Here is a 94,683-nt window from a genome sequence, read left to right as displayed (position 1 = left end):
GGTGTAAGCGGCCGGCGTTTGGGGATGAGGATCCGGCGGGGACGGCGAAGGTTGATGAGGGGGAGCCCGGCGCTCCATCCACGAAACCAATAAATCGGTATTTGTACCGCGGAGACTCCCGAGAAGACTGGGAGATTTTTGAAACGGGGTTTGAGCCCTTGGGAGACAGCATGGATCTCTACTTGCATGCCTTGGACAACCGAAGCCCTCCCAGTTTTTTTGTCAGTACTTCGACCTCGGAAAAGGAGGCCATAAAGTTCGCAACGGGATACGGTTTTGATGATGGCTTCGTCTACGTAATAAAAAACATTCGCGGCATAGATGTGAATAAAAGGCTCGGCATGATTTCGCCTCACCGCAAGGAGGTTGAAATCGCGTTCCCAGGAGGAATAGACAGCCACGACATCCTCGGCGTTACTCCCGTCAATGCCGATGGTAGCTATAAGGGCTACTCAACCCCTAACCCGCGCAGGAAGTAATCATGAAAATAATAGAAATATCTATCAACACCCACGGAGTCACTAAAAAAGCCACTATCGAATGCGACCGGCAAAAGCGAACCTTAACTTTCATAATGGAAAACGGCTTAAGAAGAACATACACAGGCCATGATCTTTATGCATGTCTTGGACTGTTGCGAGCAGATTTTCCAGAAGTAAAGTTTCTATGCAAAGGCGCCAAACTCAATGTTTATCCTTCACGTATGTCATCCCAAATGTCTGGCGGCGTAGTGGCGTATGAACTTCAGATGGGGAAACCGGCTGAAAATGAAGATGTGGTCAACATTTTTGACTTCGAAGAAAACGACATCACACATGATATTCAACAACAAAGGGATTTTTACAATCACTGGATCACCTCGTTGGCAGAATAAATTGGTTTATTCCCCGCTCCCTTAACTTGGTCGGCTAGCACACTAGCATGAGGTGCCAAGCACGTAAAAATTAACGCTCTCCATAAGCCCAGCAATTAGCTGGGCATGGGTATCGCATTAACGACTACGCATCGACTCATATACATCTACCTAAACTCGCCCACCCGAACGACCATCCCCGGCATTGTCTGGATCTTTCAGGTCTGCTTCCACATCAGAGCGCTTCACATCGTCGCTCGGCACTTGCTCCACACCAGCATCATCAGGCGGACGTTGATCACGACTCAGGGGATTGGTCGGTGAAGGCAGCGGATATTCGGGGGTATCGTCGAAGTCGGAGTCTTTCGGATCTGCGTTCATAAGGCACCTCTCGTGGGGCCTGAAAAAAAGGCCCTGAAGTTTTGAGGTTTGTGCCCTGCATTGCGTTCGATCAGAGAGACGATCGGTCGAATCCGTCGCACAGCAGGCTCAATCGTCATCTTCGTCCTCTTCCTCGTCTTCGAACTCAATATTTCCGACGTCGCCCGCCTCATCGGAATCATTGAGCGGCACTGTTGCGTCATCCATCAGTGAGCCTGGATCTTCGTTTCCCGGATCGTTAATGAACGGAAGCCCGCTCGGCCCTTTTTCTTCCTTGCCTTCGGTTTCAGGAGTCATGGCATGCCTCTTAACATTCTGGGGTGTATGAAGTTCGAGGCGGCCCACGACCAAACGTTCCAGAGTCCTGCTCCAGAAATGAAAAACCCGGCGCGAGGCCGGGTTTCTGATGTAGCTCGATGTCGAATCAGTGATTCTTGTGCTTGTTTTTATGCTTATGATTGTGGCCGCTACCGGAGTGCGAACTGCCGCTATCGTTACCCAAGTTGTTGCCTACCGCCCCACCTGCCGCGCCGCCAAGGCCTGCGCCAATGGTCGAACCGGTCTTGCCACCCAGGCTATTGCCGATCACCGAGCCACCGGCCGACCCCAAACCACCACCAATAGCCGCTTCTGTGCGACTGCCTTTGTTCGCGCCGACTGCGCTACCTGCCGCGCCGCCTACACCGGCGCCAATCGCTGCACCCGTGCTGCCGCCCATTTGCTGGCCAACCACGTTACCTAGCGCACCGCCAATACCACCGCCAACTGCAGCGGTGCCGTCACCGGCGGCCATTGCACCTTGAGCGACCAAAAGTCCCAGAACCAACGTGGACAATGTCAAACGCATGATATGAACCTCTAAATTCCGTATCGGGGGTAAGAGAACGCGTTACGGATGGCGTGAGTCTAGCTTTTTCATCACACCAGCGCTGATCGTTGGACAGCTATAAATTCGAAGAGCGCGAAAGAAGAAACATCCAGATACAAAAAGCCCGGCATCAAGCCGGGCTTTTTGAGCTGATCGATCAGGATCAGTGACGCTTGTGACCTTTGGCCAGGTTGCTGCCCACGCCGCCGCCCAATGCGCCGCCCAAGCCTGCGCCAATGGTGGAACCGGTCTTGCCGCCCAGGCTATTGCCGATCACCGAACCGCCGGCCGCGCCGATACCACCACCAATGGCGGCTTTAGTACGGCTGCCTTTGCGTGCTGCAACAGCACTGCCTGCCGCGCCTGCTACACCCGCACCAATCGCTGCACCGGTGCTGCCGCCCATGCTCTGGCCGACCACATTACCCAGCGCGCCACCCAAACCACCACCGATGGCGGCAGTGCCATCACTCGCAGCCATCGCACCTTGAGCAACCAAAAGCCCCAGAACCAAAGCAGGCAGTGTTAAACGCATGACAAGAACCTCAAAAAAAGGGGTAACCGAAAGGGGCGAGATTGAATGCTTTTGAGGAGACAAAGTCCAGACACGCACGGGTACAACCTCGCAATAGGCGACGGTTGGACAGCGTTTTTAGAAAAGGTTTTATGACAGGCAAAAAAAAGCCCGCTGGGGAACGGGCCAGGTACTGCTTTCTAACGGATGAGTTGAGCCTACGTAGGCAGGCGTGAAAAGTTTGTGAAAAAAAATTACCCACGGTGGGTTTTATATCTGTAGTCAAAATCCCAACTACCTTGTGGAAATAAAAACCCCGCTCAATGGCGGGGGGGACTGTCCGGTTAACGGTTACTTCCTGGAAGGCGCCGTCACCCTCCTCGGCAAGAAATTCGCCTTTTCGGTCCGGGGCACCTTGGATTTCACTTTGGCGACTTGAGCCCGGTCTTCACCAAAGCCCGACACATACTCCGCTTGACCACACTGCACGCAATTGTTGATCGGAAACTCAGACCCGTCGTCTTCGATATACGAATCAGCCATACCTCTCCCCTCTCAAAAATGGGTCGATACCGGCAAGCCGTATGCCTGGAAAAATATCGACCTTCAACGCTTTTGAGACTAGTCAGTCAGTACTGGACTTGTAGTTCAGATTATTGCATCCCCGACGAACGGCTTCGTAACCCACTCACCTCAATTTGACCGCCGTCCCGGTCACAAACACCACCACCATCCCGCCCTTCCCGGCCGGCATGCTGATCTCATAATCAAGCCCCACCACCGCATCAGCCTGAAGTGCCCGCGCCCGTTCCTTCAACTCGTCGGTTGCCTGAATACGCGCCTCCTTCAACGCCCGTTCCAATGTCTGAGAGCGCCCACCGAAAAAATCCCGCATCCCGGCGAACATATCGCGGATAACGTTGACCCCCTGCACCGACTCAGCACTGACGATGTCCAGATAGGCGGTGATTTGTCGGCCTTCGATGGTGTGGGTTGTGGTGGTGATCATAAAATTACCTTCTTCAAAGTCCGGGGATAATTACTCAAGGCAACCTGGACAGATGTTGAGCCAACGCATCAAACGCCGGCAAGGTGACCGGATCGTTATCCGAGTTACTGGCGACCGGATGGGAGGCGTAGCGAACAATCACGATCTCGGCGTTCGGGTCAGCGTAGTCCTCGCTGTACTTGAAACATTGCCTTCCACAAAATTCAGACGCCAGAAACCACAAAACCCCTGACTTCTTTCGAAATCAGGGGTTTTGGTTACATCGAATTTGGCGGTGAAGGAGAGATTCGAACTCTCGATACAATTTCTTGTATACACACTTTCCAGGCGTGCTCCTTAAGCCACTCGGACACTTCACCGTATCTCGTCAAACAAGTTCTGTCTGTCGAGGCGCGCTAATGTAGTCGAAAGCTTTTCCGATGGCAAACTTTTTTTGCAGAATTTTCATGCGCTTAGCGTTTTAGTCGTTCGAGCAGGTTCCAGTCGATGGCAAACCCGCCAATCTCCGGCTTCGCGCCCTCCTCTATATAGAGGGGAATGCGCGGCTGACGTGGCGGGCGACGCTTGCCGGGCGGGAAAAGGGTGACTGGGCGGTCAGTCACGGCGCTTTACCTGGCCTGCGGCGGTGAGTAACGTCTGCGCTACTTTATTGAAAGGAATAGCGTCATGAGTGAGTTGATTTCCTACCATCTCGAAGACGGTATCGCGACCCTGACCTTGAGCAATGGCAAGGTCAATGCCATCTCTCCGGACGTGATTGCTGCGTTTAACGCCGCGCTGGATCAGGCAGTGACTGATCGTGCGGTGGTGATCATTACCGGTACGCCCGGGATGCTGTCGGGCGGTTATGACTTGAAGGTGATGACCTCCGGCCCTAAAGAAGCCGTGGCGCTGGTGACTGCCGGTTCGACGCTGGCCCGCCGCCTGTTGTCTCACCCGTTCCCGGTGATCGTCGCGTGCCCTGGGCATGCGGTGGCCAAGGGCGCGTTCCTGTTGTTGTCGGTGGATTACCGCATTGGTGTCGACGGCCCGTTCACCATTGGTTTGAACGAAGTGCAGATCGGCATGACCATGCACCACGCCGGTATCGAGCTGGCCCGTGACCGTCTGCGCAAGTCGGCGTTCCACCGCGCGGTGATCAACGCTGAGATGTTTAATCCGCAAAGTGCCGTGGATGCCGGGTTCTTCGACCTGGTGGTGTCGGCCGAAGAGTTGCAAGGCGCGGCGCTGGCGGCGGCTCGTCAGTTGAAGAAGATCAACATGACTGCGCACAAGAACACCAAGCTCAAAGTGCGCAAGGCGCTGCTGGAGAGGCTGGACAACGCGATCATCGAGGATCAGGATTTTTTGGTTTAAACCCAAACGTGCCACACCGAAAAGCCCGACCGTCGTGTCGGGCTTTTTCTTATGCGCTCCGTTAAATAGCCTACAACCGCTCTAGATCGCATCTGACCCATAAGTCGGAAACATGCGCTCAAACATCGTCTATCTCCCACCTCTATAGCGGCAATTGCCGAAAACAGTGCACATCCGTACACTGCGCCACCTTTTGTCCCGGTGGGGCCTGTAAATGCTGTTTGTGTTTCGTATGTTATTGATGGGCCTGCACTTTATTCTGGCCGGTGTGCTTGGGGTGATTCTTGGCCTGTGCCGACCGTTCAACCCGGATAACAGCCGTTTGTGTGCGCGTCTTTATGCATGGCCGGCAATGTGCATTTTGCGTCTGCGGGTGAAGTCTGACGTCGGACCGCTGATGGATAAACCCGACAGCTGCGTGATCATCGCCAATCACCAGTCCAACTACGATCTGTTTGTGTTCGGCAACGTGGTGCCCCGCCGCACCGTGTGTATCGGCAAGAAGAGTCTGAAGTGGGTACCGCTGTTTGGTCAGTTGTTCTGGTTGGCGGGCAATGTGCTGATCGATCGCGGCAATGCGCAGAAAGCGCGCCAGTCGATGCTGACCACTACCCACACGTTACAGAATGAAGACACTTCGATTTGGGTCTTCCCGGAAGGCACGCGCAACCTGGGCGAAGAGTTGCTGCCGTTCAAGAAAGGCGCCTTTCAAATGGCCATTGCCGCCGGGGTACCGATTGTTCCGGTGTGTGTCAGCAGTTACGTTAAACACATGCGATTGAACCGTTGGCGCAGTGGGAAGATTCTGATCCGCTCGTTACCGGCGATTCCTACGGCTGGATTGAGCCTGGATGACATGCCGCTGCTGATTGCCCAGTGCCGCGAGCAGATGCGCGAGTGCATCGCTTCGATGGATCGGCAACTGCAAGCCGCGTAAAAGGAACCCGCCTTGTGCGGGTTTTCTTTTGCCTGCGAGCTTTTGCCTACGAACTCCGCAGATTTCACTGACTCTCAAGCAGTAGACAGGGCTAAGCTGGAGACTGCCTGCCACTGCCATCTTTGCTAATAGAAAGCTGCCAATAAGAAGTGAATCACTATCATGGGTAGAGTTGTTGCTGCTGCGGTTTATAGCGCTGGTAAGAAAGTCACCAATATCACCCTCGACGAAGGCGCTGCCTGGGCTGCGAAGCCTGGCCACTTTGTCTGGATCGGCCTTGAAGAGCCGAACGCCCAGGAGCTGTTCAATCTGCAACGCCAGTTCAACCTGCACGAACTGGCCATTGAAGACGCCCTGGAAAAACACAGTCGGCCGAAACTGGAAACCTTCGGCGATGCACTGTTCATCGTCACGTATTCGCCGATCCGGAATGAAGGAAAACTGGAGTTCATCGAGACTCATATCTTTGCCGGCAAGGGCTACATCATTACCGCACGCAACGGTCACTCGGCGTCCTACGCCCATGTCCGACAGCGCTGTGAGGCGCGTCCGCTGTTGCTGGAACATGGGGAAGATTTCGTACTCTATGCCATCCTCGACTTCGTGATCGAAAACTACCAGCCCATGGGTGAAGCGATCCATGCAGAGATCGATGAGCTGGAACGCAACGTCATGTGCAGTTCTCTGAACGAACGCGACATTCAAAAACTCCATAGTCTGCGCCGGGATGTCTTGCGTTTGCGTCGTTATGCGGCGCCGATGGTAGAGATTGGTGAGGAACTGCAAAAGCTCAACTTTCCGTTCATCGACAAGAACATGCGCCCGTACTTTCGCGATGTGCAAATCCACGTGACGCGGCAGATGGAAGACCTGACGACCCTGGCGGACATTGCCAGCCAGACTATTGAAGTTGGGGTGTTGCTGGAAGCCTCACGCCAAAGCGTGGTGCAGCGCAAGTTTGCGGCGTGGGCGGCGATTCTCGCCTTCCCGACGGCAGTGGCCGGGATATACGGGATGAACTTTCAGGACATGCCGGAGTTGAGTTGGCATTACGGTTATTTCGGGGTGCTGGGGGTCATTGCGGTGGGGTGCATAAGTTTGTGGGCGAGTTTCAAGAAATCGGGGTGGTTGTAGCCATTACCGAGGTGCCTGTGACATTCGCGAGCAAGCCCGCTCCCACAGTGGATCTCCAGTGTTGTAGAGATCATTGTGGGAGCGGCGGTGCGACGATTCGACTTGCTCGCGAAGCTTTTATCTTTTAAACCGACTCGGATGCAGGCTTGTGCGCCACAAACCGCATCATCCACTCCGCAACGGTAGTGCCGTGATGCTCGTGCTCAAGGCTCGCCATACCTTTCGAATAAATCTGCTCGCCCAGCGCTTCCTGACGAATATCCAACAGCGCGCGCGAGTAATCGTGAATGAACTCCGGATGCCCCTGGAAGCACAGCACCTGATCGTTGATGTGGTACGCGGCGAACGGGCAGAAATCGCTGGAAGCGATGACCGTGGCGTTTTCCGGGAGCGCGGTGACCTGGTCCTGATGGCTGATCAACAAGGTCAGTTCTTCTCTCACCGGGCTCATCCACGGCGCCTTGGCGGCGAGTTTGTACTTGTGGGTGCCGACGCCCCAGCCTTGGGTCGCACGTTCGCTCTTGCCGCCCAGCAGCAGCGCCAGCAGTTGATGGCCGAAGCACACGCCCAGCAGTTTGTCGCCGCGCTCGTAGCGGGTCAGCAGGTAAGACTTGAGGGTTTCAATCCACGGGTCGGTGCCGAAGGAGTCGGCCTTGCTGCCGGTGACCAGGTAGGCATCGAACGTCAGCTCATCGCCGGGATACTCGCCCTGCATCACGTTGTACACAGTGAACTCGGCAGCGATGGGTTGCTGCGAAAACAGACGCTGGAACATCTGCCCATAACCCTGATATTCATCGACCAGTTCCGGACGCAGGATGTCGGTTTCCAGAATGCAGATGCGTAACGACATAAAAAATACCTGACACATGATGGGAATAATGCACACCCCAGAGCCTGCCTTGAAACACAGTGGCAAGGCAAGCCCCGGAATGCGTCACCCGTCCCCTAGAACGCCTCCCCTTTAGCCGCTTTCTCCAGCAATAGCGCAGGGGGGGCGAATCGCTCGCCATACTGCTCCGCGAGGTACTGGGCGCGGGCGACGAAATCTTTCACGCCATACTGGTTGATGAACTGCAGCGCGCCGCCGGTCCAGGCGGCGAAGCCGATCCCGAAGATCGAGCCGACGTTGGCGTCCGCCGTCGAGGTCAACACCCCCTCCTCCATACAGCGCACGGTTTCGATGGCTTGCACGAACAGCAGCCGATCGCGCACGTCCTTCGGCGAAATCTGCCCGTCAGCCTTCTCGAAAAGACTTTTCAGCTCTGGCCACAGATGCTTCTGCCCACGGGCCGGATAATCGTAGAAACCACCACCAGCAGCCTTGCCCGGACGCTTGTATTCCTGGAGCAGCAAGTCAATCACGGCGAATGCCGGGTGCTCAATCAGTGGTTTCCCTTCTGCTCGCAGGTCTTTGGCAGTTTGCTGGCGGATATGGCTCATCAAGCTGAGGGAAACTTCGTCGGAGATCGCCAGAGGTCCGATTGGCATGCCGGCCTTGCGCGCTTCGGTCTCGATCATCGGCGCGCTCACGCCTTCGCCCAGCATGGCGATGCCTTCGTTGGTGAATGTGCCGAACACCCGCGAGGTGAAGAAACCGCGACTGTCGTTGACCACAATCGGCGTTTTCTTGATTTGCAGGACGAAATCGAACCCGCGAGCCAGGGTTTCGTCGCTGGTGTGGGCGCCTTTGATGATTTCCACCAAGGGCATTTTCTCCACGGGGCTGAAGAAATGCAGGCCAATGAACTTGCTCTGATCCGGCACGGCGGCAGCGAGGCCGCTGATGGGCAAGGTCGACGTGTTGGAAGCAATCACCGCATCCGGGCCAACGACTTTTTGCGCCGCCGAAGAGACGCTGGCTTTCAGTTCGCGATCTTCAAACACCGCTTCAATGATCAGATCACAACCGGCCAGGTCGGCGTCGCTTTCAGTGGGATGAATTCGCGCCAGCGTTTCATCGCGCTGATCGGCACTCAATTGGCCACGCGCAACCTTCTTGTCCAGTAGAGCCGCCGAATGAGCCTTGCCCTTCTGTGCGGCCGCAAGATTGATGTCCTTGAGCACCACGTCGATGCCGGCCGATGCGCTGACAAAGGCGATTCCGGCGCCCATCATGCCTGCGCCCAGCACGCCCACGCGACGCGTCACGTAAGGTGCAAAGCCCTGGGGCCGCGAGCTGCCGGCATTGATTTCGTTGAGCTGGAACCAGAACGTGCCGATCAGGTTTTTCGACACCTGGCCGGTGGTCAATTCGGTGAAGTAACGGGTTTCGATCAAGTGCGCGGTGTCGAAATCCACCTGAGCACCTTCCACCGCGGCGCAGAGGATTTTTTCTGGCGCGGGCAGACAGCCCTGGGTTTTGCTGCGCAGGATCGACGGCGCGATGGCCAGCATTTGCGCGACTTTCGGGTTCGACGGCGTACCACCGGGAATCTGATAACCCTTCACGTCCCAGCGCTGCACAACCGAAGGATGGGCGATAATCCAGGCGCGCGCCTTGGCCAGCAATTCATCACGATCCGCCGCCAACTCATCAATCAAACCTGCCCGCAACGCCTGCTGCGGCCGGACTTTCTTGCCCTCTAGCAGGTACGGCAAGGCTTTTTCAATACCGAGCATCCGCACCATGCGCACCACCCCGCCACCGCCCGGCAGCAGGCCGAGGGTCACTTCCGGCAGGCCGAGTTGCACCGAAGAATCGTCCAGCGCAACCCGGTGATGGCACGCCAGGCAGATTTCCCAACCGCCGCCCAACGCCGCGCCGTTGATCGCGGCGACCACCGGTTTACCGAGGGTTTCGAGGGTGCGCAGCTGCCCTTTGAGTGTCAGCACCCTGTCGTAAAAGGCTTTGGCTTCAGGCTTGCCGACCTTGATCAGTTCATTGAGGTCGCCGCCGGCGAAAAAGGTTTTCTTGGCCGAGGTGATGATCACGCCGGCGAGGGTGTCTTTGTCGGCAACCAGTCTGGCAACACACGCGGCCATGGCTTCGCGGTAGACCGCGTTCATGGTGTTGGCGCTCTGGCCCGGCATGTCGATGGTCAGGACGACGATCTGGTCCTGGCCTTTTTCGTAACGGATGGCTTCGGTCATGAAAGGGTTTCCTTGAAGTCGGTCGGGGCTCAGAGGCGTTCGATGATGGTGGCGATGCCCATGCCGCCGCCGACACACAGCGTCGCGAGGCCATAGCGCAGGCGCCGGGTTTCCAGTTCATCGAGCAACGTGCCGAGGATCGCGCAGCCAGTGGCGCCCAGCGGGTGACCCAAGGCAATGGAGCCGCCGTTGACGTTGACCTTGTCCGGGTCGATCGCCATGTCCCTGATGAATTTCAGCACCACCGAGGCAAACGCTTCGTTGACCTCGAACAGGTCGATGTCTTCAACCCGTAGCCCGGCCTTGGCCAGTGCCTTGCGGGTGGCCGGCGCGGGGCCGGTGAGCATGATGGTCGGGTCGGTGCTGGTGACGGCAGTGGCGACGATTCGCGCCCGCGGTTGTAAACCCAGCGCCCGGCCCTTCGCTTCGGAGCCAATCAGCATCAGCGCCGCGCCATCGACGATCCCGGAACTGTTACCCGCCGTGTGCACGTGGTTGATCCGCTCGACATGGCTGTAGACCCGAAGCGCCGTGGCATCGAAGCCCATTTGCCCGATCATCTCGAAGCTCGGTTTGAGCTGGCCCAAGCCTTCCATGGTCGATCCGGCGCGGATGAATTCATCGTGATCGAGCAGGATGATGCCGTTCTGGTCCTGCACTGGCACCAGCGATTTGTTGAACGAACCGTCGGCCCTTGCCCGCGCAGCTTTTTGCTGGGAGTGCAGCGCATAGGCATCGACGTCTTGACGGCTGAAGCCTTCCAGTGTGGCGATCAGGTCAGCGCCCACGCCTTGAGGGGCGAAATGGCTATGAAAACTGGTTTCCGGGTCGTGTGCCCAGGCGCCGCCATCGCTGCCCATCGGCACGCGGGACATGGATTCAACGCCGCCAACCACCACCAGGTCTTCGAAGCCGGAACGCACCTTCATCGCGCCGAGGTTCACCGCCTCCAGCCCCGAGGCGCAGAAGCGGTTGATCTGCAAACCCGCCACGCTGACGTCCCAATCCGCCACCTGGGTCGCGGCTTTGGCGATGTCGGAACCCTGGTCGCCGACAGGCGTCACGCAGCCAAGTACCACATCGTCGACCTGACTGGTATCGAGAGACGTGCGCTGTTGCAGCGCCGTGAGCAGCCCGGCCACCAGGTTCACCGGTTTGACGCTGTGCAAGGCACCATTGGCCTTGCCTTTGCCGCGGGGCGTGCGTAACGCGTCGAAAATCAAAGCTTGGGTCATGACGTTCTCGAACCTGGGCAGGGAGTAAATTCAGAGTCTCCACCTTAGGCCGAGCAGCCCCGGATTCAATGACCGCAGTGCTCACAGACGTTGACGGTCACGCTCAGACGGACGGTAGGCAACCACCGGATTAACCGATTCAGGACCCCAAGCTGTCTAGCAAACGGGCGCCCAAGAAGCTGGCAATAGGCCTCATGCCTTTTTAAGAGCAATTTATGTGAAGTCCATACGAAATGGATCTAAACCAAGCGTGACGCGGGCTCTAAGGTGAACTTGTACGAAGTTGTCGTCGGGTTTTGCCGAGGCGCTCGTCAAACAGGAAGTGCAACGCTCTGCCGTCATGGAGAAATGTAGGCAGGCATCAGGAAATAACAATAAAGGCGGTCAAGCCATGTTCAAACAATCGAAAGTACGTCAAGCCGGGCTCATTCTTTTCGCCACTACGCTGTTGTTGATTTTGCCGAACCTGACCAAGGTGATCGGCTAGTCGGTCAATAAAAAATACGGCGCCAGGTTTTGGTATCGCCCTCTAAAAATGTGTCTGGCTCGCTACCCGGGTCAGCGTGAGTGTGCCAACCTTTACGGCACTTCCACGACATGGACGGCGATCATTTGAAAACGCTCATTTTGTTCGGGGCCTTGCTGCTCAGCATGCCTCTGTCTGCCGCACAGCTGAACCTTGAGCTGGGCGCGAGCAATCGCACCTGGCAAACCGAGGAGTTGCTCAAGCATCCTCAGGTGCAGACCCTCACTGTCAGCAATGACGTTTCCTACAAACGGGACATGAGCTATCGCGCTGTTCCGTTGGCTGCGTTGTTGACGGGCATCAAACCTGAAGACCACTTACAAGCGGTAGCCCTGGATGGTTTTGCCGCAGAACTGTCAGCCGCGCCGTTGCTCAACACCCAGGGCGCGCGCGCATGGCTGGCGATTGAAGAACCCGCCAAGCCGTGGCCACCGCTGTCGGAAGGCAAACCCGGCGCCGGGCCGTTCTATCTGGTCTGGACCGATCCGCAGGCGGGCGATATCAGCCCCGAACAATGGCCCTTTCAAGTCGCGAGCATCAAGCGCATGGCACCGGTGGCCGAGCGCTTCCCTGCCCTGCGGCCCGATCCGGCGTTGAAGGCTGACGACCCGGTGAACAAGGGCTTTGCGCTGTTTCAGAAGAATTGCCTGGCGTGTCACCGATTGAACGGCGCCGGGGATGCGCAGTTTGGGCCTGACCTGAACATTCCGTTTAACCCGACCGAGTACTTCGGCGCGGATTTCCTCAAGCGCTACATTCGTGATCCGCAGAGCTTGCGCCAGTGGCCACAGGCGAAGATGCCCGGGTTCTCGGCGACGGTGTTGCCGGACGGGGATCTGGAGAGGCTGGTGGGGTATTTGAAGCACATGGCTGGGCGAAAAGCTCAACCCTAGCCTTGTGCTGTCTGGGCAGGCCTCTTCGCGAGCAAGCCCGCTCCCACATTTGACTGTGAGCGACACAGATCCAGTGTGGGAGCGGGCTTGCTCGCGAAGCGGTATCCCCGATTACTGCTGTTGGACGGAGATAACCGGCATCGGTGTCGGTGACACAAACACTTTCGCATGCATCTGCTCGCAACCACCGCCACGCCGCATGCCACGCACCGGGCAGGCATCCAGGTAATCCAGGCCCACCGCCAGTTTCAGATGACGCTCGGGCCGCGCCAATTCATTGGTCACGTCGAAGCTGTACCAGGCGTCATCGAGCCAGGCTTCCGCCCAGGCGTGACTGGCCAGGTGTTCGCTGTTCTCGCTGTACAAATAGCCCGACACATAACGCGACGGAATGCCCAGGCTGCGAGCACAGGCGAGAAAAGCGTGGGTGTGGTCCTGACAGACGCCCGAACGCCCGGCGAAGGCCTGGGCGGCGCTGGTGTCCACTTCGGTGGAACCCGGCGTGTAGGTCATGTGCTGGTTCAGGCCATGCATCAAGTCGATCAGCGCCGTGCGATCCCGGCGTTGCTTGCACTCCTTCTCGGCGAACGCACGCAGGGCTTCGTCGGCTTCGGTCAGGCGCGTGAAGCGCAGAAACGGCAGCGCCGACTGGCTTTCATGCTCCGCCTCGCGCAATTCGTCGATGTCCACCTGACCCCGGGCGCCGATGATGATCGCCTCGTGGGGCTCGTCCAGGGTCAGCACGTGCAGGATGTTGCCGAACGGATCGAGTTGCGCGCGCACCGGACGCGGCAAGTCGAGCTGCCAACTGAGCACGTGCTGGCGCTCGCTGTCGTGGGGGGTCAGTCGCAGGTACTGGATGCTCGCCCGCACCTGATCTTCATAGTGATAGGTGGTCTCGTGGCTAATGGAAAGTCTCATGCAGCCTCCAGGTAGGAACTGTGTATGGCGTTACCCAACTGGCGCACCAGCGGGATGAACTCGGTCAGCCAGGCGTGCAGGCCTTCGTCGAGAATTTCGGTGATGCCGGTGTAGCGCAGGCGTGCGTCGATTTCCGCTGCCAGGCGTTGCGCGGGACGGCCGTTGGCCCCCGGCAGCTGGGCTAGGATCTGGTCGATTTCTTCGGTGCAGGCGCGCAATGAACGCGGCACGTCAGCACGCAGCAACAGCAACTCGGCCACATGCCGGGCGCCGGGCGCATCGCGGTAGATCTCGGTGTAGGCCTCGAACGAGGACAACGCCCGCAGCAAAGCACTCCACTGGTAATAGGCGTGAGCGGTGCCATCGCTGACCGCCTCGGCCTGATCGCCAGCCATTTCGTAGCGGGCGTCGAGCAGGCGCAGCGTGTTGTCGGCCCTTTCGATAAACGTCCCCAGACGAATAAAGCGGAACGCATCGTTACGCATGATCGTGCCGTAGGACGCGCCGCGGAACAGGTGGGAACGTTCCTTGATCCACTCGCAGAAACGGCTCATGCCGTAGCGACTCAGGCCCTGATCGGCAATCCCGCGGATTTCCAGCCAGGTGGCATTGATGTTTTCCCACATGTCGGCGGTGATTCGCCCACGTACCGCATGGGCGCTGGCCCGCGCGGCGCCGAGGCAGCTGTAAATGCTCGCCGGGTTGGCCGCGTCCAGGGCGAAGAAATGCAGCAGCCGCTCAGCGTGCAATTCGCCGTGGCGCTCCAGGTAATCGTCCAGGGTGCCGGTGATCAGCAACGGCATGGCGAGTTCATGCAGGCCGTCACCACGACCATCCTGCGGCATCAGCGACAGCGAATAACTGATGTCGAGCATCCGTGCGAGGTTTTCCGCCCGCTCCAGGTAACGCGACATCCAATACAAATCCGAGGCAGTTCTACTTAACATGGCAGGCTTCCTTCAATCCTCGACCACCCAGGTGTCCTTGGTTCCACCGCCCTGGGATGAATTCACCACCAGGGAGCCTTCGCGCAGGGCAACACGGGTCAAACCGCCGGGCACAACCCGGGTTTCGCGGCCAGACAATACAAACGGACGCAGGTCGATGTGGCGTGGAGCAATGCCGTTTTCGACAAAGGTCGGACAGGTCGACAGGGACAACGTCGGTTGCGCGATGTACGCATGGGGCTTGGCTTTGATCCGCGCACGGAAAGACTCGATTTCCGCCGCCGTCGCCGCCGGCCCGACCAGCATTCCGTAACCGCCGGAGCCCTGGGTTTCCTTGACCACCAGTTCCGGAAGATTGGCCAGTACGTGGGACAATTCGGAGGGATTACGACACTGCCACGTCGGCACATTCTTCAGAATCGGCTCTTCATCCAGGTAGAAACGGATCATGTCCGTCACGAATGGATACACCGACTTGTCGTCCGCGACCCCGGTGCCGATGGCATTGGCCAGCACCACGTTGCCGGAGCGATACGACGACAGCAGCCCTGGAACGCCGAGCATCGAGTCCGGGTTAAACGCCAGCGGATCGAGGAACGCATCGTCGAGGCGACGGTAGATCACGTCGACGGCTTTCGGCCCGTCCGTGGTGCGCATGAACACCTTGTCATCCCGCACGAACAGGTCCGCGCCTTCCACCAGTTCGACGCCCATTTCCCGCGCCAGAAACGCATGTTCAAAGAACGCGCTGTTGAAACGACCCGGCGTCAGTACCACCACGCTCGGGTTATCAATCGGGCTGGAGCTTTTCAGGGTGTCGAGCAACAGGTTCGGATAGTGGTCGATGGGGGCAATGCGCTGGGCCGCGAACAACTCGGGGAACAACCGCATCATCATCTTGCGGTCTTCGAGCATGTAGCTCACGCCGCTCGGTGTACGAAGATTGTCTTCGAGCACGTAGTACGTGCCGTCGCCATCGCGCACCAGATCGACACCGGAGATGTGGGAATAGATATCGCGGTGCAGATTCAGCCCCTGCATCGCCAACTGGTATTGCTCGTTGGCCAGCACTTGCTCGGCCGGGATGATGCCGGCCTTGATGATGCGCTGCTCGTGATAGAGGTCGGCGAGGAACATGTTCAACGCCTTGACCCGCTGAATGCAGCCTCGCTCGACGACTCGCCATTCACTGGCGGGGATGCTGCGGGGGATGGTGTCGAAGGGAATCAGGCGCTCTGTCCCTTGCTCATCACCATAGAGCGTGAATGTAATCCCGGCGCGATGAAATAACAGATCGGCCTCGCGTCGCCGTTGTGCCAAAAGCTCGTCAGGCGTTTCGGCCAGCCAACGGGCAAACTCCCGATAATGCGGGCGGACCTGGCCGCCGGCATCGTACATCTCATCAAAATAGGTGCGGATCATGCCGTACTCCTTGTCACCCGGACATCTGGGCTTCGCAAAGCCCGTGCCATCGGCATAAACGCTTTGATATCAATCAGTTGGATAATCACACTGCACGCACCGCACCAATCCTGTGCGGTAAATGCCCCCACCCGATCGCCCCCGCTTCATTGCGAAGCAATGTTGTCGCCTATCACCAGCATAGCCAGAGTTGATTTCACTGCCCGAGAGTCGCTGCGGATAATCCGCGCATTCGCTGAAAATCTTGACGAACTTCCCTTTAGCCGCCTGTTCAGGCGGTTTTTTTTGCGTCGGATTCTTGTTTCAGGGTTTTGCCAGGTGCGTTTTCTGCCCCACGAAAACGAAAACGGCCAACCCGAAGGTCAGCCGTTGCTGAGTGTTGTCACTGTTCATAAGCTATGCGAGTCGCCCTCGTACCTCCTGCTTGACGCCCCATCCTTCGATGATGCCGCCCAAAGGCTCGACCACCGCCTCGAAATCCTGCTCAAAATCGCCGATGCCGTCATAAGTGGCGTACATCACTTTGCTCAGTTCCAGGTACCACGCGCCGTCATCGCGCACGCTGATTTGTGCATTCAAGGATTCACCACAGTAATGCCCTGCCGCCCTGCGCGCCCGCTCCTCGTCCGGAAAAATGGCGTAGAACTCGATGGGATGGAATCGTGAAAAGTCGAAACCGCCTTCTTTCATGCGGCGCAACACGCTGGTGCTGATGTCTTCTTGATAGGCTGTGCTCATGAAACGTCCCCCTCAGACTGATGGATAGACTTTCCGTATTCCCGGCACTCGCAACCGAATGGGGCGAGCGATGCGGCAACAACGTTGCCGGTGGGAAGCAAGCATGTAGCTGACAAGACCAGACCTTAGCGATCCGTTCGCTGATCTCGGTTGCAGAGTAGCCTCAAGATAGAGCCACTGCCAAGGTCTGGTTAGAAATGTGACAGGAGATGTTCAGATTGGCGTGATGCTGAGGATTTCAATGCTGTTCTGGGTCTTCAGACTTTTGACAGTCGGATCATCGGCCCGCCCTTCCAGATCGTTGAGGTCCAGTTCGGCAGCCACAGGCAGGCACCGGGCGCGAATGAGCTTCGCGGCTTGTTCGTTGTTCGGGCATTCATCGCTCTCGAACACCTCGTCAACTTGTTCACCGTGATCATCAACGAAAGTGACTTTCCACTTTTGCATCAGGTGCCTCCTCGATAAAACCCATGGATGGGCTTACATGTATCTCGACATTCTTCCCCGGCCAATCGTTCAACCGGACCTTCTACTTCTATAAGTGAAGCATGAAAAAAGGGCCGTCTGCGGTGTGTTTTCACACAACCTGAGAGGGCCCTTTCTGGTTTGCTCGATATCAGTCGTTGCTAGGCTTGTTCACAGCCTGCAGGACGTATTGCGGCAAGGCGAACGCGCCGATGTGGATTTCCGGGTTGTAGTAGCGGGTGATGATGCCGCTGCCGACGAAGCGCTGCTGCAGGGTTTCGCGGGACAACTTGCGATAAGCGGTATTGGTCGCGCCCCAGGCGAAGGTCATGGCGCCGCCGATGTAGGTCGGCACGGCCGCCTGATAGAAGTGCCAGTCCGGGAACAGGCTACGCAGGCGTCCGGCGGTGGTTTTGACTTCTTCGATTTGCATGAACGGCGTGCCGTTCTGGGTCACCAGGATGCCGCCTTCGTTCAGGCAGCGACGGCAGGCCTGGTAGAAGTTTTCCGAGAACAGCACTTCGCCCGGGCCGATCGGGTCGGTGGAATCGGAAATGATCACGTCGAATTTTTCGCTGGTGGTGGCGACGAAACGCATGCCGTCGTCGATCACCAGGTTCAGGCGCGGATCAGCGAACGCACCCTTGGAGTGGTTCGGCAGGAATTTCTTGCACATGTCGACCACGGTGCCGTCGATCTCGACCATGGTGATGTGCTCGATGCTGCGGTGCTTGGCCACTTCACGCAGCATGCCGCCGTCACCGCCACCGATGATCAGCACGCGCTTGGCGGTGCCATGCGCCAGGATCGGTACGTGGGTCAACATCTCGTGGTAGATGAATTCGTCGGCTTCGGTGGTCTGGATCACGCCGTCCAGCGCCATGACGCGGCCCATGCGCGGGTTTTCGAAAATCACCAGGTGCTGGTGTTCGGTACGCACTTCGTGCAGCAGTTTTTCCATGCGAAAACGCTGGCCATAACCTTCGTAGAGGGTTTCCAGGTACTCGCTGGTCGGGGTGTTGCTCATGGGAAGTGCTCCGATGAATGCGGATGGCAAGACGCGAATACTACGTCGCAGCACATGACAGGTCGAACCTTCGTCTGTCGGGTAGGCATGGAACAGTGTGGGAGCGAGCCTGCTCGCGATAAACGATAACGCGGTTTACAGGGAAACCGCGGCGTCTGCATCGCGAGCAGGCTCGCTCCCACAGGGGAAAGGTGTCGGCTTTGGGTGCGTATTCAGATCCGGACGTTTCCTCGAGGCCCGGCGATGGCCCAGATGATCAGGCCCAGCACCGGCAGCAGCAGGATCAGCAGCACCCAGATGATTTTCATCCCTGTGTCGGCACCACTTTTGAGCACGTTGATGATTGCCCAGATATCCAGGGCAAGAATAATCAGGCCAATCAGACCATTGAACGTGGAACCCATGGTGTCGCTCCCTAAGAGTGGTTTGCACTCTTAGGATAGCCGGGCCTTGCGAGGGTTCCGTTTTTTAAACGTGGACGGCGATTTTGAGGGCTTCCAGCGAGGGTGCGGCAGCGATGCCGACTTTGGCGCACAACTCGAGTACGCGCGGCACGTCGTTGCCGTAGACCAGCACCACTTGCAGTTCGTCGTCGAGCAACTGACTGAAGTTCATCAGCGTGTAACCGCCGTTTTCCTTGTTCATGCTGCCCATCTGCACCTGAATGCGATTGAGCGCGGTCAGGGCTTCAGTCTTGGCCAGTTGCTTGGGCTTGATATTGAAATCAACCCCGGGACCGAACGAGGAAACGATCTGGGCGAAAAGGTCCACATAGGTGTCGGCCTGGAACAGCACGGTCTCTGGAAGGCTGCCGACGACGACCCACTCACCCAGCGGAATCGGGAACGTTTCGTCGTAGTTGATATCCGGATTGGCCGTCAGAAAAGCCTCGGGATCGGCGTAGGCCTGGGCCGCTTCGTCAGCGACTTTCAGGATTTCGTCATCGCTCATGCACCCGGAGCTTATTTTGCTGATGAGTTCGACGAGTGCGGCTTTCATGGGGCGGAATCCTGTAGCGAGGGAATTTTGAAGGCGCGAAGGATAGCGCATTACGCCCCGCAATTCCTGTGCGCGAGCATGGCCGGGATTGTTGACCCACATCAAGATCCAGCCCCCTGAGTAGCGGCACAATAATGGCACCTTGCCAAAACTGTTTCCGCTATCAGAGAAGACCTCCATGGGTGCCTGGCTTAGCAATATCTCGCTGAAATACAAATTCTGGGCGGTCAACGCCGTCGCCTTCGTCACGACCTTGCTGCTGGTGTTGTACGCCGTACAGCTCGAACAACAGGCCCGCAGCCATGCTTACCAGGCATCAGCACAAGCCCAGGCGCGACTGCTCAGCGCCTGGCCCGCCGGGCAACCGCTCCCCAAAGCCGATAACGTGCTGACGTTCAGTCGCGGGCAAGCACCGTTGCTGAACGGGCAGCCGGTACTGGAACTGGCCGATACCAACGGCTGGGTCGCAATCAATGCCATGCCGCTGTTCGGCGACAACCCGTTGATGGGCGCTGAAGTGTTTACGCGCCCGGAGGGCAACCAGGTCGCAGTGATTGCCCATGGCCCGAGCATGGCCCAGGTATTTGGCGAGCGTTTTCCCAACTACGCCGTGGCGGTAGCGATCTTGATGCTGGCGATGCTCGGCGCTTCGCAATTGTTGATCCGCTTCCTGCTCAGCCAGCTCAATACGCTGAAGGACGTGATGCTCCACGTCGAGAAAACCGGTGACCTGTCGGCACGCGTGCCGCTGGCCTGCACCGACGAAGTCGGGCAGATGGCCAATGCCTTCAACGCCATGCAGGCCGGTTACCAGCGAGTGGTCAATACCGTCGCCAGCACCGCCCGGCAACTGGATGTCGGCGCGGCACGGCTGGCGTCGAGCATGAACGAGGTGCGTCACGGCATGCTCGGCCAGCAAAGCGAAACCGATCAGGCCGCCACGGCGATCAACGAAATGACCGCCACGGTCTATCACATTGCCCAGCACGCTGGCGCCACCCGCGACCTATCGCAAACCGCCGATACCTTGGCCGGCAGCGGGCAGGAAGTGGTCAGTCGGGTGCAGAAGTCGATTGCCGGCCTGTCCAGCGGGGTACAACAGACTGCCGAGATGATTCAGCGTCTGGCCGAGGACAGTCAGAAGATCAACGGCGTGGTCAGTGTGATTCACAGCATCGCCGAGCAGACCAATCTGCTGGCGCTGAACGCAGCGATTGAAGCGGCCCGTGCCGGTGAAATGGGTCGCGGGTTTGCGGTGGTCGCCGATGAAGTGCGTAACCTGGCCAAACGTGTCCAGACCTCCACTGACGAAATCACGATCATGGTTTCCGCGTTGCAGGCCGGGACTCGGGACGCGGTGGATTTCATGCAGGAAAGCTCGTTCAAGGCCGACGATTGCGTGCAGCAGGCTCAGGAGGCCGGTGCCGCATTGGCAGAAATCACCAGCGCCGTGGCGCAGATGCGCGAAAGCAACACGCAGATCGCGGTGGCGGCCGAGCAGCAGAGTCACGTGGCCGAAGAGATGAATCGGGCGGTGGTGAGCATTCGGGATGTGACCGAGAACACCGTGCAGCAGACCGTGGATTCGGCGACTACCAGCAATGAGCTGGCAGCGTTGGCGGGGGAATTGAGCAAGGCTATAGGGCAGCTGAAGCTGTAAGGGACCCTTCGCGAGCAAGTCGGATCGCCGCACCGCCGCTCCCACAGGTAATGCGCAAATATTGAAATAGCGCAAATCCTGTGGGAGCGGCGGTGCGGCGATCCGACTTGCTCGCGAAGGCGTCAGCCCGGTCACCATCAAATCCGAACATGACACCTATCACTTCGATAGCCAGCCTTGATTCGCCGACGGGTTTGCCCCGGCCTATTCTTTGTTCAAGAGCCTCAACGAACCAAGGATTACCATCATGGGCAAACGTCACCCCAACCTCCCCGCCTGGCAATGGCGAGCGTACCCGAACAATCATCAGCACCCGACCAATCTGGTGCTGCACCTGATTGCCGTGCCGCTGTTCATCGTGGCGTTTCTGCTGATTGTCTCGGGAGTGTTCGGTCTGAGCTTCACCAATATCGCGATTGGCGTCATCGGCCTGCTCGCCGCCCTCGGCCTGCAACGCCACGGTCACACCTTGGAAGCGCAAGCCTCAGAGCCGTTCAGCGATCGCAAAGATGCCGTGTCACGCTTGTTGGTCGAGCAGTTTCTGACCTTCCCACGGTTCTTCCTGAGCGGCGGCTGGTGGCGCGCCTGGCGTGAGCGCCACCGTCGTCACTGATCAGGCGAAAATCGTCACCGTCTGCCGGCTCATGGCAATCAACTGACCGTCCGCGTTCCACAATTTCGCGGCCGCATGGCCGTAGCCGTCAGCGGCATGTTCGATTTCAACCAGGTATTGGCACCAGTCCAGCGTGCTCAGTTCAAGCAACGGCTGGACGAATTCGATGGTCCAGGTCAGCGTGCTGCCCATTGCCGGTTTTTTCAGGTGCGGCAACAGCGCCGGTGGCCAGGCGTCGACCAGCGCCAGGACATGCGACTCGCTGACCGCTTCTTCCTTCACGTCCCCACGCAAGCGCACCCAGCCACCCATCTCGCGGGATTTGTTGCCGGTGAACGGCAGACCGCCGACGCTCCAGCGCATCGCCAGATGCTGCATGAACTCCGGGAGTACCCCTTTGATGAACGGCAGTTCCTGACAATCGTCCCAGTGCTTCATCTCGGGTGCCGGTTCGGCGATCACCGCCACTTCCGACGGCCGCGAGGCGCCGAAGCTGCCCTGGACCAACGTCACCACCTGGCCCTTCTGCATAGCCCGACCCAGCACCTGGCTGACCGCCTTGCCTTCGCGCAACACATCGACTTCAAAACTGACCGGCACTTCAGGCTCGACCGGGCCGACAAAGGTGATCGCCAGCGAACGCACCGGACGATCCGCCGGGACTTTTGCGCGCATGGCTTCGTACTGCAAGGCGGCCACCAGGCCACCGAAACTGGCACGTCCCTGAGCCCATTCGGCCGGGATAGACAGCTCAAGCGGCTGGCTGCGGACAGCGTCGAGCAGATCGGAAAAGCGCATGGAAACCTCAGAGCGGGAAAAGGATGAAGGAATCTTAACCAGCCCGCGGGGATGGCACAGCGCTTATTCCAGCCAAAAGCACTGACAGATGAGCCGCACTTGGCTTGAACACAATCAATGTGGGAGCGGGCTTGCTCGCGAAAGCGGTCTGTCAGTCACATCTGTTTTGGATGTGCCGCCGTCTTCGCGAGCAAGCCCGCTCCCACAGGGCATCGGTAGTGTTTCAGGATTTGAAGCAGTCAGCGCTGAGTTTGTCGAGGACTTGGTCGGCACGGCCTTCGGCCTTGGCCATGGCGGTTTTCCAGGCCGCGACGCAGGGCTGCAAATCGGTTTCCTGCTCGGCCATGGCCAGCCATTGCAAGCAATCGTGCCAATCGCCCAAGGCACCTTGCGCGGACTTCAAGCGCGGCATCGCCGCTTTCGGCAATCGATCCAGTTCGGGATAGGCTTCGATGCCGTAACGCACGCGCTTGATCAGCAGGCGCAAACGGTGGCGATCATGTGCCGGATCGTGCAGGGCTTTGTCGAGTTTTTTCCACTGCTTGGCCAAGCGTTTTTCGATGTGCCGACGCAACCCCTTGACCAGGCCCTGACGCTGGGAGGCCCGCAGAAAACGCGGAAAGGCGTCGAGGATCATCAGCAACTGCGCCACTTCAGGGCTCGTCGCGACCGCCGGGTAAGCCTCGGCCATCTGCGCCATACGCCGATAGGCAGCCTGGGGTTGATCATGCTCGAGCAAGCACGCCGCCAGCACTTCGCGATCGCGCAACGGCGTGGTCAAGTCGCCGACCCGGGACGCCGCCGCTTCCAGCTGTTCGACCCCGGGCAAGCCGCGCAATGGCCGCAGCAAACTGCGCAAACGGCGAACCGTGGTGCGTAGATCGTGCAACGCTTCAGGGTCGGTGCGGGCACTCAAGCGTGCCTGACAGGCCAGCAAACGGACTTCCAGGCCCAGGACATGAGCCACCAACCGGTTAATCATGGGGGTTTACTCCGTAAACAGCTGCAAGCCGCCAGCCGAATTCCGGGGCGACTGACCTATTGCTTGCAGCTTAGAGCGGCTTTCAGCGCCCTGCGCGCGATTCACGAATATAAAAACGCGCCTTCTCGGCCTTCCTGGAGCAACCCTCATAGGCTTCGAATTGCTGCTGGGTCTTGGCACCGGTCAGTAACGAAAGTGCCTTGGAGTAGCTGACGGTCCCGGCAAAGCCCTCGACTTTGGCCAGGTCCAGCTCATGCCAGGCAGCGTCGAGTTGGCTACCGCAGCTGTCACGGTAAGCGGTTTTACCGGCACAACCGGCGAGTGCCAGGGCAATCAACGGCACACAGATCCAGACTTTCATCACTCACACCTCAAAGATAGGTAAACATGCATGCAGGTAAGACGGTCTGGCGCGTGAAAAGTGCCTTGGCCCCACCTTGGAAACTCTAGCGCTCGCGAGAATACCCATTCGCCTTCCTGGAGTGTCAAAAAACGACGCACTGGCCGCGCCGAACGACCATAGCGATTGAAGCTTGCCCCTCGATGGGTGCATTGTTGAACCTTGTCAGACGAGGGCGATTCATGAAAAAGCGTGTCGCACTGGTGCTGGGCTCAGGTGGGGCCCGGGGCTACGCCCATATTGGGGTCATTGAAGAGATCGAACGGCGTGGCTACGACATCGCCTGCATCGCCGGATGTTCCATGGGCGCAGTGGTGGGCGGGATCTATGCCGCCGGCAAACTCAACGATTATCGCAACTGGATCGAAAGCCTGGATTACCTCGACGTCTTGCGTCTGGTGGACGTCAGTTTTCGTCTGGGCGCAATTCGCGGGGAAAAGGTTTTCGGGCAGATACGCAAGATCGTCGGCGAGATCAATATCGAAGACTTGCGCATCCCCTACACGGCCGTGGCCACCGACCTGACCAACCAACAGGAAATCTGGTTTCAGGAAGGCTGCCTGCACCAGGCCATGCGCGCTTCGGCGGCGATTCCCAGCCTGTTCACCCCGGTGATGCAGGGCAACCGCATGCTGGTGGACGGCGGCATCCTCAACCCTTTACCGATCGTGCCGGTGGTGTCGAGTCATTGCGACCTGATCATCGCGGTCAACCTCAACTCCACCAACCAGCGCCACTATCAACTGCCGGTGATCCAGCGCCCGGCGGCGTTCAAGACCCGCTTCGACAGCCTGATCAGCTCGCTCGGTTCAAAACTGCCCTTCCGCCGTAAACAGGCGGAACAGTTGCTGCTGCTGGAAAAGGAAGCGTTGATGGCAGAAGCGGCCGAGATCAACCCGTGGATCGAATCCGCCGAACCCGAAGCCCAGCAACCGGCTGCCGCCCCTGAACGCGCCGGCGCGCCGAAGTCCGCTACCGGCTCGTTCATCATCGACAACGTCGGTCCGGCGTCTTTGCTGGACCTGATCAACCAGAGTTTCGAGGTGATGCAAACCTCATTGGCGCAGTACAAGATCGCCGGATATCCGCCGGATATTTTGATCAACGTGCCAAAGCGAGTGTGCCGGTTTTTCGAGTTTTACAAGGCGCCGGAATTGATCGCGCTGGGGCGGGAGATTGCGCGGGATACGTTGGATCGGTATGAGAATGAGCGGGATTCCTGAGGTCCTCGCGTGAGTTTCAGGGCCTCTTCGCGAGCAAGCCCGCTCCCACATTTTGACCGTATCCAACAGGAGGACTCGGTCAAAATGTGGGAGCGGGCTTGCTCGCGAAGGCATCAGATCAGTCAACACAAAACTAAAGACTGCCTTCACTCAACAGCCGATACCCGACCCCAGCCTCGGTGACGATAAACCGCGGCTGAGTCGGATCATCCGCCAGTTTCTGACGCAGGTGCCCGACCACAATCCGCAAATAGTGAGTGTCCTCGGTATGGGTCGGCCCCCAGATATCCTTGAGCAGTTGCTGCTGGGTGATGACCCGCCCCGGATGCCGCGCCAGTTGCGCCAGCACCGCGTATTCCTTGCGGGTCAGCGCGACTTCGGTGCTGTCGAGCAACACCCGGCGATACGCCAGATCCACGGTCAACGGGCCGAACGTCAATGCCGCTTGTTGAGCTTCTCCCGCCGGAGCCTGACGCAACAACGCACGAACCCGGGCCAGAAATTCCTGAATGCCAAACGGCTTGGTCACGTAGTCGTTGGCGCCGTTGTCGAGCGCTTCGACTTTCTGCCCTTCACTGGCGCGCACCGAGAGCACCAGCACCGGCACCGTCGACCACTCACGAAACTCGCGCAGCACTTGCTGGCCGTCCATGTCCGGCAGACCGAGGTCGAGCACCAGCAAGTCCGGTTTATTCAGCGCAGCCTGGGCCAGGCCTTCGGTGCCGGTGCCGGCTTCCAGCACTTTGTAGCCCTGGGAAACAAGGCTGATGCGCAGGAATTTACGGATCTGCGGTTCGTCGTCGATGACCAAAATGGTCGCGGTCTGGCTCATGAATTCACATCAACACAAAGAAGTGGCAAGAGAGTAGCGCAAGCGCGATCAGGCTTCACTTTCGGCTCTTAATTTTCAAAAGCTGGCTGAGCCTGCAACGGCAGGTGCAAGGTGATGCAGGTGCCTCGGCCTTCAATGCCATCGGCGACGCTGATCCGCCCGCCGTGAGCACCGACCATGCCCTGACAGATCGCCAGCCCCAGACCGGTGCCTTGCCCGCCACGATCACCGCGCGCGGCGGTGTAGAACATGTCGAAAATCTTCGCCCGTTCTTCCTGCGGAATCCCCGGACCTTCATCGCTCACCGAAAAAAACAGTTCGCTGTCATCAGCCCCGGCGCGCAATTGCAGGCGACCGTTAGGCGGTGAAAACCGCGCGGCGTTTTCCAGCACGTTGACCAGCGCCTGTTCGATCAGCGCGGCGTGGACGTACAGCAACGGCAACTCTGGCGGCACTTCGGTGGTCACTTGCAATGGCGCCAGCACGGCGCGCAGACGATTGAGCGAACTGCCGACGATGTCGGCCGGCGACACCCAGTCCCGCGCCAGCTTCAGGGCGCCGTGCCCGAGGCGGGTCATGTCCAGCAGGTTCTGGATGTAGCGATCGAGGCGCTCGGCTTCATCGCGAGTGCCTTCAAGCAGTTCGCGGCGATCCTCCAGCGGGATCGCCTCACCGAGGGCCAACAGGCTGTCGATGCTGCCGCGCATGGAGGTCAACGGCGTGCGCAAATCATGGGACACCGAGGCCAGCAAGGCACTGCGCAGTTGCTCGGTTTCGCCATGCAGCCGGGCGGCTTCCAGGTCTTCGGCCAATTGCGCCCGGGCCAGCGCCTGGGCCAGCGGCTGGCTCAGCGCGGTCAACAAACGCCGACGCTGACCGCTCAAGGTCTGGCCCTCTTTGGCACACACACCGAGCAGTGCCAGCGGCCCGTCTTCCACCGACAACGGCCACCACCACCAACGCCCGAACGGCAGCGTGCCGGTGCCCGCGCCGGCCGGTTGATCGTGTTGCCAGGCCCAATCGGCGGCAGCGCGCTCGGCTTCGGAAAACTCCAACGGGCCTCCGGTTTCGACTTTCCAGCCGCCCTGCCCGTCTTGATTGAGCAGGCAGATTTGCAGATCGCTCCAGCCATCGAGGTGCTGGGCCGCTGCGCTGACCACCGCCTGGCGGTCGGTGGCGGCGGTGAGTTTGCGCGACAGGTCGAGCAGTTCCGTGGTCTCTTCCTGGGTGTCGCGCAGCGCCTGCAATTGCCGCCGTTGCCGGGCCGCGAGGTTACCGGTGAGCGCCGCCATCAGCAGGAAGAACAGCAAGGTCAGCACGTCTTCTTCGCGCTGGATGGCGAACGAGAAATTCGGCGGGATGAACAGAAAGTCATAGGTCAGAAACGACAGCGCCGCACAAGCCAGCGCCGGGCCCAGGCTGCTGCGCACCGCCACCAGCAACACCGCGGCGAGGAACACCAGCGAGATATTGGGCAGCGGCAAGACACTTGCCACCGCCCAGGCCAATGCGGTGGCGAGCACCGTCGCCACCAGCGCCAGCGCGTAGTCGAACCACACCAGTGCCTGCGCCGAACGCTGGCGCGGCTGATGTTGTTCGTGATCGCTGTCGAGGACGTTGATTTCCAGCCCGCGCGCATCGCGCAGCAACCGTGACGCCAGACCGCCGCCGAACAACCGTCGACGCAAACGCTGCCGGGACTGACCGACCAACACCAGACTCGCGCGGCGTTCAGCGGCATGCTGGATCAGGGTTTTCGCCACCTCGCCGGCGCGCAGCAGCACCACTTCGCCGCCGAGGCGTTCGGCCAATTGCTGGGCGCTTTGCAGGCGCAGCCGCGACTGCTCGTCACGCACACTGCCGTTGTCCACATGCACCAGGCTCCACGGTAAATGCCGACGCTGGGCGACGCGACTGGCGTGACGCACCAGACGCTCAGCCTGTGCATCGCCATCGACGCCGACCAACAGGCGACCGCGTACCGCTGGCGCCGCTTGGCCGAGCTGGCGATAGCCCTGGGCCAAATCATCATCGACCTGAGCGGCGGCGGTTTGCATCGCCAGTTCACGCAGGGCTGTGAGGTTGGTCTGGGTAAAGAAAGCGTCGATGGCCGCCCTCGCCTGCTCCGGCACGTAAACCTTGCCATCGCGCAGACGCTCGAGCAGCTCGCGCGGCGGCAGGTCGATCAGCAGCAGTTCGTAGGCTTCTTGCAGCACCCAGTCCGGCAGGGTTTCGCGGACCTGCACACCGGTGATGCCGCGCACTTTGTCGTTAAGACTTTCCAGATGCTGGACGTTGACCGTGGTGTACACGTCGATGCCTGCCGCGAGCAGTTCCTGAATGTCCTGCCAGCGTTTGGTGTGGCGACTGCCGGGGGCGTTGCTGTGGGCCAGTTCGTCCACCAGCACCAGTTTCGGTTTGGCTGCGAGCAGGCCGTCGAGGTCCATTTCTTCGAGCATCACGCCACGGTATTCCGAGCGCACCAACGGCTGCTGCGGCAAGCCGCCGAGCAGCGCTTCGGTTTCGGCGCGACCGTGGGTTTCGACCACGCCGGCAATGACTTTCACGCCCTGACGCAGTTGGGTGTGGGCCGCTTGCAGCATGGCGTAGGTCTTACCGACACCGGGTGCGGCGCCGAGAAAAACCTTGAGCCGGCCACGGCCGTCGCGGGGCAGGTCTGCTAACAGCGCGTCGGCGCGGCCGGAGTCACTCATGCTTGGGGATCTCTTTAATCAGATGTTGGTGTGGTGTCTGTGAGGCCGTCTTCGCGAGCAAGCCCGTTCCCACAGGAGAATGCATTCCAATGTGGGAGCGGGCTTGCTCGCGAATGGCCGCACCGCAGATCTACAGCTTTTCCAACGCCATATTCAGCGCCAACACGTTCACCACCGGCGGCCCCACCAATGGCTGCTCGACGTGCGCATCCATCAATTGTTGAAGGGTCGCCACCGGCAGATTGCGCGCCGCTGCAACACGCGCCAGTTGATAGGCAATTGCGGCCGGTGGCAAGTGTGGATCGAGACCGCTGCCGGAGGTGGTGACCATCGCCAATGGCACCGGACCCTGGCCCGACACCTGCAGTTTGTTGGCATCGTCGATCACCCGAGTGGCCAACGCCGGGTTGCTCGGCGAAAGGTTACTGGCACTGCTCGACACGGTGGCAAATGCACCGGCCGATGGCCGTGGATGGAACCAGGCGTCACCGACGAAATCTTGCGCAATCAGCGACGAGCCGCGGACCTTGCCATCGGCGTCGTGGACCAGACTGCCGTTGGCTTGATCGGGGAATGCGACCTGGGCGACACCGGTAACCACCAGTGGATAGGCAACGCCGGTAATCAGGGTCATCAGGACAAGCAGGCTCAGGGCCGGGCGTATCATTGTGGACATTTCAAAATCCTCGAATTTCAGTCAGATGGTCCGTGTCGTGTTCTTCGCGAGCAAGCCCGCTCCCACAGGGGAATGCATTTCAAATTGTGGGAGCGGGCTTGCTCGCGAAGGCGGTGTGGCTGGCACACCGCGCCAGGGTCAAACCAGATGCAACGCCGTCAACAGCATGTCGATCGCCTTGATCCCCACAAACGGCACCACAATCCCGCCCAATCCATAGATCAACAGATTGCGTCGCAGCAACGCCGCCGCACTCGCCGCCTGCACGCGCACACCGCGCAATGCCAATGGAATCAGCACCACAATGATCAAGGCGTTGAACACGATCGCCGAGAGAATCGCGCTCTGCGGACTGCTCAGGTGCATGACGTTCAGCACACCCAGTTGCGGGTAGATCGAGGCGAACAGCGCCGGCAAAATCGCGAAGTACTTGGCCACGTCGTTGGCGATGGAAAACGTCGTCAGCGCACCACGGGTCACCAGCAATTCCTTGCCGATCTGCACCACGTCCAGCAGCTTGGTCGGATCGCTGTCGAGGTCGACCATGTTCGCCGCCTCGCGCGCTGCTTGCGTGCCGTCGTTCATCGCCATGCCCACGTCCGCCTGGGCCAGGGCCGGGGCGTCGTTGGCGCCGTCGCCGCACATGGCAACCAGGCGACCGTCGTTCTGCTCGTGGCGAATGCGCGCCAGTTTTTTCTCCGGTGTGGCTTCAGCCAGCACGTCATCGACGCCCGCCTCGGCGGCAATCGCTGCAGCGGTCAGCGGGTTGTCGCCGGTCACCATGACAGTGCGAATCCCCAGTTTGCGCAGTTCGGCGAAACGCTCGCGGATGCCGGGTTTGACCACGTCCTTGAGGTGGATGACACCGAGCAATTTACCGTCGGCGCAGACCAGCAACGGGGTGCCGCCGCTCTGGGCGATCTTATCGATTTCCCGGGACAGCGGTGCGGCCAGATCGGCGCGTTTCAGGCCGACGAAGGCCAGCAGCGAATCCACCGCGCCTTTGCGATAGATCCGGCCCTGATAGTCAACGCCAGACAAGCGGGTTTCAGCGCTGAACGGCACGGCAGTCAGCACCTCGGGAGACGGCTCGGGTTGCGGGTGAAGACCGCGCAGGTACTCGACGATGGATTTGCCTTCAGCCGTGTCATCGGCCAAGGAGGCAAACAACGCGCCCTCGGCCAGTTCCTTGGCAGTGACACCCGGCGCGGCGTACACCGCGGTGCAACGACGGTTACCGAAGGTGATGGTGCCGGTCTTGTCCAGCAGCAGGACGTGTACGTCCCCCGCCGCTTCCACCGCACGCCCGGATTTGGCGATCACGTTCAGGCGTACCAGACGGTCCATCCCGGCGATCCCGATGGCCGACAACAGGCCGCCAATGGTGGTCGGAATCAGCGTGACCAATAACGCCACCAGGAACACCAGCGGCAGGCTGCCGTTGGCGAAGTGGGCGAACGGTTGCAGGGTGACGACCACCAGCAGGAAGATCAGAGTCAGGCCGATCAGCAGGATGTCGAGCGCCACTTCGTTCGGGGTTTTCTGGCGCTTGGCGCCTTCGACCAGGGCGATCATACGGTCCAGTGTCGACTCGCCCGGGTTGGCGGTGATCCGCACCAACAGCCAGTCGGACACCAGTCGGGTGTTGCCGGTGACGGCCGAACGGTCGCCGCCGGATTCGCGAATCACCGGCGCGGATTCACCGGTAATCGCCGCTTCGTTGACCGCGGCAATACCTTCGATTACCTCGCCGTCACCGGGGATCATTTCCCCCGCTTCAACGCGGACCACATCGCCCTTGCGCAGGCTGGTGGCCGGCACGACTTGAAAGGCGCCGTTGCTGGTTTTGCGCCGGGCACTCAGACCTTCGCTACCGGCCTTGAGGCTGTCGGCGCGGGCCTTGCCGCGACCTTCGGCCAGTGCTTCGGCGAAGTTGGCGAACAGCACGGTGAACCACAACCACAAGGCGATTTGCGCGGCGACAAAAGTCGGCACGGCGCTGTCGGGAATGAAGCACAGCACGGTGGTCAGGATCGCGGTCAGTTCGACCACCAGCATCACCGGCGCGCGTTGCAATTGCCGAGGGTCAAGCTTGACGAAGGCTTGCACCAGCGCCGGACGCCAGAGGGCCGAGATCGCGGTTTTCGGTTGTTCCGGCGCCTTGACGGTGGCGGCTTTAGTTGCGGGCATATTCATCATTGACTCCTTAGAAGCCCATGCTCAGATGTTCAGCGATTGGGCCCAGCGCCAGGGTCGGCAGAAAGGTCAGGCCGCCCACCAGCAAAATGGTCACGGTCAGCAAGGTCACGAACAGCGGGCCATGGGTCGGGAAGCTGTTTTGGCCGATCGGTGCGCTTTTCTTCATCGCCAGGCTGCCGGCCAACGCCAGTACCGGGAGGATGTAACCGAAGCGACCGATCAACATGCCCAGGCCGAGCATCAGGTTGTGGAACGCGGTGTTGGCACCGAAGCCGCCAAACGCCGAGCCGTTGTTGGCGCTGGCCGAGGTGTAGGCGTATAACAACTGGCTGAAGCCGTGGGCACCGGGGTTACTCACCGCCGCAACCGGGCCGGGCAAGCTCGCGGCAATCGCGCCGAGTACCAGCACACCGACCGGCATCACCAGCAAGGTCACGACCAGCAACTGGACTTCCTTCGCCTGCAGTTTCTTGCCGAGGTATTCCGGCGTGCGACCGATCATCAGGCCGGCGAGGAACACCGCGATCAACACGTTCAGCAACATGCCGTAGAGCCCGGCACCGACGCCGCCGAAGATCACTTCGCCGACCATCATGTTGACCAGCGCGACCATGCCGGTCAGCGGGTTGAGGCTGTCGTGCATGCCGTTGACCGAACCGTTGGACGCCGCGGTGGTCGTCACCGACCACAGCACGGTGGCGGTGGTGCCGAAGCGTGCTTCCTTGCCTTCCAGCGGCGCGGTCTGTTCGACGGCGACATTGTTCAGGGTCGGGTTCGGCTGGTATTCAGCCCACAGCGATGTCGCGCCGCCGATCAGGAACAGCGCCAGCATGCAGGCGATGATCGCGCGGCTCTGACGCAGGTCTTTCACGTAGTGGCCGAAGGTGAACACCAGCGCCACCGGAATCAGAATGATCGAGCCGACTTCAAACAGGTTGCTCCACGCCGTCGGGTTCTCGAACGGGTGCGCCGAGTTGACGCCGAAGAAGCCACCACCGTTGGTGCCAAGTTGCTTGATCGCAATCTGGCTGGCGGCCGGGCCCAGCGGGATCACCTGATCGACGCCTTGCATCGTCACCGCATTCACGTACTGAGCGAAGGTTTGCGGCACGCCCTGCCAGACCAGATACAGTGCCAGCAGCAGGCACAGCGGCAGCAAGCCGTAGAGGGTGGCGCGGGTCATGTCGACCCAAAAGTTGCCGAGGGTCTTGCTCGACTTGCGACCGATGCCGCGACACAGGGCTACCAACACGGCGAGGCCGGTGGCGGCGCTGACGAAGTTCTGCACGGTGAGGCCGACCATCTGACTCAGGTAGCTCAGGGTCGCTTCGCCGCTGTAGGACTGCCAGTTGGTGTTGGTCATGAAGCTGACGGCAGTATTGAACGCTTGCGTCCACTCCTGGCCCGGCAGGTTTTGCGGATTCAGCGGCAAGTGATCCTGAAACAACAGGATCGCGAACAACAGCAAAAAGCCCGCGAGGTTGAAGGCGAGCAAAGCCAGGGTGTATTTCTGCCAGCTCTGTTCGGCCTGCGGATCAACGCCGGCCACCCGATAACACCCGCGCTCCACCGGCCCGAGAATCGGCGAAAGCCAGGTGCGCTGACCTTCCATCACCTTGTAGTAGAAGCGCCCCAGAAACGGTGCCGGTATCAGCACCAGGGCGAAAAAGGCGAGGATCAGCCAATAGTCATAACTGTGCATAGCCGCTCCTAGTTCCGGTCCGCGCGCAACAGCGCAACCAACAGATAAATGAACAGCCCCACTGCCAGTAGCAGTGACACCCCGTCCAGAACGCTCATGGAAGTTCTCCGTGTTACGGCGTATTGCCGCGTGTGGAGTCATTGTCGGTAGGGAGGCTGTAAAGGAACGAGAGCGAGGGTGTTGGCTGGGCATAAAGAAAGCGTAAAGAGTGGGTTTATGCCGGCGTTACACGGTGACCGGACGAGCCTCTTCGCGAGCAAGCCCGCTCCCACAGTTGATCGGCGTCGAACACAAACTCTTTGTTCGTTGGAGATCAACTGTGGGAGCGGGCTTGCTCGCGAAGGCGGCATTACGGCCAACAACGCTCCCAACTGGCGCACAAGACACTGACATCCAGCACCGAACATCCCCGATACGACAGCTTTCGGCGCTTTACGACGCACAAATACAAAATGGCACGCCCACTGCAAACGCCCTCCCCCGAGCTTTCCAAACCGTTCAGGGAGCAACGCATGAACACACAACTCAAACCCACGCTGGGCACGTTGCACTTGTGGGGCATTGCGGTCGGGCTGGTGATTTCCGGTGAATACTTCGGCTGGAGTTATGGTTGGGGCGTGGCAGGCACACTCGGTTTTCTGGTGACGTCCTTCATGGTCGCCACGATGTACACCTGCTTTATTTTCAGTTTCACCGAGCTGACCACCGCGATCCCTCACGCTGGCGGTCCCTTTGCCTACAGCCGCCGCGCCTTTGGCGAGAAAGGCGGATTGATCGCTGGGCTGGCGACACTGATTGAATTTGTCTTCGCCCCGCCGGCCATCGCGCTGGCGATCGGTGCGTATCTGAACGTGCAGTTTCCAGCGCTTGATCCGAAACACGCAGCGGTCGGTGCCTACATTGTGTTCATGGGCCTGAACATCCTCGGGGTGAAACTGGCCGCAACCTTCGAACTGGTGGTCTGCGTTCTCGCAGTAGCCGAACTGCTGGTGTTCATGGGCGTGGTCGCCCCGGCGTTCAGCTTCAGTAACTTCGCGCTGAACGGCTGGGCCGGCTCCGATGTATTCGGTGCGCCGGCGATTGCCGGGATGTTCGCGGCGATTCCGTTTGCCATCTGGTTCTTCCTGGCCATCGAAGGCGCCGCCATGGCCGCCGAAGAAGCCAAGGATCCCAAACGCACGATTCCGAAGGCCTACATCAGCGGCATTCTGACGTTGGTATTACTGGCGATGGGCGTGATGTTCTTTGCCGGCGGCGTCGGTGACTGGCGCACCTTGTCGAACATCAACGACCCGCTGCCGCAAGCGATGAAAACCGTGGTTGGCGAAAGCTCGGGCTGGTTGCACATGCTGGTGTGGATCGGCCTGTTCGGCCTGGTGGCGAGTTTCCACGGGATCATCCTCGGCTACTCGCGGCAGTTCTTCGCCCTCGCCCGGGCCGGTTATCTGCCGGTGTCCCTGGCCAAGTTGTCACGCTTTCAGACCCCGCACCGGGCAATCATCGCCGGTGGCGTGATCGGCATTGCCGCGATTTATAGCGATGGTTTGATCAACCTGGGCGGCATGACGCTGACGGCGGCGATGATCACGATGGCGGTCTTCGGGGCGATCGTGATGTACATCATGAGCATGCTCAGCCTGTTCAAACTGCGCAAAACCGAACCGAATCTGGAGCGCACCTTTCGCGCGCCGTGCTATCCGCTGGTGCCGCTCATTGCGCTGGTACTCGCAGTGGTCTGCCTGGTGGCGATGGCCTGGTTCAACACACTGATCGGGTTGATCTTCCTGGGCTTCATGGCAGCGGGTTTCGTGTACTTCATGCTCACGGCGCAATTGCGTGCCGATGCGCCGGCAGACGCGATGCTGACAGGGCTCTAAACAGGCGAAGTGCGGCTGTCAGAACAGGCATAGAATGGAACCACTGCGAAAATTAATCGCTCAAAGTGGTATGCACGATCGATTGGCGAAATCCGCCAATCGGCCTGCCCTCAAGGAGAGCCCTATGCCCTGGTATGCCTGGTTGATTCTGATCGTTGCAATTGGCTCGATCGTTGGTGGTTTGATGATGCTGCGTGACACCGCCAACAAGGTCGAACTGACCGAGGAGCAACGCAAACGCGTCGCTGAACGCAACGCGCAAGCGGATGCCAAGGATGCGCAGGACCGCTAAAACAAAACCCTGTCATTCACATTGAATGACAGGGTTTTGCGTTTCTACTTTTCCCAATCGGCCTTGGCGATGTGCAGGCCATGCAGCCCTTTGTATGCAGCCCGTTCCGGCTGGCTCCAGCCCTCAAGCAACGAATCCTCCAACCGATAAATCTCCACCCCGAGCGGGCGACACACGCTTAGTGGGTCCTGCGCATCCGGCCCCCACATGGCCAGCGACAGATCACCGCCCGGGCAGGTCGAGAGCGCACACAGCAGATCGATTTCGGCAAAAAACTCCAGGTAATCGCCCTTCTGTGCCGGACAGGCTTTCATGAAGTACATGTCGTCGTGATTCAGGCCCGTGCACTGGAAAATGTTCAGCACGTCATGCACGTCGAACTCGGTCAGGCCATGAGGCAGCACCGCGCGGGTCAGGTTCGAGTGGCAGTGATGGTGGAAGTCTTCGCCGGTGAGCATTTTGTTCACATAAGGATCGCAGCGGGTGCCCAGCAAATCGTGCAAACGACCGCCATGTTCGTCGATGCCGTAACCGGCCAGGCTGTCATCGGTGATGGTCACCAGCGGCCGCAGAAAAGGCAGGTTCGACCAGAGCCGGTCATGGGTGCTGACGTGTGCGCCCTGTAACTGCCGGGTCCGCGCCGCCCACAAACGCTCCCGTGGATCGTTGGCATTCCAGACGTTGAAATCCCCGACTTGCGGGCCAACAGGCGTGGTCACCCGGAACACATGCCCGGCCGGCACTTTCCAGGCGCGACCGGTACGGATCGGCACCTCGAACTCTTCGATCAGCGTGCGCCCGTCCTTCTTGTCGCGGATCCGTTCGTAGAAGGCTTTGTCCACCTGCAAGGCGGAACCTTTGCTGACTTGATAGGCCGCCGGATAGTCTTTGTACATGGCACGAATCCTCGATCAGTGATGGGAAGAACGGGTAAGCATCTGCAACAGGAGGTGTTCGGAATCGTCGAGATACAGGCTCATGGCATCCTCGGCCGCGGGTTTGTCGCCCTCGGCCAACAACTCATGGATCTGCCGGTCACGCGCCAGCCAGGGCGCCTGAAAACGTGACTCATCGGGGGCGGTGCAGAACACCAGGCGCAATTGCGCGACGACGTTGGTGAAGAACTCGTCGAACAACGGACTGCGCAGCAATCCGACGATGTGTTGATGAAAGGCCAGGCTGTGGGTGCCGACGGCGCGCCAGTCTTCGCGCTCCCGGGCAAGCTCGGTGGCTTCCAGGGCTTCGAGCATCCGGTCGGATTGATAGTCGCGCAGCGGCTGACTCGCGCTGATGGCCTGCAACTCCAGAGTGCGCCTGACCTTGAACAGATCTCGCACGTCCTCGACGCCCAGCCTGCGCACCATCACGCCCTTGTTACGCACATAACGGGTCAGACCTTCCTGCCCCAGGCGATGCAGCGCTTCGCGAATGGTATTGCGGGAGGCGTTGTAGGCGGACACCAGATCGTTTTCCACCAACGCCATGCCCGGCAGCAAACGGCCGCCAATGATGTCAGCGCGCAACTCAAGGGTGATCTGGTCAGCCAGGGACAGTCCGCTGTTCATACTCATTGCCTCGTGATTGTTCAACAATCGTCTGTCAATGAGTAATCACTATTCGTGCCAGTTCGCTCAAGACAGCAGGACGGAGTTGGACTCATCTGCATGCTTTTTAGAAGTAGAAGTACAAACACCATACAATTTTCATTGGTTAATATGGCGCATTGTTGCGGAGATACCCGATGCGCTACTCGCAGGACCATAAAGCCCAGACCCACCAACGCATCATCAAGGAAGCGTCAGCGCGCTTTCGCCGCGATGGCATTGGCGCGACAGGTCTGCAACCGCTGATGAAAGCACTGGGCCTGACTCACGGTGGTTTCTACTCGCATTTCAAGTCCAAGGACGAACTGGTGGAAAAGGCTTTGCAAGCCGCGGGCGAGCAGGTCGATATGATTTGCGCCGAGCTCTTCGCCCAGGATCGTCCGCTGGAAGCGTTCATCGACGCCTATTTGTCCGAATGGCACCAGACTTCACCCGATGAGGGTTGCCCGTTGCCGACCATGTCATCGGAACTCGGCCTGCGGGGGCAGCAAAGCCCGACCACTGACGTGGTGCTCAACGCACGGCTTGAACAAGTGCAAGGCACGCTTGAAGACGAGGACGCCGCCGACCAAAGCATCGTCATCATGTCGACGCTGGTCGGGGCTTTACTGCTGTCACGCAGTGTCGAGAATCCCGAGCTGGCTCAGCGGATTCTCGACGTGACTCGCGCCTATCTCAAACAACCCCGGGACTAGCCCTCCCAGCGCTTGAACAGCACGCTGGCATTCACCCCACCAAACCCGAAGCCGTTGGACAGCGCGTATTCGATAGCCATCGGCCGCGCCTGGCCGTGGACGATGTCCACGCCTTGGGCGGCGGGGTCCGGGTTGTCGAAGTTGAGGGTGGCCGGCACGACCTGATCGCGAATTGCCAACAGCGTGAAGATCGCCTCGATACCGCCCGCGGCACCGAGCAAATGTCCGGTGGCCGATTTGGTCGATGTCACGGCGATTTTGTTATCCGCGCCGAACAACGCCTTGATGGCCGCCAACTCTCCCAAGTCCCCGACCGGGGTCGAGGTTGCGTGAGCATTGAGATGCTGCACCTGTGCCGGCGAAATGCCTGCCTGGGCCAATGCCAGCGACATCGCCCGTTGTGCACCGCTGCCATCCTCGGGACCTGCCGTCAGGTGATAGGCATCTGCACTGGTGCCGTAACCGACCAGCTCCGCCAACGGTTGAGCACCACGAGCCAGGGCATGTTCCAGGGATTCGATCACCAGAAGGCCAGCGCCCTCCCCCATGACGAAGCCATCGCGGTCACTGTCGAACGGCCGCGAGGCACGTTCCGGGGTGTCGTTGAAACCGCTGGACAACGCGCGAGCAGCGGCAAACCCGGCGAGACTGACGCGATCGATCGCCGCTTCCGCGCCGCCACATACCGCAATGTCTGCCTCGCCACAACGAATCAACCGCGCCGCATCACCAATCGCCTGCACCCCGGCCGCGCAAGCGGTCACCGGCGCACCCAATGGGCCCTTGAAACCGTGCTGGATCGACACATGACCCGCGGCGAGGTTGACCAGGAATGAAGGAATGGTGAACGGCGACAGGCGTCGCGGCCCACGACTGTCCGTGGTGCGCACCGCATCCGCTATCGCCCCGAAACCACCCACGCCGGAGCCGATAATGGTTGCCGTACGCTCCTGGGCATTGGCGTCCGCCGCTTGCCAACCGGCCTGCTCCAGCGCCTGACGCGCAGCTTCCATGGCGAACAGAATGAAGCGGTCCATCTTCTTCTGCTCTTTGGGCGCCGTCGCCCGGTCCGGGTCAAAACCCGCCTCGGGATCATCAGCCAGCGTCGGCACTGCCCCCCCGACCTTGGCCGGCAAATCGGCCACCACCTCATCCGGTAAATTGCGCAACCCGGAACGTCCAGCCAACAGACGCGACCAGACGGCTTCGACGCCAGAACCCAATGGCGACACCAAACCCATGCCCGTTACCACTATTCGACGATCACTCATACCGCAAATACCTCAAGCCGATTCATGACGCCTCACGTGTAACGCGCGGCGGCCTTACTCTTGGAAAGATTCGGCGCCATGACAAGACGCGCCGCAACGAAGGCATCCCAGTCGGCCACATCCGGCAACGAAGGAATGGTGATCAACTCACCCTGATCCAGACCCGACAACGCAGCATCGACCATGTCCCCGGCCTCCATGACCATATCCGCCGGAATCCGGGTAGCATCGAAACCGGAGCGCTCGAAGATTTCGGTGCGTGTTACACCTGGCAACACGGCCTGCACCTTGACCCCGGTGCCCTCCAGTTCGGCGTTCAACGATTGAGTCAGACTTAACACATAAGCCTTGCTGGCGCTGTAAGTTGCATTGAAACGCTCCGGGAACAACGCAACCACTGATGCAATGTTGATAATCGTCCCGCGGCCCGCCTTGGCAAAACTGGCGGCCGCTGCCGAGGCCAACCGCGTAACCGTTGTCACGTTCAGTTGAATCAAACGATCCAGCTGATCCATGTCGGCATTGGCCAACAAACCATCCGCTGCAACCCCGGCGTTGTTCAGCAGCAGACTGATGCTCGAATCACGGCGAAGACGCTGCTCAAGCTTCAGCACCTCATCCTTTTGCGTCAGATCCGCCTTGAGCACCTCGACCTGAACGCCATGCTCGGCGCGCAACCTGGTAGCCGCTGCTTCCAGCCGCTCTTGATCACGGGCGACCAATAACAAATCAAAACCACGCGCCGCCAACCGCTCGGCGTAAATCGCACCGATACCGGAAGAAGCACCGGTGACGAGGGCCGTACCTTGGGACTGGACAGAGTTCATCACTGTACTCCTGGGGAGAATGCCTAGGGAAAGACAAGCGCCTGAGTCTCAGAGCGCTTGGCGGAAAGCAATTTATTATAGGCATAATTTAACGCGTATATGATAGCCGTAATTTTTCACATATCGACGAAAGGCGCACCCTCCCAGCGTCCGCCAGAAAGCAAAAAGGCCGATCAATGACCGGCCCCTGGCGCTGACGTATAAGCTTAGTTCACCTCAAGCTTCTCGCGATTCTTATCCAGAATCGCTTTACCGATCCCCTTCACTTCGAGCAGCTCATCCACGGACGCAAACGGCCCATTACCCTCACGATAAGCAACAATCGCCTTGGCCTTGGCTTCGCCCACACCAGACAACTCGCGCTGAAGGGTTGGCGCATCGGCCTGATTCAGATCGACCTTGCCAGACTGTGCCTTGGGAGAAACTTCCAGCACCAAGGGTGCGTTGCCAGCCTCGGGCTTGACCGTCGGCGCAGCAATGGCGGCAATAGAGGCGCTGGTGAGCAGGGCGAAAACCAGAGAGTAGAAATAGCCAGTACGCATAAATGAAGCTCCATGACATCGATTGAGAAAGCAGCTTTTCCGAAGCTGCCTTCCAAACTTAGGCGATGTCTGGAGCCTGTCAAAAATGTGTCCGTTACAGGATGTGAAACAATCAGGGTTCGAGGCGACGCTGCTGGTAGATCCAGTCGACGATATCGCCATCAGGGGTGTAGCCGCTGACGGTTTCGCGCAGGAGCTGGCGGACGCGACTGTAATCGTCATGATCGACAGCAATCAGCAACTCCCTCAATCGGCCCTTAAGTACATCCCAGGGCAAATGATCTTCGTTGGCGCTCATGATCATCGGATGTTGCGTCGCGGCCACGTTGTCGCCAATCAGCAACTCCTCGTAAAGCTTCTCGCCGGGACGCAGCCCGGTGAACTCGATGGAGATGTCGCCTTGCAAATTCTTGTCTGAACGAACGCTCAAACCGGACAGGTGAATCATCTTCTCTGCCAGCTCGACAATCTTCACCGGCTCACCCATGTCCAGAACGAACACATCACCACCCTGCCCCATGGAACCCGCCTGGATCACCAGTTGCGCGGCTTCGGGGATGGTCATGAAATAACGAGTGATTTTCGGGTGCGTGACCGTCAACGGGCCACCGGATTTGATCTGGCGGTGGAACAGCGGTATCACTGAGCCAGAAGACCCCAGCACATTGCCAAACCGCACCATGGTGAAACGAGTCTTGTTGACCTGGGAGACATTGGCCTTGTCGCCGAACATCACCGGGGCAATTTCACGACTCAACGCTTGAAGCGTCATTTCGGCGAGACGCTTGGTACTCCCCATCACATTAGTGGGGCGCACAGCCTTGTCGGTGGAGATCAACACAAAGTTGGAAACACCAGACTGCAATGCAGCCTGAGCCGTGTTGAGCGTGCCGATGACGTTGTTGAGCACGCCTTCAGCGATGTTGTGCTCGACCATCGGGACGTGCTTGTAAGCGGCAGCGTGGTAGACGGTGTCCACACTCCAGGTCTTCATCACATCCAGAAGTTTATCCTGATGGCGAATGGAACCCAGGATCGGCAGCAAACGGACAGGAATCGACTTCCTGGTGGCGCGTTGCTCCAACTCCGACAGAATGCTGTAGAGGTTGAATTCACTGTGCTCGAACAGTAAAAGCGTGGTCGGGCCAAGCGAGAAAATCTGTCGGCACAGTTCCGCACCAATCGATCCGCCAGCGCCCGTGACCATTACTGTCTTGCCTTTGATACAACGCTCAAGCAGGTCCGGTTGCGCCGGGACCGAGTCGCGACCCAGAAGGTCCGCGATATCCACTTCCTGGATGTCTTCGACCTTTACCCGGCCGCTGGCCAGATCGGTGAAGTTGGGTACGCTTCGGATGTGGAGGGGGAAACGTTCCAGCATTGTGAGAATTTCCCGACGTCGTGCGCGGGTAGATGACGGCAGAGCCAGGAGGATTTCCTGCGCGCCGGTTACGTCGATCATCTGTTGGATGTGTTTGGGTTTGTAGACCTGAAGGCCTGAGATAGAGCGATCGGCGATGCCGGAGTCGTCGTCGATGAAGGCCACTGGGCGCATGACTCGGCCCATGCGCAACGCAGCCACCAACTGATTGCCCGCTACGCCAGCGCCATAGATGGCGACTTTGGTCAGGCCGTCGTCGCGGTTGGTGAAGGGGACGTGCTGGGAGGCCGTGAACCAATCACCCATGAAGTATTGGCGCATGCACAGGCGCAGGCCGCCGATGATGACCATGCTCAGCCACCAGTAGTTGAAGATGATGGAGCGCGGGACGACGGCTTCGTGGTTGCTGTACCAGTAGACAACGACTGCCAGGATCAGGGATGACAGGCTGACGGCCTTGATGATTGCTATCAGGGCATCGTTGCCGAAATAGCGCATGACCGCACGGTACATGCCAAAGCGGATGAAGAGTGGGATCGCGACCACCGGAGCGCAGACGAACAGCCAGAAATGAACCCGCAAAGGATTGTACATATCCTCCACGCCAAGACGAACGATGAACGCTAGCCATAGCGAGGCCCATACCAAAAAGATATCCGTCGCGATTTGTATCAATCGTTTCTGTCGACGAGGCAGATTCAGCAAGATGGCGCGTAATTTATCCATAAGTCTCAACCGATGAGGTTTGATCCCGCTCAAAGACCTGCAGCTGCAATGAGAAACAAACGGGAATCGTTCCCAAAAGCTTCCGAAATATTAAATTAACGCTGGACATACCTGGTCTCCAACGTACCTTCTCTAAACCTACAGGCGTTAGCAGGGCGTAAATATAAGCTATCAACGCCACAACTGCACTGTCAGCGCTCTCCACCACTCATTCTATGGCGCCCCCCCTTAATGCCCGGTGCTGTGCTCCTTTATCCCTGAAGCCAGCGGCTCGGGATACCTCTTAACGCCAAAGTCAGATGCACCACAGCTGTGGGCCTCTGAAAGAGATAGGGGGCTTGGCGGCATGCCAGGCTTACGTCAGAGAAGTGAATCGTTGATCGGCCTGATTAGGTCCGCCCCTGATTCTGCAAGCCTGGCAGATTCTCGCTCCTAAATAGTGCTTGCCGAAGTGCTCAAGTGCTCTTGTGAGATAGGTTGCTATGGACTGGAACCTAGTATATGGATGGTAGATTGCTTATCATCGCGACGTATTGGCGTCGGTAGTGGCAATAAAGCCATCAAAAACAAAGTGAGAGTAGAGTGAAAGAAAGGAATTTTAGCGTTGACGTGTTACGCGGCATAGGGATACTTCTAGTCGTTTCTGGACATGCAAGTAGTGGATCTTCGATGAATGTGTTTGCACCGTATTCATTTCACATGCCTCTGTTCTTTTTTATTTCCGGGCTTTTTTTTCTCGGACACTAAGGTTGACGGTGTTCTCCCTACGATAATTAAAAATACCAAGTCACTCCTCTTGTACTCTACGGCGTTTTATATGTTCTACGCCTGCGTTTGCTGGGTTATAACTCGCCTTGGATTTACCGCTTTTGCCCAGCCCTTCAGCTTAGAGCTGATATTTCTTAATCAATTTACAACTAGCGGGGCATATAGCTTCACCGCGGCATACTGGTTTATACCCTGTTTGTTTTTTGTAAAGCTTTATTTCTCTTTAATTCATGCGCGGCTGGTTTCTCTGATAAATAGCAGAAGGGAAGGATTAATATCGATCTCGTTTCTTGCAGCGTATATGGTAATTGCATTTGCGGCTGTGGTTTACAGCGTAGAGATGTACGAGAAAGCTGGCGTCCAACTGGACAAGATTATCTACTTTCGTTTTGCATTCGCCTTATTCTTTTTTTACCTGGGCTCTATTGTTGCGAAATATAATACTCAGCGTTTTTTAAGTAATGTCTTTGTCTTGGCTGTGCTGTACATAGTCCAGCAGCAACTATGGGTATCTGCCGGAAATCTAGATTTCTGGATGCAGATCTCAAAATACCAAGCTACGTATCTTCCGGTTATCAGCAGCGTTCTGGCGATTGCGTTTTTTTACGGATTATCTGATATTGCGGCCAAAAATAAATCATTTTGCGTAGTACTCGGGTATATTGGGAAAAATTCATTACCTATAGTATTGCACCACATATTCGGATTTTTCCTAATCAATGCGTTGCTCTGCGCTTTCGGCGTTATAAAACCATCCGATGTAATCAATCTGTTCTATCAATTTGACACTGTTCACACTTGGCCACTTTATATTATTGGTGCCGTTCTGTTTTCGCTGATTTTTGACAGGTATGCAGTCCAACCTGTGATGAACGCCTTCAAGAATATGGACTTGCTGAGCGCACTCAAACGGCCACAATAAAATTCGAGCCCTGACTCCTAACGTTGCCCAGGGCTCGTTCTACCTTGAACCACTCGAATGCCTCTGTCGGCTCAAGTTCGAATCTGATCGCCAGTTTGAATGTGGGGTTCATGGAGCACTTACGACCAATTTCCACGCCGCGGAACTCATGGCATATCCTTAAAGAAGACGTGGTGGTCGAGCTCCAGCGTCTGTTTCGCTCCCGGTGTCCAGGCCGGAGCCTTCGGCATAGCAGTCGCGTAGTAGTGGGTGGCGCCGGCGGGATCAGGCTCGGCACCGGACATCACCAGGTCGGCCGCCTTCTACGCTTGAGCGAACTGCCCGGCCGGGATTGACTTCGCGCCGCTGGGGTAGGCAAGTTCGTGACATTTTTGTTCCACCAGCTGAACTGGTAGGGCTTCTGGCACACGCCGGCATAGCCCTCGCCCCACCACGACTTGGCTCTGCCATCGTTGACACGGTTGCGGATGGTCCCCGCTACGGCAATGTGTCCGGCCAAGCTTTCGCCTCGCGCCTCCCCCCCACAGGGTTCGGGCAAGGATGTCGTGGTCTTTATCGGTTACTGGCATCACTTTTCTCCAGACGAAAAAAAACCCGCTGAGCGGCGGGCGTTGGGTAGAATACATTTCATAAATTTGGGTGCTCTCTTGCGGCCTGCATTACCTTACTGAACTAATTAGCTTTCGCTCTTACGCACCAAAAGAGTCAAGAAATTGAAGATAGCCAACGAAAAAAATACCGATATACAAATACTGAGAGCGATCGCAATATTACTAGTTATTGCTCAGCATATACGATCCAGACTACCAACACCTCAAGCGTATCACGAGATATTTAATCACGTAATGTTTTGGCCAGGAGTTGATATTTTTTTTGCAATATCCGGCTTTCTCATTTGCAAAACCTTTTACAGAGACATCAGCACATCGCTATCCAAATCCGATGCAATACGTTCATTCTGGCGACGGAGAGCCGCAAGACTGTTGCCCGCAGTTATTTTTTGGGCGATAGCCTCAGTTGCAATATCAACATTCACAGAAAGTTACCCAAACACAGACCCGCTACTGGTAGCGAAAAGCGCTGCATCTGGAATACTGGGCGTTTCAAATATTTATTGGGCGTCATGCGTCCAATTTTCCTTGCAATGCGGCAGCGCAGACTACAACGCAGTAACCTGGTCACTGTCCCTCGAGTGGCAGCTTTACGCAATTTCCACACTGATATTTTCCGTAGCCGGATTCAAACGCGGGATTTTAATTCTGGCTGCAATTTCAGTACTTTTTTCCATATTGCCAGCTCCTAGCTTTTCTTTTCCCTGGGTTTTTAGACCTCAGGCCTTTGTAATTGGAGTCGCAATATATTTTGCAACTAGAAACATCTCCATACAACTAAAAACCCCAACCAACTTACTTATATTGATAGCTGGGATATCTATTTGCATATTATCCCCACTGAACGTCACCCACCCTTACATGATACCTTTTATATCGTTAGGCGCTGGACTGTGCCTTATCTCAACTCTCAGCGGCCAATCGATATCTGCAATTCCAAGCAAAATTTTAGAATGGGTCGGGGAACGATCCTACTCAATCTATCTATGCCACCTACCAATGATTCTAATTAGTCGGGAGCTTTTAATCAGGCTCAACTTGCTCACTCCATCCTACGCAAATTTTATACTAGGACTTGCAATAGCGCTCTCACTAATAGTTATTTCCGCCGAGATATCTTACAAGCTAATTGAAGTTCCATTTCAGAGAAAGCTCTCAAAGAGAAAATTAACACTTAAAAGCCACTCGACAGTCTGACCTGTGATGTACAAGATTCAGCTCGATCAGCCACCCGAAAAAGCTTTGGATTGATTAGCATTTATTATAACAAGGGTACTCGCCCAACAAGGGCTGGGGTTTTGTATCTCTGGTGCTTTAGGCCGGTCGGTATTTCCGACCAGCCAACACGCTCAGGTTTTATGCTCAATGCAATCAGATACTGCTCCCAAAGAAATGCTGCATGCCAGTGTTTAACACAGGCACAATACGCCGGCTCGTTTGCCGACGCTCGGGAGTATCTAAGGCTACTGTCGCGCAGTGACGGGCATGATTTCGCGAAGCAATAAAAAGCCCGCTCAAAAGCGGGTTCACTCAAACAATCAAGCTATTACAACACTGAATCTGGCTTTCCAAATAGAACCTTCCTCCGCAAATATCTCGAAGCCGAGATAGATGGCACCTCCACAATCTTGTGCATCACAGAAGACAAGAGTACGGCCCCCACAATGGTCGCCATCCAAACAGCCGGAGCACCATATGACCGAAACAAAAACAACAATGAAAGATTAAGAGCCAAAATATGATTTAAATAAAGACTGAAAGAAATTCTCCCAAGATACCCGCCAAATCTAACGAATATATTAGACTTCATGGTTAGTGCAAGACATACAATTAATCCCGACCCCACACCTGTAATCAAATCACCAAAATCTCTATAACCGAGATTCCAAGGATTATCGAATGGATAAGCATAGAGTATCAAGGAAGCAAGCCACAGAGCCGTTCTTTTCGAGCCCTCAATTTCCTTGAAAAACCTACACAGCCTCTCTTGCTGTAATGCTATAAATGCGCCAACAGCAAAAAAAGTTGAGTAATGCAGCGTCTGTATAAGGTCTCCCTGTACACCAGAAAGCTGAACATTGCCAAGCATTGCCCATCCTATACAGGTCGACATTGCGTAGAAACACGCTACAGCCCAGCCCCCAAATCTAGAAACCAGAAAAAAAATAAGCGGAAATGCGATAGATATGCGCATTTCATGTACGATTGACCAAATTGGAGGATTTACTTCCGAGGTATTAAACTGACCTACCATTAGCGCATGATTTGCCAGCAGCTGAAAACTGAAATCCGGTTTCGGCACCCCCATCCAACCCTTATCCCACTCAACGACGCTGGAAGCGTAATAGTACGCGGCAAGCGCTAAAAGCACGGAGGCTATATATGGTGGAAATAGTCTGACCACTCTCGCTATAAAATACGCATCGTATCTACCCCCTCCAATTCCTTGCCACATTCTTACCAGAGCAAATCCACTCAACACAAAGAACAGAATAACCGCTTGATGCCCGGACCAGAATATCTTTAATGGCGACCATTTGAGATACCCCCAAAATGGCTCCACTTTGTAAAGACCGGCGATAGTGGTGTGAGCAATGACGACAATCAACGCAGCTATACCGCGTAGCGCATCTAAAGGCTCTTCTCTGTGCTTTAAAAATGAGGACAAACCGTTCGCTCCACTGTGTTATTTACGGACAGAGTTTACATTACACACGCGAGTGAATGGCCGTGATTCTCTGATGACACTTAGAATTCTGGCTGAGTCGGCCAGTCAGGCCCCCCAAACTAGCCGACATGCTCGTTTTTTACAGAGTTCAACAACCAGGTGGCGCTTCCGTCCCTTCCAGAACAGGCGATCCTCATCGCTAATTTCCTGTCGACGAAACGGTTGAAGAGGAGGTCATCGCTCCAACCAAGCGATGGGGCAAACGCAAGCCTCTACCCGCCGATCTTCCGCGTATAGAAGTCATTCACGAACTGCCCGAGCACGAGCTGACCCTCGCCTGCGTTGTCGTAAATACAGCATTGGCGAGGAAATCGGCGAGCAGCTGGAGTCGTGTCGATGCAAATCCGCGTGATCAAGCATGTGCGCAAGGTCTACGCCTGCCGTGGCTGTGAAACCGTGCTGATCACTGCTGACAAACCGGCGCAACTGATCGAAAAGAGCATGGCCAGTCCCAGCGTTTTGGCTATGTTGCTGACAACCAAATACATCGATGGCCTGCCACCGCATCGCTTCGAAAAAGTACTCGGTTGTCACGGTGTCGATATTCCACGCCAAACCTTGGCGTGCTGGGTTATCCAGTGCGGCGAATACCTGCAACCCTTGACACATCGCTAAATGCCCGAGCGGTCGAGTATTTCAAACCCCGTGCGGACTTGGCGAAAGCGATCGCCTAGCAACTGGATGAGACACTTAATACTCGCGTCATATTTCTTAAAAATCATGGAGTTATTGTTGGAGGGGAAAGCATTCAAGAGATAAACACAATCCTGGATTACTTAACCACTTTATTGCCTCACCCTGTGCGCTGCCAAAAGTTCTAAAAGCCCCCCCTATGCCTGACCAATGGAGTCAACTTCAACTCTGCCTCCGATAGCAAGCTTCATGAGCTTTCGTTGGATCCAGCACTAGTGAGTCGCCTTGAAAACAATTGGGCACTTTATCCTGATCACGTTATATTTTTAGGCGTTCAACCATGCTTATTTCAAAACATGGAAAAATGCAAAGAAAGAGCTAGAAGAGAGCGACAACCCTCCTGATGTAATTTTCATCCAGGGAGTAGGCACATTTACCAGCGAATCAATAAGCCGAGCAAAAACCGCTCAACCTATCTGTTATTATGACATCATAAAAAGACAGAACAATGATGTGCTGTTATCCACATTAACAGATGCTGAGATTGCCGAATTAGTGGACTGGAACACTGAAAAATATAGAATGAAATTCGCCAAGTAACGTTTAGAAAGTGCCTTCACACTGAAGTGCATTGTCATGCGCACATATACTTATGACACCCAGCCAATATAGAGCCAACCGTTTTCTTGCAGAAGCGGTTGACTATAATTAGTCTATTATCCTTTCGCTTTGCCATATTGAAACTACTCGCGACAGCCACTTCAAACCTGCCCTGGATAAAGGTGCACTTCAGCCGTACACCTTGGGCAACCCTCTTAGAAGCTACTAATTACTACAAAGCCCCCGCAACATCAGCAGCCTCGAATCGAGCCGACCATGTATTCTCCATCATAAAGTACTTACTTTTTTCCGGCGAGTCGCAAAACTCTGTAGCCGCAACAGTTGAAGCATATATATCGCCAAGTGCTTTGCAAATAAATGTCCCGGCGGCACTCTCTCGAAATTGCATCTCACCAAAATCCGTCGATATTACCGGCAGACCAAGCGCTCGATACTCGTAGTACTTAATTGGATCAACCGAAACAGTCAACTCGCTCCTTTTAAAAGGAATCAGTCCTACATCAAACTCACACATGGCTTTTAATGCCTCCGCATGGGCGCATGGTGGTAGCAATTCGACGTTTGATGGCAATTCAAATGGAGCAGGAGAAAAGACAGGGCCAATCAGACGAATGACGTCCCCGGAACGCACATTAGCAAGGGTCAGCACCCAATCCCAATCGAACCAGGCACCAATAGTTCCCACGTAGCCAAAGACTTTTCTCTCACTTTTGTCTCGAGTCAGACTTACAGAAGGTATTAAAGCTTCGTCAAGTGCGTTAGGCACAAAGCATACCGTCGCCCCCGTTGAAGCCCAGCGAGTCTTCAAAGCAGTGCTCGATACCCATACCTTGTTCACTCGTTGAACCAACTGGGTCTCACGTCGTGCCATCGCCATGCGGGACAGTCCAGAGTAAAACGCCGGAAAATCATCCATGGCATCATAGATAGAGTGTTTCGGATTAAATACGTCCAAAACCTGTAGCGCCAAAACTGAAGGCTTACCCACAACGACCAGCGGTTCACGCTCGCCTACGAGTGCTTTCAATTCGCTGATCAACGACGACCACAAGCCATTGTTCAACCATCCAGAGCCTGGCAACGGCTCAATCGGCAGCGCCTTTGGCGTCAATATTTTTAGCCATTGAGGAGGCGCCTTATCTGCCTCCTGCTTGGCCGAGGCCGTCCGCTTGAAATCACTTAGGCGGGGGAAACGGGTTGGATAGGGTTCGATCCAGATTACTTGTCGCCCGGTGCGCCGGTGAAACCACTCGACAAATTTGTGAGGGCGCTGAGAAAAACTCGCCCACGGAACAGGCGACAAATAAATCAAACTCATCAGTTGAAGTACTCTCGCAGCGCGTTGACGATGCGTTCTGCGCCATGCCCATCACCGTAAGGAGAAACGCCACGGGCCATCTCGCGATAGGCCGTCTCGTCGTCCAGCAAGCGTTGAGCTTCATTCACGATTGCGTCGTAGTTGGAACCAACCAGTTTGACGACCCCGTGCTCCACTGCTTCCGGACGCTCGGTTTCTTCGCGCAGCACCAGAACCGGTTTACCCAATGCAGGCGCTTCTTCCTGCACACCACCGGAGTCGGTCAGAATCAGATAGGCGCGCTTCATGGCCGCCACGAAAGGTGCGTATTCCAGTGGATCGCACAGTACAAAATTGGCAACCGGGCCAAGCAGTTCGTGAGCAACATCCTTGACGTTAGGGTTTGGATGCACCGGATACAGGAACTGAACGTCCGGATTGTTTTCGGCCAAGGTGCGCAACGCACGGCAAATATTGAGGAACGGCTCACCAAAGTTTTCACGGCGGTGCGAGGTTACAAGTACCAGCCGTTTGCCTGGATCAAGTTCAATCCCCAGTTCCAGATCCTTGGCAGCCGTCATGAGCAGTGCGTCGATCACGGTATTGCCGGTGACAATGATGTCGGCGTCTGAAACGCCTTCACGCAACAGGTTCTGCCGGGAGCCTTCAGTGGGCGCAAAATGCCAACGGGCAAGTTTGCCAGCGATTACGCGGTTGGCTTCTTCCGGGAATGGGTTCTGCATATCCCAGGTGCGAAGCCCGGCCTCTACGTGGCCAATAGGGATTCTGTGGTAGAAACAGGCAAGGGCAACGGTCATTACAGTCGTTGTATCACCCTGAACCAGAACGATCTCCGGCTTCTCGGCGCTCAGTACATCATCCATTTCCAGCATCAGGCGCGCAGTCAACGTGGTCAGGGCCTGGTTTGGGCGCATGATGTTCAGATCGATATCTTGTTCAATACCGAAAAAACTCATGACCTGGTCAAGCATATGGCGATGCTGGGCTGTGGCGAGCACCCGCACATCCGCCCAAGGCTCATTTTTCAACGCCAGAATGACCGGGGCCATTTTGATCGCTTCCGGACGAGTCCCAACAACGCAAAGTATTTTTCGTTTCACAAGCGTATTCCCACAAATTAGTTATTAGCTTTCGAGACTTTGGAGCTTTTCTGCATAGATAGCCGCTCTGACGTCCCAGCTGTTCTGATCAGCCAAGGTACGTAGCCGCTCACGATACGCCTGGTCATTGCAGGCATTGAGGGCTTGGCGGATCGCCGTGGTGAGCCCGGCAGCGTCGCCACCGGAGAAAACCACTGGATAAACCGTGCACTCGTTCATATCAGTAGTCACAACAACCGGCTTCTCAAGCGCAAAGTACTCATAAAGTTTCAGAGGAGATGTAGATCGCGCAACATCGCCCGGCTTGAACGGAATGAAGCAGGCGTCAAACAAGCGGGCGGACGCAGGTAACTGGGCATAGTTGACCGGACCAAGATAAAGCACATTCGCGCGCTGCGGCAACAACGGGACGCAACCGCTATAGTCAGGCCCGATAAACACGAACCCCACATCCGGCATCCCCGAACAAACCTGCTCGATCACCTCGTACCATAGCCAGGGGGCGATGGCACCAAAGTAACCGACTACCTGTTTGTAACGGCCTCTGAATTCGGCAAGTGCTTGGGGAACAGTGAAGCCTTGTTCCTGAGACGCACGATAATGACTAACGTCTACGCCGTTCGGGACGCAGACACAACGCCTGTCCCCACACTCTGCCAACGCTTCGTTGTGCAGCACCGTAGCCGAGGACACGATGACATCAGCATCCCCTTCAAATGCTGCAGCTTTCAGATCAAGCAATCGACGGATGGCGCCCTTGCCACCAGAAATCGAGGCGTCTATATGGTCGATGTACTCGTAAACTACACGGCCCCGAGTACGCGCGACCGCCATAGCCTCACGAGTGGCCAAAAGCGAAGTGCTGTAGAAGCAGCGCACCGCACCGGGAATGGCATTCACAGCCGTATCATTGGCGATCCATACATTCTCGGCCACTTGTCTGAAGCCCAGAACGTCATCACCCGTTGTCTGAAAGACAACCAGACAGTTGAGACGGCCCAGTGCCATTGCCATGTGATGTGGACGCTGAAACAGCGTTATCCCCCAATCGACATTCGCTTCGAAAATGACGACAAGACGATAACTGGTCGCGTTCAGCACCTGGCTCTGAAACTCGGCGCCTGTCAGGTCTCCGGCTCGGATCGAAGTGCGCACGCTACGGCTGCGCAGCCAGCGAACAATCGCATGCCGAACACCGTGCAGCCGGTTACGCAAGGTAGCGGGCAACAACCAGAAACAACAGCGAGCCAGTGAGTGCACTGAAATACGTGAACGATTGGCCATTTAACCGAGCTTCATCGCAAGAGGTTCACTCACCTGAAGTGTTTGACCACCGATCAGTTCCTGAACGAGGTTCACGTAACTTTGGTAAGTGCGCTCTTTGTCGAGCCCTTCAAGCTCACGTTCCGAGAATTGCGGACGAACGCCATTGTTCAGGACACGCAACATGGCCTCGGCCAGAAGCTGTTCGAACTGCGCGTTGGAGCGCATCTCGGTAACGCTTCCGGTGAATTGCGCCATGTCATAAACAGGATCGACGAGCTCAATACCAGCATGCTTTGCAAAGTGCGACGCACAGCCAACATTGGACATTGCAACCGGAATATTCGCCTTGATCGCCTCAAGCAAAGTCAGTGGCCCGCCTTCGAAAAAGGTCGCTGAAGTAAAAGCATCAGCCATGGCCAGGTATTCATGAACATTGGTCGCAGAGCCGCAATATGTCACGCGTTCCTGCAAACCGTGCGCCTCGACATAGGCGAGCATCTCGGCGAGCAACTGCGGTTCGTAGACCGGCCCCAGAATGAACAGGCGAAGCTTGTCACTCGAGCGTGCCGCAATCTCGAACGCCTTGATGGCGCCCAGATGATTTTTCTGATGATTGATCGACCCGATGTCAATGAATGCAAATTCATCGTCGGCAATAGCATACTGCGCACGCAAGCGAGCACGAGCAGCGTCCTGATCGAGTTCCTCGAATGGCTTGAAGTCAATGCCGTTGGGAATGACCACGCAGCTCTGTGCAGGCACGCCCAGACGAGCAACGCTGTAATCCTTCACTTGCTGTGATACCGCCACAAAGGCACTTGTCTTCTGCGCTACCGAAGCAAACTCCTGACGCTGCTGATCGTTGAACCACATGTAAATGTTGTGGATGACCTGCACAAACCCAATGCCTTTTTCGCGGTAGACATCTGCGCCACTAAACGAGTAATGAGCCAAGACAAGTTTGGGTTGCAACTGGTCGATCAACTCGCCGTGGGACTGCGCCGAGTAAGGACGGCACACCACCATCTGCCCTGTATCGCGGGCCCGTTGGACTGCCGCGCCCTGAGTGCCCTGAACAAGCAGCACAACACGCAGCCCGGCCTTGATCATTGTCTCGTTCAGATCAAGTACAACGTTTTCCAGACCGCCAGCCTCAAAATTATCAACTTGAACCAGAACGTCGCAGGTTGGCAGAGTTTCATGCACAACGTCGTACGCAGGGTTAACGTCGACTGTCTGGACCAGCGGTCGTGACTTTCCCAGGATTGGACGCAAATCGCGCCAGACCTTGCGTGCAGCACGCCCTTGGAGGGTACCCGCAGGCAGCACGCGCCGCGCGATGTCGGCAACGAACTGGCGCACATTTACTTTTCGCATATTCAGCCTGCGCGTGTTACGAACCGGCGGCGTGAAATAGGCAAAGATCTGGTCGGCGCCCGTCTGGCGCACTTCCTTCAATCGTTCGTAAACCGAAAGGTTCGCTTCTGCCAACGCCACACGCTCTGCTTCATCAGGCAAATTGCCGGCGAGGAAGTTCTCCAGAGTGATGTAGCGCATCCCCAACGTCTTGAAATCACCAATGTCTTCGCAGTCGACGATCGGCACGATACCCATTGCAAGGTATTCAACAAGCTTCGTCGGGCAGGCCGCACGGTTGACGATGATGTCTTCCCGAAGGATGAAACCGTAGTGGCATTGCGGATAAAGCGTCATCAGTTCAGCGTGGGTTTTACCCTCGACAGCCACAGACCCCAGCAACTCTGCCGGCAGCATGTCTTTGACAATCTCAGGCTCCGGGCAATAAAAACGATGATTACACCGATCGGCAGTGCGGATGATTGCATCAATCATCTTTGGAACCTGCTGCCACTTGTGCAGGCCACCTGCATAAACCACAACCGGCTTGCCGTCGATAAGCGGACGGGTTGCGTGTGTCGGGGTGAAGCGAGGGAAGATCGGAAAAGAAACCGAACGTGCTTTCAGTGCCCCTCGAAACTTCTGCTGCAGATAGTTCTTCATCGCTTCGGTTACAACGATGACGATACCGGCCTTCTGTACGGCAAGCCGCTCTTCCTTCTCGTAAAGAACAGCACTGAAGAAATCGTTGTGCATGCGGAATTCTTCAGGCACAACACCGTGAATATCCACAGCCTTGCGAATGAATGGCAGATGCATGAGTTTGCCAAAGCGGTTGTCGTACATGCGCAACACGCTGTGGAAATAAATCTTCCGGCAGCGCAGAACGGCCATCAAGGCCAACATGCGCACGAGCATTCTGCGCTTCTTGGAACCATTGATTCGCAGCACCAGCACATTAGGCTCAGGCCGATCAAACCAAATGTTGCGCCCCTTCAGCTCGTCACTTTCGACGTAGACGCGCCACCGATCAGCAAACATGCGATCGACAATCTGAATACGCTGAAAGTAACCATCGCTTTGACGCTCAGGGTAGAAATACCCACCAAAGAAGACGATGCCATCAAATTTCAGAATGAAATCCAGGCTGCGGCGTACGAACCACAGCAACCGGCCCAGACGCGTTTCCGGGCGCGCAGAAAACGCCGCAGAAGTGGCAGGTGGCGGGAGGTCGACGCCGCGGGTACCGTCCTCGGCTGGGGAAGTGATGAACGTGTGGATGGCGAAATTGCAATCAACCCGCTCATAGACCCCGGTCGCAATGGTTCCAAGATCCGATTTGAGCACAGCAGCCTCGCCGGCCTGTACGACCCCACCCGTCAAGGCACGCTGAATACGTGCTACGACCTCATCCCAGAGAGAGATCAAGTCCGCATAAGCGCGCGCAGAAGACACCGCCTTCAGGAGCGTCTCCGGCACCACACGACCCTGAGCGAACAACGCCTCGGTCAGCTTGCTGAATTCCGATTCGAAGTAGCTGATCTGCTTGCCAAGATTGTCTACATACAGCTCAAAAAAAGGAGCTTGAAGAGGCAGCAAGTCTTGATGCGAAAGCGCGAATTCGACGTCCATTGCAAAAGAGACGATCGGCTTCTCCGGTCGGCGGCGCCAGGTTATACCGTGCTTTTGTTCCAGGTATGCCTTGTTGCGCTGCGCTCGCTCGCTGAAATACTGATATTGCAACTGGCCAAACGATGCCGATCCCCAGTGGTGGATAAACACATCTCGTGCCAGATGAATTTCATAGCCGGCGTTACGGGCGCGCAGGCAGTAATCGTCATCCTCAAATCCGCCCGGGAAGAATGTATCGTCAAGCAGACCGATTTTTTCAAAGGCAGCCTTGGACACCAGAACGCAGAAGAACGTTACGTCCGTTTCAACCAGATTGCCTTTCCAGGCTGAATTCCAGCGCTCGGCAAAATTGGAAACGCGCTGATATACCTTATCGTGCAGAGTCTCTGTGCGATGGTCCAGACACTCAGCAAACTCCAACTGATAGTCGACAGGAACACATTGTTCGCCGTCAGCCTTGTTAGTGACCGCACTGATAAGGTCCGAACCGCTTGCCAACAGATTGTCCAGCCAGAAATCCGTGACGATGACGTCGCTGTTGAGCAAGCAGATATGAGTAATTTCTTCGTCGGCAAGAAACTCGGAAATACCGACGTTGTTGCCGCCGGAAAAACCCAGATTGGTATCTTGCTCGATGTAGCGCCACGAGGGCCCCACTTCAGCAATATGATGGGACATCGCTTCGCGAATTTTATCTCGTTCGCCAGACTCTGAAGCGTTATCGACCAGTAATACTTTGTAGGCGGATTCGTTAAAGGCACGTCGCATACTCGCCAACGTGATCCTGACTGCCTCAGAGGCATTGTAAGAAACAATGACAATCCCGGTTTTCGTGACTTTGTTACTCATTTCCCAACTCTCCGGACAATCCCACGCAGGATTCTCTTCCATAACGACCGCAATGAGCCCTGGCGGCTTAGAGCCAGCAGACGATTGATCTCGATATCTCTTTTGGTAATTTCCTGCAGAAGATCCAGCGAGGCGTTTCCATCGTCTGCACTGAGTGCGGCCAGTAGACGAACGATTTCTGCATCCCTTTTGACAATTTCGTCTGCAAGCATCTGGGAATGAGCATCCAGCGTCCTCACTTCCTGAGCAAGACTCTGGGCGTGCTTGTCTTGTGCGACGACTTCGCGAGCCAGCTCGTGAGTTCGGCTTTCCAGCGTGTTGACCTGCTCAACCAGCCCCCGGCACGCGGAATCTTTCTCTCCCAGTGCAGCCATGAGGCTACTGACTGAGTTGCTCACGTCGTGGAGCTTCTGGTCATGCTCAACCAGCTGACGCTCAAAGAAGCCGCTGGATTCCTGGTAAACCAGGCCAGGGCGAAGCGCAACACTGTCCAGAACGGAAAGCCTGTAAGCGGCTCGCGACGCCTTGTCCAGCAACTGAGCCGCTTCTGCGAGCCCAAACGGCAGTGGCGATTGAGGATCACCACTGATGTTCAACCAAGACCCACTGACAAGACGCTGCACCTCGGCTACCGCGCGGACCAGGTAGTTTCGTGCCGCGGACTCATCGCCGCGAGCCACGGCAAACTCCGATAACCATTGCAACGCATCGACGACCTTGTTGCCAAGCAATGGGCTGTAAGCCATCACATCAATGCTGGCGCACGCAGTGAAACACTCGATTGCGTCCTGGAAGCGACCGTGTCCCCGTGCAAGTTCGCCACCGGCAAAGAGCAGGGAGACCTGCCAACGCAACTGGTGTGGAGACGGATTGGCAATAGCTGCAAAACGTCGAATGTCAGTCAAAAGCGCTTGATAGCGTTCAATCGGCAGATCAATCAACTTGGCCTGGTTATAAACCTTGCCGCATAGCGCTGCACCGTAATCAACCGAATCCGGGGCGGCCGTGGCCAACACCCGATCCTGCATCGTTTGCAACAAAGTAGCCGAACGCGCGCGCTGGCCCTGAGCAATCATTCCACGCACCAACCAGGGGTTCTGGTAATCGCGGGCAAATGCGCTGACCGAGAATTCAGGCGAGTCCGGCAATGCCCATTGAGTTTCCTCATACGGCACCGACGCCCCTTCCAGCGGATCGGCCATACCCAGCAACAGGACCCACTCCGCTTCCTGTTCAGGCGTGCGGTCGACCGGGACAGTCTCCCATTTACGCGGGGAGTGGTGGCACTTCATAGCACCACCCGCCGTTTGCAACATGCCTTGCTCCAGCAGGAAATGCGTACCGCACTCCTCCACTAGTCGATCCCAGGTATAAACATGCAAATGGTGAGGATTAGGATCTTTACCGGTTTCGTCTGCCCAGTTATTCGGAGCGCAGACCATCACGCGACCACCCGGTTTGAGTACGCGTTTCAACTGGAGCAGATATTCCATTGGCTCGGGAACATGCTCGATTGTTTCGAATGCAGCAATGAAGTCGATGCTGTTATCTGCAATTGAGCTGAGCGCTTGAGCATCACCGACCTCGAACTCGACCTTGCCTGGGCGACCGTAATGGGCATTGGCATAAGCGATACCAAAATCACTCAGGTCAACACCCAATACCGATTGGGCCTGCGAAGCGGCATACAGCATGTGACTGCCATAACCAAGGCCGCACGCAACGTCCAGCACACGATCGCCCGGGCGCACTAATTCGGCAGCCTTCTGATAGCGAATACAGTGCGCGTCACCACGTCGCCCGACCTCACGCAGCATGTCCGTATGGAGCAGTCGCTCTTCAACCAGAACAGACAGGTCGTAATGGCGCAGCGCCTCGGCAGGCACCTTCTCCAGCAATACGAATATCTGACGCCCGTCTTCGTTCAGCGCTTCATAAGGATTGATCTGATAGTACAACTCGTGCTTTCGGAACCCGGCCTCGAAACACTGCGCCTCCCACCAGTCACGTTTGGCGGTCGTCAACAGAGAACGCTCGCCCTCTTCAACAGACGTTGTTATCTGCAAAAAAACGTACCGGGAAGAAACGCGGTACATCTCACGCAAAGCCGCCGGAACATCTTCAGGATGAAGATGCTCCAGACAATTGGTGGAAACTACGGTGTCAAACTGGCCGTCAGCGAACGGCAACGATAAGGCCGAGCCTTGGCTGAACCGCTCGGGAAAGCGTTTGTTGGCGGCTTCAACTGCAAGGGACGAAACATCCACCCCAACAGCATTGATGCCCAACGACAGGAGTTCTGAAACCAGCCCTCCCAGACCGCAACCGATATCCAGCACAGAGCCGTTACCGCAAGTTTTAGCAACCCACTTGGACGACTCGTGAAAATCGCCATTGCTCTCACCCGAGGCAATCACGGCTTTCCAGTAATCGTTATTGAGCGAGCTGTAATCAATCGAATTTGTTGGACTCATCATTACCACCTGGCGGCCATATGTAAGTCGGATATTCCACCGAAAAAGTATTCATCCTGCCGCATCAGTGTCTGGAAAAACGCTGCTTCATCTTTCCAGTGCAAAATTCTTTGGGCGGTATAGTCAGGCTTGCCTTCATAGGAAATGGATGCCTGAATCTCATAGAGGTTCGAACCTAAAGAGCAGTCGCATTCCAGCCAGACATGGAACTGCTCTCCGGCCTTGAGCTGACGCTTCCAGAACAGCTCGCCCTCACGCAGTCCGGCCAGAATCTGCATATCCTGGTTCAAAGTGCCCCAGGAATATATTTTTATCCCCTCACGACTCCGAATACGCACGCCAACGTTGATGCTGTCGGTATCAATATGCGAAACACAGTTGACTCGAATTCGAATGACGTCGCCGGGATAGAAAACCGCGCACGGCTCGTCATCGACGCCAAACGTGCCGACAGACAACACTTCAACGCCCCCGTCTCCGAAGGACATCTGATCAGCACGTCCAGAGACAGCTGGCGCCTGGCTTTTTTCCGAGGACTCGCTCGACTCAGGTGCCGACTCCCCTTCGCTGGAAGCGTTCGAGTCAGCGGACTGAGGAGCCGAAGTCGGAGCGGGAGCCTTGTCTGGGGCAGGCTGCATCAGCTTGGAGAAATAATCCGACTCTTCCTGATGCAGCAGTTTGCGATAATCGAGCAGGACCTGGGAGGCAGAACCCATCGAAACTTCTCGGCCACCCTTGAGCAGGATCGCACGATTGGTCAGTGTTCGAACCGACTCCTGATCATGGGATACAAACAATAGGGTCACGCCATCGGAAAGCAGCTTTTCGATCCGGCCAAAACAGCGTTTCTGGAACAGCGCATCACCAACAGCCAGCGCCTCGTCGACGATCAGAATGTCGGGCTCGATTTGAACCTGCACTGCAAATGCCAAACGTACCAGCATGCCGCTGGAGTAGGTCTTGACCGGTTGATCGAGGTAATCGCCGATATCGGCAAAGGCTGCAATCTTGTCAAAGCGCTCGTCGACCTCATCATGGGTCATACCGAGCAACATGGCGTTGAGATAAACGTTGTCCCGGCCGGTGAACTCGGGATTGAAGCCCGATCCCAGCTCTAGCAGTGCCGCGACTCGGCCACGGGTTTCAACAGTACCTACCGTCGGAGCGATGGTTCCTGTGATCAACTGGAGAAGCGTACTTTTCCCGCTACCGTTGCGGCCGACAATACCAAAAGCCTCGCCTTTGCGAATGTCGAACGAAATGTTCTCCAGAGCCCAGTACTCGCGGCAAAACGACGACGGTTCACATCCTACTAACCGTTGAATCGGAGGAATAATGAACTGCTTTAAGCGGTCACGCGGCGTCGCATAAATCTCGTAGCATTTACCAAGACCATTTACGCGGATCGAGTACTCATCAGAGGACATCTGCAAACCCCTTTCGTGTCTTCTGGAACCAAACAAAACCAAACCATGCAATTGCACAGGAGATCAACAGATAGAGCCCCCAAACCCGCCAGTCCATAGACTCTCCCCAATACATGAGACCTCGCGTTTGCTCGACCGCGACAGTGATGGGGCTGACTTGCACTACTGCCTGAAAGCGCTCTGGCAAGCTTTTCAGCGGATAAAAAACCGGAGACAAGAACATCAGGACCGGTACCAGCGTACTGATGACCTGCGCCACATCGCGCAGGTATACCCCGAGGGAAGCCACGAACCAGGTGACCCCGAGAGTCATGAGGGCCAATGGCAAAAGTACCAGCGGGAAGAACAGCACGCCGAGATGAGGCACACCGTAGAAGATCACATAGAAAACCAGCCAAACCAGAAAGTTCACTATCAGGTGAAAAAGTGCAGACCCCAGCGTCACGATGGGTAATATCTCCAATGGAAATATCACTTTCTTTACATAATTGACATTCGACAGGATCAAACTTGGGGCGCGGTTGATACACTCTGAAAACAGGTTAAACACCATCAGACCGGCAAACAACACAAGTGCAAACTCAGCCTTTGAATCGCTTCCGCCAACCCAACGAGCCTTGAACACAACACTGAATACAAAAGTATAAACAGCCAACATAAGGACAGGGTTAAAAAAAGACCACAACAACCCCAAAACAGAGCCGCTGTATCTTCCGGCAATATCTCTTTTAATCAGGCTATATATCAAACCACGATTTTTACTGATAGAATGAAACAATGTAACGGGGGATGTTGAGCGAACAGCGTGCGGGTTCATGCGTAGCCCTTTGTGTTTTCTGTCAATTTCATTTTTTCTTTCGACCATCGAGGCAAGTTAACAGCGGCAACCGCTACGAAAACACACCGGAATCGGGAGTTCCTGAAAACCATTCCCTGCGTGGGAATCGCGCCCGGGCATAAAATGTGACCGACATTAGCTTCCTTGACCAAAATTCGAACGCCCCACAGTTTTAACGACAAGACTCATGAGCAACAGGGTCAACCTCGTCGAAACGTTTCCAACGCGCGCCTTTGCGATGCGAGCGACAAATAAACCGTCATTCATCGTGTAAAAACTCCGATGAACGGGGCATCCACAGTATCAAAATAGTCGGCAATCCTAACAGGTTTGGCCATCCCCGGACAATGGCAGGACGGGCAGCGGTCAAAGCTGACGCATTATCATTGAACCGAGACACAAGCGCTCCGAAAGGCTTCAGATCTGCAATTCGGCTTTCCCGGCACTAAATCTGAAAGCGAGAAAAACCAATGGCAAACAGGTTGCGATCAAACCTGTAAAACCATCCAGATAACCCTTTGCGACCAGAACCGCCATAGGAAATACCCAAAAAACATTTATACAAGTCACACCCAATGTAACGACCTTGTGACTGGCAAAATGCCGGGAAGCATATTGATAAGCGTGACTGCGATGAGCCTGATAAATCTTCTCTCCTCGCACAAGCCTTCTCAGCAACGTCACAGTTGAGTCCACTGTAAAAACTGCCAGGAGGATGAGCCAGCCCCACATCAACGCGGAGTTACTCCACGCCACATAAAGCGAAAGAACTCCCAGAACCATACCCAAAAAGCCACTTCCGGCATCGCCCATGAAAATACGGGCCGGAGGAAAGTTCCAAAGCAGGAATCCGGCCACTGCACTGGACAAAAACAAACTCACAAAAAGTACAGACTGATTTCCGGCCATCAACGAAATAACACATCCTGCCAGACAGACAAAAATAGCCTGAACACTTGCAATCCCGTCAATACCATCCATGAAGTTATATAAGTTCAGCATCCAGACGAGATAAATGGCTGCGAGCACACTTCCCACCCACCCCAGTTGAATGCCCATGCCGAACATGGAAACAGGCGCCATACCGCCCATCCAGCACAAAGCCCAGACAGCGGCAACAAAATGACCCAGCAAACGCCATCTGGCCGCGATATGCCCATGATCATCAGCAAAACCGATCAGCGCCACCAACAGGCCAGAGCCAAGCAAACCGTAAAACAGGTTGAACTCAAGCAATCCAAAACCGTAAAGCGCGGGAAGGGCCAGAACAAAGGAAACGACAATCGCCACCCCTCCTCCGCGGGGAGTAGGGACTACGTGAGAACTACGCTCATTGGGAATATCCATCAAACTCTTGGCCAGCGCATAACGGCGCAAAACGAAGGTCAGCCCCCAAGAGACAATAAATACCGCCGCCAACAGCCACCACACATTCATTTGGCGCTTGTATCCAGAAAATGATTAACAGTTTGGCGCATCGCACGATCTACGCTGACCGGTGGCAGCCAACCAAGCAACTCGCGATTCTTGTCGATATCAACCTGCAATGAGCCACACAAGCGCTGAACGACTGCCTGCATGCCGAACATTGAAGCCACCAGCTTGAGCAACCATTCAGGGACCGGCAGCAGCCGCGCCCGCCTCCCGAATGCCCGGGACAACCGATTCAACAGCTGCGAGGTGGACAGGTCCTCACCATCACTGACGAGAAAAACCTGATTGGCTGCTGCCGGATGATCGATACAGGTGACGATGAGGCTGATCAGGTTTCCTATCGACACCAGACTTCGCCGGTTCCTCACCGCCCCCAATGGCAGCGGAATACCTCTGCGCAGCCATCCCAACAGACTCATGAAGTTGGCCTTGACCCCCGGCCCATAAACCAGTGGCGGGCGGATGATGACGATCTCCATGCCGGTTTCGCGCCCAAGATGCTTCAACGCCTCCTCGGCTTCGTACTTGGAGATACCGTAGGGATCCATGGGAGATGGAAGATCATCAGCCCTGAAAGCCTTACCCGTCGGAGTGCACTCACCATTGACCTTGATTGAGCTGATAAAGATGAAGCGCTTGACCCCCGACTCCGCCGCCTGCCGGGCCAGCTTTAGTGTTCCTTGTACATTGATGTTGCGAAACTCGGCCAGCGCATCCGCAGCCTCCTCCCGCATGACGTGCACCCTGGCCGCCGCATGAACCACAACCTGAATACCCGCAAAAGCCGGCAAGACTTCGGCGCGAGCCAGATCGAAGGGCATCACGCGACACAACCCCAGCAAGCGAGTAGCCCCCCGCGCGGCCGCAACTGGACAAAAGCGCCTGTCGACCAACAAGTGCATAACCAGGGCCTCACCCACAAACCCAGTGGCCCCGGTGACTAAAACATTCAGGGGCATCATCTGACTTTCGTTCCTATGACCGCGGTTGCCCAGCAAATGCAAAAGAAGAATACCTTGTCACGCCGCCGTCGGCGGCAGCGCCAGGCGCTAAATGACAGACGTAACAGTTGCGTGCGGCGCAAACTCAGCCACCCCCGCACAAATGGATCGGTTTCCCGCCCCACCAACCGGGCTATCAGCTGCACCTGACTGAACCACCATCCGTCATGAATCGTCTTGTAACGAGATATCAGGGAACTGAGCCCTTTATTGGCACCGACCTGGTTACGCTCATGCTGGCGATATTCCATGGACGGCCGGGGATCGATATACCAGCTAAAACCATGACTGCGGGCAAAGGCATAACAGTACCAATCGTGCAAACTGACATCTTGCAGTAGCTCCCAATTGGCAATCATGGAGGACTTGAGCACTTCAATGACCTTCTTGCTCATCACGTAAGTGCATCCGGGCCCGGCGGCCTCGAACAGGAAGTCCCATTCAACCTGCGGCTGAGCCTTGTTCAATAGATGAGCACCGCCATTCGGCCAAATTGCCGTGACGTTGCTGGAGTAGGCATCGAATTGGCGCTCACGAATGACGCGAGTCGCTCGCTCCAACTTATCGGAACGCCAGATATCATCTTGATCAGCAAACGCTACGAAGTCGAAGTGATCCAACTCGACGTCGCGAACCAAACGAAAAAAGTTGCGCGCCGCTCCACCAAAAATTCCGGCCGGTGGCAAAACAATCACTGAAGCATGATCATCCGCATACTTTTCGCACCAGACTTCAGTGCCATCCGTGGAGGTATCAACACTGATATAAACAGTGACATCAACGCCTTCCTGAGCAAGGATCGAAGTCAATTGCTCTTCGATCCAATGCATACCGTTGTAGGCCGCCAGCAAAACCGCAATTCGAGGATGCTTTACTGACATGCAATCCCTGCCGCACCGATTAAGCGCTTCATCTTCAAGGGGCCTCCCTTCCAATCAGCGTGAAGGTGAGTCCAGCAGTTTCTGCAGGTATTGCCCATATCCGGTTTTTTTCAATGCATCTGCCTGGGCACCCAGCTGCTGCGTAGTGATCCAGCCATTGTGATAGGCGATCTCTTCCAGGCATGCGACTTTCAGGCCTTGGCGCTTCTCAATGGTATGCACAAAGTGGCTCGCTTCAAGCAGTGAGTCATGAGTACCTGTGTCAAGCCAGGCAAAACCGCGACCAAGCATTTCGACGTTCAGAGTCTGCTGCTCAAGGTAGGCACGATTGACGTCGGTGATTTCCAATTCACCACGTTCCGACGGTTTGATGTTCTTGGCGATCTCTACAACCTGGTTGTCGTAGAAGTAAAGACCTGTAACTGCATAGTTCGACTTAGGCTTCAGTGGTTTCTCTTCAATGCTCAGCGCCCGACCAGTTTCGTCGAACTCAACAACACCGAAGCGTTCCGGATCGGAGACGTGGTAGCCGAATACAGTAGCGCCACGCTGTTGATTGCTGGCGGAGCGCAAGTTGTCCGAGAAGTGCTGACCGTAAAAGATGTTGTCGCCCAGGATCAGGCAGCAAGGATCTTCGCCGATAAACTCTTCGCCGATAATGAACGCTTGTGCAAGACCGTCTGGACTTGGCTGCTCGGCGTAGGTCAGCTTGATACCGTACAGGCTTCCGTCACCCAGCAACTTGCGGAAACACGGCAAGTCTTCAGGCGTGGAGATAATCAGGACTTCACGCATGCCCGCGAGCATCAGCACCGACAGCGGATAAAAGATCATCGGCTTGTCGTAGATCGGCAGCATCTGCTTGGACACTCCGAGCGTCAACGGATGCAGACGCGTACCCGAGCCGCCGGCGAGGATGATGCCTTTACGATTTGTCGTGCTCATTTATTCAGAACTTCCCTAAGCATTCGGGTTACGCCACTTTGCCAATCCGGCAAGTGTAGAGAAAAATTGTCACGCAGCTTCTGAGTATTCAAACGCGAATTCAGAGGGCGGCGCGCAGGTGTTGGGTAAGCCGTCGTTTCAATCGGATTGATCGCCGTTACGGCGAGCTGCTCGCCGTTGTCTTGGGCGAAGCCGATCACATGGCTAGCATAGCCGTGCCAGGACACTTCGCCACTGGCCGCCAAGTGATACAAGCCCGACAGCTCGGGACGTTGCAGAACTTGTTGAATGGCCAACGCAGTCACGTCGGCAATCAGGTCTGCACCCGTCGGGGCTCCGATCTGGTCGGCGATGACGCTCAAGGTTTCGCGATCCTTGGCCAGACGCAGCATGGTCTTGGCGAAGTTGTTGCCGCGAGCGCCATAGACCCAGCTGGTGCGGAAGATCAGATGCTTGCAGCCCGACGCGGTAATCGCCTGTTCGCCGGCCAGTTTACTGGCGCCGTAGTGATTCACCGGGGCGACTGGATCTGACTCTTGCCACGGCGCAGAACCCTGGCCGCTGAAGACGTAGTCAGTCGAGTAATGGATCAGCCAAGCACCTAGTGTCGTGGCCTCTTCGGCCATGACCTGGCTTGCCTGACCGTTCACACGGTCGGCCAGTTCGGTCTCGGACTCGGCTTTATCGACAGCGGTGTAGGCCGCAGCATTGACGATGACGTCGGGTTTGACCTGGCGAATCGTCGCGCGCAAGGCATCGAGATCGGACAGATCGCCGCACAAACCATCGACAACATGACGGTCCAGGGCGATTAACTCACCCAGCGGCGCGAGGGAGCGTTGCAGCTCCCAGCCCACCTGGCCGTTTTTTCCCAGCAGAAGTATTTTCATGCCTTGTTCGAACGATCCGCGTAGTTCTGATCGATCCACTGCTGATAGCTGCCGCTCTTAACGTGAGCTACCCATTCAGTGTTGTTGAGGTACCACTCGACCGTTTTGCGGATGCCGGTTTCAAAGGTTTCTTCCGGCGTCCAACCCAGCTCACGCTGAATTTTACTGGCATCGATTGCGTAACGCTGATCGTGGCCCGGGCGGTCCTGAACGTAAGTGATCAGGCTGGCATGTGGACGGTGAGCAGAATCGGGACGCAGTTCGTCGAGCAGTGCGCACAGGGTATGCACCACTTCGATGTTTTGCTTTTCGTTATGGCCACCGATGTTGTACGTCTCGCCGATAACGCCTTCGGTCACGACTTTGTACAGTGCACGAGCGTGATCTTCGACGTAGAGCCAGTCGCGGACCTGGTTGCCTTTGCCGTAGACCGGCAGCGGCTTGCCTTCCAGTGCATTGAGAATGATCAGCGGGATCAACTTCTCAGGGAAATGGCACGGGCCGTAGTTGTTGGAGCAGTTGGTGACCAGGGTCGGCAGGCCGTAAGTACGGCTCCAGGCGCGAACCAGGTGATCGGAACTGGCCTTACTGGCGGAGTATGGCGAACTTGGCTGATACGGCGTGGTTTCGGTGAAGAGGTCTTCCGGACCTTCGAGGTCTCCGTAAACTTCGTCAGTCGAAATATGGTGAAAGCGGAAGTTGGCTTTACGCGCGTCATCCAGCGCCGCCCAATAGTGGCGTGCAGCTTCCAGCAAAGTATAAGTGCCGATGATGTTGGTCTGGATGAATTCAGACGGGCCAGAGATCGAGCGGTCAACGTGGGACTCTGCGGCCAGGTGCATGATCGCATTCGGTTGGTGTTCACGCAGAACACGGTCGATTTGATCACGGTCGCAGATGTCGACGCGCTCGAACACGTAACGCGAGTTCTGGCTAACTTCGGCCAATGACTCAAGGTTACCGGCGTAAGTAAGCTTGTCGACGTTTACGACAGAGTCATTAGTGTTGGAGATGATATGACGAATGACTGCCGAGCCGATAAACCCGGCGCCGCCGGTTACTAGAATTTTCACGCGAAACGATACCCTTGAGTTACTGACAGGGCCGCCAACCGAGCACTGTCTAATCCATGAATGCAGAAGCCATCAAGGTAGCTGAGGCCTCTGACAGAGTCAGTTTGAACCGACGTGGGCATAGGCCACTATCGGACAAGCGCAGCATTTTACAGCTTAATGACGGTTTTACTAATGGATATAGACAAGCTGTGGCTAAAGCTTAGTGCGCTTTCCCTTCTATGTCGTAATCAGACAAGGCGCTTGCGGGAAGCTTTGGACGTACGCCCCAGAAACCAGCCAAGAATCGGCCCGATTACCATCCCGATCAGCAATGCAATAACCATGACCAGTGATACCGGTAGTTGCGGCCCCGCCCAACCCAGGAACAACAGGGAAACCGATTGCTGATTCTCGAGAACGAACGCCAGGATCGCCAAAACCAGCAACAGAACGAATACGGCGAGCAGTACGCGCTTGAGGTTACGCATAAGCGGTTCCTTGAATTACGGTGGCCGTCAAAGCATCTCCTCCTCGTCCTCGTTCACACGGTCACGCAATTCTTTGCCCGGCTTGAAATGCGGAACGAACTTGCCATCCAGGCTAACCGACTGACCGGTTTTTGGATTGCGACCTACGCGCGGCGCGCGGTAGTGCAAGGAGAAGCTGCCAAACCCACGGATCTCGATGCGATCACCGGTGGCCAGACATTGGGACATTTGTTCAAGCATGGTCTTGATGGCCAGCTCCACATCCTTGGATGAGAGCAGCCCTTGATGGGTGACAATTCGTTCGATCAACTCCGACTTCGTCATATTTTTCCCTTCTTTTTCAAGCAGCTAGATCAGCGCTTCAAAGGTTTTAGCACGCCCCGATGAATTTGAACAGCCTGAGCTTTTGACATCTTCCACCAACAACGAGATGCCCTCTTCCAGGGCGCGGAACACCGCTCGCACACTCATCGACAGATGACCAGCATGGTGCGCGTCAGATAGCCCGCGGGATTGAAGCCAAAGGGGTACTCATCCTCGTCTTTGGCATCATCTGACCTGGCTACAACTTTGTAACCCGCCGCCTTGCACTCCTTGCTCGCGCGCTTGCGACACTTCTCCCATCCCGACCCCAACCCCGAACAATCGATCTCGATGCCACTGACCCCACGCACCGCGTGGGTCTTGGCATTAGTGGTACAGCCTGCCAGTGTCAATACTGCTATGACGACAATGAGCTTGTTCATTCACTTCCTCAGGCCGGATACGCCGCCCGACGGTCGCTCGCTTCAAGCTAAAGACTAGCCGTAAATAAACGATTGATCCGACTAAAGAAAGAGACAACTTGTTGAGGGGATTGGTTTCACGGCAAAACGACCGCAACGTTGCGAGACCATTGGAATCAACAAATCACAGACACAAAAAAGGGCGACCGAAGTCGCCCTTTTTCTATGGTCCGACAGAACTTAGTTCTGTTTGGCCATTGCTTCGCGCAGCAGTGCAGCCATGGTGGTGTTACCCACTTCGGTTTCCGGAGCAGTTTTCAGGCTCTGGATGGCTTCTTTCTCTTCAGCATCGTCTTTCGACTTGATGGAGAGCTGGATTACGCGGCTCTTGCGGTCAACGCTGATGATCTTGGCTTCTACTTCCTGGCCTTCTTTCAGAACGTTGCGCGCGTCTTCAACGCGGTCACGGCTGATTTCGGAGGCTTTCAGAGTCGCTTCGATATCGTCGGCCAGAGTGATGATGGCGCCTTTAGCGTCAACTTCCTTCACGATGCCTTTAACGATTGCGCCTTTGTCGTTCTCTTGAACGTACTCGGAGAACGGATCGCTTTCCAGTTGCTTGATACCCAGGGAGATGCGCTCGCGCTCTGGGTCAACCGACAGGATAACGGTGTCCAGCTCGTCGCCCTTCTTGAAGCGGCGAACGGCTTCTTCGCCCACTTCGTTCCAGGAGATGTCGGACAGGTGAACCAGACCGTCGATGCCGCCGTCCAGACCAATGAAGATACCGAAATCGGTGATCGACTTGATGGTGCCGGAGATTTTATCGCCCTTGTTGAACTGGCCAGAGAAATCTTCCCATGGGTTAGATTTGCACTGCTTGATGCCGAGGGAGATACGACGACGCTCTTCGTCGATGTCCAGAACCATAACTTCCACTTCGTCGCCGACTTGTACGACTTTCGAAGGGTGGATGTTCTTGTTGGTCCAGTCCATTTCGGAAACGTGTACCAGGCCTTCAACGCCTTCTTCCAGCTCAGCGAAGCAGCCGTAGTCGGTCAGGTTGGTTACACGAGCGGTAACGCGAGTGCTTTCTGGGTAACGGGCTTTGATAGCAACCCATGGATCTTCGCCCAGTTGCTTGAGGCCCAGGGAAACACGATTGCGTTCGCGATCGTACTTCAGAACCTTGACATCGATCTCGTCGCCAACGTTGACGATTTCGGAAGGATGCTTGATACGTTTCCAAGCCATGTCGGTAATGTGCAGCAGGCCATCGACGCCACCCAGATCGACGAATGCGCCGTAATCGGTGAGGTTTTTGACGATACCTTTGACTTGTTGGCCTTCCTGCAGGGATTCCAGCAGAGCTTCACGCTCAGCGGAGTTCTCGGCTTCGAGGACGCTACGACGGGAAACGACAACGTTGTTGCGTTTCTGGTCAAGCTTGATGACCTTGAATTCCAGCTCTTTGCCTTCCAGGTGCGTGGTGTCGCGCACTGGACGGACGTCAACCAGAGAACCTGGCAGGAACGCACGGATGCCGTTAACGTCGACAGTGAAGCCGCCTTTAACCTTACCGTTGATAACGCCCTTGACCACTTCTTCGGCTGCGAAGGCTGCTTCCAGAACAATCCAGCATTCAGCGCGCTTGGCTTTTTCACGGGACAGCTTGGTTTCACCAAAGCCGTCTTCAACCGAGTCCAGAGCAACGTGAACTTCGTCACCGACGTTGATAGTCAGTTCGCCAGCATCGTTGTAGAACTGCTCAAGCGGGATGAGTGCTTCAGACTTCAGGCCAGCGTGAACGGTTACCCAGCGAGCTTGGTAATCGATATCAACGATAACACCGGTGATGATGGAGCCTGCCTGAAGGTTCAGGGTTTTTAGGCTTTCTTCAAAGAGTTCCGCAAAGCTTTCGCTCATTTTAATTCCTGTTGAATAAGGGCGAAGGATACGCCCATCTCCACATCCCAGACGACGTGGGTTATGTTCATTTGAAGAAGCGACGCAGGACTATGACTGGTCCCCTGAGTCGCTTCTTGGTCACCCGGCGATATCGCGAATGGCGATCTCGCTCATGATGCGTTCCAGCACCTGATCGATGGATAATTCCGTGGAATCCAGCTGTATGGCGTCAGCCGCCGGTTTGAGCGGGGCTACCGCTCGCTGGGTGTCACGCTCATCGCGGACACGTATCTCATCTAGCAGACTCGACAGACTAACACCATCGACTTTGCCCTTCAACTGCAAGTATCGACGGCGCGCACGCTCCTCGGCACTGGCAGTGAGGAATATCTTCAGTGGTGCATCCGGAAAAACCACCGTGCCCATGTCGCGACCATCGGCCACCAGACCCGGAGCCTCCTGAAATGCCCGCTGGCGCTGGAGCAGCGCGTCACGCACCGCCGGCAGTGCAGCGACCTGGGAAGCCCAGGCGCCGACTTGTTCGTTGCGCAAATCATCAGTGACATCGTCACCTTCGAGGATGATCCGCTGCGGATGACCTTCGGTCGCACCGACGAATTGCACGTCCAGATGAGCGGCCAGCAGCTTCAGCGACTCTTCATTGGTCAGATCGACGCCATGATTACGCGCGGCGAATGCCAGCAGACGGTACAACGCACCGGAATCCAGCAGGCACCAGCCCAGGCGCTTGGCCAGAATCCCGGCAATAGTGCCTTTGCCCGAACCGCTAGGCCCATCGATGGTGATGACCGGTGGCTTGATAATCACGACTGAGCCTCTTGTGCAACACGGATACCGACCTGCGCGCACAGCGCGAGGAAGTTCGGGAACGACGTCGCGACGTTGGCGCAATCATGAATGCGGATCGGCGCAGTGGCGCGCAACGAAGCCACGCTGAAGGCCATGGCAATCCGGTGATCGCCGTGACCGTGCACTTCGCCGCCGCCGATCTGGCCGCCGTCGATGATGATGCCGTCCGGGGTCGGTTCGCATTTGACGCCAAGCGCCAGCAAGCCATCCGCCATGACCTGAATCCGGTCCGACTCTTTAACCCGCAGCTCTTCGGCGCCACGCAGGATGGTGCGCCCTTCGGCACAGGCCGCGGCCACGAACAGCACCGGAAATTCGTCGATGGCCAGCGGAACCAGCGCTTCGGGAATCTCGATACCTTTGAGTTTAGCTGCACGTACGCGCAAATCCGCAACCGGCTCACCGCCGACTTCACGCTGGTTTTCCAGGGTGATGTCAGCGCCCATCAGACGCAGAATATCGATCACACCGGTACGGGTCGGGTTGATGCCGACGTGCTCAAGCACCAGCTCCGAACCTTCGGCGATCGACGCGGCCACCAGGAAGAACGCAGAAGACGAGATGTCGCCCGGCACTTCAATGTGGGTCGCGGTCAGCTTGTGGCCGGATTCGACCGAAGCGGTCGCACCGTTGACGCTGACCGGGTAGCCGAAGCCACGCAGCATGCGCTCGGTGTGGTCACGGGTTGGCGCCGGCTCGGTGACGGTGGTCTTGCCTTCGGCGTACAAACCCGCCAGCAGCAGGCAGGATTTAACCTGAGCACTGGCCATCGGCATGGTGTAGGTCAGACCTTTGAGCTTGTTGCCGCCACGAATGGTCATCGGCGGACGACCTTCAGCAGCGGTCTCGATCACAGCGCCCATCTCACGCAGCGGATTGGCCACGCGATTCATCGGACGCTTGGACAGCGAAGCGTCACCCGTCAGCGTGCTGTCGAAGTTCTGCGCAGCCAACAGGCCAGACAGCAGACGCATCGAAGTGCCGGAGTTGCCCAGATAGATCGGGCCCGGCGCAGGCTTCAAGCCATGCAGGCCGACGCCGTGAATGGTCACGCGACCGTGGTGCGGACCTTCGATCACGACGCCCATGTCGCGGAAGGCCTGCAAGGTTGCCAGGGCGTCTTCGCCCTCAAGGAAACCTTCCACTTCGGTAACGCCTTCAGCCAGGGAGCCGAGCATGATCGAACGGTGGGAAATCGATTTGTCGCCCGGTACTCGAATCCGCCCAGTCAGGCGGCCACCAGGTTGTGCCAGGAAAATCAGGTCGTTGGAATTCATAGCGTCCACATAAGCCCGGCGGGCCAGGATTTTACTGAAATGTTCGCGGGCAACCCGGGCGCGAGTGAACACGCCCAACAATTGGTGCCCATCCCCTGCATCGACCGCGTCGCGCAAGGCGTCGAGGTCACTGCGAAATGTATCGAGTGTGCGCAGGACAGCTTCGCGGTTGGCGAGGAAGATGTCGTGCCACATGACCGGGTCGCTACCCGCAATTCTTGTGAAATCGCGGAAACCGCCCGCAGCGTAACGGAAGATCTCAAGGTTTTCATTGCGCTTGGCCAACGAATCGACCAAACCGAACGCCAACAAGTGCGGCAAATGGCTGGTCGCCGCCAACACTTCGTCATGACGCTCAACCTGCATGTGCTCGACATCGGCCCCCAATTCGCGCCACAACCGGTCGACCACTGCCAGCGCTGCCGGATCAGTTTGATCCAGCGGCGTCAAAATCACTTTATGGCGACGGAACAGCTCTGAGTTAGAGGCTTCCACCCCGCTTTGCTCGGAACCGGCAATCGGGTGCCCCGGAACGAAACGCGACGGCATGCCGCCAAACGCCTCGGTTGCCGCCCGCACCACATTGCCTTTGGCGCTGCCGACGTCGGTCAGAATCGCTTGCCCCAAATCCATGCTGGCCAATCGGCCGAGCATTTTTTCCATGGCAAGGATCGGCACGGCCAGCTGAATCACGTCGGCGCCCTGGCAAGCAGCGGCCAGGTCTTCTTCGCAGCAATCCACCACACCCAACTCGACCGCCAGCTTGCGCGACTGCGGGTCGAGATCGACCCCGACCACTTCGCGGCACAGGCCGCTTTCACGCAAGCCCTTGGCAAACGAACCGCCGATCAGCCCCAGACCGACCACCACCAGGCGACCGATCATAGGTTCAGCAGATTGCAGTGCAGTGACATCAACCACGAGCCAGAACCTTGGTCAGCGCTTCGAGGAAGCGGCTGTTTTCCGCCGGCAGACCGATGGTGATGCGCAAGTGATTCGGCATGCCGTAATTGGCCACCGGACGCACGATCACGCCTTCGCGCAGCAAACCCTGGAAGACCGGAGCCGCAACACGGCCCAGATCGACGCAGATGAAGTTGCCCTTGGACGCAATCCAGCTCAACCCCAGCTCACGGAAACCCGCTTCCAGCTGCTGCATGCCGGATTCGTTCAGGCGACGGCTTTCGGCCAGGTATTCGGCGTCTTGCAGCGCAGCGCATGCAGCGGCCAAGGCCAGGCTGTTGACGTTGAACGGCTGACGCACGCGGTTCAGCACATCGGCGACCACAGCGGTGGACAAGCCATAGCCGACCCGCAATGCCGCCAAGCCATAAGCCTTGGAGAATGTGCGCGACACCAGCAGGTTCGGATAAGCCGCCAGGAAGTCCAGGCCATCCGGCAAATCGCTGCCTTCGGCGTATTCGATGTAGGCCTCATCCAGCACCACCAGCACGTGTTCCGGAACGTCCTGCAGGAATTCGTCCAGCGCTTCAGCGCCGAACCAGGTTCCGGTCGGGTTGTTCGGGTTGGCGATGAACACCACGCGGGTATCGGCATCGATCGCGGCCAGCATGGCCGGCAGATCGTGACCCCAGTCTTTGGCCGGGATCACTTTGGCTTGGGCGCCGACGGCCTGAGTGACGATCGGATAGACCGCAAACGCGTGCTCGCTGAACACCGCGTTCAGACCCGGCGCCAGATAGGCACGGGCGACCAGTTCCAGAATGTCGTTGGAACCGTTGCCCAGCGTTACCTGATTAAGCTCGACGCGGCATTGATCGGCCAGCAGGGTCTTGAGCGCAAAACCGTTGCCGTCCGGATAGCGGGTCAGCTCGGCCAATGCTTCGTGAATCGCTGCCAAAGCCTTGGGACTGGCGCCCAACGGGTTTTCGTTGCTGGCCAGTTTGACGATGCTGGCCGGATCGATGTCCAGCTCGCGCGCCAGTTCGTCCACGGGCTTGCCCGGAACGTAAGGCGAAAGTTGTTGCACGCCCGGCTGTGCCAGAGCGAGGAAGTCACCACTCATTTGCTACCGCCCTTAGAGAACTGCTTTCGGGTAGGAACCCAGCACTTTGAGTGCCACTGCTTCCTGACTGATCTTTTCCAACACACCTTTAACCAGCGGGTCGCGGTGGTGGCCGACGAAGTCGATGAAGAACACGTAGGTCCATTTACCGCTGCGCGAGGGACGCGTCTCGATTCGCGTCAGGTCGATGCCGTTGTCGTGGAACGGCACCAGCAACTCGTGAAGTGCGCCGGGCTTGTTGCTCATGGAGACGATGATCGAAGTCTTGTCGTCGCCGGTCGGCGGCACTTCTTGGCTGCCGATGATCAGGAATCGCGTGGAGTTGTCCGGGCGATCCTCGATTTTCTCGGCCAGACGGGTCAGCCCGTACAAGCCTGCGGCCATGTCGCCGGCAATCGCCGCGGAGTTCCACTCACCCTTGACCCGCTTGGCCGCTTCGGCGTTGCTGGACACCGCCACGCGCTCGACATTCGGGTAATGCGCGTCCAGCCACTTGCGGCACTGGGCCAGGGACTGGGCGTGGGAATAGATGCGGCTGATGCTGTCGGTCTTGGTGTTTTCACCGACCAACAGGTGGTGGTGAATCCGCAGCTCGACTTCGCCACAGATCACCATGTCGTGTTCGAGGAAGCTGTCGAGGGTGTGGTTGACCGCGCCCTCAGTGGAGTTTTCCACCGGGACCACGCCAAAATTCACCGCACCGGCTGCCACTTCACGGAACACTTCGTCAATCGCCGCCATCGGCTTGCTGATCACGGCGTGACCGAAGTGCTTCATGGCTGCGGCTTGGGTGAACGTGCCTTCAGGGCCGAGGTAAGCCACTTTCAGCGGCTGCTCGAGGGCCAGGCACGAGGACATGATTTCGCGGAACAGCCGCGCCATCTCTTCGTTGCCCAGCGGCCCCTGGTTACGCTCCATGACGCGCTTGAGCACCTGAGCTTCACGCTCAGGACGATAGAACACCGGCACTTCGCCTTCGGCCAGCGAGGCCATCTTTACTCGCGCAACTTCCTGGGCGCAGCGTGCGCGCTCACTGATCAGCTCCAGGACTTTCTCGTCCAGGGCATCAATGCGCAGGCGCAGTGCCTTGAGTTCTTGCTCAGACATTAACCGTGTTCCTTCTCGAACTCTGCCATGTACGAAATCAGTGCGTTGACCGCAACGATGTCGACGGCGTTATAGATGGAGGCACGCATGCCACCCACGGAACGGTGACCCTTGAGGTTCAACAGGCCACGCGCTTCGGCACCGGCCAGGAATGGCTTGTCGAGACGGTCGTCAGCCAGGCGGAACGGCACGTTCATCCACGAGCGATCCGACTTGTTGATCGGGTTGCTGTACAAGCCGCTGGCGTCGATGAAGTCGTACAGCGTGCGCTGTTTCACTTCGTTGAGCTTGCCGATGGCTTCAACACCACCCTGCTCTTTCAGCCACTCGAATACCAGACCCGAGAGGTACCAGGCCAGGGTTGGCGGAGTGTTGTACATCGAGCCGTTGTCGGCCGCGACCTTGTAGTTGAGCATGGTCGGGCACAGGGAACGGGCGTGACCCAGCAGGTCTTCGCGAACGATGTTGACGACGATGCCGCTCGGGCCGATGTTCTTCTGCGCGCCGGCGTAGATCATGCCGAAGCGCGAAACATCGATCGGACGCGACAGAATGTCGGAAGACATGTCGGCGACCAGCGGAACGTCACCGGTTTCCGGAACCCAGTTGAATTCCAGGCCACCGATGGTTTCGTTCGGTGCGTAGTGAACGTAGGCCGCATCTTTCGACAGGTTCCATTCGTTCTGACCGGGAATAGCGAAATAGTCGTAAGGCTTGGCGGTAGCGGCAACGTTGACGTTTCCGTAGCGCGACGCTTCTTCGATGGCTTTCTGCGACCAGATACCGGTGTCGATATAGTCGGCGGTGCCGCTTTCCGGCAACAGGTTCAGAGGGATCTGAGCAAATTGCTGGCTGGCGCCACCTTGCAGAAACAGCACTTTATAGTTCGAGGGGATATTCAGCAGATCACGCAGATCCTGCTCGGCCTTGGTGGCGATGGACACGAACTCATCACTGCGATGGCTCATTTCCATGACCGACAGGCCCTTGCCGTGCCAATCAAGGAGTTCACCCTGGGCGCGCTGCAGGACAGCTTCGGGAAGTGCCGCAGGACCGGCACAGAAGTTATAGGCTCTCTTGCTCACATCCAATCTCGCTCTGATTTGGTGGATCGTACAAACATATCAGTCGACACAGATCCAATGTGGGAGCGGGCTTGCTCGCGAAAGCGGTGCAACAGGAGACATCTGTGGTGAATGTCAGTCCGTCTTCGCGAGCAAGCCCGCTCCCACAAGGGAACTTCGTGGGTGTCGAATATTCTCAAGGGACAAACAACAAGGGGGCGAATTCTCATCCGCCCCCTGTCTGTCCGCTTATTCCTGCGGTTCTTCGTCAGCTGCGGCGTCGAGTTGCTGGTCTTCGACAACGTCGTCGATTACGACTTCGCCGTCGAACACTGCACCTTCTTCGCCCTCTTCACCTTCAAGCTCTTCACCCTCGACTTCCGACGGCTCCTGAACCCGCTCCAGACCTACCAGCGTTTCATCGCTGGCCAGTTTGATGAGGGTCACGCCCTGGGTGTTACGACCCAGACTGGAGACTTCGTCGACACGAGTACGCACCAGGGTGCCCTGGTCGGAAATCAGCATGATTTCCTCGCCGTCGAGCACCTGGACTGCACCGACCAGACGGCCGTTACGGTCGTTGCTGACCATGGCGATAACGCCCTGACCGCCACGTTTGTACTCAGGGAACTCGGTGATCGCCGTGCGCTTGCCGAAACCACGGGCCGAAGCGGTGAGGATCTGGCTGCCTTCTTCCGGGATCAGCATGGAAATCAGCTTCTGGCCTTCCGGCAGACGCATGCCGCGGACACCGCGAGCGGTACGGCCCATGGCGCGAACGTCGGTTTCCTTGAAGCGAGTGACCTTGCCGCCGTCGGAGAACAGCATGACTTCGCGACTGCCATCGGTAATGGAAGCAGAAATCAGCACATCGCCTTCATCCAGCTCCAGCGCGATGAGACCGACGCTGCGTTGACGGCTGAAGGATTCCAGCGGGGTCTTCTTCACGGTGCCTTTGGCAGTGGCCATGAAGATGAAGTGACCTTCGGTGTATTCGTCGACCGGCAGCATGGTGGTGATGTATTCATCACTGTCCAGCGGCAGCAGGTTGACCAGCGGACGACCACGGGCAGCGCGGGACGCTTCCGGGATTTCGTAGGTTTTCAGCCAGTACACTTTACCTTTGCTGGAGAACAGCAGCAGCGTGGTGTGGCTGTTGGCAACCAGCAGGTGAGCGATGTAGTCCTCATCCTTGACGCCGGTAGCCGATTTGCCTTTACCGCCACGACGCTGAGCCTGGTACGCAGCCAACGGCTGGGTCTTGGCGTAGCCACCGTGGGAAATGGTCACGACGCGCTCTTCTTCCGGGATCATGTCACCCAGGGTCAGGTCGAGACGGGCATCGAGAATCTCGGTGCGGCGCACGTCGCCGTATTCGGCGCGGATCACTTCCAGCTCTTCGCGGATCACTTCCATCAGGCGCGTAGCGCTGCTGAGGATGCGGATCAGCTCGCCGATCTGGTTGAGGATCTCTTGATACTCGGCCAGCAGCTTTTCGTGTTCCAGACCGGTCAGACGGTGCAGACGCAGTTCCAGAATCGCTTGCGCCTGTTCCGGCGACAGGAAGTACTTGCCTTCGCGCAGACCGTATTGCGGGTCCAGGGTCTCTGGACGGCACGAATCGGCACCGGCACGTTCAACCATCGCGACCACGGCGGAAGATTCCCACGCCGTCTTGATCAGCGCTTCCTTGGCTTCCGACGGCGTTGGCGAGGCTTTGATCAGGGCGATGACCGGGTCGATGTTCGACAGGGCAACCGCTTGACCTTCCAGAATGTGACCACGTTCGCGGGCTTTACGCAGTTCGAACACGGTACGGCGGGTAACGACTTCGCGACGGTGACGAACGAAGGCTTCCAGCAGGTCCTTGAGGTTCAGGATCCGCGGACGGCCGTCGATCAGCGCGACGATGTTGATACCGAACACCGCTTGCAGCTGGGTCTGGGCGTAGAGGTTATTGAGAATCACCTCAGGCACTTCGCCGCGACGCAGCTCGATCACGACGCGCATACCGTCCTTGTCGGACTCGTCGCGCAGTTCGGTGATGCCTTCGAGCTTCTTCTCTTTTACCAGCTCGGCGATCTTCTCGATCAGACGGGCCTTGTTCAACTGGTAAGGGAGTTCGGTGATGACGATCTGCTGACGGCCACCGACCTTGTCGATGTCTTCGATTATCGAGCGGGCGCGCATGTAAATGCGGCCACGACCGGTGCGGTAGGCTTCGATGATGCCGGCGCGACCGTTGATGATCGCAGCGGTCGGGAAGTCCGGACCAGGGATGTATTGCATCAGCTCATCGATGGTCAACTCAGGGTTGTCGATGAGCGCCAGGCAACCGTCGATGACTTCACCGAGGTTGTGCGGCGGGATGTTGGTCGCCATGCCCACGGCGATACCGCTGGAGCCGTTGACCAACAGGTTGGGAATACGGGTCGGCATGACCGCCGGGATCATTTCGGTGCCGTCGTAGTTCGGCACCCAGTCCACGGTTTCTTTGTGCAGGTCAGCCAGCAGCTCGTGCGCCAGCTTGGTCATGCGCACTTCGGTGTATCGCATGGCGGCGGCGTTGTCGCCGTCCACGGAACCGAAGTTGCCCTGACCGTCTACCAGCAGGTAACGCAGCGAGAATGGCTGCGCCATCCGAACGATGGTGTCGTACACCGCAGTATCACCGTGAGGGTGATACTTACCGATCACGTCACCGACAACACGGGCAGATTTCTTGTACGGCTTGTTGAAGTCGTTGCCCAGCTCGCTCATCGCGAACAGCACACGCCGGTGCACGGGCTTCAAGCCATCGCGCGCATCCGGCAGTGCCCGCCCGACAATTACGCTCATCGCGTAGTCGAGGTAGGACTGCTTCAGCTCGTCTTCGATATTGACCGGGAGGATTTCTTTGGCCAGTTCGCCCATGAGAAGCCTGATTCCTTTTTCTGGTGAAACTTCGTCACATCCATATGGGACGAACGAAGCTCGCCGCTGCAGGCTGAGTGCCATGCACCGACTTACGACAAATCAACGAGTTATGCCATGGATCTGCGCAGTAAAGGCAGCCACATCGGGCTACCTTGGAAACCGCCGGATGTTATCACAAGAGCCGCCACGCACCTATCCCCCTGATGCGCATGGAGCATAGTTAGTTGACCGGTGACAGGCTTGAAGGGGACGAGAGAGGCTTAGAGGCTTTTTGATTGAAGAATTTCGAAGTGAATAGGGTTGTTTGGTGGCTGTGAGGGCCTCTTCGCGAGCAAGCCCGCTCCCACACTCGACCGTGTCTAACTGGAGATCTCGGTCAAATGTGGGAGCGGGCTTGCTCGCGAAGGCGATTTATCAGGCGCCAAATATCTTTAATGCAGTCGCTTGCGGCACATCAACTGCGCCATTTTCGCGGTGTCCGGGCGTTCGACGATGCCTTTTTCAGTGATGATCGCATCGATCAAGTCAGCCGGGGTCACGTCGAACACCGGGTTGAACGCATCGACATTCGCCCCGACCCGCTTGCCGCCGACTTCCAGCAACTCGCGACCATCGCGCTCTTCAATCGGAATGTCATCACCGCTGGCCAGGTTCATGTCGATGGTCGAACTCGGCGCCACCACCATGAAGCGCACGCCGTGATGCATGGCGTTCACCGCCAGCTGATAGGTGCCGATCTTGTTGGCCACGTCGCCATTGGCGGTGATCCGGTCAGCGCCGACGATCACCCAGGTAATGCCCTTGGTTTTCATGATGTGGGCGGCGGCGGAGTCGGCATTGAGTGTGACGGGGATGCCTTCGTTGGACAGTTCCCATGCGGTCAATCGCGAACCTTGCAGCCATGGACGGGTTTCGTTGGCGTAGACGCGTTCGACCATACCCTCTATGAACGCGCCACGAATGACACCAAGCGCCGTGCCAAAGCCGCCGGTGGCCAGTGCGCCGGTGTTGCAGTGGGTCAGGATCGCCTGGGCGTTGCCCTGGTGCTTGCGGATCAGGTCCACGCCCAGTTGCGCCATGGTCAGGTTGGCTTCGCGATCACTCTCGTGAATGGCGATAGCCTCCGCCTCCAGCACCGCCATCGGATCGGCGTGATCCTTCAGACGTTCAAGCCGGTCGCGCATGCGGCCCAGGGCCCAGAACAGATTGACCGCGGTCGGGCGGGAATCGGCCAGCAGCGCGAAATCCTCTTCCAGCGCCGCCTGCCAGTCACCGCCCTCGGCAAACCGCGCGCGGGCCGCCAGCACAACGCCATAGGCGGTACTGATGCCAATCGCCGGCGCGCCGCGCACCACCATCGAACGAATGGCCTCGGCCACGCCAGCAGCGCTGGTGTAGGCGATCCAGGTTTCCTCGAACGGCAAAATACGCTGATCCAGCAGGTAAAGGGCGCCATCACGCCAATCGATGGCCTTTACTTTCTCCGCAGCCAACAGTCGATCGCGCATCCCTCACCCCGCACACATGAACAAAAGCCGTCGATTATAGCGATCCCCCCGCGAAGACGCTCGGGTATACTTCGCCATCTTTACAAAAGCTCTGGAACCGACTCTCGATGCCGAACACTGCCGTTGCGCTCGACTTGCTATTGCTGCCGACCTGGCTGGTACCCGTCGAACCCGCTGGCGTTGTCCTCAAAGAGCACGCCCTGGGCATCCGCGACGGACGCATCGTATTTATCGGCCCACGCTCGGCTGCGCTGAAGCTTAACGCAACCGAAGTCCGCGAATTGCCGGACATATTGCTCTGCCCCGGCTTGATCAATGCCCACGGTCATGCGGCGATGACACTGTTCCGTGGCCTGGCCGATGATCTGCCCCTGATGACCTGGCTGGAAAACCACATTTGGCCGGCCGAAGCCAAGTGGGTCGATGAAGCTTTCGTACGTGACGGCACTGACCTGGCGATCGCCGAGCAGATCAAAGGTGGCATCACCTGCTTCTCTGACATGTATTTCTTCCCGAAGGTTGCGAGCGAACGCGTCCATAACAGCGGCATCCGTGCGCAAATCGCCATTCCGATCCTCGATTTCCCGATCCCGGGCGCCAGCACGGCGGATGAAGCCATTCGTCAGGGCGTCGAACTGTTCAACGATCTCAAGCACCACGAGCGTATCAAAGTCACCTTCGGCCCCCATGCACCCTACACCGTGGGCGACGAGAACCTGGAAAAAATCCGGGTGATCACCGAAGAGCTGGACGCCTCGATCCATATGCACGTGCATGAAACGGCTTATGAAGTGCAGCAGTCCGTCGAGCAGCGCGGCGAGCGCCCGTTGGCTCGCCTCGGGCGCCTGGGCTTGCTGGGGCCGCGCTTCCAGGCCGTCCACATGACTCAGATCAGCGATGAAGACCTGGTGTTGCTGGTAGAAAGTAACACCAACGTGATTCATTGCCCGGAGTCGAACCTGAAGCTGGCCAGCGGGTTCTGCCCGGTGGAGCGCTTATGGCAGGCTGGCGTCAATGTGGCAGTCGGCACCGATGGCTCGGCCAGCAACAATGACCTGGACTTGCTCGGCGAAACCCGCACCGCCGCCTTATTGGCCAAAGCCGTCGCCGGCTCGGCCACCGCGCTGGATGCCCATCGCGCCCTGCGCATGGCCACGCTCAATGGCGCCCGCGCGCTGGGCATTGAATCCGAAACGGGATCGCTGGAAGTCGGCAAAGCGGCAGACATCGTCGCGTTCGACCTCTCCGGCCTGGCGCAGCAACCGGTCTACGACCCGGTTTCGCAGCTTATATATGCCACCGGCCGTGATTGCGTGAAACACCTTTGGGTCGCCGGCAAGCAACTGCTCGACGACCGCCGCCTGACTCGTCTGGACGAAGAACAACTCTGCGTCACCGCCAAGGCGTGGGGCCAGCGCATCAGCGGCCATACCGAATCGTAAGCACCCCGGACTTACCACCGGGGCAACAGGATTTTTCAAGTTTTAGAGGACTTAACCATGAGCAACGTCGACTACGCCGAAATCGCCAAATTCGAAGCCCTGGCCCATCGCTGGTGGGACCGCGAAAGCGAGTTCAAACCGCTGCACGACATCAACCCGCTGCGGGTCAACTGGATTGACGAACGGGTCAACCTGGCCGGCAAGAAAGTCCTCGACATCGGTTGCGGCGGCGGCATTCTCAGCGAAGCCATGGCCCAGCGCGGCGCTACCGTCATGGGTATCGACATGGGCGAAGCGCCGCTGGCGGTCGCGCAACTGCATCAACTGGAATCCGGCGTGAGCGTCGAATACCGGCAGATCACCGCCGAAGCGCTGGCTGAAGAAATGCCCGAGCAGTTCGACGTGGTCACGTGCCTGGAAATGCTCGAGCACGTGCCGGACCCGTCCTCGGTGATCCGCGCTTGCTTCCGTATGGTCAAGCCCGGTGGCCAGGTGTTCTTCTCCACCATCAACCGCAACCCGAAGGCGTACCTGTTCGCCATCGTCGGCGCGGAATACATCATGAAGCTGCTGCCGCGCGGCACCCACGATTTCAAGAAATTCATCCGCCCGTCCGAGCTGGGTGCCTGGAGCCGCATGGCTGGCCTGACCGTCAAGGACATCATCGGCCTGACCTACAACCCGCTGACCAAGCACTACAAACTGGCCTCCGACGTGGACGTCAACTACATGATCCAGACCCTGCGCGAGGAGTAAGCCGATGCGTATCAGAGCAGTTCTTTTCGACATGGACGGCACCCTGCTCGACACCGCGCCGGACTTTATTGCGATCTGTCAGGCGATGCGCGCCGATCGCGGCTTGCCGCCGATGAACGACAAACACATTCGCGACGAGATCTCCGGCGGCGCCAAGGCGATGGTCGCGGTGACCTTCTCCATGGACCCGGAAACACCGGGTTTCGAGGAATTGCGCCTGGAGTTCCTCGAGCGTTACCTCGCCGGTTGCGCGGTTCACAGCAAACTCTTCGACGGCATGGGCGAGCTGCTGGCCGACATCGAAAAGGCCAACCTGATCTGGGGCGTGGTCACCAACAAGCCGCTGCGGTTCGCCGAGCCGATCATGCAGCAGCTTGGCCTGGCCGAGCGCTCGGCGTTGTTGATCTGCCCGGACCATGTGAAGAACAGCAAACCGGACCCCGAGCCGTTGATCCTCGCGTGCAAGATGCTCGACCTCGATCCGGCCAGCGTGTTGTTCGTGGGTGATGACTTGCGCGATATCGAATCCGGTCGCGACGCCGGCACCAGAACGGCCGCGGTGACCTATGGCTACATTCATCCGGAGGATAACCCGCGGCATTGGGGCGCGGATGTAGTGGTCGATCATCCGCTGGAGTTGCGCAAGGTTTTGGATAGCGCCCTCTGTAGCTGCTGAGTGCCGGTTTCAGGTTCTGGAAATGAGGCGTGAATGCTGACGCCTTCGCGGGCAAGCCCGCTCCCACAGGGTCCTTTGGGTGGATGCAACATGTGTGAACACCTTCGATCCTTGTGGGAGCGGGCTTGCCCGCGAATGGCCGCGCCGCGATGTGTCTTCTGCTTTGTGAGGTTTTTTATGTTTGATTATTCCGCCCGCCCAGAATTGCTCAAGGACCGGGTCATCCTGGTCACCGGCGCTGGCCGTGGCATCGGCGCTGCCGCCGCGAAAACCTTTGCCGCGCACGGTGCCACTGTGCTGTTGCTGGGCAAGACCGAAGCCAACCTGACCCAGGTCTACGACGAAATCGAAGCCGCCGGCCATCCACAGCCGGCCGTGATCCCGTTCAACCTGGAAACCGCCCTGCCCCATCAATACGATGAGCTGGCAGCGATGATCGAAACCGAATTCGGCCATCTCGACGGTTTGCTGCACAACGCGTCGATCATTGGCCCGCGTACGCCGATCGAACAGCTGTCCGGCGAAAACTTCATGCGTGTCATGCAAGTCAACGTCAACGCCATGTTCATGCTCACCAGCACCCTGCTGCCGCTGCTCAAGCTGTCCAAGGACGCCTCGGTGGTGTTCACCTCCAGCAGCGTCGGCCGCAAGGGACGTGCGTATTGGGGCGCTTACGGCGTGTCCAAGTTCGCCACCGAAGGCTTGATGCAAACCCTGGCCGACGAAGTCGACACCGTGGCACCGGTGCGCTCCAACAGCATCAACCCGGGCGCCACCCGCACCAGCATGCGCGCCCAGGCTTACCCGGGGGAAAACCCGCTGAACAACCCGACGCCCGAGGAGATCATGCCGGTCTACCTCTACCTGATGGGTCCGGACAGCACCGGCATCAATGGCCAGGCGTTCAACGCTCAGTAACGCCCGCGCGTCGCTTTTGTGCCGCGACGGCTTCCCGCCGCGGCATACAAATGCGTCGCAACCATCCCCATCACACGTCAACCAACTGTCACAAAACCCGGCGACACCCCTCATCAACAGCTTCAACTCTTTGATTTAAAACGTTTTTTATCCGACTGAACTGAATGGCACGACTTTCGCTCTAAATTTGCTCAGACACGCAGTGTGAAAGCAAACGGGCGGACGCCTGAGCCGACAGATTACTTATCGTCGGCAAAGCGGACTAAACTTGGGCCAAATGTCCTACGGGACTGATGGACCAGTATGACGCGCAGCCCAAAGCCGCTCTCACCCAGCCTGTAAGACAGCCTTACTGCTTAGGGGTGCACGCCATATGAAATCACCTTCCCAGACCAACGCAATTGACTTCGATAGCGCCAAATTGCAACGCCTGGGCTTTGGTCAGCAGCCTACCCTCATCGAGAGGCCCGTCAGCCTTTCGCAACTGCGCCAGCAACTCAGTCTGCAGCTGCAAACCAGTCTTGAGCCGCAACGCATTCTCGGGCTCTTCTTCCGTGAGATTCAGCGACTAGTACCACTTGACGCCTTGACGTACGAGCACCCGGCCAGCGACTTGCGCCTGGAGTTCGGTCTGCGCGGCCATCACTCGATCAGCTACAGCCTCAGCCACGAAGGCGAGAATCTGGGCGAACTGGTATTCCGCCGCAATCAGCGTTTCAGTGAGCAGGAACAAGGCAACCTCGAGTCATCGCTGTCCACATTGCTGTATCCGATGCGCAATGCCCTGCTCTACCGCGCCGCCACCCAAAGCGCCTTGCGCGATCCGCTCACGGGCACCGGCAACCGCATTGCCATGGATCAGACCCTGAAAAGGGAAATCGAGATGTCGCGTCGGCATCTGCAACCCTTGTCGCTGCTGATGCTGGACATCGATCACTTCAAACGCATCAACGACAACCACGGACACAGCGCCGGCGATGACGTGCTCAAGGCCGTTGCAGCCTCGATCAAAAACCAGTTGCGCAACGTGGACATGGTCTTCCGCTTTGGTGGCGAAGAGTTCCTGATCCTGCTGTCCAACACGAGTCGTGAGGCAGCAGCCATGGTTGGCGAACGGCTACGATTTGCAGTGCAGGCAGAGGATTATCTGGCCGATGGCCATGTGATCGAGCTGACGGTCAGCCTTGGTTGCTCGACGCTATTGCCCGGCGAATCTGCCGAAAGCCTGTTGCGACGGGCCGACAGTGCGTTGTATGTGGCCAAGCGCGAGGGACGTAACCGGTTGGCGATGGCGGGCTGAATGCCCGGAGCGGGCACGCTGGGTTAGCGGCCCGCCACGACAGGAATCAGCGTACAGCGCCGCGCAATTGGCCCACCATCCCTTGCAACCTGGCTGGCTCTGCCGCCTCAACCGACACCGCAGGCCCTGCCACCAGCGTCACCCGTGACCACAACCGGCGAAACACGCCCTTTTGCGGATCGCGGCTGAAGAAACTCCCCCACAACCCCTGCAATGCCAACGGAATCACCGGTACCGGCGTCTCTTCGAGAATCCGCGTCAGCCCGCCCTTGAACTCGTTGATCTCGCCATCGGCAGTCAATTTGCCCTCTGGGAAGATGCACACCAACTCGCCGTCCTTCAGATATTGAGCAATGCGCGTGAAGGCTTTTTCGTAGATCTGAATGTCTTCCTGACGACCGGCGATCGGAATGGTCCCGGCTGTGCGGAAGATGAAGTTCAGCACTGGCAAGTTGTAGATCTTGTAATACATCACAAAGCGAATCGGCCGACGCACCGCGCCGCCAATCAGCAAGGCGTCGACGAAGGACACGTGATTGCACACCAGCAACGCCGCGCCCTCATCGGGAATCAGCTGCAGATTGCGATGCTCCACGCGGTACATGGAATGGCTGAGCAGCCAAATCATGAAGCGCATGCTGAACTCGGGGACGATGCTGAAGATGTAAGCGTTGACGCCGATGTTCAGCAGCGACACCACCAGGAACAGCTGCGGGATCGACAGCTTGACCATGCTCAGCAAAACGATCGAGACAATCGCCGAGACCACCATGAACAGCGCGTTGAGAATATTGTTGGCGGCAATCACCCGCGCCCGCTCGTTCTCCGGGGTACGAGACTGAATCAGCGCGTAGAGCGGCACGATGTAGAAACCGCCGAACACCCCAAGCCCGAGAATGTCGATCAACACCAGCCAGGCATGGCCAAACCCCAGGACTTCGATCCAGCCATGGCCTGCAACGCTGTCCGGAACTCCGCCGGAATGCCACCACAGCAGCAAACCAAACACGGTCAGACCGAAGGAGCCGAACGGCACCAGACCGATTTCGACTTTGCGGCCGGACAGTTTCTCGCAAAGCATCGAACCGAGTGCGATACCGACCGAGAACACCGTAAGAATCAGCGTCACCACGGTTTCGTCACCGTGCATCCACTCTTTGGCATAGGCCGGGATCTGCGTCAGATAAATCGCCCCGACAAACCAGAACCACGAGTTGCCGACAATCGAGCGTGACACTGCCGGGGTCTGCCCCAAGCCCAGCTTCAACGTGGCCCAGGACTGGCTGAAAATGTTCCAGTTCAGGCGCATTTCCGGGGAGGCGGCCGCGGCCCGTGGAATGCTGCGGCTGGCCAGATAGCCGAGCACCGCAACACCGACGATCGCCGTGGAGACGATCGGCGCGTAATGACTGGAGGACATCATGATCCCGGCACCGATGGTGCCGGCGAGGATCGCCAGGAAGGTGCCCATTTCCACCAGACCGTTGCCACCCACCAGCTCTTCGTCACGCAAGGCCTGGGGCAGGATCGAGTATTTCACCGGCCCGAACAGCGCCGAGTGAGTGCCCATGGCGAACAGCGCCACCAGCATCAGCGACAGGTGATCGAACATGAAACCGACCGCGCCGACCGCCATGATGGCGATTTCCCCGAGCTTGATCAGACGAATCAGCGCGTCCTTGGCGAACTTTTCCCCGAACTGCCCGGCCAGTGCCGAGAACAGGAAGAACGGCAGGATGAACAGCAGCGCACACAGGTTGACCCAAATCGAGCGGTCACCGTCGATCGTCAACTTGTAGAGAATGGCGAGAATCAGCGACTGCTTGAAGATGTTGTCGTTGAACGCCCCAAGCGACTGCGTGACGAAGAACGGCAGGAAGCGCCGGGTGCGAAGCAAGGTGAACTGTGAGGGGTGACTCATCTTCCATGTGTCCCTGATGTTGGGTAGAGAGTGGCGTGGATGCAGTTATTGGAATATCCAACGACGATCCAGGCCACACATTACCTAAACTTTGCAGGTTATTTGTTTAATCCTGCAATGCACGGTGAGACAAATAACTCGCCCCGCCAGGCGCCCTGCACCGTCCGTTTGGCGACGATCAGCCACATCGCCGCCAGCAACACCACCAGCACGCAACCGAAGGCACTGAAAAACGTCAGGTTCAAGGTGCTGGCCAGTTTCAATGTCGCCAGGGAATAGACACCCAACGGGAAGGTGAAACCCCACCAGCCGAGATTGAACGGAATACCGACACGCAGGTAACGCAGGGTGATCAGCACCGCGATCAGCATCCACCACAGACCAAAGCCCCACAGGGTGATCCCGGCCACTAACCCCAGCCCTGCGGCGATTTCACCGATGCCCGGCAGACCGTTGGCCGCAAAGGTCGCCGGCGCGTCGGCGCCCAGCAGCAACATGCCCAGCGCCCCGGTGCCGATCGGCCCCAGCGCCAGCCAACTGGAGGCGGCCATGTTTTCGTGGGGCAATTTATGCAGCGCCATGCGCAGCAACAGAATGGTCAGAATGCTGAACGCCACCGGTAGGGAAAAGGCCCAAAGCACGTAGCTGGTTACCAGCACCACCAGTTGCGAATGGGCATCGACCAGGTGCGGCGCCAACAGACCACCGCTGGCAGCCGCCACTTCTGCCGCCACCACTGGCAACAGCCAGACGGCGGTCATCTGGTCGATGCTGTGTTCCTGACGGGTGAACATCAGGTAGGGAATCAGCACACCGCACGCCACAGACATCGCCACATCCAGCCACCACAGCACCTCGGCGAGATGAATCACGCCCTCGCCCCAACGCGGCAGACCGAACACCAGGAAGCCATTAATGAGGGTCGCCAGGCCCATGGGGATCGTGCCGAAAAACATCGAGACCGTGGAGTGACCGAAAATCCGCCGCGCCTCATCGAAAAACAACGCCCAACGCGCCGCGTATAGCGCCGTGAACAAAACGAACAGGGCGATATTGAACAACCAAAGGGCTTCGGCAATCGCGTGCAAACCGGCATTTGTTCCCGGCAGCTGCGCCAGCGCCAACGCCAGCACCCCGGTGCCCATGGTGGCGGCGAACCAGTTCGGCGTGAACTGGCGGATGACTTCACGCGGGTGCTGCAAATGACTGAAGGGTTTGAAACCGGCTGGGGCAGTGTTGGGGCATGTCATGGTGAACTCCTGTCCTCTGTTGAGGTGGAGCCCATGGTAGATCCGAATCGAATATCGATATAACGGGTAATATCTCTAACTGTTATCTGTTTTGCAGATATAGCGTCAGACGCTGCCTTCAGTTTCGATCACCAGGATTCTTGCCGCACCCTGCGGATGGGCAACGTGTTCGGTGCCGACGTCGGCATAGAAGATATCGCCTACGCCCAACTCCACTTCTTTCTCCTGACCTGCTTCGCGATAGCGCATCTGCACAACGCCATCCAGCACCACGAACACTTCCTGCCCATCATTGATGTGCCATTTATAGGGCTGATCGGTCCAGTGCAAGCGCGTGGTGATGCCGTTCATGTTGGCGATATCCAAAGCGCCCCAGGCACGGTCAGCGGTGAAGGATTTGCTGCGGATGATTTTCATGCGTCGGTCCGTCGAAAGGCAGGGCGGTGCCAAGGCTAACGGTCATCGAACATCGACGCCACAGACTTTCATGGACTGCTGACGCAACAACGCGAACAAAGCGCCGACCGAGAGCGTAATCAGCACCGCACCGTAACCATCGGTGGTGGCCACCAGCCCGAAGGTCCGGGTCAAGTTCCCGGCCAGCAACGACGGCAAGCAGAACGCCAGATAACTAAGCACGTAGTAAGCCGACATCAACCCTGCCCGTTCATGGGGTAAGGCCAGCGGCACGACGCTGCGCAATGCACCGAGGAAACCGGCGCCGAAACCGCATCCGGCCACCAGTGTCCCGACGAAAAACAGTGGCAGGCTGGCGCTGTGCACCGCCAGCAGAATCAGTGCGACGCCGGCCGGCAGCAAACTGCCACCCAGGCGCAAGACCTTGTCGGCCGGCCGATCGCGCAAGGTGTAGATCATCAACGCGCCGGTCACCGTCAACACGGCCACCGTCGCACCGCCAATCAGATTTGAGGTCGATCCCGTGGCCGTGCGCACCAGAGACGGTGCCAACGAAGCGTAAAAACCACCGAGCGCCCACACCGCGATGTTGATCGGCAGCACCAGCCACAACGTACGTCGCGCCTGGATCGGCACATGCAGTGTCGGGCGCAGCGAAGCCCAGGCTCCCGGTTGGGGGCTGACGCTTTCCGGCAAGCGCCAGACGTACAGCGCTTGCATCACAAACAGCGCGAACAGCACCCAATAGGTCAACTGCAACGGCAGCGGTGCAAACTCAGCCAACAAGCCGCACCCCATGGCGCCCGACGCCATGCCCAGCAATGGCGCCACACTGTTGACCAGCGGCCCTTGCTGACGATCGGTGTCCAACAGCGCCGCACTCAGTACGGCAGTGGCCATCCCCGTAGCAAAACCTTGAAGCACTCGTGCACTGATCAACCAGGCGACACTGTCTGCATTGATAAACAGCAGCATCGCCAGCATGTTCAACATCACAGCAGTGAAGATCACCGGTTTGCGCCCCAGGTAATCCGAGAGGGAACCGACCGTGAGCAATGCCGCCAGCAAGCTGATGGCGTACACGCCGAAAATCAGGGTCAAGGTCGCTGCCGAGAATTGCAGGTGTTCCTGGTACAGGTGATACAACGGCGTCGGCGCCGTGGACGCCGCCAGAAAACTGAGTAAGGTGATCGCCAGGAACCACAGGCTTGAACGATTAGACGTTGAACTGGACATTGAGCACACTCCGCAAAAGCTAACTTTTTGCTTTTGCGGAGTGTGCTACTGGCCAACGCTTAAAGCAAATTCTTTGTGTTAAGGTCCGATGCATGGCTATTAAAGAAGGGTTACGCCCCGGCGGTCGCAGTGCCCGGGTGCAAGAGTCGGTTCACTCGGCAGTCCGCGATCTCCTCGAAGAGCAGGACCGCACCACTGTGACCGTCCCGCAAATCGCCGCGCGCGCCGGCGTCACGCCGTCGACCATCTACCGGCGCTGGGGCGATTTGTCGGTGTTGTTGGCGGACGTCGCCCTCGCCCGCATGCGCCCCGAGAGCGAGCCGGCCAATACCGGCAGCTTGCGCGGTGACGTGCGCGCCTGGGCCGAGCAGTATCTGGACGAGATGAGTTCCGAACCCGGCCGCAACATATTGCGCGACGTGCAATGCAGCACCACGCCGGCCCTTTGCGCGACAATCATTGGCGGGCAGTTGCAGACGATTCTGGATCGTTACCCCGATCAGCCGAAGCCGAACGTTGATCGGCTGATCAACCTGGTGGCGGCGCCGACGGTGTTTCGTATCCTGTTCTCGGCAGCGCCGCTGGAGGTTGAGGAGTTGCATCGGTTGATCGAGATTGCGCTGAATCAGTAAGGCCGCCTTCGCGAGCAAGCCCGCTCCCACAGGGGATTTGTGAACGACACAGATCCAATGTGGGAGCGGGCTTGCTCGCGAAGGGGCCGGAAAAAACACCAAAAATCCAACTGGCACACCGCCTGCGACACCCCGCCACGCCGCGACCTTGGTCGACACTGACTAACCCCTGCCATCGTGCGAGACTGTCTGTCCGGGCGGGAGTCCCGGGTGTCTTTTGTCTGGAGTTCCCATGTCGCTGTCCAGCGGGCTGATCGCCGCCGTCGCCCTGGCCTATATGGCCATCATGTTCGCCATCGCCTTCTACGGCGACCGTCGCAGCGCACCGTTGCCGCCGCGAGTGCGCGCCTGGGTGTACAGCCTGTCGCTGGCCGTCTATTGCACCAGCTGGACCTTCTTTGGCGCCGTGGGCCAGGCCGCCGAACAACTCTGGTCGTTCCTGCCGATCTACCTCGGGCCGATTCTGCTGCTGGTGTGCGCGCCGTGGGTCCTGCAAAAAATGGTGATGATCAGCAAGCAGGAGAACATCACCTCCATTGCCGACTTCATCGCCGCGCGCTATGGCAAATCCCAGTCACTGGCGGTGGTGGTGGCGCTGATCTGCCTGGTCGGCGTGTTGCCCTACATCGCGCTGCAACTCAAGGGCATCGTGCTCGGGGTGAACTTGCTGATCGGCGCCGGTGCCGACGCCATGGGCACACGCGCCCAGGACACGGCATTGATCGTGTCGCTGGTGCTGGCGCTGTTCACCATCGTCTTCGGCACCCGCAACCTCGACGCCACGGAACACCACCGCGGCATGGTGCTGGCGATTGCGTTCGAATCCCTGGTCAAGTTGTTTGCCTTTCTCGCGGTCGGCGCGTTCGTGACCTACGGGCTGTACGACGGTTTCGACGACCTGTTCGACCAGGCCATGCTCGCCCCGCGCCTCGAAGAGTATTGGAAGGAAACCATCAACTGGCCGTCGATGGTGGTGCAGACCGGCGTGGCAATGATGGCAATCATCTGCCTGCCCCGGCAGTTCCATGTGACCGTGGTGGAAAACATCGACCCCCAGGATCTGCGCCTGGCCAAATGGGTGTTTCCAGCCTATCTGGCGCTGGCAGCGCTGTTCGTCGTTCCTATCGCCCTCGCCGGTCAGATGCTGCTGCCGAGTTCGGTGTTGCCGGACTCTTTTGTCATCAGCCTGCCGCTGGCTCAAGCCCATCCTGCCCTGGCAATGCTGGCGTTTATCGGTGGCGCCTCGGCGGCGACCGGCATGGTGATTGTCGCCAGCGTGGCGTTGTCGACCATGGTCTCCAACGACATGCTGTTGCCATGGCTGCTGCGGCGCAACAATGCCGAGCGGCCGTTTGAAGTGTTCCGCCAGTGGATGCTCTCGGTGCGCCGAGTGAGCATTGTGGTGATTCTGCTGCTGGCCTACGTCAGTTATCGCCTGCTCGGCTCGACGGCGAGCCTGGCGACCATCGGCCAGATCGCCTTCGCCGCCGTGACCCAACTGGCCCCGGCCATGCTCGGCGCGCTGTACTGGAAACAGGCCAATCGTCGCGGTGTGTTTGCCGGTCTCGCCGCTGGGACATTCCTGTGGTTCTACACCTTGATCCTGCCGATTGCCGCCAACAGCCTCGGCTTGTCGTTGAGCAGTTTCCCGGGCCTGGCCTGGTTACACAGCAACCCGTTGCACCTGCCGATTACCCCGCTGACCCAAGGCGTGGTGCTGTCGCTTGCGGGCAACTTCACACTGTTCGCCTGGGTGTCGGTGCTGTCGCGCACGAGGGTTTCGGAACATTGGCAGGCGGGTCGCTTCATCGGTCAGGAAATCAGCGCCCGCCCCAGCGCCCGTTCGATGCTGTCGGTGCAGATCGACGATTTGTTGCAGCTGGCCGCACGCTTCGTCGGCGAAGAACGCGCCCGTCAGAGTTTTATCCGCTTTGCCTACCGTCAGGGCAAAGGCTTCAACCCGAACCAGAATGCCGACGGTGAATGGATCGCCCATACCGAACGTTTGCTGGCCGGTGTGCTCGGCGCTTCTTCGACCCGTGCGGTGGTAAAAGCCGCCATCGAAGGTAGGGAAATGCAACTCGAGGACGTCGTCCGAATCGCCGACGAAGCCTCGGAAGTACTGCAATTCAACCGCGCGCTGCTGCAAGGCGCAATCGAGAACATCACCCAAGGCATCAGTGTGGTCGACCAGTCGCTGAAACTGGTGGCCTGGAACCGGCGCTATCTGGAGCTGTTCAACTACCCGGATGGACTGATCAGGCTTGGCCGGCCGATTGCCGACATCATTCGCTACAACGCCGAGCGCGGCCTGTGCGGTCCCGGCGAAGCCGAAGTGCACGTCGCACGACGCTTGCACTGGATGCGTCAGGGACGCGCCCACACCTCTGAAAGACTTTTCCCCAATGGCCGTGTGATCGAGCTGATCGGCAACCCGATGCCAGGCGGCGGTTTCGTCATGAGTTTCACCGACATCACCGCGTTCCGCGAGGCTGAGCAAGCGCTGACCGAAGCCAACGAGGGCCTGGAGCGTCGGGTCACCGAGCGGACCCACGAACTGTCGCAACTCAACCTCGCGTTGACCGAAGCAAAGGGCACCGCGGAATCGGCCAACCAGTCGAAAACCCGTTTCCTGGCGGCGGTCAGCCACGACTTGATGCAACCATTGAACGCGGCGCGACTGTTCTCGGCCGCCCTTTCCCACCAGGACGATGGCCTCTCCGCTGAGGCGCAGAAACTGGTCCATCATCTGGACACTTCACTGCGCTCGGCCGAGGACTTGATCAGCGACCTGCTGGACATTTCCCGCCTGGAGAACGGCAAGATCAACCCTGATCCCAAACCGTTCGTGCTCAATGAGATGTTCGACGTCCTCGGTGCCGAGTTCAAGGCGCTGGCCCTCGACCAAGGACTGAAATTCCGCGTCAGGGGCAGTGCGTTGCGCGTCGACAGCGACATCAAACTGTTGCGACGAATCCTGCAGAACTTCCTGACCAATGCCTTCCGCTACGCCAAAGGGCCAGTGCTGCTAGGGGTTCGCCGACGCAAGGGCGAGCTGTGTCTGGAAGTCTGGGACCGTGGTCCGGGCATTCCGTTGGATAAACAGCAGGTCATTTTCGAAGAATTCAAACGCCTCGACAGCCACCAGACGCGGGCTGAGAAAGG

83 protein-coding genes, 1 tRNA gene and 2 pseudogenes (1 of these 86 cut by a window edge) are annotated in these 94,683 nt (G+C 57.5%); 23 read left to right on the top strand and 63 right to left on the bottom strand.

Going from position 1 to position 94,683, the window contains the following annotated elements:
* Together KGB03_RS26100 and KGB03_RS26095 are read left to right on the top strand one after the other, a co-directional pair.
* A partial coding sequence (locus KGB03_RS26100) for an enterotoxin A family protein (RefSeq protein WP_317851245.1) occupies positions 1–479 on the top strand: 479 nt, incomplete at its 5' end.
* A 2-nt stretch (positions 480–481) separates the two neighbouring features.
* On the top strand, positions 482–874 hold the full coding sequence (locus tag KGB03_RS26095) for a hypothetical protein (protein WP_149631591.1): 393 nt from the start codon (positions 482–484) through the stop codon (positions 872–874).
* 150 nt (positions 875–1,024) lie between these two features.
* On the opposite strand, the gene KGB03_RS26090 is transcribed toward KGB03_RS26095, so the two are convergent.
* The 7 genes from KGB03_RS26090 to KGB03_RS26055 form a co-directional block, all read right to left on the bottom strand.
* Positions 1,025–1,234, bottom strand: a complete 210-nt coding sequence (locus tag KGB03_RS26090; protein ID WP_218537322.1) for a hypothetical protein — start codon at positions 1,232–1,234, stop codon at positions 1,025–1,027.
* A 108-nt stretch (positions 1,235–1,342) separates the two neighbouring features.
* Positions 1,343–1,531, bottom strand: coding sequence for a hypothetical protein (locus KGB03_RS26085; RefSeq protein ID WP_223529880.1), 189 nt, complete (start codon positions 1,529–1,531; stop codon positions 1,343–1,345).
* Between the two features lie 127 nt (positions 1,532–1,658).
* The gene (locus KGB03_RS26080; RefSeq protein WP_218537320.1) at positions 1,659–2,081 is read right to left on the bottom strand and encodes a glycine zipper domain-containing protein; all 423 of its coding nucleotides are present in this window, start codon (positions 2,079–2,081) and stop codon (positions 1,659–1,661) included.
* 184 nt (positions 2,082–2,265) lie between these two features.
* On the bottom strand, positions 2,266–2,637 hold the full coding sequence (locus KGB03_RS26075; RefSeq protein WP_192407020.1) for a bacteriocin: 372 nt from the start codon (positions 2,635–2,637) through the stop codon (positions 2,266–2,268).
* 667 nt (positions 2,638–3,304) lie between these two features.
* On the bottom strand, positions 3,305–3,625 hold the full coding sequence (locus KGB03_RS26065) for a YbjQ family protein (protein ID WP_095130296.1): 321 nt from the start codon (positions 3,623–3,625) through the stop codon (positions 3,305–3,307).
* 269 nt (positions 3,626–3,894) lie between these two features.
* Positions 3,895–3,984: transfer RNA gene (locus KGB03_RS26060), tRNA-Ser, on the bottom strand.
* 93 nt (positions 3,985–4,077) lie between these two features.
* The gene (locus KGB03_RS26055) at positions 4,078–4,227 is read right to left on the bottom strand and encodes a hypothetical protein (RefSeq protein WP_223529878.1); all 150 of its coding nucleotides are present in this window, start codon (positions 4,225–4,227) and stop codon (positions 4,078–4,080) included.
* Between the two features lie 64 nt (positions 4,228–4,291).
* Between KGB03_RS26055 and KGB03_RS26050 the strand changes: the two genes are divergently transcribed.
* From KGB03_RS26050 to KGB03_RS26040, 3 genes are all read left to right on the top strand, one after another.
* The gene (locus KGB03_RS26050) at positions 4,292–4,981 is read left to right on the top strand and encodes a crotonase/enoyl-CoA hydratase family protein (protein ID WP_192407014.1); all 690 of its coding nucleotides are present in this window, start codon (positions 4,292–4,294) and stop codon (positions 4,979–4,981) included.
* A 214-nt stretch (positions 4,982–5,195) separates the two neighbouring features.
* A complete protein-coding gene (locus KGB03_RS26045) occupies positions 5,196–5,918 on the top strand; it encodes a 1-acylglycerol-3-phosphate O-acyltransferase (protein WP_218537318.1) in 723 nt (240 codons plus the stop codon).
* Positions 5,919–6,080: 162 nt separating this feature from the next.
* Positions 6,081–7,052: a magnesium and cobalt transport protein CorA gene (locus tag KGB03_RS26040; RefSeq protein ID WP_218537317.1), complete on the top strand. Its 972-nt coding sequence runs from the start codon at positions 6,081–6,083 to the stop codon at positions 7,050–7,052.
* A gap of 124 nt (positions 7,053–7,176) precedes the next feature.
* Here the strand turns inward: KGB03_RS26040 and KGB03_RS26035 are convergent, their stop codons facing one another.
* From KGB03_RS26035 to KGB03_RS26025, 3 genes are all read right to left on the bottom strand, one after another.
* Entirely contained in the window at positions 7,177–7,905 is a 729-nt protein-coding gene (locus KGB03_RS26035; protein ID WP_223529875.1) for an amidotransferase, read from the bottom strand.
* 95 nt (positions 7,906–8,000) lie between these two features.
* Entirely contained in the window at positions 8,001–10,145 is a 2,145-nt protein-coding gene (locus tag KGB03_RS26030; RefSeq protein ID WP_223529873.1) for a 3-hydroxyacyl-CoA dehydrogenase NAD-binding domain-containing protein, read from the bottom strand.
* 29 nt (positions 10,146–10,174) lie between these two features.
* Positions 10,175–11,380, bottom strand: coding sequence for an acetyl-CoA C-acetyltransferase (locus KGB03_RS26025; protein WP_218537315.1), 1,206 nt, complete (start codon positions 11,378–11,380; stop codon positions 10,175–10,177).
* Positions 11,381–11,977: 597 nt separating this feature from the next.
* Here KGB03_RS26025 and KGB03_RS26020 point away from each other — a divergent pair.
* Positions 11,978–12,799 carry a c-type cytochrome gene (locus KGB03_RS26020; RefSeq protein ID WP_218537463.1) on the top strand — a complete coding sequence of 274 codons (822 nt, stop codon included), beginning with the start codon at positions 11,978–11,980 and terminating at the stop codon, positions 12,797–12,799.
* A 111-nt stretch (positions 12,800–12,910) separates the two neighbouring features.
* Here KGB03_RS26020 and KGB03_RS26015 read toward each other — a convergent pair whose 3' ends face one another.
* The 8 genes from KGB03_RS26015 to KGB03_RS25980 form a co-directional block, all read right to left on the bottom strand.
* Complete coding sequence (locus KGB03_RS26015) at positions 12,911–13,720, bottom strand: transglutaminase N-terminal domain-containing protein (protein ID WP_111450674.1); 810 nt, start codon at positions 13,718–13,720, stop codon at positions 12,911–12,913.
* Entirely contained in the window at positions 13,717–14,667 is a 951-nt protein-coding gene (locus KGB03_RS26010) for an alpha-E domain-containing protein (protein WP_111450675.1), read from the bottom strand. The genes KGB03_RS26015 and KGB03_RS26010 overlap by 4 nt, the downstream gene beginning before the upstream one ends.
* Positions 14,668–14,679: 12 nt before the next feature.
* Entirely contained in the window at positions 14,680–16,089 is a 1,410-nt protein-coding gene (locus tag KGB03_RS26005; RefSeq protein ID WP_008148806.1) for a circularly permuted type 2 ATP-grasp protein, read from the bottom strand.
* Between the two features lie 396 nt (positions 16,090–16,485).
* A complete protein-coding gene (locus KGB03_RS26000; protein WP_008148805.1) occupies positions 16,486–16,827 on the bottom strand; it encodes a ribonuclease E inhibitor RraB in 342 nt (113 codons plus the stop codon).
* Positions 16,828–17,040: 213 nt separating this feature from the next.
* Positions 17,041–17,274 carry a hypothetical protein gene (locus tag KGB03_RS25995; protein ID WP_008148802.1) on the bottom strand — a complete coding sequence of 78 codons (234 nt, stop codon included), beginning with the start codon at positions 17,272–17,274 and terminating at the stop codon, positions 17,041–17,043.
* 169 nt (positions 17,275–17,443) lie between these two features.
* Positions 17,444–18,319, bottom strand: coding sequence for a polyamine aminopropyltransferase (speE, locus tag KGB03_RS25990; protein ID WP_218537314.1), 876 nt, complete (start codon positions 18,317–18,319; stop codon positions 17,444–17,446).
* A gap of 212 nt (positions 18,320–18,531) precedes the next feature.
* On the bottom strand, positions 18,532–18,723 hold the full coding sequence (locus KGB03_RS25985; protein WP_008148797.1) for a PLDc N-terminal domain-containing protein: 192 nt from the start codon (positions 18,721–18,723) through the stop codon (positions 18,532–18,534).
* 64 nt (positions 18,724–18,787) lie between these two features.
* Positions 18,788–19,318, bottom strand: coding sequence for a hypothetical protein (locus tag KGB03_RS25980; RefSeq protein ID WP_046047937.1), 531 nt, complete (start codon positions 19,316–19,318; stop codon positions 18,788–18,790).
* A 178-nt stretch (positions 19,319–19,496) separates the two neighbouring features.
* Here KGB03_RS25980 and KGB03_RS25975 point away from each other — a divergent pair, with 178 nt between their 5' ends.
* Positions 19,497–20,978, top strand: coding sequence for a methyl-accepting chemotaxis protein (locus KGB03_RS25975; RefSeq protein ID WP_218537313.1), 1,482 nt, complete (start codon positions 19,497–19,499; stop codon positions 20,976–20,978).
* 247 nt (positions 20,979–21,225) lie between these two features.
* Positions 21,226–21,591 (top strand): Mpo1-like protein, encoded by a 366-nt coding sequence (locus KGB03_RS25970; protein WP_111450678.1) that lies wholly within the window; start codon positions 21,226–21,228, stop codon positions 21,589–21,591.
* On the opposite strand, the gene KGB03_RS25965 is transcribed toward KGB03_RS25970, so the two are convergent.
* From KGB03_RS25965 to KGB03_RS25955, 3 genes are all read right to left on the bottom strand, one after another.
* On the bottom strand, positions 21,592–22,389 hold the full coding sequence (locus tag KGB03_RS25965) for an acyl-CoA thioesterase (RefSeq protein WP_223529871.1): 798 nt from the start codon (positions 22,387–22,389) through the stop codon (positions 21,592–21,594).
* A 223-nt stretch (positions 22,390–22,612) separates the two neighbouring features.
* Positions 22,613–23,371 carry a CHAD domain-containing protein gene (locus KGB03_RS25960; RefSeq protein ID WP_218537311.1) on the bottom strand — a complete coding sequence of 253 codons (759 nt, stop codon included), beginning with the start codon at positions 23,369–23,371 and terminating at the stop codon, positions 22,613–22,615.
* An 82-nt stretch (positions 23,372–23,453) separates the two neighbouring features.
* Positions 23,454–23,732, bottom strand: a complete 279-nt coding sequence (locus KGB03_RS25955) for a hypothetical protein (protein WP_111450681.1) — start codon at positions 23,730–23,732, stop codon at positions 23,454–23,456.
* Positions 23,733–23,953: 221 nt separating this feature from the next.
* On the opposite strand from KGB03_RS25955, the gene KGB03_RS25950 reads away from it, so the two are divergent.
* On the top strand, positions 23,954–24,994 hold the full coding sequence (locus KGB03_RS25950; RefSeq protein ID WP_218537310.1) for a patatin-like phospholipase family protein: 1,041 nt from the start codon (positions 23,954–23,956) through the stop codon (positions 24,992–24,994).
* Between the two features lie 133 nt (positions 24,995–25,127).
* On the opposite strand, the gene KGB03_RS25945 is transcribed toward KGB03_RS25950, so the two are convergent.
* The 6 genes from KGB03_RS25945 to kdpF form a co-directional block, all read right to left on the bottom strand.
* Positions 25,128–25,826, bottom strand: coding sequence for a response regulator (locus KGB03_RS25945; protein WP_111450683.1), 699 nt, complete (start codon positions 25,824–25,826; stop codon positions 25,128–25,130).
* Between the two features lie 68 nt (positions 25,827–25,894).
* Positions 25,895–28,540 (bottom strand): sensor histidine kinase, encoded by a 2,646-nt coding sequence (locus tag KGB03_RS25940; protein ID WP_218537308.1) that lies wholly within the window; start codon positions 28,538–28,540, stop codon positions 25,895–25,897.
* A 130-nt stretch (positions 28,541–28,670) separates the two neighbouring features.
* Entirely contained in the window at positions 28,671–29,216 is a 546-nt protein-coding gene (gene kdpC / locus KGB03_RS25935) for a potassium-transporting ATPase subunit KdpC (protein ID WP_223529869.1), read from the bottom strand.
* Between the two features lie 138 nt (positions 29,217–29,354).
* Positions 29,355–31,412 carry a potassium-transporting ATPase subunit KdpB gene (kdpB, locus tag KGB03_RS25930; protein ID WP_223529867.1) on the bottom strand — a complete coding sequence of 686 codons (2,058 nt, stop codon included), beginning with the start codon at positions 31,410–31,412 and terminating at the stop codon, positions 29,355–29,357.
* A gap of 10 nt (positions 31,413–31,422) precedes the next feature.
* Entirely contained in the window at positions 31,423–33,117 is a 1,695-nt protein-coding gene (kdpA, locus tag KGB03_RS25925; RefSeq protein WP_223529859.1) for a potassium-transporting ATPase subunit KdpA, read from the bottom strand.
* Positions 33,118–33,125: 8 nt separating this feature from the next.
* The gene (gene kdpF / locus KGB03_RS25920; protein ID WP_007899818.1) at positions 33,126–33,215 is read right to left on the bottom strand and encodes a K(+)-transporting ATPase subunit F; all 90 of its coding nucleotides are present in this window, start codon (positions 33,213–33,215) and stop codon (positions 33,126–33,128) included.
* Positions 33,216–33,629: 414 nt separating this feature from the next.
* Here kdpF and eat point away from each other — a divergent pair, with 414 nt between their 5' ends.
* The gene (gene eat, locus KGB03_RS25915; RefSeq protein WP_008148767.1) at positions 33,630–34,994 is read left to right on the top strand and encodes an ethanolamine permease; all 1,365 of its coding nucleotides are present in this window, start codon (positions 33,630–33,632) and stop codon (positions 34,992–34,994) included.
* A gap of 124 nt (positions 34,995–35,118) precedes the next feature.
* The gene (locus KGB03_RS25910; protein ID WP_111450692.1) at positions 35,119–35,286 is read left to right on the top strand and encodes a DUF2897 family protein; all 168 of its coding nucleotides are present in this window, start codon (positions 35,119–35,121) and stop codon (positions 35,284–35,286) included.
* Positions 35,287–35,330: 44 nt separating this feature from the next.
* Here the strand turns inward: KGB03_RS25910 and KGB03_RS25905 are convergent, their stop codons facing one another.
* Together KGB03_RS25905 and KGB03_RS25900 are read right to left on the bottom strand one after the other, a co-directional pair.
* Entirely contained in the window at positions 35,331–36,182 is an 852-nt protein-coding gene (locus KGB03_RS25905; RefSeq protein ID WP_008148761.1) for an urea carboxylase-associated family protein, read from the bottom strand.
* 15 nt (positions 36,183–36,197) lie between these two features.
* Positions 36,198–36,851 carry a GntR family transcriptional regulator gene (locus KGB03_RS25900; RefSeq protein ID WP_218537303.1) on the bottom strand — a complete coding sequence of 218 codons (654 nt, stop codon included), beginning with the start codon at positions 36,849–36,851 and terminating at the stop codon, positions 36,198–36,200.
* A 176-nt stretch (positions 36,852–37,027) separates the two neighbouring features.
* Here KGB03_RS25900 and KGB03_RS25895 point away from each other — a divergent pair, with 176 nt between their 5' ends.
* The gene (locus KGB03_RS25895; protein WP_218537302.1) at positions 37,028–37,585 is read left to right on the top strand and encodes a TetR/AcrR family transcriptional regulator; all 558 of its coding nucleotides are present in this window, start codon (positions 37,028–37,030) and stop codon (positions 37,583–37,585) included.
* Here KGB03_RS25895 and fabF read toward each other — a convergent pair.
* The 4 genes from fabF to KGB03_RS25875 all read right to left on the bottom strand — a co-directional run bounded on the left by fabF (position 37,582) and on the right by KGB03_RS25875 (position 42,332).
* Complete coding sequence (gene fabF, locus KGB03_RS25890; RefSeq protein ID WP_223529852.1) at positions 37,582–38,856, bottom strand: beta-ketoacyl-ACP synthase II; 1,275 nt, start codon at positions 38,854–38,856, stop codon at positions 37,582–37,584. The two genes, KGB03_RS25895 and fabF, sit on opposite strands and share 4 nt — an antisense overlap.
* Positions 38,857–38,888: 32 nt before the next feature.
* The gene (locus KGB03_RS25885; RefSeq protein ID WP_223529842.1) at positions 38,889–39,683 is read right to left on the bottom strand and encodes an SDR family NAD(P)-dependent oxidoreductase; all 795 of its coding nucleotides are present in this window, start codon (positions 39,681–39,683) and stop codon (positions 38,889–38,891) included.
* 206 nt (positions 39,684–39,889) lie between these two features.
* Positions 39,890–40,225, bottom strand: a complete 336-nt coding sequence (locus KGB03_RS25880; RefSeq protein WP_218537299.1) for a ComEA family DNA-binding protein — start codon at positions 40,223–40,225, stop codon at positions 39,890–39,892.
* A gap of 112 nt (positions 40,226–40,337) precedes the next feature.
* Positions 40,338–42,332 carry a polysaccharide biosynthesis protein gene (locus KGB03_RS25875; protein ID WP_223529841.1) on the bottom strand — a complete coding sequence of 665 codons (1,995 nt, stop codon included), beginning with the start codon at positions 42,330–42,332 and terminating at the stop codon, positions 40,338–40,340.
* Between the two features lie 582 nt (positions 42,333–42,914).
* Between KGB03_RS25875 and KGB03_RS25870 the strand changes: the two genes are divergently transcribed.
* Together KGB03_RS25870 and KGB03_RS25865 are read left to right on the top strand one after the other, a co-directional pair.
* Positions 42,915–43,079 (top strand): acyltransferase family protein, encoded by a 165-nt coding sequence (locus KGB03_RS25870; protein WP_411740358.1) that lies wholly within the window; start codon positions 42,915–42,917, stop codon positions 43,077–43,079.
* Positions 43,006–44,022 carry an acyltransferase family protein gene (locus KGB03_RS25865; RefSeq protein WP_411740357.1) on the top strand — a complete coding sequence of 339 codons (1,017 nt, stop codon included), beginning with the start codon at positions 43,006–43,008 and terminating at the stop codon, positions 44,020–44,022. Before KGB03_RS25870 ends, KGB03_RS25865 begins: the two co-directional genes overlap by 74 nt.
* Positions 44,023–44,168: 146 nt before the next feature.
* Here KGB03_RS25865 and KGB03_RS25860 read toward each other — a convergent pair.
* Positions 44,169–44,591: pseudogene (locus KGB03_RS25860) on the bottom strand (cell wall hydrolase).
* 144 nt (positions 44,592–44,735) lie between these two features.
* On the opposite strand from KGB03_RS25860, the gene KGB03_RS25855 reads away from it, so the two are divergent.
* Positions 44,736–45,830: an acyltransferase family protein gene (locus KGB03_RS25855; protein ID WP_223529837.1), complete on the top strand. Its 1,095-nt coding sequence runs from the start codon at positions 44,736–44,738 to the stop codon at positions 45,828–45,830.
* Positions 45,831–46,179: 349 nt separating this feature from the next.
* Here the strand turns inward: KGB03_RS25855 and KGB03_RS25850 are convergent, their stop codons facing one another.
* Positions 46,180–47,301: an acyltransferase family protein gene (locus KGB03_RS25850; protein WP_223529834.1), complete on the bottom strand. Its 1,122-nt coding sequence runs from the start codon at positions 47,299–47,301 to the stop codon at positions 46,180–46,182.
* A gap of 224 nt (positions 47,302–47,525) precedes the next feature.
* On the opposite strand from KGB03_RS25850, the pseudogene KGB03_RS25845 reads away from it, so the two are divergent.
* Positions 47,526–47,964: pseudogene (locus KGB03_RS25845) on the top strand (transposase); the annotation flags it as partial.
* Positions 47,965–48,826: 862 nt separating this feature from the next.
* Here KGB03_RS25845 and KGB03_RS25840 read toward each other — a convergent pair.
* From KGB03_RS25840 to mtnA, 24 genes are all read right to left on the bottom strand, one after another.
* Positions 48,827–49,933 (bottom strand): glycosyl transferase, encoded by a 1,107-nt coding sequence (locus KGB03_RS25840; RefSeq protein WP_223529832.1) that lies wholly within the window; start codon positions 49,931–49,933, stop codon positions 48,827–48,829.
* Complete coding sequence (gene wecB / locus KGB03_RS25835) at positions 49,933–51,033, bottom strand: non-hydrolyzing UDP-N-acetylglucosamine 2-epimerase (RefSeq protein WP_223529830.1); 1,101 nt, start codon at positions 51,031–51,033, stop codon at positions 49,933–49,935. Before wecB ends, KGB03_RS25840 begins: the two co-directional genes overlap by 1 nt.
* 24 nt (positions 51,034–51,057) lie before the next feature.
* The gene (locus KGB03_RS25830) at positions 51,058–52,317 is read right to left on the bottom strand and encodes a hypothetical protein (protein ID WP_223529828.1); all 1,260 of its coding nucleotides are present in this window, start codon (positions 52,315–52,317) and stop codon (positions 51,058–51,060) included.
* Positions 52,318–56,136 (bottom strand): glycosyltransferase, encoded by a 3,819-nt coding sequence (locus KGB03_RS25825; RefSeq protein ID WP_223529825.1) that lies wholly within the window; start codon positions 56,134–56,136, stop codon positions 52,318–52,320.
* Positions 56,133–58,610 (bottom strand): class I SAM-dependent methyltransferase, encoded by a 2,478-nt coding sequence (locus tag KGB03_RS25820; protein ID WP_223529823.1) that lies wholly within the window; start codon positions 58,608–58,610, stop codon positions 56,133–56,135. The genes KGB03_RS25825 and KGB03_RS25820 overlap by 4 nt, the downstream gene beginning before the upstream one ends.
* 2 nt (positions 58,611–58,612) lie before the next feature.
* On the bottom strand, positions 58,613–60,037 hold the full coding sequence (locus KGB03_RS25815; protein ID WP_223529821.1) for an ABC transporter ATP-binding protein: 1,425 nt from the start codon (positions 60,035–60,037) through the stop codon (positions 58,613–58,615).
* Entirely contained in the window at positions 60,027–60,854 is an 828-nt protein-coding gene (locus tag KGB03_RS25810; protein WP_223529819.1) for an ABC transporter permease, read from the bottom strand. Before KGB03_RS25810 ends, KGB03_RS25815 begins: the two co-directional genes overlap by 11 nt.
* Positions 60,855–61,292: 438 nt before the next feature.
* On the bottom strand, positions 61,293–62,312 hold the full coding sequence (locus KGB03_RS25805) for an MraY family glycosyltransferase (protein ID WP_223529817.1): 1,020 nt from the start codon (positions 62,310–62,312) through the stop codon (positions 61,293–61,295).
* Complete coding sequence (locus KGB03_RS25800; protein WP_223529815.1) at positions 62,309–63,271, bottom strand: UDP-glucose 4-epimerase family protein; 963 nt, start codon at positions 63,269–63,271, stop codon at positions 62,309–62,311. Before KGB03_RS25800 ends, KGB03_RS25805 begins: the two co-directional genes overlap by 4 nt.
* Positions 63,268–64,191: a glycosyltransferase gene (locus KGB03_RS25795; protein WP_223529813.1), complete on the bottom strand. Its 924-nt coding sequence runs from the start codon at positions 64,189–64,191 to the stop codon at positions 63,268–63,270. Before KGB03_RS25795 ends, KGB03_RS25800 begins: the two co-directional genes overlap by 4 nt.
* Positions 64,192–64,245: 54 nt before the next feature.
* Complete coding sequence (gene rfbA, locus KGB03_RS25790; RefSeq protein ID WP_223529806.1) at positions 64,246–65,136, bottom strand: glucose-1-phosphate thymidylyltransferase RfbA; 891 nt, start codon at positions 65,134–65,136, stop codon at positions 64,246–64,248.
* On the bottom strand, positions 65,133–66,026 hold the full coding sequence (rfbD, locus tag KGB03_RS25785) for a dTDP-4-dehydrorhamnose reductase (RefSeq protein WP_223529797.1): 894 nt from the start codon (positions 66,024–66,026) through the stop codon (positions 65,133–65,135). Before rfbD ends, rfbA begins: the two co-directional genes overlap by 4 nt.
* Positions 66,023–67,099, bottom strand: coding sequence for a dTDP-glucose 4,6-dehydratase (rfbB, locus tag KGB03_RS25780; protein WP_223529795.1), 1,077 nt, complete (start codon positions 67,097–67,099; stop codon positions 66,023–66,025). Before rfbB ends, rfbD begins: the two co-directional genes overlap by 4 nt.
* A gap of 230 nt (positions 67,100–67,329) precedes the next feature.
* On the bottom strand, positions 67,330–67,569 hold the full coding sequence (locus KGB03_RS25775) for a LapA family protein (protein ID WP_223529793.1): 240 nt from the start codon (positions 67,567–67,569) through the stop codon (positions 67,330–67,332).
* A gap of 27 nt (positions 67,570–67,596) precedes the next feature.
* Entirely contained in the window at positions 67,597–67,893 is a 297-nt protein-coding gene (gene ihfB, locus KGB03_RS25770) for an integration host factor subunit beta (RefSeq protein ID WP_008148724.1), read from the bottom strand.
* 143 nt (positions 67,894–68,036) lie between these two features.
* Entirely contained in the window at positions 68,037–68,315 is a 279-nt protein-coding gene (locus tag KGB03_RS25765; protein ID WP_111450708.1) for a hypothetical protein, read from the bottom strand.
* A gap of 219 nt (positions 68,316–68,534) precedes the next feature.
* On the bottom strand, positions 68,535–70,220 hold the full coding sequence (gene rpsA / locus KGB03_RS25760) for a 30S ribosomal protein S1 (RefSeq protein WP_223529791.1): 1,686 nt from the start codon (positions 70,218–70,220) through the stop codon (positions 68,535–68,537).
* A 120-nt stretch (positions 70,221–70,340) separates the two neighbouring features.
* Entirely contained in the window at positions 70,341–71,030 is a 690-nt protein-coding gene (gene cmk, locus KGB03_RS25755; protein WP_008148720.1) for a (d)CMP kinase, read from the bottom strand.
* Positions 71,027–73,234 (bottom strand): bifunctional prephenate dehydrogenase/3-phosphoshikimate 1-carboxyvinyltransferase, encoded by a 2,208-nt coding sequence (locus KGB03_RS25750; RefSeq protein WP_263293686.1) that lies wholly within the window; start codon positions 73,232–73,234, stop codon positions 71,027–71,029. The genes cmk and KGB03_RS25750 overlap by 4 nt, the downstream gene beginning before the upstream one ends.
* Positions 73,235–73,262: 28 nt before the next feature.
* Positions 73,263–74,375 carry a histidinol-phosphate transaminase gene (gene hisC, locus KGB03_RS25745; protein WP_223529787.1) on the bottom strand — a complete coding sequence of 371 codons (1,113 nt, stop codon included), beginning with the start codon at positions 74,373–74,375 and terminating at the stop codon, positions 73,263–73,265.
* A gap of 12 nt (positions 74,376–74,387) precedes the next feature.
* Positions 74,388–75,482, bottom strand: coding sequence for a prephenate dehydratase (pheA, locus tag KGB03_RS25740; RefSeq protein WP_111450711.1), 1,095 nt, complete (start codon positions 75,480–75,482; stop codon positions 74,388–74,390).
* Positions 75,482–76,567: a 3-phosphoserine/phosphohydroxythreonine transaminase gene (gene serC, locus KGB03_RS25735; protein ID WP_192406927.1), complete on the bottom strand. Its 1,086-nt coding sequence runs from the start codon at positions 76,565–76,567 to the stop codon at positions 75,482–75,484. The genes pheA and serC overlap by 1 nt, the downstream gene beginning before the upstream one ends.
* 228 nt (positions 76,568–76,795) lie before the next feature.
* Positions 76,796–79,459: a DNA gyrase subunit A gene (gene gyrA / locus KGB03_RS25730; RefSeq protein WP_223529785.1), complete on the bottom strand. Its 2,664-nt coding sequence runs from the start codon at positions 79,457–79,459 to the stop codon at positions 76,796–76,798.
* Between the two features lie 434 nt (positions 79,460–79,893).
* Positions 79,894–80,970, bottom strand: a complete 1,077-nt coding sequence (gene mtnA / locus KGB03_RS25725) for an S-methyl-5-thioribose-1-phosphate isomerase (RefSeq protein ID WP_223529783.1) — start codon at positions 80,968–80,970, stop codon at positions 79,894–79,896.
* A 107-nt stretch (positions 80,971–81,077) separates the two neighbouring features.
* Here mtnA and KGB03_RS25720 point away from each other — a divergent pair, with 107 nt between their 5' ends.
* The 5 genes from KGB03_RS25720 (at position 81,078) to KGB03_RS25700 (ending at position 86,062) form a co-directional block, all read left to right on the top strand.
* Complete coding sequence (locus KGB03_RS25720) at positions 81,078–82,412, top strand: TRZ/ATZ family hydrolase (protein WP_223529781.1); 1,335 nt, start codon at positions 81,078–81,080, stop codon at positions 82,410–82,412.
* A 57-nt stretch (positions 82,413–82,469) separates the two neighbouring features.
* A complete protein-coding gene (gene ubiG, locus KGB03_RS25715) occupies positions 82,470–83,168 on the top strand; it encodes a bifunctional 2-polyprenyl-6-hydroxyphenol methylase/3-demethylubiquinol 3-O-methyltransferase UbiG (protein WP_008148706.1) in 699 nt (232 codons plus the stop codon).
* A 4-nt stretch (positions 83,169–83,172) separates the two neighbouring features.
* Complete coding sequence (gene mupP / locus KGB03_RS25710) at positions 83,173–83,844, top strand: N-acetylmuramic acid 6-phosphate phosphatase MupP (protein ID WP_111450717.1); 672 nt, start codon at positions 83,173–83,175, stop codon at positions 83,842–83,844.
* 177 nt (positions 83,845–84,021) lie between these two features.
* A complete protein-coding gene (locus KGB03_RS25705) occupies positions 84,022–84,762 on the top strand; it encodes a YciK family oxidoreductase (protein WP_218537273.1) in 741 nt (246 codons plus the stop codon).
* 373 nt (positions 84,763–85,135) lie between these two features.
* Positions 85,136–86,062, top strand: a complete 927-nt coding sequence (locus tag KGB03_RS25700) for a GGDEF domain-containing protein (RefSeq protein ID WP_223529779.1) — start codon at positions 85,136–85,138, stop codon at positions 86,060–86,062.
* A 46-nt stretch (positions 86,063–86,108) separates the two neighbouring features.
* On the opposite strand, the gene KGB03_RS25695 is transcribed toward KGB03_RS25700, so the two are convergent.
* The 4 genes from KGB03_RS25695 to KGB03_RS25680 form a co-directional block, all read right to left on the bottom strand.
* Entirely contained in the window at positions 86,109–87,983 is a 1,875-nt protein-coding gene (locus tag KGB03_RS25695; protein WP_223529777.1) for an MFS transporter, read from the bottom strand.
* A gap of 98 nt (positions 87,984–88,081) precedes the next feature.
* Entirely contained in the window at positions 88,082–89,233 is a 1,152-nt protein-coding gene (locus tag KGB03_RS25690) for a TDT family transporter (protein WP_223529775.1), read from the bottom strand.
* A gap of 105 nt (positions 89,234–89,338) precedes the next feature.
* Entirely contained in the window at positions 89,339–89,650 is a 312-nt protein-coding gene (locus KGB03_RS25685; RefSeq protein ID WP_008148700.1) for a cupin domain-containing protein, read from the bottom strand.
* A gap of 42 nt (positions 89,651–89,692) precedes the next feature.
* Positions 89,693–90,886 carry an MFS transporter gene (locus tag KGB03_RS25680; RefSeq protein ID WP_218537270.1) on the bottom strand — a complete coding sequence of 398 codons (1,194 nt, stop codon included), beginning with the start codon at positions 90,884–90,886 and terminating at the stop codon, positions 89,693–89,695.
* A gap of 92 nt (positions 90,887–90,978) precedes the next feature.
* On the opposite strand from KGB03_RS25680, the gene KGB03_RS25675 reads away from it, so the two are divergent.
* Both KGB03_RS25675 and KGB03_RS25670 read left to right on the top strand, forming a co-directional pair.
* A complete protein-coding gene (locus KGB03_RS25675; protein WP_223529773.1) occupies positions 90,979–91,518 on the top strand; it encodes a TetR/AcrR family transcriptional regulator in 540 nt (179 codons plus the stop codon).
* 232 nt (positions 91,519–91,750) lie between these two features.
* Positions 91,751–94,683: the 5' portion of a PAS domain-containing hybrid sensor histidine kinase/response regulator gene (locus KGB03_RS25670; protein ID WP_192406914.1), read on the top strand. Its footprint extends 538 nt past the window's final position; the window shows 2,933 of its 3,471 coding nt (coding positions 1–2,933); its start codon is at positions 91,751–91,753; its stop codon lies beyond the right edge, outside the window.

This window comes from Pseudomonas sp. BF-B-26 (genome assembly GCF_019956495.1).
Taxonomy (GTDB): domain Bacteria; phylum Pseudomonadota; class Gammaproteobacteria; order Pseudomonadales; family Pseudomonadaceae; genus Aquipseudomonas.
This window is presented reverse-complemented; position numbering and strand designations above follow the sequence as displayed.

What these genes read in the sequence shown, in the direction of transcription:
- KGB03_RS25980 (WP_046047937.1), bottom strand. Translation starts at nt 19,318, where the DNA reads ATGAAAGCCGCACTCGTCGAACTCATCAGCAAAATAAGCTCCGGGTGC.
- KGB03_RS26090 (WP_218537322.1), bottom strand. Translation starts at nt 1,234, where the DNA reads ATGAACGCAGATCCGAAAGACTCCGACTTCGACGATACCCCCGAATAT.
- KGB03_RS25795 (WP_223529813.1), bottom strand. Translation starts at nt 64,191, where the DNA reads ATGTCAGTAAAGCATCCTCGAATTGCGGTTTTGCTGGCGGCCTACAAC.
- KGB03_RS25800 (WP_223529815.1), bottom strand. Translation starts at nt 63,271, where the DNA reads ATGATGCCCCTGAATGTTTTAGTCACCGGGGCCACTGGGTTTGTGGGT.
- KGB03_RS25885 (WP_223529842.1), bottom strand. Translation starts at nt 39,683, where the DNA reads ATGAACTCTGTCCAGTCCCAAGGTACGGCCCTCGTCACCGGTGCTTCT.
- KGB03_RS25900 (WP_218537303.1), bottom strand. Translation starts at nt 36,851, where the DNA reads ATGAACAGCGGACTGTCCCTGGCTGACCAGATCACCCTTGAGTTGCGC.
- KGB03_RS25685 (WP_008148700.1), bottom strand. Translation starts at nt 89,650, where the DNA reads ATGAAAATCATCCGCAGCAAATCCTTCACCGCTGACCGTGCCTGGGGC.
- KGB03_RS25775 (WP_223529793.1), bottom strand. Translation starts at nt 67,569, where the DNA reads ATGCGTAACCTCAAGCGCGTACTGCTCGCCGTATTCGTTCTGTTGCTG.
- KGB03_RS25950 (WP_218537310.1), top strand. Translation starts at nt 23,954, where the DNA reads ATGAAAAAGCGTGTCGCACTGGTGCTGGGCTCAGGTGGGGCCCGGGGC.
- kdpB (WP_223529867.1), bottom strand. Translation starts at nt 31,412, where the DNA reads ATGAATATGCCCGCAACTAAAGCCGCCACCGTCAAGGCGCCGGAACAA.
- KGB03_RS26000 (WP_008148805.1), bottom strand. Translation starts at nt 16,827, where the DNA reads ATGAGCACAGCCTATCAAGAAGACATCAGCACCAGCGTGTTGCGCCGC.
- hisC (WP_223529787.1), bottom strand. Translation starts at nt 74,375, where the DNA reads ATGAGTGGTGACTTCCTCGCTCTGGCACAGCCGGGCGTGCAACAACTT.
- KGB03_RS25995 (WP_008148802.1), bottom strand. Translation starts at nt 17,274, where the DNA reads ATGCAAAAGTGGAAAGTCACTTTCGTTGATGATCACGGTGAACAAGTT.
- KGB03_RS26010 (WP_111450675.1), bottom strand. Translation starts at nt 14,667, where the DNA reads ATGTTAAGTAGAACTGCCTCGGATTTGTATTGGATGTCGCGTTACCTG.
- kdpF (WP_007899818.1), bottom strand. Translation starts at nt 33,215, where the DNA reads ATGAGCGTTCTGGACGGGGTGTCACTGCTACTGGCAGTGGGGCTGTTC.
- KGB03_RS26035 (WP_223529875.1), bottom strand. Translation starts at nt 7,905, where the DNA reads ATGTCGTTACGCATCTGCATTCTGGAAACCGACATCCTGCGTCCGGAA.
- KGB03_RS26020 (WP_218537463.1), top strand. Translation starts at nt 11,978, where the DNA reads ATGGACGGCGATCATTTGAAAACGCTCATTTTGTTCGGGGCCTTGCTG.
- KGB03_RS26075 (WP_192407020.1), bottom strand. Translation starts at nt 2,637, where the DNA reads ATGCGTTTAACACTGCCTGCTTTGGTTCTGGGGCTTTTGGTTGCTCAA.
- KGB03_RS26050 (WP_192407014.1), top strand. Translation starts at nt 4,292, where the DNA reads ATGAGTGAGTTGATTTCCTACCATCTCGAAGACGGTATCGCGACCCTG.
- KGB03_RS25680 (WP_218537270.1), bottom strand. Translation starts at nt 90,886, where the DNA reads ATGTCCAGTTCAACGTCTAATCGTTCAAGCCTGTGGTTCCTGGCGATC.
- KGB03_RS25810 (WP_223529819.1), bottom strand. Translation starts at nt 60,854, where the DNA reads ATGAACCCGCACGCTGTTCGCTCAACATCCCCCGTTACATTGTTTCAT.
- KGB03_RS26095 (WP_149631591.1), top strand. Translation starts at nt 482, where the DNA reads ATGAAAATAATAGAAATATCTATCAACACCCACGGAGTCACTAAAAAA.
- KGB03_RS25830 (WP_223529828.1), bottom strand. Translation starts at nt 52,317, where the DNA reads ATGGCCAATCGTTCACGTATTTCAGTGCACTCACTGGCTCGCTGTTGT.
- KGB03_RS26080 (WP_218537320.1), bottom strand. Translation starts at nt 2,081, where the DNA reads ATGCGTTTGACATTGTCCACGTTGGTTCTGGGACTTTTGGTCGCTCAA.
- KGB03_RS25825 (WP_223529825.1), bottom strand. Translation starts at nt 56,136, where the DNA reads ATGAGTAACAAAGTCACGAAAACCGGGATTGTCATTGTTTCTTACAAT.
- KGB03_RS25840 (WP_223529832.1), bottom strand. Translation starts at nt 49,933, where the DNA reads ATGAGTTTGATTTATTTGTCGCCTGTTCCGTGGGCGAGTTTTTCTCAG.
- KGB03_RS25970 (WP_111450678.1), top strand. Translation starts at nt 21,226, where the DNA reads ATGGGCAAACGTCACCCCAACCTCCCCGCCTGGCAATGGCGAGCGTAC.
- pheA (WP_111450711.1), bottom strand. Translation starts at nt 75,482, where the DNA reads ATGTCTGAGCAAGAACTCAAGGCACTGCGCCTGCGCATTGATGCCCTG.
- KGB03_RS26085 (WP_223529880.1), bottom strand. Translation starts at nt 1,531, where the DNA reads ATGACTCCTGAAACCGAAGGCAAGGAAGAAAAAGGGCCGAGCGGGCTT.
- KGB03_RS25720 (WP_223529781.1), top strand. Translation starts at nt 81,078, where the DNA reads ATGCCGAACACTGCCGTTGCGCTCGACTTGCTATTGCTGCCGACCTGG.
- speE (WP_218537314.1), bottom strand. Translation starts at nt 18,319, where the DNA reads ATGAGCAACACCCCGACCAGCGAGTACCTGGAAACCCTCTACGAAGGT.
- KGB03_RS25940 (WP_218537308.1), bottom strand. Translation starts at nt 28,540, where the DNA reads ATGAGTGACTCCGGCCGCGCCGACGCGCTGTTAGCAGACCTGCCCCGC.
- KGB03_RS25820 (WP_223529823.1), bottom strand. Translation starts at nt 58,610, where the DNA reads ATGAGTCCAACAAATTCGATTGATTACAGCTCGCTCAATAACGATTAC.
- KGB03_RS25805 (WP_223529817.1), bottom strand. Translation starts at nt 62,312, where the DNA reads ATGAATGTGTGGTGGCTGTTGGCGGCGGTATTTATTGTCTCTTGGGGG.
- KGB03_RS25985 (WP_008148797.1), bottom strand. Translation starts at nt 18,723, where the DNA reads ATGGGTTCCACGTTCAATGGTCTGATTGGCCTGATTATTCTTGCCCTG.
- KGB03_RS25695 (WP_223529777.1), bottom strand. Translation starts at nt 87,983, where the DNA reads ATGAGTCACCCCTCACAGTTCACCTTGCTTCGCACCCGGCGCTTCCTG.
- rpsA (WP_223529791.1), bottom strand. Translation starts at nt 70,220, where the DNA reads ATGAGCGAAAGCTTTGCGGAACTCTTTGAAGAAAGCCTAAAAACCCTG.
- KGB03_RS25875 (WP_223529841.1), bottom strand. Translation starts at nt 42,332, where the DNA reads ATGGATAAATTACGCGCCATCTTGCTGAATCTGCCTCGTCGACAGAAA.
- KGB03_RS25765 (WP_111450708.1), bottom strand. Translation starts at nt 68,315, where the DNA reads ATGAACAAGCTCATTGTCGTCATAGCAGTATTGACACTGGCAGGCTGT.
- KGB03_RS26015 (WP_111450674.1), bottom strand. Translation starts at nt 13,720, where the DNA reads ATGAGACTTTCCATTAGCCACGAGACCACCTATCACTATGAAGATCAG.
- KGB03_RS25955 (WP_111450681.1), bottom strand. Translation starts at nt 23,732, where the DNA reads ATGAAAGTCTGGATCTGTGTGCCGTTGATTGCCCTGGCACTCGCCGGT.
- KGB03_RS25880 (WP_218537299.1), bottom strand. Translation starts at nt 40,225, where the DNA reads ATGCGTACTGGCTATTTCTACTCTCTGGTTTTCGCCCTGCTCACCAGC.
- KGB03_RS25945 (WP_111450683.1), bottom strand. Translation starts at nt 25,826, where the DNA reads ATGAGCCAGACCGCGACCATTTTGGTCATCGACGACGAACCGCAGATC.
- kdpA (WP_223529859.1), bottom strand. Translation starts at nt 33,117, where the DNA reads ATGCACAGTTATGACTATTGGCTGATCCTCGCCTTTTTCGCCCTGGTG.
- gyrA (WP_223529785.1), bottom strand. Translation starts at nt 79,459, where the DNA reads ATGGGCGAACTGGCCAAAGAAATCCTCCCGGTCAATATCGAAGACGAG.
- KGB03_RS25750 (WP_263293686.1), bottom strand. Translation starts at nt 73,234, where the DNA reads ATGATCGGTCGCCTGGTGGTGGTCGGTCTGGGGCTGATCGGCGGTTCG.
- KGB03_RS26040 (WP_218537317.1), top strand. Translation starts at nt 6,081, where the DNA reads ATGGGTAGAGTTGTTGCTGCTGCGGTTTATAGCGCTGGTAAGAAAGTC.
- KGB03_RS25865 (WP_411740357.1), top strand. Translation starts at nt 43,006, where the DNA reads ATGTGTTTGCACCGTATTCATTTCACATGCCTCTGTTCTTTTTTATTT.
- KGB03_RS25975 (WP_218537313.1), top strand. Translation starts at nt 19,497, where the DNA reads ATGGGTGCCTGGCTTAGCAATATCTCGCTGAAATACAAATTCTGGGCG.
- KGB03_RS25690 (WP_223529775.1), bottom strand. Translation starts at nt 89,233, where the DNA reads ATGACATGCCCCAACACTGCCCCAGCCGGTTTCAAACCCTTCAGTCAT.
- KGB03_RS25700 (WP_223529779.1), top strand. Translation starts at nt 85,136, where the DNA reads ATGAAATCACCTTCCCAGACCAACGCAATTGACTTCGATAGCGCCAAA.
- ubiG (WP_008148706.1), top strand. Translation starts at nt 82,470, where the DNA reads ATGAGCAACGTCGACTACGCCGAAATCGCCAAATTCGAAGCCCTGGCC.
- mtnA (WP_223529783.1), bottom strand. Translation starts at nt 80,970, where the DNA reads ATGCGCGATCGACTGTTGGCTGCGGAGAAAGTAAAGGCCATCGATTGG.
- KGB03_RS26030 (WP_223529873.1), bottom strand. Translation starts at nt 10,145, where the DNA reads ATGACCGAAGCCATCCGTTACGAAAAAGGCCAGGACCAGATCGTCGTC.
- KGB03_RS25705 (WP_218537273.1), top strand. Translation starts at nt 84,022, where the DNA reads ATGTTTGATTATTCCGCCCGCCCAGAATTGCTCAAGGACCGGGTCATC.
- KGB03_RS25905 (WP_008148761.1), bottom strand. Translation starts at nt 36,182, where the DNA reads ATGTACAAAGACTATCCGGCGGCCTATCAAGTCAGCAAAGGTTCCGCC.
- KGB03_RS26045 (WP_218537318.1), top strand. Translation starts at nt 5,196, where the DNA reads ATGCTGTTTGTGTTTCGTATGTTATTGATGGGCCTGCACTTTATTCTG.
- rfbA (WP_223529806.1), bottom strand. Translation starts at nt 65,136, where the DNA reads ATGAGCACGACAAATCGTAAAGGCATCATCCTCGCCGGCGGCTCGGGT.
- KGB03_RS26025 (WP_218537315.1), bottom strand. Translation starts at nt 11,380, where the DNA reads ATGACCCAAGCTTTGATTTTCGACGCGTTACGCACGCCCCGCGGCAAA.
- KGB03_RS25960 (WP_218537311.1), bottom strand. Translation starts at nt 23,371, where the DNA reads ATGATTAACCGGTTGGTGGCTCATGTCCTGGGCCTGGAAGTCCGTTTG.
- eat (WP_008148767.1), top strand. Translation starts at nt 33,630, where the DNA reads ATGAACACACAACTCAAACCCACGCTGGGCACGTTGCACTTGTGGGGC.
- KGB03_RS25965 (WP_223529871.1), bottom strand. Translation starts at nt 22,389, where the DNA reads ATGCGCTTTTCCGATCTGCTCGACGCTGTCCGCAGCCAGCCGCTTGAG.
- KGB03_RS25675 (WP_223529773.1), top strand. Translation starts at nt 90,979, where the DNA reads ATGGCTATTAAAGAAGGGTTACGCCCCGGCGGTCGCAGTGCCCGGGTG.
- rfbD (WP_223529797.1), bottom strand. Translation starts at nt 66,026, where the DNA reads ATGAAAATACTTCTGCTGGGAAAAAACGGCCAGGTGGGCTGGGAGCTG.
- ihfB (WP_008148724.1), bottom strand. Translation starts at nt 67,893, where the DNA reads ATGACGAAGTCGGAGTTGATCGAACGAATTGTCACCCATCAAGGGCTG.
- KGB03_RS25910 (WP_111450692.1), top strand. Translation starts at nt 35,119, where the DNA reads ATGCCCTGGTATGCCTGGTTGATTCTGATCGTTGCAATTGGCTCGATC.
- kdpC (WP_223529869.1), bottom strand. Translation starts at nt 29,216, where the DNA reads ATGTCCACAATGATACGCCCGGCCCTGAGCCTGCTTGTCCTGATGACC.
- fabF (WP_223529852.1), bottom strand. Translation starts at nt 38,856, where the DNA reads ATGAGTGATCGTCGAATAGTGGTAACGGGCATGGGTTTGGTGTCGCCA.
- KGB03_RS25895 (WP_218537302.1), top strand. Translation starts at nt 37,028, where the DNA reads ATGCGCTACTCGCAGGACCATAAAGCCCAGACCCACCAACGCATCATC.
- mupP (WP_111450717.1), top strand. Translation starts at nt 83,173, where the DNA reads ATGCGTATCAGAGCAGTTCTTTTCGACATGGACGGCACCCTGCTCGAC.
- KGB03_RS25815 (WP_223529821.1), bottom strand. Translation starts at nt 60,037, where the DNA reads ATGTCCTCTGATGAGTACTCGATCCGCGTAAATGGTCTTGGTAAATGC.
- KGB03_RS26065 (WP_095130296.1), bottom strand. Translation starts at nt 3,625, where the DNA reads ATGATCACCACCACAACCCACACCATCGAAGGCCGACAAATCACCGCC.
- KGB03_RS26005 (WP_008148806.1), bottom strand. Translation starts at nt 16,089, where the DNA reads ATGATCCGCACCTATTTTGATGAGATGTACGATGCCGGCGGCCAGGTC.